The following is a 92,624-nucleotide window of genomic DNA, read 5'->3' as shown; positions in this document are numbered from 1 at the left end:
TTATARAAGGTGAAATAGTCTTCGCCCTCACCCGGGGCGTCATGGCCTTCGATCTCGATTTCGATCAGGTAGTAGGTATTGCCATCCGAGCCTTTCAGGACGTGATAGCTTTCGGCATACATCTTCCCGCCTGCCGGTTCGCCATCGACATAAGCGTTTTGGCCACACCTGTCATTTTCGCTTTAGCTTAGACTCAGAACCCATTGATTTTCTGATTAAATCAGATTGGATCCGGCGCATCCGGCGGATTCTGTTCCACCAGCCGCCAGCACGGAACCGGTTTACACGTGCAAATACGGGGCCAGAACCAGTGCCGCGCTGGTCCAGGCCTGCTGGAATGGCGCAACCGGAGGCGCCCCCCCGTCTTCCGCCGTCTCGATCGCCAGCATCGCCGCGCGCAGATCGGACAGGCCCAGAACAGCCGCCGACCCCGCCAGCCGGTGCGCCTCTTTGCGCTGGCCATCGTCGAGAGCCGCGCAACCATGCAGCCCGTCCTGCAACTGATTTACCTCCTCGCAAAAGGAAGCCAGAAAGCTGCGTGCCCTGTCCTGCCCAAGGGCTTCAAAAAACTGGTGGATGTCCGACTGCGTTCCGGGCAGCACCTTGACCCCGCCGCCTGCCCGGCGGGCTATCACATCAGCCAGCTCAGCCTTGTTGGCCGGTTTGGTCAGAACTTCGGCAAACCCGGCGTCCAGAATGCGGGCGTGATCCTCCGCCGCAGCATGCGCTGTGAGCGCCACAATATCGGTGCCCTCGGCCAGCTGTTGGGCGCGGATCCGGCGCAGCGCCTCGATCCCGTCCACCTGCGGCATGCTGATATCCATCAGGATCAGATCGAACCGTCCCTCTTCTGCCGCTTGCACAGCCTCGGCACCGCCCGGCACAGCCGTCACCTGATGCCCCTCCTGGCGCAGCATCGTGGCCAGAAGCTCGCGGTTGATGTCGTTGTCCTCGGCGATCAGCAGACGGCAGGCACCGTTCTGGCGGGGTCTGTCCCGTGCTGCCTGGCGCGGCGGCGCCTTGGCCGCCGGCAATGCCAGAGAAATAGTGAACAGGCTGCCTTCGCCCAGCTCGCTTTCGCATGCAATCGTGCCGCCCATGGCCTGCACCAGACGCTTGCTGATTGCCAGTCCAAGCCCCGTGCCTTCGCTGCCGCGGCCATAGCTGGAATCCAGAGTGATGAAATCTTCGAAAATCCGGTCAAGGTCGCCGGGCGCAATGCCCTGGCCGGTGTCTGCGACATGGAATTCCACTGTCTCCCCGTCCGGCAGCCGCATCACATCCACGCTCACCGCGCCATCGCTGGTGAACTTCAACGCATTGCCGATCAGGTTCAAAAGCACCTGCTGCACGGCGCGCGGCCGCCCGGCCACCACCGGCTCGCCGCCCAGGCTGCAGTGCAGTGACAGGTCGATCCCCCTGCCCTTGGCGCTGGCCTGCTGGCTTTCAATCAGACCGCTGACCAGTTCCTCCAGGTCAAAGATCCGCCGTTTCTCTGTATCCGCGCCGGCCTCCAGCCGCGACAGCTCCAGCACGTCATTCACATGCTGCAAGAGCAAACCGCCCGAAACCCGCATCGCCTGCAAGTAACGGCGCTGCTCCGGTGTCGGTCCGGTTCCCTCGATCAGGTCGATGGCCCCCAGAACCCCGGTCAGCGGCGTGCGCATCTCGTGGCTCATCACCGTCAGCAGGTTTTGCTTGGCGCGCTCGCCGGCCAGCGCGTCATCACGCGCCCGCCGCAATTCTTCTTCCGCAGCGATCCGCTCGGAGATGTCGCGCAGGAAGCCGACAAAGACCAGTTCGTTTCCCGACTGGCTGACCGACACAGACAGCTCCACTGGGAACAGCTCACCGGACTTGCGCCGCGCTTCCAACTGCAGCCGGCCTTTGCCGGCCACCTGCGCTTCACCGGTTTGCAGAAACCGTTTCATGCCGGCCTGATGCGCCTCTTGCAAGTGATCCGGCACAATCAGGTTCACCATTTGCTGGCCCATGGCCTCGGTGCTGCTGTAGCCGAACACCGTTTCCGCTGCACCATTGAAGGCAAGAATCCTGCCGTCCGCACCGACCACCAGAATCGCATCCAGCGAGGAGGCAATCATCGCCTCCATCCGCGCGGCAGAGCGGCTGCGCTCCACTGCCAGCCTGCGGCCTTTGCGGTAGAGCCGTCCAAGCAGCAGCGCCGCCAGCGCCAGCGCCAGCACCAGCGCCAGCACCACCCAGCCCAGACGTGTCAGGATGGTGAACAGTTTCAGCCGCTTATCCTTGGAGTCCTCCACCTGCAGCACGACACCGAACAACGCAAGTTCACGCACATCGCCGCTGTTTTGCGCCAGTTCGGCGGCAAGCTCCGGCAGGCTGTCCAGCAGCGGCCCGCTGCCACTGTCGACAACCGCCGCCATGCGGTCCAGCCGATCCTGCATCTGCTGCAGCAAGGCAGCACCTGCCGGGCTTTGCCGCAAATCCTCAAACAGCGGGCTTTCGCGGAACGTGGCGATCCGGCTGTAGTAAATATCGAACTGACGCCGCAGCCGGGGCAGATCCCCGGGCGCGCCGGCCGTCAGAACCGCGGCCTCCAGTTTGAGATGCTCAACCTCGGCCTGGGAAAGGTTCCATTGCATGTTGTCGGTTGCCGCGGTCGACAGCCCGCCCAGTTGCTGCAGCACCTGATGCCCCAGCCGCACCGACTGCGCCGCCAGCGCCGCCGCAATCGCCAGCACCAGCGCCAAAACCCAGCGCGGCACAGTTGGAAACCCGCGAAGCATTACCTGACTGCTCCTTGCCTGCCGCTCACGGCTGAATGACGATCCGGTCCAGTTGCCAAATACTGCGCGAATAGACTTCCTCGGTGCGGTAGGCCGGGTTGCTGTCATAAGGGTACACCACCCACAGCGGCCCCTTGTTGCGCAGGGACATTTCCGCACCGTTGCGTTCAAAGGCAACAATCGGACCGCCTGCAACCGCATCCGAAACAGGGATTTCCACCGCATAGTCATTCACCGCATGCGCCACAAGCTGTCCGCTGGTGACATCCATCCGCCCGACCAGAACGGCAAGCGGCACGCCGGTGAATTGCTGCGGCCCCGTGGTCCAGATGGTTTCCGTCTCAAAGGTGACCGGTGCCAGCGCACGCAGATCCTCGATCGTGTACTGCGCCGCAGGTTCCGCCGCGCCTTCCACGCCGACAGACAGCAGTACCGGTTGCACTTCATCCGCAAAAACTGCGGCTGCGCATGCCATGACTGCAAGTGAAGCCAAGACCGCGGCCTGCGAAATCAACCCTCTCATTCCAGCACTCCTCTTTTGATGCCGTCTCCACAACAACCGGGCAAAGCATGGCATATCCGCTCCGCCCGAAAACCGGCACCTGAGGATAGGTTCATGACCTTTCGTATAGGGTGCACAACCGCCAGAGTAGCGCCATCAACCCTAATGTTGGCTTACCGGACGCCGTCAGAGCGTCGTAATATCAATAAAATTTCCAGCACACGCACAGGAGCAGTTGCAAATGTTCACCTCCCAGACCAGCCCGCAATCCAAGGTTGACAGTTTCGAAACCCTTGTCGCCGTAGACTGGGACCGGGAATTTAAGAACAGGTCTAGTGGCTACATGCGCATTTTGCTGGCAGACGACCATGATATGGTCCGCGAAACAATCTCCGCCTACCTCAAATCCGAGGGCGGTGCCGAGGTCGCTCTGGCGACTGATCTGCCAGGTGCGATCGCGCAGATTTCAGAACTCGGCCCCTACGACCTGGTGCTGCTCGACTACAACATGCCCGGCATGATGGGGCTCGACGGCCTGGCCAAGGCGCTGGAGGCCAATGGCGGCAAGGGCGTGGCCATCCTGTCCGGCAGCGCGCCCGCCCGCACCGCGCAGGAGGCTCTGGATGCCGGCGCCATCGGCTTCATCCCCAAGACCATGGGCGCGCAGTCGCTGCTCAATGCCGTGCGCTTCATGAGCGCGGGAGAGATCTACGTGCCTGTCGATCTGATGCGCGAAGACGCCTCGGCCAACACCCATCCGCTCGCTGAAAAACTCAGCCCGCGCGAACTGGAGGTGCTGAACGGGTTGTGCCGCGGCTTGTCGAATAAGGAAATCGCCCGCGAGCTGGAGTTGCAGGAAGTGACAATTAAACTGCACGTGCGCACGCTTTGCCGCAAGCTGGAGGCCAAGAACCGGACCCAGGCCGCCCTGACCGCCAAAGAGGCCGGGCTGTTCTGAGCCCGCCAGCCTGACGGCGCCCGTATTGACCCGTTTTCACTCCATTTCTGCCGGCAGCTCCGCATAGCCGCGAAAGCGGATTCGCCCGCCCGGCACCCGGCCAGGCAGCAGGCCATAGCCCGGGAAACGGTGCAGCAGGCGTTCAATGGCGATCCTCCCCTCAAGCCGTGCCAGCGTCAGCCCCACGCAGACATGCGGACCGCCGGCAAAGGCTAAATGCCGGTTCGGCATACGGGCGACATCAAAAACGCCGGGCTTTTCAAACACCTCCGGATCACGGTTCGCCGCCCCGATCAGCAGATGCAGGTTGGTTCCTGCCGGGACTTGAACACCGCCGATGTCCACCCCCGCCGTGGTTTCCCGGTTGCCCAGCTGATTGGGCGACCGGAACCGCAGAACCTCCTCGATGGCAGGTTTGATCAGCTCCGGCTGCTCCAGCAGCCGCTGCTTTTGGTCCGGGTGGTCATTCAGCAGCGCCAGCCCGTTGCCGATCAGGTTGGTAGTCGTCTCGTGACCTGCGTTCAGGATGAAGATGCAATTCTGGATCAGCTCAGTTTCGCTCAGAGTGCCATCTGCCCCCTCGCCGTTGATCAGCCGCGTCAGCACGTCGGTATCGATATCCCCCGGACTGGCCCGCCGCCGGGCGATCAAATCCTGCAAGTAAGCCCTGAACTCCTCCACCGCCTGGTGCCCTGCCGCCAGCTGGTCGGCATTCAGCGCAGGCTCCAGCGCACCCAGGATGGCCAGCGACCAATCACGCAGCGGCGCCCGCTCCGCCATCGGCACGTCCAGCAGATTGCCGATGATCTGGATCGGAATGGAGGCGGCAAAATCCTCGATCAGATCCACTTTGGCTGCACCCGCCAGCCCGTCCAGCAAACGGTCAACCGTTTCAACCAGCCCCGGCTCCATCCGGGCAATTGCCCGCGGCGTCAGCGCCGACGTCATGATCCTGCGCACCCGCGTGTGCAGCGGCGGATCGGAAAACACCAGAGAAGTGGTGTGATGCTCAAACAACGGCGAACCCGCGCCGAATTTTGGTGCAAAGACTTTCTTTTTGTCCGAGGAAAACAGCGTGGTGTCCCGGTAAATCCTGTCCAGGTCTGCATGGCGGCAAACCAGCAGCGATCCATCCGGCTGCGGCAGCACCGGTGCGGCGCGCAGCAAAGCATCGTAAAAGGGAAAGGGATCCTCCAGGAAACCCTCCGGCGGGTTCGCCAGGTTAAACTCCGTAATATTCACAGATACTTGCTGTCCGCTGCCCACCTGACACCCTCCTGCTGGCCTTTCCGGTCAGGGTTTCCGCAGGAAATGCGACTGTCAATCCGCCTTCGCGGCAAGAAACCCAGCGTCAGGACGCCGCCGCGAAGTTTACGAAGATGCTGGATTGCAGCGTGACAACGGCGCAGGAACCGGATAGAAACAAAACATGAACACACCTATTTCTTCCATCCGGAACCTTGGCCCCGCATATGAGGACGCCTGCCACCGGGCGGGCATTTCTTCAGCCGAAGACCTGCGCGCCATCGGCGCTGATGCGGCCTATGGCAAACTGCTGAAGACCGGCACCCGGCCGCATTTCATCGGCTACTACGTGCTGGTGATGGCGCTGCAGGGGCGGCCTTGGAACGATTGCAAGGGCAAGGAAAAAGAAGAGCTTCGCCAGCGCTTTGACGAGATAAAGGCCAGCAGCTTTAACACCCAACAGGCCGCGTTCGAAGCGGCCCTGGACATGATCGGCGTTGTAGCGCGCAAATAGCAGGGTGGAACCAAATGGGATATCCAGGGGTTGGTTCATCAACGGCACACTAACCAAAGGAGATCCTCGATGGACCTGATCCGGATTATTTTTGCAGTCATTCTGCCGCCGCTTGGCGTATTTCTGCAGGTCGGCCTGGGCAAGCATTTCTGGCTGAACATCCTGCTGACGATCCTCGGCTATATCCCGGGCATCGTACACGCTGTCTGGATTATCGCAAAGACGCCTGAACATGCCTGACACCGCATATCACGAAGACCGCCTGCAATCTCTGGAACGCTTAGCGCACCGTATGGACCGCGCGTTCCGCATTCCTTTGATCGGAACGCGGATCGGCTGGGACAGCATTCTGGGCTTGGTTCCCGGCGCCGGCGACGCGATGGCGCTGCTGCCTGCCGGCTATATCCTGTTCTCGGGACACCGCATGGGCGCATCAAGCGGAACTCTGGCGCGCATGGCCGCCAACATCGGCGTCGATGCGCTTGTTGGCACGATCCCGCTGGCCGGAGATCTTTTCGACATCGGCTGGAAGGCTAACACCCGCAACGTTGCCCTGCTGCGCCGCCACCTGGAACAATCAGCCGCGCAGGATGAGCCCATGGCAAAACGTCTTGCGCGGCGCGGCTTTTCCAACCTGATTGCGCCGAAGGACTTGGCTGCCTGCAGCCGCTTCACCACGCAGCACCGCCCCTGCAGAACGCGCAGCCGGCAGAACGCCGGGCTTAGGACCGCTTTCTCCAACTCGTAAAAAAACCGCGCCAGTCGCCCGGCGCGGCCTTCAGTCTTCGCTAAGCCTGCGGCTTAGCCGACCAGCTCGAGGCCGGAGAAGAAGTAAGCAATCTCAACGGCCGCGGTTTCCGGTGCGTCGGAGCCGTGCACGGAGTTTTCGCCAACCGATTCAGCAAATTCGGCGCGGATGGTGCCGGCCGCGGCGTCTGCCGGGTTGGTGGCGCCCATCACTTCGCGGTTCTTGGCAATGGCGTTTTCGCCTTCCAGAACCTGCGCAACGATCGGAGCGGAGGCCATGAATTCGCACAGTTCGCCGTAGAACGGACGCTCGGCATGCACTTTGTAGAACTCGCCTGCTTGCGCCTGGGTCAGGTGAATGCGCTTTTGCGCCACAACGCGCAGGCCGGCTTCTTCGAATTTGGCGTTGATTGCGCCGGTCAGGTTGCGGCGGGTTGCATCGGGCTTGATGATCGAGAAAGTGCGTTCCAGTGCCATGGGGCAGACTCCTGTGCTGAAAAGCCGGACATCATGCCCGGCGTGTTACGAATTGCCGCCCCGATAGCATGGCTCTGTGACAGGATAAAGAGGGGATTGCGCAGGTTTCACGGCTCGGCAGAACTGCTGCCGGCGGCGGTCATGGCCAGCCGCACTTAGCCTGCCCCATTGACAAGGGCCAGACAGTACCGCAGTGCTCGGCCCATGTTACGTATCAGCGATATATCCTATGCGGTCGAAGGCCGTCTTTTGTTCGATGGCGCCAGCGCCACGATCCCCACTGGCCACAAGGTTGGACTGGTTGGCCGCAACGGCACCGGCAAAACCACGCTGTTCCGGCTGATCCGCAACGAGCTGTCGCTGGAATCCGGCGCCATTTCTCTGCCCAGCCGATCCCGGATCGGCGGCATTGCGCAGGAAGCGCCGTCTTCAAACGTATCGCTGATCGATACGGTGCTGGCGGCAGACACCGAACGCGCGGAACTGATGGCCGAGGCCGAGACTGCGCAGGATCCTGGCCGGATTGCCGAAATTCAAACCCGCCTGACAGATATCGATGCCTGGTCTGCCGAGGCCCGCGCCGCCGCCATCCTCAAGGGTCTTGGGTTTGACTATGCCGCCCAGCAACGCCCCTGCTCCGACTATTCGGGCGGCTGGCGGATGCGGGTGGCCCTTGCCGCGGTGCTGTTTTCCCAGCCTGACCTCTTGCTGCTTGATGAGCCGACCAACTATCTGGATCTCGAAGGTGCGCTGTGGCTCGAGGCCTATCTGGTGAAATACCCGCACACCGTGATCATCATCAGCCATGACCGCGAGTTGCTGAACCGCTCGGTGAACGGCATTCTGCACCTCGAAGAGCTGGGGCTGACCTATTACTCCGGCAACTATGACCAGTTCGCCCGTCAGCGCGCCGCCAACCGGGCCAATCAGGCTGCGCAAGCCAAGAAACAAGACGCCCGCCGCGCCCATCTGCAGGCCTTCGTCGACCGGTTCAAAGCCAAGGCCAGCAAGGCCAAACAGGCGCAAAGCCGAGTGAAGATGCTGGAGAAGATGGAGACCATCCGCGCGCCCGAAGATGCGGCGCGCACAGTATTCACCTTCCCCGAGCCGGAGGAGCTCTCGCCGCCGATCATCGCGACTGAGGGCGCCTCGGTCGGATACGACGGCACCCCGATCCTCAGCCGGCTGGATCTGCGCATCGATCAGGACGACCGTATCGCCCTGTTGGGCAAGAACGGCGAGGGCAAATCCACCCTGTCCAAAATGCTGTCAGGCCGTCTGGATGTGATGGCTGGCAAGATGACCCAGTCCAGCAAGCTGCGGATCGGCTTTTTTGCACAGCATCAGGTGGATGAACTGCACATCGACGAAACCCCGCTGCAGCATCTGCAGCGCGAGCGCCCGGACGAAGGCCAGGCCCGTCTGCGCGCCAGGCTGGCCGGGTTTGGTCTGGGGTCGGATCAGGCTGATACCGAGGTCGGCCGTCTCTCCGGCGGGCAAAAAGCACGGCTGTCGCTGTTGCTGGCCACCCTGCCCGCCCCGCATCTGCTGATCCTCGATGAGCCGACCAACCACCTGGACATCGAAAGCCGCGAAGCCTTGGTTGAGGCGCTGACCGCCTATTCCGGCGCGGTCATTCTGGTCAGCCACGATATGCACCTGCTGAGCCTGGTCGCGGACCGCCTGTGGCTGGTGTCCGGCGGCACGGTGAAACCGTTTGAGGGCGACCTGCCGGCCTACCGTGATCTGCTGCTGACGCGCGACAAACCCGCAGGCAAATCCAAGGCCAAGGCCGAAAAACCCAAGCGCCCCAGCCGCGACGCGATTCTGGCGCTGCGCGCCGAGGTGCGCAAAGGTGAGGCCCGTCTCGAAAAAGTCAGCGAGATGCGCGACAAGCTCGCCAAGAAACTGGCGGACCCCGCCCTTTATGATGACACACGCAAAGACGAAGCCGTTGTCTGGCAGCGCAAATATGCCGAAGTGATGGACGCGCAGGACCGTGCCGAGGAGCTTTGGCTGAAAGCGGTAGAGAAACTGGAAAAAGCAGAGGCGCAATGATCGACACGGCCTTTCTGATCACCTCCTTTGTCACGCTGTTTGTCATCGTTGACCCGATCGGCCTGACACCGATCTTTCTGGCACTGACACAGGGCATGACGCCCGCACAGCGGCGGGCGATTGCCCTGCGTTCGACCATCACCGCTGCAATCCTGCTTGCGCTGTTTGCAGCACTGGGCGAGGCGGTGCTTGGTTTTGCAGGCATTTCCATGGCCGCCTTCCGCATTGCCGGGGGCGTTCTGCTGTTCCTCACCGCGCTTGATATGCTGTTTGAACGCCGCAACAAGCGGCGCGAAGACCGCAGCGAAGAGGATGACTTTGACGATCCTTCCATCTTCCCGCTGGCAATCCCGCTGATTGCAGGTCCCGGTTCCATTGCCACTGTCATCCTGCTTGCCGGCCAGCAGCCCGGTTTTGCCGGCTTTGCCATGGTGATGGGCGTGGTCGCTGCGGTACTGGCGATCCTCTTGGTGATGTGCCTGTTTTCCGGCCTGTTCGAGCGCTTGCTGGGCAAGACCGGCATCACCGTTGTGACCCGCCTTCTGGGCATGCTGCTGGCGGCGCTTTCCGTCCAGTTCGTGCTCGACGGGCTGCGCGCATTTGGATTTGCAGGCTAGCATAACGCCCCGGCCCGCCTACATTATATTCAGGAGGTGCGCAGATGGGCGAGTTTGAGATCGGGCGGGTTATCTATTTGGTTGCCCTGCTGGTTGCAGTCGGATCCTGGGTGTTTGTGCAAAACCGCCAATCCATCGGCAAGACACTGCAGATGTTTGCGGTCTGGGGATTTATCTTCCTTGGTGTGATCGCCTCTTACGGGCTGTGGGAGGACATCCGCCAAACCGTGCGCCCGCAGCAAAGCGTCGCGGTGGAGGCCGGACGGGTCGAAGTGCCGCGCGCGCCTGACGGGCATTACTACCTGACGCTGGAAGTGAATGGCGCAGCTGTCCCGTTCCTGGTCGACACCGGGGCCAGCGAAGTTGTGCTGAACGCGCGCGATGCAGAGCGTGCCGGCATTGATACCGACACCCTCGCCTATCTCGGCCGCGCCCGCACCGCCAACGGCGAGGTGCGCACGGCCTCCGTCTGGATCGAAGAAATGTCGCTGGGCGGCATCACCGATACAGACGTGCGCGTGTGGGTCAACCAGGGCGAACTGGAGCAATCCCTGCTGGGCATGGGCTACCTGCAGCGCTGGTCCAGCATCGAAATCCGCAATGGCGCATTGGTGCTGACCCGCTGATCATACGCCTTGCGGCGCAGGCCTCCGGCAGGGGTATTTCGAACCAGAAAGAAGCGACAGGCCGCTTCCCTGCGTTTCACCCTTCGTCCAAGTCCGGCAGAATGAAGCCGTTGACCGGATAGACGCGCCCAAAGGCCCCTGGATTGCTTTCCAAACGAACAGCAGACCAGTTATTTTCAGCAGACACGTCGATCACCGCCATTCCCAGCGAGATCTTGTTACGGCGCCAGTTGGCATGATTTATCCGGATCCTGCGCGCGTCCTCAACCTTGGACACCACCGCAACATGGCCCAGCGGATTGGACCGGGTCGCCCGGAAAGCCATCACCGCGCCCGGTTCCGGCTCCTGCCCGCGGCTGAACTGGTCTTTGGCCTGCGCCCACCAGGTTTTTGCATTGCCGAAGATCTCGATCCCGCTGGCATTACGGGCGAAGGGCACGCACCAGACACGGCGCCCCCTGGATTGCAAAGACTGGACCTCTTGAACCGCGTATTCCAGACGTGCGGCTTCAGCCTCGGCGCGGGCCACCGATCCGCCTTGAATATCACCGCAATTGGCAAGGAGCAGCAGCCCCGTCCCAACAAACGGCAGCAGCCGCGCCCGACGGAACGCATGTGATACTTTCATCTGTCCCCCAGTGTCCTGGTCTTTTGTTCTGATCTTTTGACCGGGAGAATTACTGCGGCGGCGCCTTTGGCGCGAGCCTTTCCTGCGAAGCTGAAACAAATCTGAAAGAAATTGGCGAAATCCCGCCGATACCGCGTGCTGACAGGCCGGCCTCCCGGTCTATTTCTCGGCCTTCTTCTCCCAGCGCCCGCTTTCCTCGGACCAGTACTGGGCGGAGCAGCCCGCATCGGTCAGGCTTTTCCACTGGCTGCGGGCGTGTTGAACGGCTTCCGGATCGGTTCCGTCAAACAGAATGCAGACACGGCTTAGCGTCTGAACCTCTTCCGCGCTGACCGCAGCGCCATCCACCGCCATCACGCATTCCGGGGTATTGGCTGCCTCCGGCCCTGCCGTCAGCAGAACCGGCTGCAGCGCGTCATGGGGGCCGCCCGTCAGGCCGTGGGCCAGGAAGCTTTCCTCCGGCCCCAGCCACAGACGGTCATCCAGCCAGGCCAGCCGTTCGGGATCGCGCCCGCGCACTGCAATGCGCCAGCCCGCCCCGCGCGCCTTGTCCAGAAGGACCGGCAAGGTCTCCTCCAGCGGCCTGCGCGTCAGATGATAGAAATAGGCAGCCCCCATGAACGCTTATTCCGCCTCGAACTTATCCGCGACCAGCCGGTTCAGCGCCATCACGCCCCACCCGGTTGCCCCCTTGGGCGCATAGTCCGTATCCGCCTTGACCGAGGCCACCCCGGCGATGTCCAGATGGATCCAGGGCACATCTTCCTTGATGAAGCGTTGCAGGAACTGTGCTGCGGTGATCGACCCCGCCGGGCGCCCGCCCACGTTTTTCATATCCGCAATGCGCGATTTCAGCTGATCATCATAGGCCTTGCCCAAGGGCATCCGCCAGGCTCCCTCACCCTCGGAGCGTGCGGCTTTCAGGAAGGCATTGCACAGATCGTCATCGTTTGAGAACACACCGGCATTCTCATGCCCCAGGCCGATGATGATGGCACCGGTCAGAGTTGCCAGATCAATGATGCCCGCCGGTTTGAACCGCTCTTGCGCGTACCAAAGCACATCACACAGAACCAGACGGCCCTCAGCATCGGTATTGATGATTTCGACCGTATCGCCCTTCATTGATTTCACCACATCGCCTGGACGGGTTGCATTGCCCGAGGGCATGTTTTCCACAAGGCCGACCAGCCCGACCACATTGGCCTTGGCTTTGCGCAGTGCCAGTGCCTTCATGGTGCCGGTCACAACGCCTGCGCCGCCCATGTCCATGGTCATGTCTTCCATGCCGCCCGCAGGTTTCAGGGAGATACCGCCGGTGTCAAACACCACGCCCTTGCCGACCAGCGCCAGCGGGGCTGCGTCCTTGGCGCCGCCCTTCCATTGCATCACCGCCACTTTGGAAGGGCTGTCAGAGCCCTGACCGACGCACAGCAGCGTGCGCATGCCAAGCTTTTCCAGGTCCGCCTCTTCCAGGACTTCGATCTCAAGGCCGATGTCCTTCATTTCTTCGATGCGGCGGGCGAATTCCGTTGTGGTCAGCACATTGGCAGGCTCATTGACCAGATCCCGGGTCATGTGAACGCCTTCAGCCACTGCCAGCAACGGTCCGCAAGCGGCTTCGAGGTCAGACGGTATTTTGGAAGCGATCACCACCTCGCCTTCAGGCTTGTCTTCGGCGGGGGTCTTATGGTCATCAAAGCCATAGTCGCGCAGCGCCAGCCCCATGGTGAGGTCAGCGGCCTTGTTCATGCTGCCGGCCATCACTGTCAGCCGCTTGCCCGTGGCCGCCTTGGCCAGTTTTGCGCCCGCCTGGCGTGCCTCTACCGGAGTCAGTTTGCGCGGCAGCACCAGCACATGCAGCGCCTCGGCCTGCATGCCCGCAGGCCAGCCCAGGGAAATCACGTCACCCGCCTTGGCCTTTTTGAAGCCTTCCGATTCGATCAGCCGGGCAATTGCGCCCTTGCTCAGCCGGTTGGCCGTGCGCGCCGCCTGATCCATGCTGCCCTCAGGCGTGACCATCACCGCCACGCAGCCGGTCATTTCCGGCAGCGCCTTAGGGTCGTATTCGGCAAAACGGATCGGGGTAAGGCTGCTCATTCTCGCGCGCTCCTGCTGGTTTCATATGGTTCTTGGCATAAGAGGTATCCTGCGCAGGGGCGCTTGGCCAGACCCGCCTTTGCACCCGCGGCAGTCGCGATCTGCCGCCGAATGAGGCCCCTTGCGAGAATGCAGTTTTCCCCGCTCGGCAAATCCACTAATGTCACGCAAAATCACAATGGTCTGGGGGGATCGGGTGTCACGCTACGACAGATACGTGCTGTCACAATATCTGCTCTTCTTCGGCTTTTTTGCGCTGATTCTGGTGGCCGTGTTCTGGGTCAACCGGGCTGTGGTGCTGTTTGACCGGCTGATAGGCAACGGGCAGTCCGCTTTGGTGTTCCTTGAGTTCACCGCGCTCACCCTGCCGAACCTCATTCGCATGGTACTGCCGATTGCCGCCTTTGGCGCCTCGGTCTGGGTGACCAACCGTCTCAACAGCGAAAGCGAGCTGACGGTGCTGCGCGCCACCGGCACCAGCCCCTGGCAGATGGCGCGGCCTGCCCTGGCCTTCGGCGTCATCACGGCGCTGATGATGTCGGCCCTGACCCACTACCTGCTGCCGGCCTCGATCAGCCAGTTGGAGGTGCGTGAAAGCGAAGTATCCCGCAACATAACCGCCAAGCTGCTGAGCGAGGGCGATTTTCTGCACCCGGCGGATGGTGTCACCTTCTATATCCGCCAGATCGATCCGGATGGCACCCTGAACGACGTCTTCCTGTCCGACCGCCGCGACCCGGCGACCACGGTGACCTATACCGGCGCCCGCGCCTTTCTGGTGCGCGACGAGGGCAGCGCGCATCTGATCATGGTGGAAGGCATGGCGCAGCGTCTGGACAATCAGACGCAACGGCTTTCCACCACCTTCTTCTCTGATTTTTCGTATGATATCAGCGCATTGGCGCGCAAATCTGAAAACCCGGCGCGCAACATCCGTGCAATCCCAAGCCTGGAACTGATGACCAGCACCCAGGCCATCACCCGCAGCGATGGCTACTCCGCCGGCGCCCAGGCCGAAGAACTTCACCTGCGCTTTGCCCGCGCGCTGGTCTGCGTGGCCGTCGCCCTGATCGGGTTTTCCGCGCTGATGCTGGGAACGTTCTCGCGGTTCGGCGTGTGGCGGCAGGCTTTCCTGGCCTTTGTTGTGCTGATCTTTGTCGAGGGCTTGCGCGGGGTTGTCTCGGAACCGGTTCTGCAAAACCCCAGCTTGTGGCCGCTGATTTACGTGCCGACCCTGCTGGGGCTGACAGTGGCGCTGGTCTTCCTGGTTCTGTCAGTCCGGCCCAAACGGACCCGGGCGGAGGCGCCCGCATGAAGCTTGATCTCTATTATGCCCGCCGCTTTCTGCAGTGGTTCCTGGTGATTGTTGCGGTGCTGATGACACTGGTGGTGCTGATCGACCTGAACGAGCAGGTCCGCCGGTTCGAGGCGATCGACCTCAGCCTGCCGCAATTGCTTGGCCTGACCCTGCTGAACGTGCCGGCCGCGCTCAGCGAGTTCCTGCCGCTGATCATGATCCTGTCGACCATCGTGCTGTTTGTCGGCCTCGCCCGCAGCAGCGAGCTGGTGGTGACTCGCGCCATCGGCCGCTCCGGCATCCGCGCGCTGGCGGCACCGGTGCTGGTGGCCGCGGCAATCGGCGCCCTGGCGGTCACCATGCTGAACCCGATCGCTTCGGCCACCGCCAACCGCTATCAGGACCTGGCCGAGACCTATCACAACGGCGGGCCGTCGGCGCTGTCGCTGTCCGGCGAGGGCCTGTGGCTGCGCCAGGGCGGTGCCAGGGGCCAATCGGTGATCCACGCCAAGGGCTACAGCGGCGATGCTGCGGATATCACTTTGCTTGACGTCTCGATCCACGCCTACACCAGTGCCGGCGGCCTGGTGCGCCGCATCATTGCCGACAGCGCCCGGCTGGAGGGCAGCAACTGGATCCTGTCCAATGCCAAATCCTGGCCGCTGGCAGCCGGCATCAACCCCGATTCCAACGCCGCCCGGCATGACGAGCTGCAGCTGCCCACAACCCTGACCACCGACCGGATCCGCGATACCCTGGGCACCGCCAGCGGCATCTCGATCTACGATCTGCCCTCTACAATCCGCGAACTGTCTGCCGCAGGTTTTACAACCAAACGCTACGAGGTCCGCTATCAGGCAGAGCTGGCCCGCCCCCTGTTCCTGATCGCTATGGTTCTGGTCGGCGCCTCCTTCACCATGCGGCATGCGCGCTTTGGCGGCACCGGCCTGGCGGTGCTGATGGCAGTGCTGTTGGGATTCGGGCTTTATTTCATCCGCAATTTCGCGCAAATCCTTGGCGAGAACGGGCAAATCCCGGTGGCTCTGGCCGCCTGGGCGCCGCCCGCTGCCGCGATACTTTTGACCTTGGGACTGCTTCTCCATGCCGAAGACGGGTAAATTGCGCCGCGCACTGCTTCTTTCGGCTGTGCTGCCCTGGCTCGCCCTGACAGCCCCGGCGCCGCAGGCGCAGACCGCGGCGCTGCCTGATCCGGCGCAGCCCGCAATGCTGGTTGCGGATCAGGTCTTTATCACCCCTGACCGCACCCTGGTGGCCGAAGGCAACGTCGAGGCGTTTCAGGGCGATATCCGGCTGCGCGCGCAAAAGATCACCTTTGATCAGACCACCGGCACCCTGCAGATCCAAGGCCCGATCCGCATCGACCAGCAAGGCGATATCACCATACTGGCCACTGCTGCCGAGCTGGACAGCGACCTGCGCAACGGGTTGCTGACAGGCGCCCGTATGGTCTTCCAGCAGCAGCTGCAGCTGGCCTCGCTTCAAATGACCCGGGTCAGCGGCCGCTACACACAGCTGTACAAGACCGCAGTCACTTCCTGCCATGTGTGCGAGGATGGACGCCCGCCGCTCTGGCAGATCCGGGCTGAGCGGGTGACCCACGACCAGCAGGCACGCCAGCTCTATTTCGAAAGCGCCCAGCTGCGGGTGCTGGACGTGCCGGTCTTCTATTTTCCGGCGATCCGCCTGCCTGATCCCTCGCTGGAGCGGGCCAGCGGATTTCTGGTGCCCTCGATACGCTCCACGTCGAACCTCGGCACCGGGGTCAAGGCGCCCTATTTCTTCACGCTCGGCCCGCACCGCGACCTGACGCTGGCGCCCTATATCTCGTCCAGCACACAGACGCTGGACGTCCGCTACCGCCAGGCCTTCCGCCGCGGCAGGATCGAATTCAACGGCGCCTATACCCGCGACGACCTGTTTTCCGGCGAAGACCGCGGTTACATCTTTGGCGAAGGCCAGTTCGATCTTCCGCGGGACTTCCGCTTCACCTTTGACGTCAAAGCGGTCTCGGACGACGCCTATCTGGAGGACTACGGCCTGCCGGAACTGGACCGTCTGCGCTCCGATGCGGTGCTGTCCCGGGCCAAACGCGACAGCCTGTTCCGCGCCTCTCTGACCCACTACAAAACCCTGCGCACCAGCGAAGAGCAGGCGAACATTCCATCTGGAATCGCCGAAGCCTTCTATCAGACCCGCCACCACCCCGCCCTGACCGGCGGCGAGCTGCGGCTGACGCTGCAGGGCCATGGCCATCGCCGCAGTTCCAGCATCGACGGCACCGCCACTGACAGCAACGGCCGCGACCTTGCGCGGCTCTCTGCCGATATCGACTGGCGCCGCAGCTGGCGGCTGGGCTACGGTATCCTGGCGGAATGGGAGCTCGGCGCCGCAGCAGACGCCTTCCGCGCTTATGACGACAGTTTCTTCAACGAAGAAGTCACCCGCCTGACCCCGCGCACCGCATTGACCCTGCGGCTGCCGATGAGCCGCCGCGAGGCGAACGGCGCCACCCAGTACCTGGAGCCGATCCTGCAGCTGGGCTGGCGCGACGAAGGCGGCGGTAATGTGGTCACCGAGGAAAGCCGCTTTGTCGAGTTTGACCAGGGCAATCTGCTGTCGCTGTCCCGGTTTCCCTCTACCGATGCCCGCGAGGACGGTCTGACCCTTGTTTACGGCGCCAACTGGGCGCGTTATGCGCCCACCGGCTGGCAGGCCTATGCGACAGCGGGCCAGGTGCTGCGCAGCGACGGCGACGACCGGTTCACCAAAAGCTCCGGCCTCAGCGGCACCTCTTCCGACTTCCTGCTGGCGGGCCAGATCAAATTCGGCGACGGGCTGGCGCTCTCCACCCGCGGTTTGCTGAACGGCTCGCTGAACTTCTCCAAGGCTGAACTGCGCGGCGACTGGCGCACCGAACGCTCCAGCCTCTCCGGCACCTATCTGTGGCTCGGCACCGACCCCGATGAAGACAGGGCTGAGGAAAGCTCGGAACTGTGGGTGGACGGCAGCTATGACATCAACCCCAGCTGGTCCGCCAGCGCCCGGCTGCGCTATGATATTTCCGGCGCCCGCGCCACCCGCGCAGGCCTCGGCGTGGCCTACAGCAACGAATGCGTGACGGTCGACCTTTCGGTCAACCGCCGCTATACCTCAACAACAAGTGTTGAGCCGACAACGGATTTCGGCTTTACCATCTCGCTCAGCGGATTTTCCGTAAAGAGCGGCAACAAACAGTACAGGCGGTCATGCAGCAAGACGTGAATACCCGGTTCCCGGCTCCTTTCCTTTCCCGTGCTCTCAAAACCGCAGCCGCGCTGGCGCTGGCCGCGGGGCTGTCCTGGACCGGCCTGCCGGCAGGAGCACAAAACCTCTTTGCCCCGGCAATCACCGTGAATGACGAGGTCATCACCCGGTATGAGCTGGAACAGCGCGCCCGCTTCCAGTCGGCGCTGCGGGTGCCCGGTGACCCGTTGAAGACCGCCCGGGAAGAGCTGATCAACGACCGGCTCAAACTTGCGGAGCTGGAACAGGCCGGGATCGAACTGGCCGACGAAGATGTCACCGCCGGCATGGAAGAACTGGCCGCACGCGCCAACCTGTCGTTGAACGACTTCCTCACCGCCTTGCAGCAGAACGGCGTGGAGCCGCAAACCCTGCGCGATTTCACCAAGGTCGGGCTGGGCTGGCGGGAATACACCCGCGCCCGCTTCCTGTCCCGCGCCCGCCCCACTCCGGAAGAAATTGACCGCGCTATGGGCTCGGCCGGCACCGGCAGTGTCCAGGTTCTGCTCAGCGAATTCATCGTGCCGATCAACGAACAGAATGCAGCGCAGGTTGAGGAGCTGATTGAACAGGTCGCCCGGCTCAAAGGCTACGACAGTTTCTCTGCTGCCGCCGCCCAATATTCCGCCGCCGCCAGCCGCAACGAGGGCGGACGCCTGCCCTGGATGCCGCTGACCAAGCTGCCGCCGCAGCTGCAAGAGGTTGCGCTGGCGCTGAAACCCGGCGAAATCTCCGAACCGCTGCCGCTGCAAAGCGCTGTGGCCCTGTTCCAGATGCGCGGCGTGCGCGAGGTTGAGGGTGCAGCTCCGCGCTTCACCGCAATCGAATATGCCGCCTATCACGTGCCCGGCGGACGCAGCCCCGAAGGGCTTGCCGCGGCACAAAAGGTGGTGGACAGCGTCGATACCTGCGAAGATTTTTACGGGCTTGCCCAGGGTCAGGACCCCTCGGTGCTGGACGTGCAAAGCCTGCCGCCGTCAGACATCCCGCGCGATGTGGCATTGGAGCTGGCCAAGCTGGATCCGAATGAAACCTCCACCGCGCTGACCCGCAACAACGGCCAGACACTGATGGTTCTGATGCTCTGCGGCCGCACTGCCGACCTGGGCGAGGACAGCTCGCGCGAGACCGTGGCCAATGCGCTGACCTCACAGCGGTTGTCGTCGCTGGCCAGCAGCTATCTCGAACAGCTGCGCGCAGACGCCCGGATCGACATCAAATGAGCCAGCCCGGACCGATTGCTCTTAGCTGCGGCGAACCCGCAGGCATCGGACCGGAAATTGCCGTCAAGGCTTGGCAGGCCCTGCGCAGCGCATGCCCGTTCTTCTGGATCGGCGACCCGCGCCACCTGCCTGCGGGCACCCCGGTTAAGGAAATCACCGCCCCGACAGAGGCCGCAGCAGCCTGTGCCGGCAGCTTCCCGGTGCTGCCCCTCACCTTCGGCGGCAGCGCCGCCAAGGGCACCGCCGATCCCAAGAACGCCGCTGGCGTCATCCGGTCCATCGAAACCGCTGTCCGCTTGGTCCAGACCGGCGAAGCCGCCGCTGTCTGCACAGCCCCGATCCACAAAAAGGCACTGATCGACGGCGCCGGCTTTGCCTATCCCGGCCATACCGAGTTCCTGGCGTCTCTCGCAGGCCGGACCCGGGTGGTGATGATGCTGGCCAGCTCCCGGCTCCGCGTGGTGCCCGCCACGATCCACATCGCTTTGTCCGAGGTCCCCAGGGTTTTGACCCCGGAGCTGCTGCGCGAAACCGTTGAGATCACCGCAGCGGGCCTCAAGGATCAGTTCGGCATCGCCGCACCCCGCATCGCCATTGCCGGCCTCAACCCGCATGCGGGCGAAGGCGGCGCTATGGGCCATGAGGAACTGGACTGGATCATCCCCCTGATCCAGAAAATGCAAGGCGACGGGCTGAACCTCACCGGGCCGCACCCGGCGGACACATTGTTCCATGCCGCCGCCCGCGCCCGCTACGACGCGGCGGTCTGCATGTATCACGACCAGGCGCTGATCCCGATCAAGACGCTGGATTTCGACCGCGGCGTCAACGTCACTCTGGGCCTGCCCTTCATCCGCACCTCGCCCGATCACGGCACCGCCTTTGACATCGCAGGCACCGGCCAGGCCAATCCCACCAGCTTGATCGAAGCCCTGAAGCTGGCACAGCGGATGGCTGCCAGCCCTTGATTCTTCCTCGGACGGCAAATATCCCCGCCGGAGGCATGAAATCTTTGGCGCGCCGCCCGCGCCATGTCCCAAGGTACAGATGATATGAGCGCTATCGATAGCCTTCCTCCCCTGCGTGAAGTGATCGCAACGCATCAATTGTCGGCGCGTAAATCGCTGGGCCAGAACTTCCTGCTGGATCTGAACCTCACCGCCAAGATTGCCCGCCAGGCCGGCGACCTCACAGGGTGCGACGTGCTGGAAATCGGCCCCGGCCCCGGCGGCCTCACCCGGGGTCTCCTGGCCGAAGGTGCCCGCCGGGTGCTGGCCGTGGAAAAAGACAGCCGCTGCCTGCCCGCATTGCAGGAAATCGCAGAGGCCTATCCGGGCCGCTTCGAGGTGATCAACGGCGACGCGCTGGAAGTCGACCCGCTGGAACATCTGACGCCGCCGATCCGCATCGCCGCCAATCTGCCCTATAACGTCGGCACCGAACTGCTGGTGCGCTGGCTCACCCCCAAGGACTGGCCGCCGGTCTGGAAGAGCCTCACCCTGATGTTCCAGCGCGAGGTGGCCGAGCGTATCGTGGCCCTGCCCGGCTCCAAGGCCTATGGCCGCCTGGCGATCCTGGCCCAGTGGCGTGCAGACGCACGCATCGTGCTGTCATTGCCGCCCGGCGCCTTCACCCCGCCGCCCAAGGTCTCCAGCGCCGTGGTGCATCTGGACGCCCTGCCCGAACCGCGCTTTCCGGCAGATGCCGCTATCCTGTCCCGCGTTGTTGCCGCCGCCTTCAACCAGCGCCGCAAGATGCTGCGGTCTTCGCTCAAAGGCGTCTCACCGGCGATTGAGGATCACCTGAACGCCGCGGGCATCCCGCCCACCGAACGCGCCGAGCAGGTGAGCCTGGAAGCATTCTGTGCGCTTGCCCGCGAACTGGCCAAGGCCTGAGCTACTCCCCTTCTTTTCCGGAGCCTGACTGCCTAGTGACCCAAACTGTTACGCCCCGCCCGCCCCTCCTGTCCGTGAACATCAACGCCGTTGCCTACCTGCGCAACCGGCGCGAGGTGCCCTGGCCCGACCTGATCGACATTGCCCGCGCCATCCTTGAGGCCGGGGCCCATGGCATCACCGTGCATCCCCGCCCGGATGAGCGGCACATCCGGTTTTCCGACCTGCCGGACCTGTGCCGGCTGATTGCCGAGGAATTCCCGCAGGCCGAGTTCAACATCGAAGGTTACCCGACCCGCCATTTCATCGATCTGGTGCTGGAAAACAAACCGCATCAGGTGACGCTGGTGCCCGACACGCCGGAACAATCGACCTCCGACCACGGTTGGGACTTCGCTGCCGATGGAGACATGCTGCGGCCCATCGCCCGGGAATTCCAGGCCGCCGGTATCCGGGTTTCCTGCTTCGCAGACGCCAACCCGGCAGACCCGGCACTGGCCCGGCAAGCCGGCGCTGACCGGATTGAATTCTACACCGGCCCCTATGCCAATGAGACCGCACCAGAGGCGGTTTCCCGCGAATTGGAGAAACTCAAAGCAACTGCAGATGCGGCCCGCCGGCTTGGCGCCCTGCAGCTGAACGCAGGCCACGACCTGACCGTGGACAATCTGCCTGCCCTGCGCCGGGCCATCCCGGATCTGGCGGAAGTTTCTATCGGCCATGCCCTGACCGCCGATGCGCTGATGCTGGGCTTCCCCGAGGCTGTCCGGCGCTATCTGCGGGTGCTGGGACACAGCGCCTGACCCGCAGCTTCGCGGCCTGAGACAGCCGCCTGAGCGGAATCGGAAAAGACCCCCGGGCAGTCAGCGCCGGGGGTCTTTTCGTTTGCCGGATCCGGCGCTGATTACTCAGCCGCCTCTGCCGGGCCTTCTTCGGCCTTCGGCTTGGGCTTGGCACGCGAGCGGGCCGGTTTTTTCGGCGCGGGTGCCTCGCCGCCTTCACCTGCCGCAGGCGCATCGTCAGCCTTGGCTGCGGGTTTGCGTGCGCGGGGCTTGCGGGCCGGAGCCTTTTTGGCCGGTGCTTCAGCCTGGACCTCAGCAGGTGCTGCCGACTGGCTTTCAGGCGTTTCCACCAAGCCGCTGTCGCCGCCAGTGCCATTGTCGCCGCGCGGGTCGATCACCTCGGGCTGCGGGGCCGCTGCCGGATCGGCCGCGGGCGGTGCCGCCGCGGCAGCCGCGGCTTCCCTCTCCTGGCGTTCCAGCCGCTCGGTGCGTTCGCGGTCGCGCTCAGCCTGGCGTTCGCGGTTCTGCCGCTCCTGCTCTTCGCGGCGCGCATCGATTTCGCGCTGTGCTTCGTTCAGCAGCCGCAGATAATGCTCTGCATGCTGCTGAAAATTCTCTGCCGCAACTCGGTCATTGCTCAGCTGCGCGTCCCGCGCCAGCTGATTGTACTTGTCAATGATCTGCTGCGGGGTTCCGCGCACCTTGCCTTCGGGACCGGAGCTGTCGAACACCCGGTTGACAACATTGACGCCATTCGGGCGATTCCGGTTCGACTTGGAACGTGAACGTGATTTTGACGATCTCATATGCCTAGCGTAAGCCTTGAGTTAATGCGCCGTAGACCCTGTTCTACGCGTCTTAGCGCCGGATCATTAGCTTTTTTGGGCTTGATGCCGCGGGAAGGCTTGGAAAGCGTTCTCCTGAAGCGGCTCCTCTTGAGTAACCATGTTACGAAGCCACAGACAAGAGGCACAATAGAGTTTTCTTTGTTTTTCTTACGAAATCGCGAATTTCCGCGTTAAAAACCGCGATTTGAACCGGAATGCGCCCGCACCACCCGGTCCCGCCCATCCAGATCCGGCAGCACCGCAATGCCGTTCAGCCCAGCCATTTCCAGCAGCGCACAGACCGCCTGGCCCTGCGTCGGGCCGATTTCCAGCAGAACCCGCCCGCCGGGCGACAGATGCGCTGCAGCCTGCGCAGCAATCTTCCGGTAGGCCCCCAGCCCGTCGCCGCCATCCGTCAATGCGATGCCTGGTTCATGCCCCCGCACCTCGGCAGACAGCCCTTCCATTTCCTCCAGCGCGATATAGGGCGGGTTCGACACGATCAGGTCAAACTGCCCAGTGACATTGTCAAACCAGTCCGATTGCTGAATATCTGCCCGCGCTTCTACCCGGTGCAAAACGGCATTGGCGCTGGCCTGCAGGCAGGCCGCCTCGCTGATGTCCACGCCCAGCCCGGTCGCCTCTTGCCGTTCCGCCAGCAGCGTCACCAGGATGCAGCCGGAGCCAAGGCCCAGGTCCAGCACCCGCACGTAAGGGTCCGCAAGCGCCGCTTCGATCAGGATCTCCGTTTCGGGGCGCGGGTCAAGCACATCGCGCGACACTTTGAAACGGCGGCCATAAAACTCCCGCTCGCCGATCAGATGCGACACCGGCACCCGCACCGCACGCAGCGAAATCAGCTGCTCATACCGTTCTGCCACTTCGGTTGCCAGTTCCTCAGGCGCGATCAGCGTTACACGGCTGGCTTCAATACGCGCTGCATGGGCCAGCAGCACCCGTGCATCCCGCGCCGGATCCTGAACCCCTGCCGCGCGCAGCCGGGACGTCGCTGCAGCCATTGCCTGTGCCGCGGTCTCCGCCATGCTCACTGCCCCATCTCGGCCAGAAGCCGCGCCTGATTGTCCGCCGTCAGCGCATCGACAATCTCGTCCAGATCCCCGCCCATCACCTGATCCAGCTTGTAAAGCGTCAGGTTGATACGGTGGTCTGTCATCCGCCCTTGCGGAAAATTATAGGTGCGGATGCGCTCTGAGCGGTCGCCCGAACCCACCTGGCTCGCCCGGTCCGCAGACCGCTCGCTGTCGATCCGCTGCCGTTCCAGATCGTAGAGACGGGTTTTCAGCACCTGCATGGCAATTTCGCGGTTGCGGTGCTGGGATTTTTCCGACGACGTCACAATCAGCCCGGTCGGCAGGTGGGTGATACGGACAGCCGAATCGGTGGTGTTCACATGCTGCCCCCCCGCACCCGAGGCGCGCATGGTGTCAATGCGGATGTCGTTGGCATCAATTTGAATGTCCACATCCTCGGCTTCCGGCAGCACCGCCACGGTGGCAGCCGAGGTATGAATACGGCCGCCGCTTTCGGTCGTTGGAACCCGCTGCACCCGGTGCACGCCGGATTCATACTTCAGCCGGGCAAAGACGTTCTCGCCTTTGATATGCGCCACCACTTCCTTGATACCGCCCAGCTCGGTCGCCTGTTCCTCGATGATCTCGACCTTCCAGCCCTGCCCCTCGGCATAGCGCTGATACATCCGCAGAAGGTCACCCGCAAACAGCGCCGCCTCGTCACCGCCGGTGCCGGGCCGGATTTCCAGCATCGCGGGGCGGCCATCCGCGGCATCCTTGGGCAGCAGGGCCAGCTGCAGTGCCTGTTCAGCCTCCGGGATCGCCGCCTTCAGCGCAGGAATCTCTTCCTCGGCCAGATCTTTCATGTCCGGATCGCTCAGCATCAGCTCGGCCTCATCCAGATCGCTCAGCAACTTACGGTAGGCGCTGATCTGCTCCGCCACCGGGCGCAGGCCGGAATATTCCTTGGCCAGCGCCGCAATATCCCCGCCCCCGGCACCATCCGCCATTGCGGCTTCAAGATACTGAAACCGCTGCAGGATCTGTTCCAGCCGCTCTTCGGGGACCATGGGCGCGCCTATTCTTGTTCATGTTTTGGCCAATCGGCCCTCATGTGATATGCTAGAGCAATGCGACATGCCAGAGTTCTTATTGCCACAATCCTCCTCACCCTGCCCGGCCTGGCGCTGGCAGATGTGACAGGACCAGGCGGCAAGACCATTGACTGCTACTGCACCGACAAGTCCGGCTCCCGCGTGGAACTAGGCGAGCTGCGCTGCCTGCAAGTCGACGGCCGCATGTTCATGGCGCAATGCCAGATGTCCCTGAACGTGCCGATGTGGCGCGAAGTGCAAAACAGCTGCCTGTCGGCGTCGCTGGGGGATGTGACCGGCATGTCGAGCGCGCCACCGCAGGTACCGCTGCTCTGATGTTTCTAATCTGGCAGACCAGTACCCCCGGCTCGCCGGGCTGGTTTCAGACCTCAGAAATTCCTACTTCGTAAAACCTCATTCCCACGCAGCCGACAGCCTCGGCCAGTGCCTTGAACTCACTGGTGCACAGGACTTCTCTAGATTTCTGGTCGCGCCACAGCATTGCGCCCTTCAGTGAGGACCTGTGAACCCGGCTTTTGGGCATAAGACCCGGAATGGTCGATCCATCTTGAAAGGAAATGGTCCTGGTTTCGCTGTTTTCAACATCCAGCGAATCCTTTGTCTGGCGAACCGCGGCAAAGAAATACTCCGGCTTGTCGATCACCCTGCCATGCCGCAAATCGTACAAATGTGATACGGGCACATAACTGCAAAGCTCGGGATCGGCAGCCATAATGGCTTCCATCAACTCTTGACGGAATGCAGGAAAAGAACGATCTATCCTTTTAAATTCACCTAGAACCTCAGGCAAATCCCGTACATCCGGGTTTATAAGCGTCCAGTGGCTGGCAAAGTTACGCTTTGTCTCCTCATCAAAACATCCTGCCTCGATATGACGAATGCGTGACGTCCACATTCCTTCAGGCCATGGGCTGGGCGGATCTCCGGCCGTTGGTGAAAACTCGAAGGTTACTGACCGTTTGTCTCCATGAGCCATTATCGGCCGGTAGCAAAGCATATCTTTGTAATCACTTGTCATATGTCTCGTCCTTAATCAGTAGCCCCTATTGCATAGGAGCTTCTTATTAGAGCTTTCAAGCACCGTCATTCTTTGAAAACCAACGCCGCCGCACCGCCGGGTCAAGGGTGGCGCAGCCACCGCGCGCCAGCGCGGCTTGCCCTTGACGCGGCAGAAACACACACAACCAGACTGGCGTCTTCAAGGCAGTCCTGCCCCTGAAGCGCTTCTCAGCCAAACCAGTGGCTCTGCCGCCTCAGGCGGCGGAGCCCGCGCCGCGCTTTTGCGCGGCGCCCGGCCCAACTGCGAGGGGCTTTTCATAAAAGCCCGCGAACAGGCGGAAGCCCCGCTTTACTCTCCAGCAGCGGCGGCCTGCGGCGCATTTTCCATCTCCGCCAGCCAGCCATTGATCCGCTCCCGGTTCGCGCCCAGATCCGACCGGCCGAACCGCAGCCTTGCATAGACCTTCAGCAAATCGCCGTCCTGCGCGGCGGTGGTGTAATCCGGAAACCCCAGCACCTGGGTGCGGGTGATATAGGTCACCATCCCGTCGTCCGGGCCGCCCGCCAGCACGCTGGTGCGCGGGGCGTGGCTGGCAATCCGGTGAAACCGCTCCAGCCCGTCCGGGCCGCTGCGCACCACCCGGAACACGCCGCCGCGGAATTCCTTGTCCTCGGTGAACTCCGGCTGGGTGTTCCAGTCCAGCGGATCGCTTGGCGCCAGCCGGACAAAGCCCAGCACAGCAATGCCTGCCGCCAGTACCAGCCAGCCAAGCAGCATCAGCCGCCTCATTGCGGTTTCAAGGTCAACCCTTGCCTCCTCCCTCTGCGGCCCTCCCCCGGCCTGACGTTCAGGCCGGACCGCTTATTTTGTCGCCACCCCCGGCAGCACGCACAGCAGCTCATAGAGCAGATTGGCCCCCACCAAAGCGGTATTGCCCGAGGGATCATAAGGCGGCGACACCTCCACCAGGTCACAGCCCACGATATTCACCCCCTTCAGCGACCGGATCAGCTCCAGCGCCTGCGGCGTGGTCAGCCCGCCGATTTCCGGCGTGCCGGTGCCCGGCGCATAGGCCGGATCAAGACTATCAATATCATAAGACACATAGACCGGCCTATTGCCGATATCGCGGCGAATTTCCGCACCCATCTGATGCAGCTGCCGCCCCCACAATTCCTGCGCCGGGAAATGCTGGAAACCCCAGCTTTGCGCCTCGGAAAAATCGCTGGCGGCATAGCCGGTGCCGCGGATGCCGATCTGATAGGTCTTGTCCGGAACGATCAACCCTTCTTCAAAGGCGCGGCGGAACACAGTGCCGTGGGTCTCGCGCTCGCCGAACATCTCGTCGTTCACATCCGCATGGGCATCCACATGAACCAGCGCCACGGGGCCGTACTTCTTGGCAATGGCGCGCAGGATCGGCAGGGTGATCGAATGATCGCCGCCCATCGCCACCGGGATCACCCCGCCGGACAGGATCGCCTCATAACTTTCCTGAATGATGCGCAGCGATTCCGGCAGCGAAAACGTATTGATCGCCAGATCGCCGATATCGCCGATATTCAGACTGTCAAACGGCGCCGCCCCCGTGGCCATGTTATAGGGCCGCAGCATCGCGCTTTCAGCGCGGATCTGCTTGGGGCCGAACCGGGTGCCCGACCTCCACGAGGTGCCGATATCCATCGGAACCCCCAGCACAGCCACATCCAAGCCGTCCAGCGAGGTTGCCTGCGGCAGCCGCATAAAGGTGTTCGGCCCTGAAAACCGGGCCAGGTCATTTCCGCTGATCGGTTGATTGAAGTCAGTCATTGTCTCTCATGTTCCAGCCCAGAAGGCAGATGATCTCCGTCGCCACATGTGCCCCGGCAATAGCAGTTGCGCCGGTCGTGTCAAAGGGGGGAGAGACCTCCACCACGTCACCACCCTTGATATTGATGCCGGCAATCTCCCGCAGGATGCGCGCGGCCTGCGCCGAGGTCAGCCCGCCCCAGACCGGCGTGCCGGTGCCGGGCGCATAAGCCGGGTCCAGGCAGTCGATGTCAAAGGTAAGGTAGGTCGGGCGATCTCCCAGGATCGCCTTGATCCGCTTGGCGGTCTCAACAGGGCCGATCTCATGCACTGTCGGGGCATCGATGATATTGACGCCCAGCGTATCGTCATTGGTGGTGCGGATCCCAACCTGTACCGAAGTCGCCGGATCCACGATCCCCATCTTCACCGCCTTATAGAACATGGTTCCGTGATCCACCCGGTCCATGTTGTCATCCGGCCAGGTGTCGGTATGGGCATCAAACTGAAGCAGCGAAATCGGCCCGTATTTCTCCGCATAGGCTTTCAGGATCGGAAAACTGATGTAATGATCCCCGCCCAGCACAACCGAGGCCGTGTTCTGCGCCAGAATACCCCGGATATGCTCCGTCAGCGCCGCCGGAAACCCCGGCACATTGGCATGATCAAAAGCCATGTCGCCGTAATCGGCAATCGCCAGCGTGCTCAGCGGTTTATGAGGCCAGCCATAGGGTTCGTCCGGGCTTTGCAAGCAGGACGCCTCGCGGATCGCCCGCGGCCCCAGCCGTGTGCCGGGCCGGTTGGTCACCGCCTGGTCAAAGGGCACACCGGTGACGGCAATATCAACACCGGTCAGATCCTTGGTGTACTTGCGGCGCAAAAAGGACATCGCCCCGCCAAAGGTGATCTCAAAACTCAGCCCCTTAAGATCCTCGCGGGTAAAGGCGTGGTCGATCATATGTTTTGCGTCTTCCAGTGCCATGGCGGTGCGTCCCTGTTCTGCGGCTTCAGCTTTTGATCAAATAGCCGCTTTGCAAGCCCCTGTCATCAGTGCAGGCCCCTAACCGCCCACCGGTTGCGCCCGCTCCACCAGACGGGCAAAGAACGATGCACCGACCGGCGCAATCGCATCATTGAAATCATACTTGGGGTGATGCAGCCCGGCGGTGCTGCCCTGCCCCAAAAACAAGTACGATCCGGGCCGCGCCTGCAGCATATAGGCAAAATCCTCTGCCCCCATCTCGCGCCCGCCATCAGGCTCGACATTTCCCGCGCCTGCGATTTCCCTGGCAACCTCCACCGCAAAACCGGTCTTCTCCGCGTCATTGAACGTCGCCGGATAGCCAATTTCATAGTCCAGCTCCGCCTCAACGCCATAGCTCGCCGCCTGGCCCGCCACGATCTCCTTCATCCGCCGCATCACCATCTTCTGCACCTCCGGGTTAAAGGTCCGCACGGTGCCGTTGATATAGGCAGTGTCCGGGATCACGTTGTCGGTGCTGCCGGTGTGGATCTGGGTGACCGAGATCACCAGATCCTCCAGCGTGTGATGGTTGCGTGACACAATCGTCTGGATCGCCTGTGCCATACCGCAGGCCGCCATCACCGGATCGCGGGTTTCATGCGGCATCGCCCCATGGCCGCCCTGCCCCTGAATGTGAATGTGAAAGGTATCCACCGCGGCCATCAGCGCCCCCGGCGTGGTCAGGAAATGCCCCTCCGGCAGGCCAGGCGCATTGTGCAGCGCATAAACCTCACCGATACCGAACCGCTCCATGATGCCTTCTTCGACCATGATGCGCGCACCGCCGATGGCCTCCTCTGCGGGCTGAAAGATCAGCGCCACCCGGCCCCTGAAATTGCGTGTCTCCGCCAGGTATTTCGCCGCTCCCAGCAGCATCGTGGTGTGCCCGTCATGGCCGCAGGCATGCATGTTGCCCTCGTGGCCCGAAACATACTCCACCCCGGTTTCTTCCGGGATCGGCAGCGCATCCATGTCAGCCCGCAAGCCGATGGTCGGCCCCTCCCCCTGCCCGTTGATAATCGCCACCATGCCGGTCTGAGCGATGCCCTCATGCAACTCATCAACGCCGAATTCCCGCAGCCGCTCCACCACAAACGCCGCCGTCTTGGGCAGGTCCAGCGCCAGCTCCGGGATCTGGTGCAGATGCCGCCGCCAGGCCTTCATCTCCTCGGCGTAATCGGCAATTCGGTTCACAACGGGCATTGGGGTGGACTCCTGCTTCAGACTCGGGATTGATGCATCTGACACTGGAACAAGAGCCGCCGCAATGCCCGATACAGATCTGATCCACAATGAAACAGCAGGCATCGAGCGTCTGCTGGAAATCATGGCGCGCCTGCGCGACCCCTATACCGGCTGCCCCTGGGACGTCGAACAGGATTTCGCCAGCATCGCCCCCTATACCATTGAAGAGGCTTACGAAGTTGCCGATGCAATCGAACGCGAAGCCTGGGACGAGTTGAAGGGAGAGCTGGGCGATCTGCTGTTTCAATCCGTCTTCCACGCCCAAATGGCGCAGGAGGCAGGGCATTTCACCTTCCAGGACGTGGTCACCACCATGTCCAACAAGATGGTCTCGCGCCATCCGCATGTCTTCGGCGACGAAAGCCGCGAAAAATCCGCCGAGCAGCAGACCCAGGACTGGGAGGCGATCAAGGCGGCCGAGCGCGCAGGCAAAGCCGAAACCGGCACCCTGGACGGCGTCGCAGTTGGCCTTCCCGCCCTGTTGCGCGCCTATAAACTCCAGAAACGCGCCGCGCGCGTCGGCTTTGACTGGCCCTCAGCGGATAACGTCATCGCCAAGATCACCGAAGAATGCGCCGAACTGGTCGAAGCCCGCGACACCCTCACCCACACGGAAGTCGAAGAAGAATTCGGCGACTTGATGTTTGTGATGGCCAACCTGGGCCGCCATCTGGGGGTTGAACCCGAGGCCGCCCTGCGCGCCGCCAACGCCAAATTCACCCGCCGGTTTGAAGGCGTCGAAGCCAAGCTCGCCGCCCGCGGCAAACGCCCGGAGGACAGTGATCTGGCCGAAATGGACGCGCTCTGGGACGCGGTGAAGGCAGACGAGCGCACCTAGCCCAGACTGCCAGTTTCACCTTTTCAAAAATACTCAAACGAACCCGGCGGCGCAGCCGCCGGGTGACAGCCGCAGGCTTCAGGCCAGGCCGGCCTTTTTCAAATTTCCCATGATGGTCTTGAAATCCTGCAGGATCTTTTCCTTCTTCATCAGATCTTTCCACAGCTTCTCCGCCGATTTCTTGTCATTCACGGCAATATTGACCATCACGTCCTTCAGCTTCTTCACGTCGCTGATGCCCAGCAGCTTGGCCGCCTTTTTGGGATCCCCCATGCCGTTCTCGGCGACGTATTTCTTGTACTCATCACTGCCGGTAAAGCCCATGACGTCCTTGTTCAGCATCTTCACCACCTCATCCTTGCCGGTCGCGATGATCTTCTTCCAGTCACCGCTTTTGAAGTCGCCCTTCTCCGCTAGAACCTTGGCCGCGTTATAGGTCTTGGAGGTGATATTCACCGGCTCCTTGCCCTTTTTCTGGTCCATGTAGCGGGTCCACAGGGAGTCCGGGTTACCTTTATTCTGGGTGAACATGAATTCGTTCAGGCAATAGCGCCGCTTGCAGTACTCCATGTACGCCGCGGTCATCTTCTTGTCCTTCAGGATATCGCCAACAACTTTGGGCTCTTTGGCCATCGGATCAACTCCCCATTGAAATCAATTATCTGCGTTTGCCGCTAAACCGCGGCGCACCAATACTGCCCGAACCCGGGCCTGACAAAATTCCACCACGGATGCCGGGCCATCCCGCCCGCATTGCCGTTGCGTCAAGCAAACATAGGAACCAAACGCGGCACCCGCAAACATCCGTCGCAGAAAATGCCCGGAAATTTGCGCAGACCTGTGCGGCAGCGGTTCAATCCCGGCAAAACTGCGCGTAGTCTCACAGCTCACCACCAGCGGAGTGCGCCATGAGCCCCAGAAAAATCATCATCGACACCGATCCGGGACAGGATGATGCAGTGGCCATCCTGCTGGCACTGGCCAGTCCCGAAGACCTGGATCTGCTCGGTATCACTTGCGTCGCAGGCAATGTGCCGCTTCCGCTCACCAGCAAGAACGCCCGGATTGTCTGCGAAGCTGCCGGCCAGCCGCATGTGCCGGTCTACGCGGGCAGCAAGGCACCGCTTTGCCGGCCTTTGATCACCGCCGAACATGTGCATGGCCAAACCGGCCTTGACGGGCCTGATTTGTGGGAGCCGGACATGCCGCTGGCCGAAGGGCACGGCGTCGATTTCATCATAGACACCCTGCGCCGCGAACCGGCGGGCACTGTCACCCTTTGCACATTGGGACCGCTTACAAACATTGCCGCCGCCTTCAACACCGCCCCCGATATCATCGAACGGGTGCAGGAAGTCGTGATGATGGGCGGCGCCTATTTCGAGGTCGGCAACATCACCCCGGCGGCTGAATTCAACATCTACGTCGACCCGGAAGCCGCTGAAATCCTGTTCAGATCCGGCGCACCGATCACTGTGATGCCGCTGGACGTGACGCATAAGGTTCTGGCCACCAAACCCCGCACCGCGGCGATCCGCGCCCTGAATTCCCGCGTGGGCACCTTCACCGCAGATATGCTGGATTTCTTCGAACGCTTCGATGTGGAAAAATACGGCTCCGAAGGCGGCCCGCTGCATGACCCCTGCGTCATCGCCTGGCTGCTGCAGCCCGGCCTGTTCTGCGGCCGCCATGTGAACGTCGAGATCGAAACCGGTTCGGACCTCACCCTCGGAATGACCGTCGCCGATTGGTGGGGCGTCACAGACCGCAAACCCAACGCCCTGTTTATCGGCGATGCCGACGCGGACGGTTTCTTTAAACTCCTGACCGAAAGGCTCGCCCGACTATGAGCGCCGCCCTGCACCTCGCCAAGCCCGAACACCTGGACAGGGTGCTGTCTCTGGTTGCCGCATTCCATGCCGAATCCGGTCTGGAAACAACCGAGGACCACCGCCGCGCCGGGGTTGAGCCTCTGTTGAACGGCCACCCCTACGGCGCCGTCTACCTGATCGGCCCGACCCGCGCGCCGATCGGCTATATCGTCATTACCTTTGGCTGGTCTGTGGAATTCGGCGGCATGGACGGCTTTGTGGATGAACTGTACATCCGCCCCGCCGTGCGCGGCCGCGGCGTCGCCACCGAGGTGCTGACTGAACTGCCGAAAACCCTGGCCACAGTTGGATTGCGTGCCCTGCATCTGGAGGTGGACCGTGAAAACGAAACCGCCCAGCGGCTCTATCTGCGCACCCGGTTCAAGCCGCGCGACACCTACATGCTGATGACGAAGGACTTGTAAGCCAAAGGGCACAGCCGTCATGCCGCACCCTTTGGCCCGCTCTCCCCCCAAAGAGCCTGTTCTATCGCTGCCGAAATGGCAGTAGGAGCTGCGGCAGGCACGGTGGCAATTCAAAACAGCCAGACAAAACAATGTGCCAGTTCGCGCGGTGATGGAACCTCATGCACCGCGGCGGACTAAGATGTGCCGCCGCTCACCCCTTGGTTCTGACGCTCTGCCCCCGGCCAGGGCGCCAGCCATCCGGTCCTAAATTCCCGGATGGTTCATGAAACCGGCCGTTGCACTCATACTTCTGACCGGATCCGACGGTGCAGCGGTTCCCCCGCCAAGCGGGTAGTATCCCGGCCCGCTGCACCCTAGCAGTACGGAAAGACCCGCCAGAACTGCCAATCTCCGTAAACCTCGATATGACATGGCGGTCTCTCCTCTCCCGCGGTAACAACCGGACCGCGTAAGACAGAGATAACATGTCCGTGATGGACCGTCTGTGAACCGGGCCACACAAGCAGCACCCGCCCGTACACGCAGCGTCAGAGAAACCTGAATTCGCGGAACCCGGCAAACTTACGCAAAGAAAGGCACGTTTCCCGCCGTCTTCAGGCAGGCAAGGTAAGCTGCAGTCAGGAAAGCAAAGACGCCAGGATCTGCTGATCAGGAGACAATCGGTGTCAGGCAATCGCTGGCATCAAGATCCTGAACCGGGTCCGACGGCCCGCATTCTTCGCCACTGATAGGATAGGTATCGGGTGCGGTACAGGCTGCAAGCAGCAGCTGCAGGGAGATAAGTGAAAGGACGATAAAACGCGCGGGGGTCATGACAAGCTCCTGCTTTGAAAGTTCAGCTGCAGAATGCCTGCTCCGACAGGGCCGGGAATTGATGCAGGTCAACGCCCGGCCATGACCTTGCGGAAGGCGTTCCCTGTCAAAAATTTCCCATGACAGGAAAAAATTGGTAAACCGGCCTTATCCCAAAGGATGTCAAAACGGCGAACATTTCTTTCTGACTGCCCGCTCCAGCTTTTTGACCTGTTTGCTGGCCCGTCCGCGGGGTTTCAGGGCATCAGCTTCTGCCCGGCGGTCGATGCCGTCTGTCCAGGACAGGAACAGCAGCGTCTTGATGTCTCCATCCAAGATGTTATCGGCCAGCTTGTAAGTGCAGGTGCACAGGTTCATTCCAGGCCCGTCTCCCTGCATGCGGGCGGCAAGTGCCTTGCAGGTTTCTTCGGCGCCAGGAGCCGCAGAGGCTGAAGCTGCGGCAGCGACGGCCAGCGCAGCAAAGGAAAGTGTTTTCATAAGGCAACCCGAACGTCTTTACAGAAAACCCCAGCTCTTTCCGGAGCCGGGGTTTTCTGTGCCCCAGCCTTGCCGGGGCACAGTGCAATGATCAAGCGGCTGCGATCAGCGCTTCAGGATCGAGCGGCCTGCGTATTCGGCCACTTCACCCAGCATTTCCTCGATCCGGATCAGCTGGTTGTACTTCGCCAGCCGGTCGGAGCGCGCCAGTGAGCCGGTTTTGATCTGGCCGCAGTTGGTGGCAACCGCGAGGTCGGCAATGGTGGCATCCTCGGTCTCGCCAGAGCGGTGCGACATCACGTTGGTGTAGCGCGCACGATGCGCCATATCGACCGCCTTCAAGGTCTCGGTCAGGGTGCCGATCTGGTTCACCTTCACCAGCATCGAGTTGGCGCAGCCGCGCTCGATACCCTCGGCAAGACGCGCCGGGTTGGTCACAAACAGGTCGTCGCCCACCAGCTGCACCTTGCCGCCGATCTCCTGGGTCAGGGCCTTCCAGCCGTCCCAGTCGTCTTCGCCCATGCCGTCTTCGATCGAGATGATCGGGTAGTCGTTCACCAGCGCCGCCAGATAGGCCACGTTTTCCTCCGACGACAGGGTCTTACCCTCGCCGGACAGCACGTATTTGCCGTCCTTGTAGTATTCGGTCGCTGCGCAATCCAGCGCCAGATAGATTTCTTCACCCGGCTTGTAGCCCGCCTTTTCGATGGATTTCAGAACAAAATCCAGCGCTTCGCGGGTGGAGGCGATGTTCGGGGCAAAGCCGCCCTCGTCGCCGATCCCGGTCGACAGGCCTGCCGCTGACAGTTCCTTCTTCAGGGTGTGGAACACTTCGGAGCCCATGCGCACCGCGTCGCGGATGTTCTCCGCGGCCACCGGCATGATCATGAATTCCTGAATGTCGATCGGGTTGTCGGCATGCTCGCCGCCGTTGATGATGTTCATCATCGGCACCGGCAGCACCCGCGCCGACGTGCCGCCGATATAACGGTACAGCGGCTGGGTGGTGAAATCGGCAGCTGCTTTGGCCACCGCCATCGACACGCCCAGAATCGCATTGGCGCCCAGACGGGCCTTGTTCTCGGTGCCGTCGAGCTCGATCATCGCCATATCGACGGCGACCTGCTCACAGGCGTCAAAGCCGACCAGCTCTTCAGCAATCTCGCCGTTCACCGCGGCAACCGCTTCCAGCACGCCTTTGCCCATGTAACGGGATTTGTCACCGTCGCGTTTTTCCACCGCCTCATAGGCGCCGGTCGAGGCACCCGAGGGCACAGCAGCGCGGCCCATGGTGCCGTCTTCCAGGATCACGTCGACCTCAACCGTCGGGTTGCCCCGGCTGTCGAGGATCTCACGGGCGTGAATGTCGATAATGGTGCTCATCTGTCCATCCTTGGTTTGGCCTGAAAGCGGCGCGTTCTGTTGCCAGCGTCATACCAGCCGCGGGGGAAATGTAAACCAGGCTCGTTATCGCTAACATGCATGAAAGCGGCGATTTAGGGCTAACATTGCCTTGTTTGCGCCAACAGGATTGAACAATTGCGCGCAGCGCCTGCGGCCTAAGACCTCAGGCCGCAGCAGCCGCCGCGCGCCGCGCCCGCCGGGCCAGCCGCTGCTCGCGCACAAAGGTATAAAGCCCGGACGCAATGATCAGCCCAGAGCCCGCAAGGGTCAGAGTATCGGGGCGTTCGCCGAAGACGATAACGCCTGCAAAGATCGAAAACAGCAGCCGGGTATAGCGAAACGGCGTCACCGCCGAGGCATCGCCAACCCGCATTGCCGTCACGATCCCGTAGTAGCCCAGCACCCCGAACAGCACGCCGCCAGCCATCATCACCCATTCGCCGCCCGCCAGCACCTGCGCATCGCCCGGCGTGAAGATCAGCAGCAAAACGCCCGCCGGGATCACCGCCATGAACGCTTGAAAACTCAGCACGGTAGAGGGCACTCCGGCATCCATTGTGCGGGTCATCAGATCGCGCGCCGCAACCCCCAGCACTGCCACCACAACCAGCAGTGCCGCCGGTTCAAACCCGTCCAGCCCGGGCCGGATGATCAGCAGCACCCCGGCAAAGCCCAGGCAGATCGCCAGCCAGCGGCGCCAGCCAACATCCTCTTTCAGAAACAGCGCCGCGCCCATGGTGATCACCAAGGGCGTTGCCTGAAACACCGCGGCCACAGTCGAGATATCCACCAGCGCCAAAGCCGAGGCAAACCCCATCGCCGACACCGCTTCCATAGCAGCCCGCATCACCGGCTTCTTCCGCCAGGCACGCGCCGCCAGCAACCTGTGCCCTTGCATCTTGGCCATGACCGCAAAGACAAACCCGCTGCCCAGGCCCAGGAAAATCAGGATCTGCCCCACCGGCAAGGTGCCCGACAGGCGCTTGATGAACATGTCTTCAAGGGTGAAAAAAGCCATCGAGGCAATGACCAGCAGAATGCCGTGCAGGTTGTTCATAAGCGCGCGTCCCATAACTCAGCCCGGCGCGGCGCCAGGCTCTCCGGGTAAAACAGCAGCAAACCGGCCCCGGCAACTCCGTTTCCGACCCTGTTTCATGACAAGGCGTGCGTTCAAATATCAATTTTCGTGATGCGACCTGCAGCTCCAACCGCCGCTGCAGCCGGAATTTTGCAAAAATTCCGTCCCGGAAAACACGTGTTTTCCGGACCGTTTCTTACCAAGAAAACGGCCTGCCGCAAGCCAGCGGCTCACTCCGCCTTGCGCGGCACCCCGTACAGCTCCAGCTTATGCCCGCGCAGCTCATAACCCAGCTTGCGTGCAATCCGCTCCTGCAGTTCCTCGATCTCCGGGTCGCAAAACTCGATCACCTCACCGGTGTTCATGTCGATCAGATGGTCGTGGTGATCCCGTTCAGCATCCTCGTACCGTGCGCGCCCGTCGCCGAACTCCAGCCGTTCCAGTATGCCTGCCTCCTCGAACAGTTTCACCGTGCGGTAGACGGTGGCGATGGAGATCGCCGCATCCCTCGCGCTGGCGCGGGCATACAGCTCTTCGACATCCGGGTGATCACCGCTGTCCTGCAGCACCTGGGCAATCACCCGGCGCTGGCCGGTCATACGCAGCCCCTTGGCTTCGCAACGGGCGATAATCGGCTTTGGCATCGATGGTCCTCGCGGTTTTCTGGTCTTCCTCTTTAGCGGATGCAATCTGCGTCGAAAACAGGCTTTTCGCCGGCATCAATGGTTGACAACCGCCATATCCACAGCCATTTGACGCCCAGGCATCCCTCCCTGCCGCGTGAGCAGAGACCAAGACCGGCCGCACCGCATGTGCGTACCAGACTATCCGGGGTCAAGTGATATGCCGCCATTCCCAAAATCACGCGTGGGGATTGCAGAGGCCAGCGGCCTGGCATCCGGCCAGCGCGCGCCCGAGGTCCCTGCCCCGCAAGAAACCGCTGTTCGCAGCGGATCCGGCCCGTGCTGACGCAGGGCTGTGAAAGGACGATACGTGACTGAATTTTCGACCATGGGGCTTCCCGAAAAGCTCCTCGCCCGTCTCCAGGACCTGGGCCTCAACGACCCCACCCCGATCCAGGCCCGTGCCATTCCGCATGCGCTGAATGGCCAGGATGTGCTAGGCTTGGCGCAGACCGGCACCGGCAAAACCGCAGCCTTCGGCGTTCCGCTGATCGCGCAGATGATGCAATACGGCCGCAAGCCCGCCGCCAATACCGTGCGCGGTCTGGTGCTGGCGCCGACCCGCGAACTGGCCAACCAGATCGCCGCAACCCTCAAGGGCCTGACCGAAAACACCCCGATGAAGGTCGGCCTGGTGGTCGGCGGCGTTTCCATCAACCCGCAAATCTCCCGCATCGCCAAAGGCACCGACATTCTGGTCGCCACTCCGGGCCGGCTGATCGACATTCTGGACCGCGGCGCGCTGGATCTCGGTTCCTGCGACTTCCTGGTGCTGGACGAAGCCGACCAGATGCTGGACCTGGGCTTCATCCACACCTTGCGCAAGATCGCAGCCCTGCTGCCGGCCGAGCGCCAGACCATGCTGTTCTCGGCCACCATGCCCAAGCAGATGAACGAGATCGCCAACTCCTATCTGCAAAGCCCGGTCCGGATCGAAGTCTCGCCTCCGGGCAAGGCCGCCGACAAGGTCACCCAATCGGTGCATTTCATCGCCAAGGCGGAAAAGCTGAGCCTGCTGAAAGAGCTGCTGGCAGACCACAAGGACGAGCGCGCGCTGGTCTTCGGCCGCACCAAACACGGTATGGAAAAGCTGATGAAGGTGCTGGACAAAGCAGGCTTTGCCGCTGCTGCCATTCACGGCAACAAATCCCAGGGCCAGCGCGAACGCGCCCTTGCCGCTTTCAAGTCGGGCGACATCAAGGTTCTGGTCGCCACCGATGTGGCGGCCCGCGGGTTGGATATCCCGGATGTGAAACACGTCTACAACTACGAACTGCCTAATGTGCCGGACGCCTATGTGCACCGCATCGGCCGCACCGCGCGCGCGGGCAAGGACGGCGCCGCCATCGCGTTCTGCTCACCCGATGAAATGGAAGAGCTGAAGGCGATCCAAAAGGTGATGAAAACCACCATCCCCGTCGCTTCGGGCCGCGCCTGGGAGGCGCTGCCGGATCCCGCAGCTGCTGGCAAACCCGGCGGCCGTCCCGGCGGACGCCGCGGCGGCGGCGGCGGTTTCGGCGGCGGCAAACCCGGCGGCCAGCGCCGCCGCGGCGGCGGTGGCGGCAAGGGCAAACCCCAGGGTGCAAGCGCCGGCGGCGGGACCCCCGGCGGCGGCCAGCACGGCGGGCAGAAACAGCGCGCGCGCTAATCCTGCCCGTGCTGGCCTGGGCCAAGGACGGCGTCATCGCTGTTCACCCTTGGTGCGGAACAGCCCAGTAAACACGCAAACCGGCGCTTAAGGGCAGCCCGCCCTTAAGCGCCTCTCAGCTGTGAGTAACGTCCTGGAAACTGGCCGGGAGACAGTTTCCGTTTCGAACGGGCGGAGCCCCCCCGCGCTGCGCAGCAGCGCCCGGCCCAAGCCTGACGGGGAATTGCCCAAAGCAATTCATCCGGTAAGGCGCGGGAGCCACGCCCACGCGGCAGCATCACACGGCCCGCAAATCCGCCCAGACCGGCAAATGGTCCGACGCGATATGCGCCGGCCGCGCCCCATGCACCCCATGCGCCACCGCCTTCAATCGCCGGCAATGCGCAATCCGGTCCAGCGCTCCCAAAGGCCGCAGCGCAGGAAAACTCGCCTTGGGCGGCAGAAATGTCAGCCCCGGAGCGATATGCTGCAGCACAGCCCCCCGCGACCACTCATTGAAATCCCCCGCCAGCACCACCGCACTGTCCTCGCGTTTTGCTGCACGGGCCAGGGCATGCATCTGTTCACGCCGCGCCCGCCCGGTCAGCCCAAGATGAGCCCCGATCACCCGCACCGGACCCAGCGCCGTTTCAAGCAGCACCCAAACCGCGCCGCGCGGCTCCAGCCCGGGCAGCGGGATATGTCCCTTGTCCAGAAGCTCCACCCCGTCTTTGAAAAGTACCGCATTGCCATGCCAGCCAAGCGACCCTGCCCCGCCCAGATCCGCCGCCAGCCATCCGGTTTCCTCAACAAGGAAATGCGGCAGCGCTGCGGGCCGTGGCGGCAGGCGCTTGTCGGCCTCCTGCAGCACCACGATATCCGCGCCCAGCCCTGCCAATACCTGCAATGTGCGTTCAGGCCGGCGGCGCAGGTCCAGACCGATGCATTTCTGGATATTATAGGTGGCAACCCGCAGCGTGTCCTGCGGCGGTCGATTGAGCATCCGGTCTCTCCAGGCCTGTCCTGAGTTTGGCGCAGGACACATCTGAAACACAACTGTCATCCCGCCGCAGGCGTGGCCGGGGGGGGCTGCCCGCCCCCTCTTGAGCCTTCGGCTCAATTCACCCCCGGAGGTATTTGAAACCAGAAAGAAGCGGATCAGGTCCCGCAGAAGGTCGCCTGCACCACCTCTTCCGGTGCGGGCGGGCGTTGCAGATCCGTGTGTTCCGGCTGGTCCGCATATGGGCTGGCCAGCACCGTCTTCAACCGGTGGAACAGCCCAAAGTCACCTGCCACAGCGCCTGCGATCATCTCCTCGATCCGGTGATTGCGCGGGATGAAGGCCGGGTTGGCAGCCCTCATCACGGCCTGCGGATCCGGCTCATCCGCCAGCCGCGCCTGCCAGCCTTCGGCCCAAGTATCAAAAGCCGCCGGATCGGTGAACTGATCCCGTGCCGTGCCCTCAGACAGCGCCCTGAAACTGTTGGTGAAATCGCTCTGGTTTTCCGCCATCCGCTCCAACAGGCCAGTGACCAGTTCCAGGTCATTTTCCTGCGTCGTAGTGATCCCCAGCTTGGCACGGAAGCGGGTCAGCCAGGCGTCTTCGGTCAACTGCGGCATCGCATGGACAATCTCCGTGGCTTCCTCAACCGCCACCTGCGGGTCGTCCAGCTGCTGGATCAGCGCGGTGGCCAGCTGTGCCAGATTCCACACTGCAATCGAAGGCTGGTTGGCATAGGCATAGCGCCGCCCGCGGTCGATCGAGGAAAACACCGTATGCGGATGGTAGACATCCATGAAGGCGCAAGGCCCATAGTCGATTGTCTCGCCCGAGATTGCGGAATTGTCAGTGTTCATAACCCCATGGATAAATCCCACGCCCATCCAGGCCGCAATCAATTCCGCCTGGGCATCACGCACCGCACGCAGCAGCCCCATGGCACCATCCGCTTCCGGGTAATGGCGGGCAATCGCGTAGCCCGTCAGCTGCCGCAGGCTGTGTTTGTCGCCGCGTGCCGCGAAGATCTGAAACGTCCCCACCCGCAGATGGCTGGAGGCCACCCGCGTCAGCACCGCACCGGGCAGGGCCCCTTCGCGCCAGACGGTCTCGCCGGTTTCCACCGCCGCCAATGCGCGGGTGGTGGGGACGCCAAGCGCATGCATCGCCTCGCTGACCACATATTCGCGCAGCACCGGCCCCAGCCATGCACGGCCATCGCCGCCGCGGGAGTACGGCGTGCGGCCCGAGCCCTTCAGCTGGATGTCGCGCCGTTTGCCGTCCGTCCCGACAGTCTCCCCCAGCAGGATCGCCCTCCCGTCGCCAAGCTGCGGATTATAGGTTCCGAACTGGTGCCCGGCGTAGATCTGCGCCAGCGGATCAGCCCCCTCCGGCACCAGGTTGCCGCCAAAGACCTCTGCCATCTCCGCCGCCTCGCCCGGGCTTATGCCCATCACCCGGGCCAGATCCTCGTTGAAGGCAATCAGCCTGGGCGCCTTCACCGGTTGCGGCACCAGTTTGGAGTAGAACTGCCCCGGCAGGGCAGCATATGTATTGTCAAAGGGGATCGTGAGTGTCATGGCCCAAACATATGCGCCGGATACAGATTTACCAGCGCCAAAGAGGCCAAGCACCACAGGGAGTTTGCCGCAATGACCGCCGATCGGATCATCCAGCACTTGCGCCTGCAGCAGCACCCGGAGGGCGGCTGGTACCGGGAAACCTGGCGGGCGGAGAATGAAGGGCGGCCCGCAGGCACCTGTATTTACTTCCTTTTAAAGAGCGGAGAAGACAGCCATTGGCACCAGGTCGATGCAACTGAAATCTGGCTTTTCCACGCCGGTGCGCCGCTGGTGCTGTCGATGGCGGAGACAGGGGAAGGCCCGGCACAAGACCACATGCTGACCCCTGATCTGACCAAAGGCGCGCCGCAGCAGATCGTGCCCAAAGGTCACTGGCAGGCTGCCCGCACAACCGGGGACTACACACTGGTGAGCTGCACCGTCTCGCCCGGTTTCCAGTTCGAAGGATTCAAACTCGCTGCGCCTGGCTTTGACATCCCGCGTGGTTGACCCCGCCTCTTGCGGCGAATCACAAGACTGGACAAGACTGTCCATATGTCTGCGCATATGGATCACACCGCCCTTATCAAGTCGCTGCCGCCGGAGACCAAAGCGTCTCTGACCACCCGTTCCGATGCTGCGGGGCTGCAGCACCTTGCGCTGTACCTTGCCGCATTGGCTGTCTGCACCACGGGCATTGCACTGCAAGTGCCCTTCTGGCCGGTCTTGATGCTGCCGCAGGGGGTGCTGTTGGTTTTCCTGTTTACCCTCAGCCACGAATGCACCCACCAGACCCCGTTCCGCAGCAAGTGGCTGAACGAGGCCGCAGGCCATTTCTGCGCCCTGGCCATGGCGCTGCCTTTTGTCTGGTTCCGCTACTATCACCTGGCGCATCACAAGTTCACCAACGACCCCGAACGCGACCCCGAGCTGGAACAAGGGCCACGCCCGGAGACCGTTCCGCAATGGCTCAAATACCTCAGCGGCTGGGGCTATTGGCGCGGCATGGCGGGAACCCTATGGCGCAACGCCTTTGGCACCATTGATGCGCCGTACCTGCCGGAACGCCGCCACGCGCACATGCGGCTGGAGGCGCGGGTGCTGCTGGCGGTCTATACAGCCGCGCTGCTGAGCCTGCTGGCGTCACCGCTGGTTTTGTGGCTGTGGCTTGTGCCGCTGCTGATCGGCCAGCCGTTCCTGCGCGCCTATCTCTTGGCAGAACACGGGCTCTGTCCGCCAGTTGCCAACATGCTGGAAAACTCCCGCACCACCTTCACCAACCGTCTGCTGCGTTTTCTGGCCTGGAACATGCCCTATCACGCGGAACATCATTCCTTTCCGAATGTGCCTTTCTACCAGCTGCCCGCGTTCCATGAGATCACGCAGGCGCATCTGAAGTCGACTTCGGATGGGTATCGGGAGTTCTCTGCAGATTATCTCCGGCAGATCTCCCGCTGACCGCCCGCCAAAGGCGGCACAAATTTCTTCGAAGAAATTTGACAAGAAACTTCCAAGTTTCTTGTCCCCCAAGTCCCCATCTCACGCCCCCGGCACGCTCACCACCCCGCCACCGACGCAAGCCCGCACGCCGGTGGTGCCGGGCGCCGATGTCGCCATCCCGCGCGCAACCCGCACCGCCAGATGGGCAAAGGCCTGCGCCTCCAGCATGTCACCATCCAGGCCTGCGTCCTCAACCGGCTTCACCGCACAATCGAGCGACACCCGCAGCATCTCCATCAGCACCGGGTTATGCCGCCCGCCGCCGGTGACCAGCACCGCCTCAGGCGGCTCAGGGCAATGCTCCATCCCTTGCGCCACGCTGGCAGCGCACATGGCGATCAAAGTCGCTGCAGCGTCGGAATCGCTCAGCTCCTTCACCAGCCCTACCATCTCGGCAAAATCATTCCGGTCCAGTGATTTAGGCGGCATTCTTGCAAAGTATGGCTCGGCCAGAAACAGCTCCAGCGCACCGGTTTCCACAGTGCCGGAGCGCGCCACCTTGCCATCCGCATCCCAAGGGATGCCCAGCCGCTCCTGCACCAGATCATTGACCGGCGCATTGGCCGGGCCAGTGTCGAAGGCCAGCAGCGCGCCGGGCTCCTCAGGCCGCTCAAACCGCGGGTCCACATAGGTGAGGTTGCCGACCCCGCCGAGGTTCAGAAAGCACTGCGGCCTTTCGGCGCCGATGTATTTTGCACAGGCAAAGTGAAAGAACGGCGCCAGCGGCGCGCCCTCGCCGCCCATCGACACGTCGTCAGAACGGAAGTCCCAGACCACTGGCGTGCCCAAGCGTTCGGCCAGGGCCGCCCCGTCGCCCACCTGCAAGGTTCCCTGCAGGCGCGGCGCATGGGCCAGGGTCTGACCGTGAAAACCGATGATCTCCACATCCCCGAACTCCGCCAGCGCCGCCGCATGGGCCGCGTCGCAGACCTCTGCCGCGGCGTCCGCCTCCACCCCGGTCCATTTGCCCAGGCCGGCGCGCAGTATGCTGCGTTCCTCCGCCGAATACTCGCGGTAGCTGCTCTCGCCAAATTCGTGAATGCGCGCGCCGTCGCTCACCACCACCGCCGCATCCACCCCGTCCAGCGAGGTGCCGCTCATCGCGCCCAGTGCTCTGACCGCACCCGTTTTTGCTATGGCTTTGCTCATGGCCCTGCCCCTTCCAAGGATCCGGACCGTCCCGCCCGTTGCCAACAATACTACAGCGCATATTTTGCCGGGAAAACAGGTTCCAACCGGCGCCAATGCGATTTATAGGGCATGGTGCAAAATCATAGACCGAGGCATGTTATGACCTACACACCGAAATCGGATTTCGTCGCAGTCATGATGGAACGCGGGTTCCTCGCGGACTGCACCGATTATCAGGGCCTGGACGAGGCTCTGCTGCAAGGTGTGCGCCCGGCCTATATCGGCTTTGACGCAACAGCGAAATCGCTGCACGTCGGCTCGCTCATCCAGATCATGATGCTGCGCTGGTTCCAGAAAACCGGCCATCAGCCCATTACCCTGATGGGCGGCGGCACCACCAAGGTAGGCGACCCCTCTTTTCGCGCCGACGAGCGCCCGCTGCTGACCGAGGCGCAGATTGACGACAATATCGCCGGTATCAAGAAGGTGTTCTCCGCCTACATCGACTACGACAGCGACGCGCCGAACAAGGCGCTGATGCTGAACAACGCCGAATGGCTGGACGGGCTCAACTACCTGGAGTTCCTGCGCGACATCGGGCGGCATTTCTCGGTGAACCGGATGCTGGCGTTCGAGAGCGTGAAATCGCGCCTCGACCGCGAGCAGTCGCTGTCGTTCCTGGAATTCAACTACATGATCCTGCAGGCCTATGACTTCATGGAACTGAACAACCGCTACGGCTGCATCCTGCAGATGGGCGGTTCGGACCAGTGGGGCAATATCGTCAACGGCATCGACCTCACCCGCCGGGTGATCGACCACGAGGTCTATGGCCTCACCTCACCGCTGCTGACCACCTCGGACGGCAAAAAGATGGGCAAATCAGCCGATGGAGCCGTCTGGCTCAACCCCGAAATGCGCTCCCCTTACGAGTTCTGGCAGTTCTGGCGCAACACAACGGATGCTGACGTGGGCCGGTTCCTGAAGCTCTACACTGAGCTGCCGGTTGACGAATGCGAGCGCCTCGGCGCGCTGGCAGGGTCCGAGGTCAACGCCGCCAAGGTAATCCTGGCCAATGAGGTCACCACACTTTGCCACGGCGTCGAAGCGGCAGCAGCCGCGGAAGCGACCGCCCGCGAAGTGTTTGAGAAAGGCGGCGTCGGCGATGACCTCCCCACCCTTTCGCTGTCCTCAGAGGACCTGGGCGACGGCATTTCCATTGTGCAGCTGATCGTGAAATCCGGTCTCGCCAAATCCGGCAAGGACGCCAAGCGCCTGATTTCCGAGAACGGCGCCAAGATCGACGACCAGCCGCTGACGGATGCGGGCCTGATGATCGACGCAGGCGCGCTCTCTTCACCAATCAAGCTGAGCGCAGGCAAGAAGCGCCACGCCCTGGTCCGGCTGGACGGCTGAACAGGCCGGAAATGGCATGATAAAGGGGAGCCGGCGCGCTCCCTTTTTTTATTGCAGCAAGCCCTCCCGCCCATTCCCGCCCCATCACAGATGGGCCTTCATCGTCGGGCATAGCGCCGCGCAGCCGCGCGGCGCGGTCGCGCATCCTTCAAGGCACACGCCAAAACAGGCCAGCGCCGGGTCAAGGACGGCGCAGCCGCCGTGCGCAGCACGGTTTATCCTTGAGGCGGGGATGGCCAGGGTAAACTCAAACAGGCGCCTTGAGGGCAAACCTGCCCTTAAGCGCCTCTCAGCAATCTTCCCGCTGCGCAGCAGCGCGCCGCAAAGCGGCGCCCGGCCCAAGACCGCCAAGGTTCAATTGGCGCAGCCAATGCACCCGCGGGCGCGGGAGCGCTCCCGGCTGCGTCAGAGCAGAAACACCTCGACCAGCGTCAGCACCAGAAACACCGGCACCGACAGCCCGATGGCAATCAGCAGCGCCGCGGCCTTGGTCATCCGCGGGGCAGCGGCCGCCTGCCCCATGATCTGTTTTGTTTGCTTCATGCGGAAAGTTAACCATGATTTAGGTTTCCAGCGCGTTAATGGCCTCATGTTCGACAGCACCCCCGATCCCGATTTGCCCGCAGCGGCAACCGCCCGCCCCGAGCCCCGCGCCCTCCAGCAATCGCCGGAGTTTGCCCGCGCGCTGATGGCCTGCGGGCAGGATCCGCTGATGCTGGAGGACGCACAGAATCTGCTTGTTCTTCACCGCCGCCTGCCCGGCGGGCTGCGCCTGGCGATGGTGAACCGGGCGGATCTGAGCATCCCCGCCCCGCTGATGGCAGCCTTGCGCAGGCGCGGTCTGGGCCGCACCCCGCTGATCCTGTCGCCGGAAGCCCCCGCGCCGCAGCTTTCCCGCCTCGGCGCGGTGCCTCTGGCCACCCCTGCTCATGCCGTCCTCTGGGACCTCAGCGGCGATCCCGGCCAACGCCGCGCAGCCCTGCATCAAAAATGGCGCAACCGCCTGAACCATGGCGTATCCCAAGGCCTGCGCCTCACCCGCCAGAACCTGCCGCACGACCCGCGTAACTGGCTGTTTGCAGCCGACGCCAAACAGCAAACCGCCCGCGGCTACCGCAGCTGGCCCCTCTCCCTCACGCTTGCCTATGCGCGCGAGAACAAGGGCCAGGCCAAACTGTTCCAAGCGTTTGAGGGCAAAGACCCCGTTGCCGCCATCCTGATCCTGACCCACGGCACCAGCGCTACCTACCACATCGCCCATACCACTGCGCGCGGCAAACAGCTCAGCGCCCATCCCCTTCTGCTGTGGGAGGCCGCATGCTGGCTTGCCGCCAAGGGCATCTGCCGCCTCGACCTTGGCTTAATCGATACCGGGGGCGCCCCTGGGCTTGCCCGATTCAAACTCGGCACCGGCGCCAAGGCGCACCGCCTGGGTGGAACCTGGGGCCTTTGGCCGCCTTTGGGCCGTCTTTTACGCCCCCTGGCGCTGCTGGACCGGCAGCAGATGGGCGCCTGACCGCCCCGCGACGTCCCGTCCCGCTGGACAGATGCAGGCCGCCTCCATTATATGAACAAATGTTCAGATAATCGGGAGGAGCCCCGCTCATGAAACTTGCAGACACCGCTGCCGTTGTTACCGGCGCCGCCTCGGGCCTGGGTGAGGCCACCGCCCGCTACTTTGCCGAACAAGGCGCCCAAGTCACCATCCTGGACCGCGACGCCGACCGCGGCGCCTCGATCGCGCAGGAAATCGGCGGGCATTTCGCCCAGACCGACGTGACCAGCGAAGAGTCGGTTTCTGCCGCCATCGCCCATGCGGCAGAAAAGATGGGCAAGATCACGGCTTGCGTAAACTGCGCCGGCATCGCCATTGGCGCCAAAACAGTGGGCAAGGAGGGCGCACACCCGCTCGATGCCTACAAGCGCACCATCGACATCAACCTGGTCGGCACTTTCAACGTCGCCCGCCTGGCCGCCGTCGAAATCGCCAAGAACGCTCCGGACACGGACAACGCCCGCGGGGTGATCATCAACACCGCCTCCATTGCCGCTTTCGACGGCCAGAAAGGCCAGGCCGCCTATGCTGCCTCCAAGGGCGGCGTGGCCGGCATGTGCCTGCCAATGGCACGGGATCTCGCGTCCTTGGGCATCCGGGTGATGACCATTGCGCCCGGCATCTTCATGACGCCGATGCTGGCCGGCCTGCCGGAAGAGGTGCAGCAGCAGTTGGCGGCAGACGTGCCCAACCCCGCCCGCCTGGGCGATCCGCGCGAATACGGCCGCCTGGCCGGCTTCATCGTCGAGATGGGCTACCTCAACGGCGAAGTCATCCGCATCGACGGCGCCTTGCGCATGCGCTGACGCGCCTTCCGCTGAGGCCGGGTCAAGGGCTGCGCAGCAGCGGTGCTTGCGCCGTTTACCCTTGAGGCGGCCTCAGCAGATCACACACTCGAATACGCGCCTCAAGGGGCAAACCTGCCCCTTGAGCGCTTCTCAGCCAAGGCACCTGCGGGCGCGGGAGCAACCCGGCAATTGACAAGCCGGAGCAACCGCAGTCCACTCCCCGCCAGGAGGCCCCGATGAGCAAAACCGAACGGCAGAAAATGCGGGCTGGCGAATGGTACTGTTGCCGGGACAGCGAACTGGGGATGTTGCAGCACCAGGCCCGCGTCGCGGTGCATCAGCACAACACCGCCCTGCCTGATCCCAGCGCCCAGCTCAGCCCGGCCCTGGCAAAACTTTTTGCCGGTCACGGCGCAAACTGCCTGATCGAAGCGCCGTTTCATTGCGCCTATGGCATCAACATCACCCTCGGCCACAACGTCTATTTGAACGCCGGCTGCACCATTCTGGACACAGCGCCCGTTACCATCGGCGACGGCACCATGCTGGGGCCGAATGTGCAGATCTACTGCGCCCAGCACCACATGGACAAGGCGTTGCGCGCCCAGGGGCTGGAGATCGCCCGCCCCGTCACTCTGGGCACCGATGTCTGGATCGGCGGCGGCGCGATCATTCTGCCGGGTGTCACTATCGGCGATGGCGCCATCGCAGGAGCGGGCGCGGTTGTGACCAAAGATGTCGCCGCGGGTGAAACCGTAACCGGCAATCCTGCGCGTCCTCAGCGCAAGTAATCAGAGGGTCGAGGCAGCGCCCGCCGCCTTTACCCGCACTTTACATTTCCTGATCAATTCCACAGTTTTACGGCAGAACCTTTGACCAAATGTTTCGCGCGCGAAACATTTGGTCAGCCTTACTGTCCTAACCGGCAAAGCCGCCTCAGCCCCCGGCCTTTTCCTCCAGCAGCAGCCATTCCTCCTCGGCCGCCGCCAGCTTCTCCTGCCGTTCCACCAGCGCCTCGGTCGCCTTCTTGAACTTGACCGGCTCGCGGGTGAACAGCTGCGGATCCGCCATCAGCCCCTGCAGCTTGGCAATCTCCGCTTCCAGCCGCTCAATTTCGCCCGGCAGCGCCTCCAGCCGGTGCTTTTCCTTGAAGCTGAGGCCGTCCTTGGACTGGCTTTCCTGCTTGGGCTTTGGCTTTGAAGACTTCACCTTCTCAGGCCGGTCAGCCGCCTCCAGCGGCCCGCGCTGCGCCAAGTAGTCGCTCCAGCCGCCGGCATAGGCGGTGGCCTTGCCGTCGCCCTCCATCGCAATCGTCGTCGTCGCCACCCGGTCCAGAAAGTCCCGGTCGTGGCTGACCAGCAGCACAGTGCCGTCGTAATTGTCCAACAGCTCCTGCAGCAGGTCCAGCGTCTCCACGTCCAGATCGTTGGTCGGCTCGTCCAAAACCAGCAGGTTCGAAGACCGCGCCATCAGCCGCGCCAGCAGGAGCCGCGCCTTCTCGCCGCCTGACAGCGACCGTACAGGAGCGCGCGCCTGGCGTTCGTCGAACAGGAATTCCTTCAGATAGCCCACCACATGTTTCGGCTGGCCGCGCACCATCACCTGGTCCGCCTTGCCGGAAATTCCCAGCAGCGGGTCCGCGGTCAGATTCTCCCACAGGGTCGCATTGCCATCCAGCTGATCCCGGGTCTGATCAAACAGCGCCAGTTCCAGGTTGGTGCCCAACTGCACAGACCCCGCATCCGGGTCTTCCATGCCCAGCAGCATCTTCAGCAGCGTGGTCTTGCCTGCCCCATTGGGGCCGACAAAAGCCACCCGGTCGCCGCGCTGCACCTTCAGCGAGAAATCCCTGACGATCTCTTTGCCGCCAAACGCCTTGCCAAGGCCCTCGGCCTCGATCACCTTGCGGCCCGATTTCGGCCCCGCATCCAGCGCCATTTCAGCCGCCCCCTGGCGCTTGATCTGGCTCGAACGTTCGGATTTCAGATCCTGCAGCGCCCGCACCCGGCCCATGTTGCGCTTGCGGCGCGCGGAAATACCCTCCACCGCCCAGCGGCTTTCGGATTTGATCAACCGGTTCAGCTTGTGGCGCTGCTGGTCTTCCTCGTCCCACAGCTTGTCGCGCCAGGCCTCGAAATGTTCAAACCCCTTTTCCTGGCGCCGCACCGCGCCGCGGTCCACCCACAGCGTCGCCTTTGTCAGCGCCCGCAAGAACGCCCGGTCGTGCGAGATCAGCACAAAACCCGCGCGGGTGGCCTTCAGCTCGTTCTCGAGCCAGGTGATCGCCTCGATATCCAAGTGGTTGGTCGGCTCGTCCAGCAGCATCAGATCCGGCGCCTCGGCCATCAGTTTGGCCAGCGCGGCACGGCGCCGTTCACCGCCGGATGCGGTTTCAACGGGCCGCGCCGGGTCGAATTTCAACCCTTCACCCGCGCGTTCCACTTTGTACATCTCGCCGGGGTCCAGCGCGCTGGCGGCAAAATCGCCCAAAGTCGCAAAACCCGTCATCTGCGGATCCTGCTCCATATAGCCAACCGATTTGCCCGGCGGCACCACGATGGAGCCCTTATCCGCTTCAACAATCCCTGCCATCACCTTCATCAGGGTGGATTTTCCCGACCCGTTGCGGCCCACCAGGGCAACGCGGTCGCCGGGCTGGACCACCAGATCGAGATCGGAAAAAACCGGATCGCCCCCAAACGTGAGGGAAATGCCGGACATCTGCAAAAGAGGAATACGTGCCATGCCAGCCAGCTACCCCGGCGGCAGAATCGCGTCAACGCTGCTTCTTCATCTTTTCAAAAATACTCAAATTCACCCGGCAACCGCCCTGAGCAACCGCTTGCGGGCAGCAGGAATGGCCCCGATCTCCAGCCCGGTGAACACATGCAGCGTGTTCATACGGGCATCGGCCACCGCATGATCGCTGACCCAGCCGCCCATCAGCAGATAACTGCGCAGCAAAGGCGGCATCGCCAGCAGCGCCTTTTTCGCATCCGGCTTTCTCCGCAGCCGCGCAGCAAAGCGGAACACCTCCGGCGCCTTCACCTGCGGGCGCCAGCAAGGCGGCGCCAGATGCCGGTGTTTGAGCAATGCAAAAGCGTCAAGGTATTCTGCCGTGGCGGTGCCGGCAAAAGACGTGCAGCCAAACAGCATCTGAACAGCGTTTGCATCGACAACAACAGTTACCGCCCCCCAGGCAACGCGCAGGATATCCGGGTCGTGCCAATCGGGGTGGATGCAGAACCGGCCCAGCTCCGCCATCCGGCCCTGGAACCCCTGCAACCCCGGCAGATCATAAAACTGCGCCGAATAGCTGCGGCCCAGCTCCGCGCCGTCCCTCAGCATCAGCAGCCGGAAACAGCAGACCAGAAAACCGGTCTGCGCCTCCTCCACAAGCACATGCACGCAGGCCGCATCATAAGCGTCGCAATCGGTGCCGCCGGTGCGAAAGCACGTTGTGCGAAGCGCCTGCGCCGCTGCTACATCCGCCGGCCCCGCCGCCAGTCGGGCGCGGTAACATCCCTTGTGCAAAAGCACGCCCGCCTCCGCTGCCATCGCGGCCTCCCCCTTCTCCGGCTCAGCCCTTAACATAAGCGCTGTGACAGCCCGGTGAAGCCCGCTGGACCGGCAGCCCTCAGCCTTATTGGTCCTGCAGGAACTGATCGGGGCCGAAGTTGCCCAGGCTGCCCAAGAGCTGGCGCAGGAACGTGTTGTCCTGCACGCTGGAGCTGGTCACCCGGCGTTCCAGCGGCACCACCTTGCCGTCTTCCAGGCTGAACCGTTCAATCCCCTGCACCACCCCGGCGGTGTCAAAGCTGATCGCGACCAGATCGCGTGCCACCGGTTTCGGGGCTGCGGCGCCGTAGTGGCGGAACCGGGTCGCCACGTAGTAATAGCCGCTGTCGTTCAGCACGCCGGTTGAAGACGGGATGCCGACGCTTTCGGCCACCGAATCCCGTGTGTCGATCCCCGGAACCACTTCGGCCAACTGGTCCGGTGACGGCACATACCCGTGCTTGCGGTAAACCGACGAACAGGCCGCCAGTGCCAGCCCTGCCGCGGCAAAAACCGCCCCGCGCAGAACCGACTTGAAATGAAATGCCTTAGCAACCATGACTGCCCCCCGGCCTTATGCCGCAATGCGCGGCTTGAATACGTCTTTGAACCCGATTACCTAATGACCGCTTCCGGTTCAAGAAACGAAAGTCCCCGATTATGTCTGAGAGCACCGCACTGCGCGTGGCAGATCTGCCGCAAAACGCCCCGACCGCCTTTGAAATCGTTCCGGACAAGGCAGATCTCGCCGCATTGGCAGCCGAGCTGGGCGTGAACGCCCTGCGCAAAACCCGCTTTGCCGGCGAGATCAGGGCGCGCGGCAAGCGCGATTGGCAGCTGACCGGGTCTTTGGGCGCCACTGTGGTGCAGGACTGCGTGGTGACGCTGGAGCCGGTGACCACACGGATTGAGGAAAAAGTCAGCATTACGTACCTCTCCCGCATGGAGATCCCGCAAGAAGACGAGGCGGAAATGCCCGAGGATGACAGCACCGAGGCGCTTGGCAGCCACATTGATCCGGGTGCCGTGATGGCCGAGGCGCTGGCGCTGCATATCCCCGTCTACCCGCGCAAGGATGGTGCCGAACTGGGCGAGGCGGTTTATACCAAACCCGGCACCGCACCGATGCGTGACGAGGACGCCCGCCCCTTTGCCGGTCTTGGCGCGCTGCGCGGGCTGCTGAAAGACGAAGAGTAGCCGGAATTTCCGCGCTTGCGGAAATTGCATCTGGAACCAGCGGCGGTGCTGCCCTAAAAAACACCTTGCGCCGCCGGAGATTCGCAGTATTTTCGCGCGCTCATCGGAATTTTTGGTTGGACAATGCTTAGGCAGGCGCCTAAACGCACGTCAGACTGATCGAACAGAACGCAATCGCGCCGCGGGGACTGCCCCAAGGCCCAAACAGACAAAGGTTGAGACATGGCCGTCCAACAGAATAAAGTATCCAAATCGCGCCGCAACAACCGCCGCGCGCACGATGCACTGGTTGCTGCAAACCCGAACGAATGCGGCAACTGCGGCGAGCTGAAGCGCCCGCACCACGTATGCCCCTCCTGCGGCCATTACGACGACAAAGAAATCGTCGCAGCGGCTGACGAGATCGAGATCGACGAAGACGCGGCATAAGCCACGGACAGGATCTGATGCCAGGCAGGCTTTCGCATGACGGGTAAACCCGATCAAAATCAGGCAAAAGCCGGCCGCATCACCATTTCCGTTGACGCCATGGGCGGAGACGCCGGCCCCGCTGTTGTGGTGGCCGGCATTGCCATGTCGGCAGCAAAGAACCCGGATATCGGGTTCATCCTGCACGGACCCGCCGAACAGCTGAAACCGCTGGTTGCCAAAAAGCGCACCCTTAAGGGCCGCGTTGAGATCCGCGACACCCGCGACGTTGTCACCATGGAGGACAAGCCCTCCCAGGTGATGCGCAACGGCAAGGGCACCTCGATGTGGTCGGCCCTGGATGCGGTCAAGAACGGCGAGGCGGCGGGGGCTGTCTCCTGCGGCAACACCGGCGCGCTGATGGCGCTGTCGATGCTGCGCCTGCGCAAGCTGCCGGGCGTCAACCGCCCCGCCATTGCCATCCTGTGGCCCTCGCTGAACCCGCAAGGCTTCAACGTGATGCTGGATGTCGGCGCCGACGTGAAGGCCGACGCCGAGGATCTGCTGCAATACGCGCTGATGGGCACCTCCTACGTGCGCAATTCCATGGACATTGCCTGCCCGCGGGTGGGCTTGCTGAACGTGGGCACCGAAGAGCACAAAGGCAGCGCCGTGCTGAAGGAGGCCCATGCGCTGATTGCGGACAATGCAGCGCAATCGAGCTATGAGTTTGTGGGCTTTGTCGAAGGCAGCGATATCCCCGGCAACACCGCTGATGTGATTGTCACCGACGGCTTTACCGGCAATGTGGCGATCAAGACCGGCGAAGGCACCGCACGGGTGATGCGTACCGCGCTGCGGGAAGCGTTTGAATACTCGTTTTTGTCCAAGATTGCCGCTGTTTTGGCGATTACCTCGTTGAAACGGCTGTCAAAACGGATGGACCCGCGGCGGGTCAACGGCGGCGTGTTCCTGGGGCTCAACGGCACCGTGGTCAAATCCCACGGCGGCGCCGATGCCATGGGGGTTTCTGCCGCAGTCAAACTGGCATACCGCCTGGCACAGCATGGATTCGCCGAAAAACTGGCTGCGCGGGTTGCATCTGCCGGTGCGCATACCCAAGATGATACTGCCCCCCGCGAGACGCGGGCGGCCACCGAAAAAGATTAAAATAGGCAGGCAATCGAATGACGCGACGCGCGGTAGTTGTTGGCACAGGACACTATCTCCCCGAACGGGTGGTTGAAAACGCGGAATTCGAAGCCACGCTGGAAACCACGGACGAGTGGATCCGCAGCCGGTCTGGCATCGAACGCCGCCATTTCGCCGCCGAAGGGGAAACCACATCGGATATGGCCGCCAAAGCAGCAACACGCGCTTTGGCGGATGCAGGGCTGACGGCGGATGATGTGGACGCCATCATCGTGGCAACCTCGACCGCCGACCTGACCTTTCCCTCTGCTGCCACAATGGTGCAGTCCAAACTGGGCATGACAAAAGGCTTTGCCTTTGACGTGCAGGCGGTCTGCGCCGGCTTTGTCTATGCGCTGAGCAACGCCAATGCGCTGATTGCCTCAGGCCAGGCAGAGCGGGTGCTGGTGATCGGGGCGGAGACCTTCAGCCGGATCATGGACTGGACCGACCGCGGCACCTGTGTGCTGTTCGGCGATGGCGCAGGTGCATTGCTGCTGGAAGGCCAGGATCTGGCCGGCACCAACAAGGACCGCGGGATTCTGTCGACCGACCTTAATTCGGACGGTCGGTACAAGGATCTCTTGTATGTGGACGGCGGGGTCTCCACCCAGTCGACCGGCCATCTGCGCATGCAGGGCAACCAGGTTTTCCGCCACGCGGTGGAAAAACTCGCCTCTACCGCGAACACAGCGCTGGACAAGGCCGGGCTTGCGGCCTCGGATGTGGACTGGATTGTGCCCCATCAGGCCAATATCCGCATCATCCAGGGCACCGCCAAGAAAATGGGCCTCAGCATGGACAACGTGGTGGTAACCGTGCAGGATCACGGCAACACCTCAGCCGCCTCCATTCCGCTCGCCCTGTCTGTCGGCAAAGAGCGCGGCCAGATCAAGGAAGGCGATCTGATCGTGACCGAAGCCATCGGCGGCGGCCTCGCCTGGGGTGCTGTTGTGGTGCGCTGGTAACCCCGCAATCTTAATTTCCGCCCGAAACACCCCGCGCAATTCATTGATATTGACAGGGAAATTCCCCGCGCCCTATGCTTTGGCAAACAACGGGGATTGGTATGGGCGAAAAAACACTTACACGAATGGATTTGAGTGAAGCAGTTTTCCGGGAAGTTGGCCTGTCGCGCAATGAAAGCGCGCAGCTGGTGGAAAGCATGCTGCAATACATGTCGGATGCCCTGGTGCGCGGTGAACAGGTGAAGATTTCCTCGTTCGGCACATTCAGCGTGCGGGACAAATCAGCCAGGGTCGGGCGCAACCCGAAAACCGGCGAAGAAGTGCCGATTCAGCCGCGCCGCGTGCTGACCTTCCGGCCCTCCCACCTGATGAAAGACCGCGTGGCAGACGGCAACCGTAAATAACGGGACCAATAGGCCATGTCGAAATCACCGGACGCGTTCCGCACCATTAGCGAAGTTGCGGAGTGGCTGGGCGTGCAGGCCCATGTCCTGCGCTTCTGGGAGAGCAAGTTCACCCAGGTCAAACCCGTCAAGCGCGCCGGCGGGCGGCGCTATTACCGGCCTGCGGATATGCTGCTTTTGGGCGGCATCAAGAAACTGCTGCATGACGACGGGCTGCCGATCAAAGAGGTGCAGGCGCTGCTGCGCGAGCATGGCGCGGCGCATGTGTCCGGCTTTTCCCATTCGCTTGACGGCTCCGCCGAAGAGCGCCCGGAAACCGTGCCGCCGGCCGATAAAGTTGGTGATGATTGGCAAAGCTCGCTGGAGCTGAGCCACGATGCAGCCGCGCAGGATCCTGCTGAAGGCAGCAATGTGGTCGGCTTCCCGCCCGTGTCGACAGCTGATGCAGCCGACGCGCAGCCGGACAGCGGCCCGGATTCCGTCCCCGTTTCCACCGCTAAACCGCAATTCCAGATGGACCTGGCGCCGCCCGACGCTGACACTGGCGCAAAGGCCGGCGCAGAGCAGCCCGTCTCCGGTCTTGGGGATGCCGCCGCGGCAGAGCCCGCTGCAGACCTGGCCCCGGCCAGTGCCCCTGCGCCCGATGCCCCGGAGCCCCCCGCGCCCGAGGCCCCTGCACCTCTGTCCGGGTCCGATGCGCCTGAAGCGGCCGAGTCCCTGGATCTGCCCGCCGCTGAGGATGCCTTGGCTGAGGAGTCCCGGGAGGAAATCCCCCAGGCTCAGCCGACCGCAGAATCTTCGGCCCCGGTGCCCCCCGCGCAAGACCTCTCCGCCGATGTGCCCGCAGCCGAAGATTCTGCGCCTTCAGCCGCAACTGAGATTTCCGCCACCGCCTCAGACGCGGAACCAGCCGCGCCAGCGATGGACGGCCTTGCCGAAATTCCTGCGGCCCCGGAACCGCCGCAAACCGGTGCGGAGACCGCCCCCCTGACAACGCCCGCTCCGGCCGAGGATCAGACTGCTGCCGAGGCCCCGGACTTGCCCCAGGCTCCGGACCTGCCACTGGACCAGCCGCCTGCAGCACAAGAGGCGGTACCGCCAGCAAGCGAAGCCGCGGCGTTTGATCCGGCCAGCCATGAACCTGGCACGCCGGCGCCAGATACCGATGAGGCGCAGCCTGCCACTGCAGACATCCCTGCCGCTGTGCCGGATCTGCCGCCCGCGGCGGCGATCGAAGAACCGCAGGAATTTGTTTGGGAAACCGATTCTGCGACTGCAGACCCGGAACCCGCTTCGGAACCGTCAGCAGCCCCGGAAGACCCGGAAACTGCGTCGGCGCCAGCTGCCGGCCCCGCCTCTGATTCATCCGCTGCGCCACTGGATGAACCCGCCGCAGCGGAAGAACAGGCCTTTCTTGATGCCGCTGCGCCCATTCTCGCTGCAGAGCCAGAAGACGCCGCAGAATCGGCTGCAGAGCAAGCTTTCGAAGCCGGGCCCGAGCCGATTGCCGATACCGCGCCTGCAGCAGAGACGGCCCCTGCGGCAGACACCGGGCACAGCCAGACTGTGGAACCTGCAAAAGAACCGGAAGCTTTCGCAGAAGACGGCCCGGCGGCGGACCGGGCCGCTCCTGCCGCAATTGATCCTGCTTTGGATACTGTGCCGGATCCGGACCCGGCCGAAGACACCCTGGTGGCTGCCGCAGGTCTGCAGCCGGAAGAGCCGCTGGACTTCAGCATGGCCCCGTCCGAGGCCGCCGCCGCACCCGAAGCCGGCCCGGACCCTGTTTCAAAAGCAGACCCAGCGGCTTCTTTCCCGCCGCATGATCTGGACGAGGCTGCCCGGCAAGTGGATGCCCTGGAGTTTTCCTCCGGCTTCGACCCTGCGGCCGAAGTGGCCCAGGACAGCCCGGCAGCAACCGAAACGCCGGCACCGCAAGACGTTGCAACGGAAACCACTGCGCCCGGTGCGCCAATCCAGCCGCCCGCCCAGCCTCCGGTGCCGCAGCCGGGTGTTCTGGCGCATCTCGCCGCCATCCGCAGCCTGCCGCCGCACGCATTGGGTGAAATTGCCGCCTGCGCGGAAGAACTGCGGGCCTTTATAGCAAGCAGGCACTGAACCGGGACCCGGGCTCCGGCGCGAAGTCCGGCCCTTTTTCCTGCGCAGGGAAACGGCTGCCGCAGCTGGCCTGTGCTGCAACTGCTTTGCCCTGCTGACTTTCTTTGCCGCGGCACAAAAAATATTGCCGCCCCCTCTTGCCCCTGCCGCCAAAACGGTTAGAAGGCTCCTCAACGGGCTATGGCGCAGCCTGGTAGCGCGTCCGTCTGGGGGACGGAAGGTCGCAGGTTCGAGTCCTGCTAGCCCGACCATATGAAAAACGCCCGGGTGTTCGCGCACCCGGGCGTTTTCGTATCCTGTGCAGGGCTTTGGCGATTGCGCAGCCGGGCCAATTCGGCCAGCATCGCCGCAAAGCCGACACGCGGAGGGACAGAGAATGACAGGCGTTTTGCCCAGCCAAACCATTGAAAAGATGCTGAATCGCGGCGAGATCGCCGTCAGCACCCCGCTGGTCGAAGGCCAGGTGCAGCCAGCCAGCCTCGATCTGCGTTTGGGCAACGTGGCCTATAGGGTGCGCGCCTCCTTTCTGGCCGGTCAGGGCCGCAGCGTCTCCGACCGGCTGAGTGAATTCGAGATGCACCGGATCTCCCTGGACGGCGGTGCGGTGCTGGAAAAAGGCTGTGTCTATGTGGTGCCGCTGATGGAAAGCCTGGCGCTGCCCGGCGATATCTCGGCAGTTGCCAACGCCAAAAGCTCCACCGGGCGGCTGGATCTTCTGACGCGCACCATCACCGACGGCGGCGAGGAATTCGACCGCATCAAACCCGGCTATACTGGCCCGCTTTATGCCGAGATCTGCCCGCGGTCGTTTTCGGTGCTGGTGCGTCCGGGCATGCGGCTCAACCAGATCCGTTTCCGCACCGGCCAGGCGGTGCTCAGCGATGCCGAGCTGAAGATGCTGCACGCAGGCTCCCCGCTGGTCGACGGCGACGCGGTGATCGAGGATGGCCTGGGTTTCTCGGTTGACCTGAAACTGCCCGGCACCGATCTGGTCGGCTACCGTGCCAAGCCGCATACCGGCGTGATCGACCTGGACCGGATCGGCGAATACGACCCGCAGGAATACTGGGAGGAAGTGCGCACCAAGGACGGCCGCATCATTCTGGACCCTGGCGCCTTCTACATTCTGGTCAGCCGCGAGGCGGTGCATATCCCGCCCGCCTTTGCCGCTGAAATGGCGCCATATCTGGCTATGGTCGGTGAATTCCGGGTGCATTACGCGGGCTTCTTCGATCCCGGTTTCGGCCATGACGCCGCTGGCGGCACCGGCTCGCGCGGGGTGCTGGAGGTACGCTGCCACGAGGCGCCATTCGTGCTGGAGCACGGCCAGGTGGTGGGACGCCTGGTCTATGAGAAGATGGCGGAGGTGCCCGAGCAGCTTTACGGCGCCGGCATTGCCTCCAACTACCAGGGACAGGGCCTGAAGCTGTCCAAGCACTTCAAGACACCTGCATAGAAACGCAAAGGGCTAATCACGCGCGCGGGAGCGGACAGGCATTGCCCGGCGTGCCGCCAGGCGGCAGGTCAATTACTTTACCGGCCCGCCTTTTGCCAGTTCTTCGGTCGCACCGGCCTGCACCGGCCGGTCCAGATGCGTTGACAGGACTGTGTAGGTCCGGGTGGCACGCACGCAGCCGACCTCATAGATCCGCGCCAGCAGGCCTTCCAGCGCCTTGGGCGATGCCACCCGCACCTTGAGAATCAGATGGTGTCCCCGGCGGAACTGTGCACCTCCTCCAGCTCCGGCATTTCTTGCAGCGCCAGCAGGTCGGTGGTCACGCCCCAGCCTTCGGTGTCCACATGGATAAAGGCCAGCAGCGGCTTGCCCACAGCGGCACCATCCAGCCGCGCTATTGTGGCCTCGATGGCGCCAGAGGCCCGCAGCCGCTTGACCCGCTCATGCACCGCAGGCGCCGACAAGCCGACCTCCTGGCCGATGGCGGCATATGACAGCGTTGCATCGACGCTCAGCGCGCCTAATATTCTTCGGTCCAAAGCATCCAGAACCCGGCCCGGCCCGGTGCTTTTCCGAACCCCATCTGTTTTTTCTGCCGCCATATCCGCCCGCCCTTCACAGAACCAAATTCAGCACTTAGCAAATCTACCTGAACATACTTCAAGGTAAACCCATGCGAACCCCGATTCTGATCCTGATGAGCGCGATTGGCGTGATTGGTGCAAACTCCTTGCTGCTGTCGCCGGTGGTCACTGCCGTCAGTGACACCCTGAATGCCAGCACGGCTGAGGTGATGCGCGCCGCCAGCGCCTATGGGCTGGGGGTGGCCGCCGCAGCCCTGCTGCTGGCGCCTTTGGCAGACCGCATCGGCGCCGGGCGACTGCTGCGCGCGGCGCTCTTGCTGCTGGCTGCGGGACTGGCCGCCAGTGCCGCAGCACCGGATGTTTGGATGCTGATGGCAGCACAGGCGGTCTGCGGGCTGGCCGCAGGCGCTGCCCTGCCCTCGATCTACACGCTGGCAATGGTGATTGCCCCCAAGGGGCGCGAGGCGCGGGTACTGGGCTATGTGCTGGCGGGCTGGACGGTGTCGATGGTGCTGGGCGTCAGCGTCAGCGCCTGGGCCACCGATCTGGCGGGCTGGCGCGCGGTCTATGGTGCTCTGTCAGGCGTGGCACTGCTGCTGTGGATCGCGTCGGCCTCCTTGCGTGCGGCAGGCAGCCCCAGCGGTCAGGCATCCTCGCCGCTGACGGCCCTGCGGGTACCCGGGATCAAACGGGGTCTCCTGGCGACGGCGCTGCTGATGCTCGGGTTTTACAGCAGCTATTTCTTCACTGGCGCCCATATCACCCAGGTTCTGGGCCACAGCACCACCCAGGCCGGCCTGCTGCCGCTGTTTTATGGCATCGGATTTGGCCTGGCGGTGCTGCTGGATCCGCTGCTGGACCGGTTGGGGCTGGTGCGGGCAACGCCGCCGGTGTTTCTGGGCGTCACTGCCAGCTATCTGCTGATGATGGTCTGGGCGGACAGCTACCTGCTGCTGCTGGGCCTCGCGGTACTATGGGGGATCTGCCAGCATCTGGCGCTGAACCTGGTGGTGGCACGGGTAACCCTTCTGGACCCGCAGCAGCGCGGCGCCATTATGGGGCTGTTCAGCACCGTGACCTACCTGTGCGTCTTTGCGGCCCCCTTTGCAGGTGCCGCGGCCTATGCAGGCTGGGGGTTGGCGGGCTGCTTAGCTGTCTCCGCACTGCTATCGGCCTGCGCGGTGCTGGAGGCCTTGGGCCTCAAGCGCAAGGGGGTCAGCCCTGACGGCGCCCCGGCTTGACCGAGGGAATACGCGAGCGCCCGGCCTGCTGCAGCGGAGGCGGGGTGCCCTGATCCAGGCCTTGTCCGTGACTGTGACCTTGCCGTTTGCTGCGTTTGGCAACCGCGTTGATGCCGGCATTCACACCGGCGTTGACAGCGCGGCCCACCAGCCGGCGCAGCACCATGTTGATGATCCAGTTGATATTCATGGTCTCAGCCCTTTTCTGCCCTGCCCGCTATCTTAATGTCAAATTAAGACAATTCCGGGGCGCACAACACCCCGGAGAATGACCTTGGCAGACACGATTAGGTAAACCACCGCGTCCCAAAGCATTATTCTTCGAACAGTTCCGCCTGTTCTTCCGGATCCTCGTCGCCGTCGTCCCCCTGGCCCATCACCAAGGCGCCCGGCGGCGGGCGGTTTTCCAACAGGCCCGCGGCGCGCAGTTCCTTCAGGCCCGGCAGGTCGCGGGCACTTTCCAGCCCGAAATGATCCAGGAAGACCGGCGTCACCACAAAGGTCACCGGCCGGCCCGGCGTCATCCGGCGGCGGCCCAGGCGGATCCAGTCCATCTCCATTAGCTGGTCAATGGTGCCGCGCGACACCGAAACGCCGCGGATCTCCTCGATCTCGGTGCGGGTGACCGGCTGGTGATAGGCGACAATCGCCAATGTCTCGATGGCGGCGCGGCTCAGCTTGCGCAGCTCGGTTGTTTCCTTCTGCATCAGGAAGCCAAGGTCCGGTGCTGTGCGGATCGCCCAGGCATCGCCCAGACGCACCACCCGCACGCCGCGGCCCTCGTAACGCTTGCGCAGATGCTCCACCGCCTCGCGCGGGTTGCAGCCGTGCGGCATCCGCCCTTCCAGGTCGCGCAGCGTAACAGGCTCGGTGCTGGCAAACAGCACAGCCTCCACCATCCGTTCCTGCTCCGCCATCGGCGGCGCATCGAACAGCGTGTCGCTCTCTTCGCGGATGGGAGCGCCGTGGCTGTCCATAAGCTGGTCTTCCATCAGGTATCCTCGTTCAGGCTGCGCAGTTGGATCGGCGCAAATGATTCACTCTGGCGCAGTTCCAGCTTGCCTTCCTTCACCAGCTGCAAAGATGCGGCAAAGGTGGCGGCCGTGGCCGAGCGGCGCCTGACCGGATCGCTGTGCCATCCATCCGGCAGATAGCTGATCAGATCAGTCCAATCGCCGGTAAACCCCAGCAGATGGCGCATCCGGTCCAGCGCTTCTTCCATCGTGAAGACCGAATCCCGGTCCATTACAAAGGGGCGGAAATCCTCTTTGGTTCGGATCCGGGCATAGGCCTGCATCAGGTCCAAGAGGTTGGCGGTATAGGTGACGGTCTTGATCCGGGCAACGCTCTCTTCCTCGCCACGGGCAAAGAAGTCGCGCCCCAGCCGGTCGCGGGCCAGCAGCCGGGCGGAGGCATCGCGCATCGCCTGCAGCCGTTCCAGCTGGAACGCCAGGTGGGCAGCCAGCTCCTCGCCCGAGGGGCCGTCTTCCTCCGGGTCCGGCGGCAGGAGCAGGCGGGATTTCAGGAAGGCCAGCCAGGCCGCCATCACCAGATAGTCCGCGGCCAGCTCAATCCGCAGTTCCTTGGCCTTGTTGACAAAAGTCAGATACTGCTTTGCCAGATCCAGCACCGAGATCTTGCGCAGGTCCACTTTCTGGGTGCGCGACAGCGTCAACAGCAGGTCGAGCGGGCCTTCGAACCCGTCCACATCCACGATCAAGGCCTCGGCTGCCAGCCGGTCCTCTACTGTCGTGTCCGCTTCTGAAAAAAGTGTCTGCTCAGCCATACACCTGCCCGCCCATGAGGGCGGCAAGTTCTCTTTCAGCGCTCAGAATGTCAAGGGCAGCAGGGGCGCGGCGGGCCGCCAAAGCAGCGTCTGCGCGGGTCTGCGCCGCCTCTGTCATGGGGCCCGCGGCCTCAGCCACCGCGATCCGTTCCCCCAGCGAGGCATTGCACAAAAGCACCACATCGCAGCCCGCCTCGATCGAGGCGCGGGCGTTGCCGGCCAGCGAGCCCTGCAGCGCCTTCATCGAGATATCGTCGGTCATGATCAGCCCGTTAAAACCGATGCGTTCTCGGATCAGCCGCATCATCACCGGTGACGTTGTGGCCGGGCGGTCGTCATAGGCGTCATAGACCAGATGCGCGGTCATCCCCAGCGGCAGATCGTTCAGCGCGGCGAAGGCCGCGAAATCGATCTGTTCCAGCATCTCCGGGTGGCTTGCCACATGCGGCAGGTCCAAATGGCTGTCGGCGGCGGCACGGCCGTGGCCGGGAATATGTTTCAACACAGGCAGAACACCGCCGTCCAGATGGGATGTGGCCACGGCGCGGGCAATCCTGGTGACAGTATCGGCGCTGGTGCCATAGCAGCGGTTTTTCAGGAACTCATGGGTTTCGGCGCAGGCGACATCGGCAATCGGTGCGCAGTTGCTGTCGATGCCCAGCGTATACAGCTCATGGGCAATCAGACGGTAGCGCAGGTACATCGCCCGGACTGCATCCTCGCCTGCCAGCTGCACATGCTCCAGCGGCGGATGCCAATTGCGCGCCAAGGGCTTGCGTAACCGCTGCACCCGGCCGCCCTCCTGATCGATAGTGATCAGGCAATTGCGGCCCACCGCTTCGCGGAAGTCATCGCACAGCGCCTGTATCTGTTCCACAGTGTCCAGATTGCGGGCAAACAGGATGAAACCAAAGGGGTCGGCATCGCGGAAGAACGCCTTTTCATCGGCAGTCAGCCGCAGGCCTTCGGCGTCAAGGATCGTGGCTCCGTAGGTCATGCTTACCCCCTGGTGTTCGCGCTCCCCAATCTGGACGAAAAGGGCTGCACCCGGGCCGTTGGGGGGCGGGACGGGCGCTGCCCGGCCTCGCAGCCGGGCGGGATTAAGTCTGCAGCCGGTGCTGTTACCGTGTGGTTACCGGAATGCAATCGGCATTGCCAGCCACCAGCGCCGAGCAGAACCGGCGGGCATCCGACAAGCCGGCAAAGCCCATCGCCCGCAGGCGGTAGAAGGTCCGGCCGCCGCTTTCGGCGCGCTGGATCACCCGCTGCTTGCCTTCAAGATAGTCGGCGAACCGGGCGTGGATACGATCCCATTCGGCGCGCGCCACCTCCGGGCTTTCATAAGCGCCAAGCTGCGCCAGCCGGGTGCCTGCCGCAAGGGTTGCCGGATCCACATCAACGGGTGCCGCACCAGCTGCCGGTGCGGCGGCGGCGGGAGCCGGGCTGAACCGTGCGGGACGGGCCGATGGCCGCAGCGAGACCTTGACGCCCGGCGCATTCAGAATTGCGGGCGACGGCGCGGTGGCGGAAAGCGCGGGCTGCAGCGGTTCCGGCTGCACGATAGCAGGGGCCTGCGCCGACGCGGGCACAGCGGCAGAAAGCGGCTCGGCCTCACGCGCCAGTTCGGCAACCAGCGCGTCGATATCGCCGTTCTGGAAAGAGGCCACGGCCTCTTCGCTGACGCCGGGCGCTGCAGGAACGCCGGGTTCTGCCGGGGCCGCAGGCACGACAGCCGCCGGCGCGGCCTCGGCGGCCAGCTCAGGCAGGGGCTTGTCATCTTCGGTCAGCTCAATAGCTGCAGGCGCCAATGTCAGCCGGTCGGCAGGGGCTTCGGCGCTGCCGCTGGCGGCAACCGCATTGACAGCCAGCCCCTGGTGATCCGCCTGCGAGCCGCCCGGCAGCGCAGGCTGTTCGCGCATCGGGCCTTCGGCGGCGCGCACCACCGGTACGCCGCTGACATCCCGCATAACCAGCTTGTAGCCCCAAAAGCCAACCCCGGCGACCAGCGCAATCGACGCAACCGCCCCCAGAATGCTCAGCGATTTCGAGAATCGCGCCCGCAGCCCGGCGGGAGCAGCAAAAACGGCATAGTCCTGAGGGCCATGGCCCTGCCCTTCGGGCTGATAGCCATAGGCAGGGTCTTCATATCCGTAATTCGGCTCGGCCCCTGGCCCGGAATAGTGCTGGCCGGCATATTGCTGGCCGGAATACTGCTGTGAGTATGTGCTGTCCGGGGCAGCGTCCTGTTCGTGACCACTGCCCTGTGTATAGGCGCGGCCTTGGCCCGCCTGCGCAAAATACGCCATTTTCCGCCTCACTGCCCGGTTTGACAGCGCATGTGCTGCGCTGCCGCTGGGTCTCTTGAACTGCCTCAGTCCGGCGGACTGCGCGATTTATGCCCGCAAGGGCTGGCGCCCCTTTGGTTATCGCATCTCTTCTGCCGGTTTCACGCCAAGAATACCAAGACCTGCGGAAATGACAACGGAAACGGCCCGGGCCAGCGCCAAATTCGCATGTGTTGCCGATTGGCTGCTCTCCTTAACAAATCGTAAACCTTCGTTCGATTTTCCCAGGTGGTACAGCCCGTGCAGCTCGGAGGCGAGGTCATAGAGGTAGAAGGCCACCCGGTGCGGCTCATGGGTGCGGGCAGCGACTTCCACCTGGCGCGGCCATTCAGCCAGCTTCTTGACCACTGCCAGCTGCGCCGGGTCGGCAATCAGGCTCAGGTCAGCGGCGTTCAGGGTTACATCATCGGCAGCGATATTCTGCTCCGCGGCCTTGCGCAGGGTCGAGCAGATCCGCGCATTGGCATATTGCACATAGAACACCGGGTTGTCCTTGGACTGCTCCAGCGCCTTGTCGAGGTCGAAATCGAAGCCCTGGTCGTTCTTGCGCGTCAGCAGCATGAAACGGGTCACGTCGGCGCCCACCGCATCGACCACATCGCGCAGGGTGACAAAGGTCCCTGCCCGCTTGGACATCTTGAATTCCTGGCCGTCCTTGAACAGCTTGACCAGCTGGCACAGCTTGATATCCAGCGGCACCCGGCCATCCGACAGCGCCGACACCGCCGCCTTCATCCGCTTAACATAACCGCCATGGTCGGCGCCGAAAATGTCGATCAGCTCGTCAAAGCCGCGCTCCACCTTGTCGTAGTGGTACGCAATGTCCGGTGCGAAATAGGTCCAGGCGCCATCGGATTTCTTCACCGCCCGGTCAACGTCGTCGCCGTGGCCGGTGGATTTGAACAGGGTCTGCTCGCGCGGCTCCCAATCGTCGGGCTTCTTACCCTTCGGCGGCTCCAGCACGCCCTGATAGATCAGCCCCTTGGATTCCAGCGCTTCCAGCGCCGCCTCGATCTTGCCGGTGCCATAGAGGGATTTTTCCGAATAGAAGACATCCATTTCGATGCCAAGCTGGGCCAGATCCTCGCGGATCAGCGCCATCATCGCATCGGTGGAAAATTCACGGATCTCGGCCAGCCAGACGTCTTCGCCCTTGCCGACATAGGCATCGCCCACTTTTTCCTTCAGCGCCTGCCCGACGGGGACCAGATAGTCGCCAGGATAGGTGCCGTCGGCAAAGGCCACTTCCTGCCCGTGCGCTTCCAGGTAGCGCAGGTAGACAGACCGCGCCAGCACGTCGACCTGGCCGCCGCCGTCGTTGATGTAGTATTCGCGGGTGACGTCATAACCGGCAAAGGCCAAAAGCGACGCCAGCGCATCGCCGAACACCGCGCCGCGGGTATGGCCCACGTGCAAGGGGCCGGTCGGGTTGGCAGAGACATATTCCACGTTCACGCGCTTGCCCGCGCCCAGACCAGAGCGGCCGAAATCCGTGCCTGCGTCCAGGACCGATTTCAGAACCCGCTGCCAGATGCCGGGCGCAAGGCGCAGGTTCAAAAAGCCGGGGCCTGCGACCTCGGCCGAAGTGATCCGCTCATCCGCAGCCAGCTTGGCGGCCAACACCTCGGCAATATCGCGCGGCTTCATCTTGGCGGGCTTGGCCAGCACCATCGCCGCATTCGTCGCCATGTCGCCATGGGCGGCATCGCGCGGCGGCTCCACCGCCACATTGGCAAAATCGAGCCCCTCGGGCAGCGCGCCTTCGCCGGTCATGGCGGTGAGGCTGTCAATCACTAGCGAGCGGATATCGGTAAAGAGGTTCATATCTGGCGTCCCATATGTTCAACAGAGCGGATACCTAGGGCCGCAGGCAGGGTCAACAGCATTGCAGGGGCAGCCCAGTGCCTCAGACAGGCCGCGCCGGAAAATTCAAATTTTCCGGTCAATTTTCTTCCTCAAGAAAATTGCGCCGCCAGCCGCGGCGCGTGCGTAACAAAATGCCGGTCACAGAACCGCAGTCCGGTCTTCCAGGATCTTGCCCCAGGTGAAGATCTCATAAGAACGGAAGGCGGGCACGTAAAACGGATCACCATGGATCAGATGCTCCACCTCGATCCGGTCCTCGGCCTCGACAATCCACAAGGCGCCGCAGAAGTCGCCGTCCGTGTCCGGTTTCAGCCCGCCGCCGATGCGCAGCTCAGGGTGATCCTCGACATAGGCCACATGGGCATCGCGCCGCACCTTGTCAGCGCGGATTTCCATCATCGCCGGTGCGTCGCGGAACAGCACCGCCCAGCGGGTCAGCGCGGGCGCGGATTGGCGGAGCTCCCGAGGTGCAGTCATGACAGCATTCCCTGAATGGCAGAGGCGGTGCCCCATTCGGTAATCTTGTAAGTGCGCAAGCTGGCCACGTAATAAGGGTCCTGCAGGATCAGCCGCTCCACATCCTGGCGGGTTTCGGCCTCCACATTCCAGATCGCGCCGGGGAAATCCTGCATTGGCCGCATTGCCAGCGCGCCACCGATCTGCAGTTCAGATCGCGACCGCACAAAGGCGATATGCGCCTCGCGCCGCTTCTTATCGCCGCGCACCCGGTCCATTTCGGGCTTGTCCGTGAATGTGACGGTCCAGCGTGCCATGGCTTTCCCCTTGCTGTTCCTCCCGCGGATAACGCTGATGCCCTGCGGCATCATAGGGCCAGATCATAGCACGGCTTACGGCCAATTCGGGAATCTGGCTGAGGCTTTCCGCGCTCTAAAAGACAGCTGCAGGTCCGCGCCCGGCCTCAGGCCGGTGCAAACGCGCCCTCCTGTTAGGGTAGTCCGGCGCAGACCGGGCCGCAAGCAGCCCGGTCAAAAGACTCGCCGCACCTATGCCGGATGCCCCTCCGACTGCTTTGCTCCGTCGCAAATCTCATACCAGCCCGGTTTCTCGCCCACGAACTCGTGGAAACTATTCGTCACCTCCAGCGCCCCGTCCAGTGCATTTGCGGCGATCGGAAAACTGGCGTCCTCCGACAAGATCTCCCCCAGCGAGCTGCCGCAGATCCGGCAGAAACAGCGGCCGTATTTATAGGGCGGCGCGGGCTGGTACAGCGCCACCTCCTCCTTGCCCGCAACCCAGCGCAGGTCTTCCTTCTTTACAAAGACAATGGTGCTGGCCCCCGCCTTGCGGCAGCGGGAGCAATGGCAGGTGCCCATCAGCGCGGGCTGCGCCAACAACTCAAACTTCACCGCGCCGCAGCAGCAGCTTCCCTCAATCATTCCGGCAATCCTCCTTTTTCAATCCACCAAAGAGAACATTACAGGAACTCTCACCAGCAAACAAGACGCCCGCACCCGTTGCACAGCGGCCATCCGCACCGTACGCCTCGCTTGCGCCACCTTAATCCGGATATGCGAGAGTCACCCCGCTGCAGCACATGGCGCGGGTCTGGCACCCCGCGCGCACAGGAGACCAGGACCCCGAAGACCACCTCGGCAAAAGGTGCAGGGGCGTCTGAATAATGAAGCTTTTGACTGGACCCGGAGCGCGCGGGCGTCCCGGCCCTACCCTCCGCCCCTGGTGGCGGCGCCGCCCTCTCTACCCTGCCTGTTATACGGCACATAAAAACGGAACACAGCAAAGGACCACAGCAGACACCGCAGCCCCCAATGAACACAAACCTGAAGCCCTTAGACCTCGACCTTCACCCCGATCAGCCGCTCATGCTGCTGCAGGGCAAAACGGTCGGTCATGCCGGCGATATAATCCGATACAATCCGCGCCAGCGCGGTGCGCCCCTGTGCAGCCGCAATGTCGGCGTGCCAGCGCTCCGGCATGTCCTGCGGGTTGTCCAGAAAGTAGGGAAACAGCGCCTCCACCACCTTGGCGACCTTGGCGCGCTTCTCCATCACCGAAGGTGCGCGGTACATGCGGGTGAACAGGAAGGCGCGAATGTCCTTCAGCCCCGCCCAGAGTTCCGGCGAGAACTGCACCACTGGGTGGTCCAGCGCCCGCACCTCCTCGACGCTTTGCACAGCCGACTCCGCCAGCAGCATCCGGGCAGTGCCGATCACATCGCCAACCATCACCCCGAAAAAGCGCCGCAGCGCCTCGTGCCGGCGACGGTTGGGATCAAGTCCCGGATACAGCCGGTCCACCTCGCCATACGCCTTATCCAGCAGCGGCAGCCGGGCCAGGTCATCGTCGCCGAACAGCCCGGCCCGCAGCGCGTCATGCAGGTCGTGGTTGTTATAGGCGATGTCATCCGCCAACGCCGCCACCTGCGCCTCGGCGCTTGCGTGGGTGTGCAGCTCCAGATCCACCGCCGCGTTGCATTCCGCCAGTGCCCAGGGCAATTCCCCCACCACTGGACCATTATGTTTTGCAATCGCCTCAAGGGTTTCCCAGGTGAGGTTCAACCCGTCGAACCCGGCATAGTGGCGCTCCAGACAGGTCACGATGCGGATCGCCTGGGCATTATGGTCAAAGCCGCCATAGGGCGCCATCAGCGCATGCAACGCATCCTCGCCAGTGTGGCCAAAGGGCGTGTGGCCCAGATCATGCGCCAGCGCCACCGCCTCGGTCAGCTCCTGGTTCAACCCCAGCGCGCCGGCAATCGTCCGGCCCACCTGCCCGACCTCGATCGAATGGGTCAGCCGGGTGCGGTAATTGTCGCCCTCGTGTTCGACGAAAACCTGGGTTTTATGCTTCAGCCTGCGGAACGCGCTGGCGTGGATGATCCGGTCGCGGTCGCGCTGATAAGGAGAGCGGAAGGAGCTTTCCTCCTCGGTCACCTGCCGGCCGCGGCTGCGGTCCGGTGATGTGGCATAAGGCGCATGCATCTTAAATCTTTTCTCCAGCAAATCTTGCCGCCTGAATTGCACCTTCATATATAATGCCTTGAGCTGCAACACGGCATTGGAGAGACCGCATGAACCTGCCCCCGAAAGTCACCGACCGCGCCTTTGCCCGGCTGGCCGAAATCGGCGCCGCGGATCAGGGCCAGGCGCTGCGCGTCGCGGTCGAAGGCGGCGGGTGCTCGGGCTTTCAGTACGAGATCGCGCTGGATGAGGCGAAACCCGAAGATCTGGTGCTTGAGGGCCAGGGCGAGAAGGTTGTGGTTGACGAGGTCTCGCTGCCGTTCCTGGAAAACGCCGTGATCGATTTCACCGAGGAACTGATCGGCGCGCGGTTCACCATCGAGAACCCGAACGCCACCTCCAGCTGCGGCTGCGGCACGTCGTTTTCTATGTGATCCCCCTCAGAAGATGAACCGGGCCTTGCCCCGGCAAGGCCGCGCCCGCCCCCAGCTTAAAGGGCGGGCGCTTCGCCCTTTAAGGGCTCAACAGTCAGGGTTCAGGCGCTATGGATCGGTCTGCAGCCGCCCGGCACTGCGCAGGCGCGGCATCGCAGGTGCAAACTGGTCCCAGACCAAATACAGACCGGACGCAATCACGATGGTGCCGCCGATATAGGTGGAGGCCGGCGGAAACTCCCCGAAGAAGACCGAACCGATAACCGCCATCCAGATGAATTGCAGATTCATCAGCGGCGTCACCGCATAAGAGGCCATGAGCCGCAACGCCACCACCAGCAGCCAGCGTGCGCCGAACAGCAAAAAGGCATAAGCCGCAGCCCACCCCACATCAGCAAGCGGCATCGGCACCCATACAAACGGCAGCGCCAACAGCATTGCGCCGCAGAGCGTCAGGTTGGGATAGAAAACCTGCGCCAGCGCATTGCTTTCATAACGACCGATAAACCGTGCCATCGTCATGGAAAATGTACCAGCGATCACTGCGCCGAAGGCCACGAAGTGGCCCCAGGATGCATGGGCGTCCTCGTTGCCATGCGGCAGCAGGAACAGCACGCCGCAAAATCCCGCAGCCAGCGCAATCCAGGCCGCAGGGCGCACAGGCTCTTTCAATACTGCTCCGGACATGGCTCCGGCCAGCAGCGGCATCAGGCCGATAAACACAAAAACCTCGGCAAAGGGCAGCAGCCGGAAGGCATAGAAGAAACAAACCGCAGCGATCAGCGTCGCCACAGACCTGAGCGCCATTGCCCGCGGGCAGCGGGTGCGGAAGCCGCCGCGCTGCGCCGGCAGCCGGTCTGCCAGCAGGCAGAACCCAACCACCATGGCGCCGGACAGCGCATAAAGCTGCGCCGCGGCATACTGGCCCGCCAGCAATTTGGTGATCCCGTCCGCCGAGGCAATCAGCCCGGTATAGGCCACCACCAGCAGTGCACCGCCCAAGGCCTGATTGCGCGTGCAGCCCATCACGCGGCCCCCGCGCTGCCCGCCCGGGCAAACCCTTCGAAAAATCCTGCAAACCTTGCACAGCTGCTTTCTGCCGCGCTGAGCAGCCCATGCTCCTCCTCGCTCAGGACAGCCTCGGCGCGCGCTTTCACTGCGCTCCAGCTGGTCCGCGCCACCCCGGCGTCGAAAACGGCTTCAGACAGGCTTCTCAAAATGCTCCCTCCCTGCTGTGCCGACACATGCAGCCCGCCTTGCGGAACCGCCTGCCGGAACGCCGAACGCCCGGACATCAGCATCAGCCAGTTGACCACAAAATACTCGTGATACGCATCTTGATGTCCATAAAATTCTCCTTTAGCGAGTATATAGGCAGAAACCCGCCGGTCAAGCCACGCCTCCCAGGCAGCAGGCGGCTGCTGGCCCGCAAATCGCAGCGCGATGCAGATCTCTGCCAGCAGGTCGGCATTCTGATCCAAAAAGGCCACCAGACCGGCAAATTCCAGACTGGTGAGCGCCGCCTCCGGCAGGTCCGGGTCGCGGCGGCCGTATTCAGAGAGATAGAAAACGATATGTGTCAGCTCGTAAGCTGCCTTTTTGTTGGGAATGGCAAAGGTCTGCGGATTGGAAATGAAACCGCGCAACCGGTCGTCCAGCCCGTCATCAATCAGATCTATCCCGCGCCGCGCCAGCAGCCGCCGCGCCTCGGCGCGCTGCAAATCGGACAGCTCGGCCTGCGCCAGCCCCTGCTTTGACACCCAGCCTGCCAGTTGCGCCCCGGTCTGCCCCGGCAGACCCAGATCCTCCAGGTCCAGGCAAATCGACAGGATAAAACGGTAATACTGCCGGAAAAAACTGATATGACGCGCCGCACCATCGTAAAATTGCTGCATGGGCTGCAGGGCGTCAGCGGCAACATCCGCCCCGGTGCATTCCAGAATATTCAGCAGCTCTGCGTTCTCCTTGAGCCAGAACACGTCCTCCTGGCTGCGCCGGTGCGTTGCGAAACCGGCAATCAGCGCCTCTTGCGCACAGGCCCGGGACTGGCGGGCGGCAGGAGAGAAAAACGGGATGATCTGGGCCATGGGAACCTCGTTCGGATAGATGCGGCGCGATATCGGCGGCCCCGGTTGCGGGGCCGCCCAAGGTCAGAGACCGGGAAGGAGGCCGGCCCCGTCCGGATCAGCTGCCCGAGGAGAACAGCCGGGTGGCATCGCCCGCGCTGGTCCGCGCCGCGGTCGCAGGGGCAGAACCGGAAGAGAACAAGTGCGTCCCCTCGCCCGCGCCCGTCTTGGCCGTAGCGGCCGGGGCTGAGCCGGAAGAGAACAACTCTGTCAGATCGCCGGCACCGGTTTCGGCCTGCGCAGCGGGGGCCGAACCGGAGGAGAACATTTCTGTCAAATCCCCGGACGCAACCTCTGATTGCCCTGCAGGCGCTGAACCTGAGGAAAACATTTGCACCAGATCCCCTGCGGCGGCATCGCTTTGAGCAACTGGAGCAGAGCCGGAAGAAAACATCTCTACCAGGTCCCCGGCTGCGGTTTCGCTGGAGGCCACCGGCGCTGAGCCGCTGGAGAACAATCCGGTTGCCCCGCCAGCCCAGCTTTGCGCGGCCTGCGGCAAGGACCCGGAAGAAAACAACGAAACGCCTTCACCCGCGGTCAGATCCGCGGTCAGGTCCGCGGAACATTCAGGTGCCGAACCAGAGGAGAACATCTCTGCCCCGTCGCCCTCGAACAAGCTGGCGCCTGCGGTTTTACGGATTGCGTGGATGGTCTGGAATTTGTGCTGAGCAGTCATTTGGAACCCCATTCGTTAAGGACAAAAGGCTCCTCAACGCTGGCACGGACACCGCGCAGCGCAAATAAAAAATGCAATTTCACATTGTATTTTCTAGCGCGGATTACATTAACTTCAACTCGCTATTTTTTGCGCAATTTCAATTATTTCAATTCATCCACAGCTTATTCACCGCGTTATTCACACGTATATTATTGCAAAATAAAGAAACTCAACCTGAGGGGTACTTTTCACCTGTGCAAAACAATCATGATTCGCTGCCCTGCTAGTGATTCGCGAATCCTGCTTCGGGCTTGCCCCGCGACGCTGATTCAGCGATAGATCGGCCTCGAATAAAGCAATCTGCTCCGGAGACAAGCCATGAAAATCGCCACATTCAATATCAATGGCATCAAGGCCCGGGCCCAGGCGCTGCCGGACTGGCTGGATGAGGCGCAGCCCGACGTGGCGGTGCTGCAGGAGATCAAATCGGTGGATGAGGCGTTTCCGCGCGAAATCTTCGAGGAGCGCGGCTATAATGTCGAAACCCACGGCCAGAAAAGCTTTAACGGCGTGGCGATCCTGTCGAAGCTGCCGCTGGAGGATGTGCGCCGCGGCCTGCCCGGCGATGACAGCGACGAACAGGCGCGCTGGATCGAGGCGACGGTGGTCGGCAAGCAGGCGATCCGCATCTGCGGCCTTTATCTTCCCAATGGCAACCCGGTGGAGCTGGAGGCGGACGGCAGCCCGGTGGCGGGCGGCAAATACGCCTATAAACTTGCCTGGATGGAGCGCCTGAAGGCGCGCGCCGAAGCATTGCTGGCGGAGGAGATGCCCGCCCTGATGGCGGGCGATTACAACATCATCCCGCAGGCCGAAGACGCCAAACGGCCCGAGGCCTGGCTGGAAGACGCGCTGCACCGGCCGGAAAGCCGCGCGGCGTTTCAGCGGATCGTCAACCTCGGGTTTACCGAGGCGTTCAGGGCACGGCACCAGGGCCCGGGGCATTATTCCTTCTGGGACTATCAGGCTGGTGCGTGGAACCGCGACGACGGCATCCGTATCGACCATTTCCTGCTGACCCCGCAGGCTGCCGATCTGCTGCGCGACTGCCAGATCGACAAGGATGTGCGCGGGCGCGAAAAACCCTCGGACCACGTGCCGGTCTGGGTGGATCTGGACATCTGAGCGCCACCCGCGCCGCGCATCAGCGCGGCGCCCGGCCCAACGCTTTCGGGTTCATTTCAGATGAACCCGAAAGGGGCGGGAGCCGCCCGCTTGCCCGGCCTCAGGCGGTGACGTCGTGACGGTAGATCCAGTCGAACTGGCTGACCATCCTGTCCGGGGCAAAACGGCCGCCCAGCTTCAGCACCTGATGCGCCGGCCAGCTGAGCGGTGCGCGCAGATGGTATTTCCAGGCGTTCTTGCTGGCGGCCTGCACCACCTTCTCTGCGCGCGCGCGGCGGCGGGACTGGTACAGGGCCAGACCGCGCGCCATATCCGGCGCCTCCTGCAGGGAGCGGGCCAGCACCCAGGCATCCTCCAGCGCCAGATTGGCGCCCTGGGCCATGAACGGCAGCGTCGGATGCGCCGCATCGCCCAGGATCGCGGTGTTTTCGCCGTGCCAGCTGGCCGCAACCGGATGACGGAACAGCCCCCACAGCAATACATCCTCCACCGCCTCCAGCAGTGCCCCCGCATTGCCGCCAAAGCCCGCGAAGGCAGCGCGCAGATTGGCCGGGTCGTCCTGGAAATGCCAGCCTTCGTCGGCCCAGGCGCGGCGTTCCTGCACCGCAACCAGATTCATCAGGCTGCCGTCGCGCAACGGATAAGCCACCAGATGCCGTCCCGGCCCCATGAACACCTGCGCCTCGGCGGGCAGGTTCAGATGGTTGGGCACGGTGGCGCGCCAGGCCACTTGGCCGGTGAAGAACGGTGTGCGTGCGCCGTTCAGCGCCACCCGGGTTTTCGAGTGCAGCCCATCAGCGCCCACCACCAGATCGCCGCCGCATTGCGCGCCATTGCTGAGGTGGACGACAGGCTGCGGCCCGGGCTCGACCCGGTCCGCCCGTTGCAACAGCCGCACCTGCACCCCCTCGCGGCGGGCGGCCCCGGCCAGAATGCCGACCAGGTCGGAGCGGTGCACAAAGTAATAGCGCAGGCCCGCAGCGTGTTCATCCAGGTCCAGCCGCAGCACCTGATCTCCGCGCCGGTGGCTGCGCAGCACCACGGCGCGGGCGCGTTGCGAGCACCAGGCCAGATCATCAGCCAGCCCCAGCGCCTTCAGAACAGCCACGCCGTTGGGGGTGATCTGCAGGCCTGCCCCCACCTCGGAGATTGCCTCGGCCTGCTCCAGCACGGTCACGGATGCGCCAAAACGGCGCAGCGCCAGTGCTGCGGTCAAGCCGCCGATCCCGGCGCCGATGACGGTTATTTTCAGGCCTTTGAGTTCCATGGGCTCCCGCAGATTCTCCGCCTGCACCCAATGAAACAAAAAACGCCGGAGCAAAAGGCCCCGGCGCCATGAATTCGCGCGTTTTCACTGCCAAAGCTGGCGGTTAATCGTCGCGGTGGACTTTTTCGCGGCGCTCGTGGCGTTCCTGGGCCTCAAGGCTCATGGTTGCGATCGGACGTGCATCCAGCCGCTTCAGCGAGATCTGATCGCCGGTCACTTCGCAATAGCCGAATTCACCCTCGTCAATACGGCGCAACGCCGAGTCAATCTTGGCGACCAGCTTGCGCTGACGGTCACGGGTGCGCAATTCCAGCGCGCGGTCGGTCTCTTCGCTGGCACGGTCGGCGACATCCGGGATATTGCGGGTGTTGTCCTGCAGCCCTTCGATGGTGTCACGGCTGCCTGCCAGCAGCTCCTGCTTCCATTCCAATAGTTTACGTCGGAAATACTCAAGCTGCCGGTCGTTCATGAACGGCTCATCTTCAGCCGGTCGATAGTCGTCCGGCAGAAACACTTCTTGCTTCATTTCGGCTCCTTCGGTCTGGCCCATAATGCTGGTCATAATTTGCACCTGAACATTTTGGCTCCCCCTCTGCCGCAGCGTTTATCCCCATCGGAAGGGAATGTCACTACACAATAGTGGCGCCGTTTGGTTAAAACCGTGATAACAACTTGGCGCCGCGGCACCGATCATGACTGGAACAGGAAAGATATGCAATTTCAGGGCACTAAAGAATATGTCGCAACAGATGACTTGAAAGTTGCGGTCAATGCGGCAGTGACGCTGGAGCGTCCGCTGCTGGTCAAGGGCGAGCCGGGCACCGGCAAAACCGAACTGGCCAAGCAGGTGGCCGGGGCTCTGGGGCTGCGGATGATCGAGTGGAACGTGAAGTCCACCACCCGCGCCCAGCAGGGCCTGTATGAATATGATGCCGTCAGCCGCCTGCGCGACAGCCAACTGGGCGACGCGCGTGTGAATGATGTGAAGAACTACATCAAAAAGGGCAAGCTGTGGGAAGCCTTTGAAGCCGGCGAAAAAGTTGTGCTGCTGATCGATGAGATCGACAAGGCCGATATCGAGTTCCCCAATGACCTGCTGCAGGAACTCGATAAGATGGAATTCCACGTCTACGAGACCGGCGAGATGGTCAAGGCGCTGCACCGCCCGATCATGATCATCACCTCCAACAATGAAAAAGAACTGCCCGACGCCTTTTTGCGGCGCTGTTTTTTCCACTACATCCGCTTTCCCGATGCGGAGACGATGAAAAAGATCGTCGAGGTGCATCATCCCGGCATCAAGGACAGCCTGCTGACCGCCGCGCTGACCCAGTTCTATGAGATCCGCGAGACGCAAGGCTTGAAGAAAAAGCCGTCGACCTCCGAAGTGATCGACTGGCTGAAGCTGCTGCTGGCCGAGGATCTGACGCCCGAGGACATTGCCCGTGACGGCGCCGATGCGCTGCCCAAACTGCATGGGGCGCTGTTGAAGAACGAGCAGGACGTGCATCTGTTCGAACGGCTGGCCTTCATGGCACGCGGGCGGCGCTGACAGCACACTGGCAGGCGCTTTGCCCGGCGCCTGCCTGTTTCGCTTCAAATTGCTGCCGCATTCCCCTATCAGAGGAAACAGAGCCGGGCACCATAGCCCGGGCCGATAGGAGACGCCCCGAGTGCCCGCTGACGCTGCCCCGGTTTCACACATCTCTGTCCAACACCCGCCCCGCAGGCCTGCCGGCTTGCGCGTGCTTCGGGGGGCGGCAGCCGGGCTTGCAGTGGCTGCGCTGGCCGCCTGTTCCGCTCCCGACAGGCAGGTCACAGCGCCGACCCGCGCCGCAGCCGCACCGGTTGCGCTGCCGCCTGTCAAGGTATTCACCGCCAGCCGCCCGCAGCCGCCGCAGCGCTCCAACGCCGATATTGCGCGGGATTTTCTGGATCTGCATTTCCGGCTGGAAGGCGGCAGCACCCTGCCCCAGTTCACCCGGTTCGAGACCCCAATCACCCTGCGGGTGACCGGCTCTCCCGCACCGGGCTTCAACCGCGATCTGAGCGCGCTGCTAGCCCGGCTGCGGACCGAGGCCGGGGTCCCGGTCCGCCGGATGTCCGGCGGCGAAGCCAATATAACCATCCAGTCGGTTTCCCGCGCCGAGATCCGGCGGGCCTTGCCCAAGGCCGCCTGTTTCGTGGTGCCCAATGTCTCGTCGCTGCGGGAATACCGCCGCAACCGGCGCAGCCCGCGCACCAATTGGTCGCTGCTGCGCAGCCGCGAGAAGCTGGCGGTGTTCATCCCCAATGACGTCAGTCCGCAGGAAGTCCGCGATTGCCTGCACGAGGAGCTGGCGCAGGCAGTCGGGCCGCTGAATGATCTCTACCGGCTGCCGGATTCGATCTTCAATGACGACAATATCCACGCCGTGCTGACCGGGTTCGACATGCTGATCCTGCGCGCCACTTACGCGCCTGAGCTGCGCACCGGCATGAGCCGGGCCGAGGTGGCGGCGCGGCTGCCTGCGGTGCTGGCGCGGCTGAACCCGCGCGGCGCGCGCACTGCGGCACAGTGGCTGCCGGAAACCCCGCGGGCCTGGGTCGCAGCTTATGAGCAGGCCTTGGGGCCGCAATCCTCGCTGCGGGACCGGCTGCGCGCCGCCAACAAGGCCGCGGCAATCGCCCGCGATCTGGGCTGGCAGGACCACCGGCGGGGCCTCAGCCACTATACATTGGGCCGGATGCTGCATGTCCGCGAACCCGAGCTGGCATTGCAGCATTTCCTGACCGCGCAGACCTACCTGCAGAGCCAACCCGGCACCCGCATGCACCAGGCTAAGCTGGCGGTGCAGCTGGCAGCCTATGAGATTGCCGCCGGCAACGGGGGCGCCGCACTGGCGCGTCTGACACCCGCAGTGGCCGCCGCAGCACAGCATGAGAACGCAGCCCTTCTGTCAACCCTGCTGATGCTGCAGGCCGAAGCACTGGAGCTGCAGGGCCGCCCAGTGGAAGCGCGCCGGGTCAGGCTGGACAGCCTGGGATGGGCGCGCTACGGGTTTGGCCCGGATTGGGTGGTCGAGGCCCGGCTGGAAGAAATTGCCGCGCTGCGTCCTTCGGCACCCTGATCCTGCAACACGAGACAACAGACGGATAAGACCATGATCGTAATTGCCGGCTTGCTGCTGGGCGCCCTGATTGGCGCAATGAAGGCCCGCAAACGTGGCGGCAATACCCTGGACATGCTGCAATACGGGGCTGTCTATGCCATCGTATTTGGTATGCTTGGCCTGCTGGCAACCATCCTGACCCACCGGGTGCTGGCGTAACTGCTCAGCAAAGGCCCTGCCATGTTCCAGCCCTTCTTTGAAAACCTGCGCAAGGCGGCGATTCCGGTGTCTTTGCGTGAATACCTGACCTTTCTTGAAGGCATGAAGGCGGGGCTGGCGACCTACGATATCGAGGCATTCTATTTCCTCGCCCGCGCGGCGATGGTGAAGGACGAGCGCAACATCGACAAATTCGACCGCGCCTTTGCCGCCACATTCAAAGGCCTGGAGGCGATCCCGGCCGAGGCCGTGATGGAGGCCGTGGACATTCCCGAAGACTGGCTGCGCAAGATGGCTGAAAAGCATCTGAGCGCAGAGGAGAAGGCCGAAATCGAGGCGCTTGGCGGCTTTGAGAAGCTGATGGAGACGCTGAAAGAACGGCTGAAGGAGCAGCAAGGCCGCCATCAGGGCGGCAACAAGTGGATCGGCACCGCCGGCACTTCGCCCTTTGGCGCTTATGGCTATAACCCCGAGGGCGTGCGTATCGGCCAATCGGGCAGCCGCCACCAGCGCGCGGTCAAGGTCTGGGACAAGCGCGAGTTCAAGAACCTGGATGGCGATGTCGAGCTTGGCACCCGCAACATCAAGGTGGCGCTGAAACGGCTGCGCCGCTGGGTGCGCCAAGGCGCCCATGAGGAACTGGACCTGGACAATACCATCCGCTCCACCGCCGAGCACGGCTATCTGGACGTGAAGACCCGCCCCGAACGGCACAATGCGGTGAAGGTCTTGCTGTTCCTGGATGTCGGCGGCTCGATGGATCCGCATATCAAGGTGGTGGAAGAGCTGTTCTCAGCCGCGCGGACCGAATTCAAGCATCTGGAATATTACTATTTCCACAATTGCCTGTATGAAGGCGTGTGGCGCGACAACCGGCGGCGCTGGGGCGAGAAGATTCCGACCCATGAAGTGCTCCGTACTTACGGGCCGGACTACAAATGCATCTTCGTGGGCGATGCCTCAATGTCGCCTTACGAGATCGCCTATGCCGGCGGCGCCAACGAGCATTGGAACGAGGAAGCGGGCCAGGTCTGGCTGCAACGCGCGCGGGAGCAGTGGGCCTCGACCCTCTGGATTAACCCGGTGCCGGAGAAGTACTGGGATTACACCCATTCAATCGGCATGATCCGCGAGATTTTCGAGGACCGGATGGTGCCGATGACCCTGGACGGCCTGGAGCGCGGCATGCGCGAGCTGTCGCGCTAGACCTTTCAACTGAAAACCGGGGCGGCGTTGGACAACGGCAGCTCTCCCGCGCCTGCAGGTGTGCCGGCTGGCGCCAGCCCCCTTGTCAGACTTGGGCATGGCATCCTGCCATGGCAGGATGCGCGCCGGACCCTTGGTCCGGCGCTGGACCCAACCGGCAGGCAGGCATTTTCAATGCAGGCCAGGCGGGCGGGAGCCGCGCCTCTAGACGCCCCAAAGCCCCCAGCTGCCCAATGCCGCAACCGGCACAAAAAGCCAGCCCTGCGGCAAAAGGCCATAGCCCGCGCGGCGCAGCGGCGGCATCACAATGCCAATCCCTGCAGTGACCGCAGCCATGACGGTTCCCGCCAGTGCCATCTCAACCGAGCCGCGGGCGCCGAGAAACAGGAACAGAGCCATCAGGCCCAGATACCCGGTTACCAGATGCCAGCAGAACAGGGTAGTTTCGCGCACCACATCCGGCAGCTGCCGGTCCTGTGCCAGCGGCACCGCGCATTCCCGGCCGCCGATGAAGGCATGAACGCCCATCCACAGGGCCGCCAGCGCTGACGCCGCAAGAAAAGTCCACTGCATCGCAATTCTCCAATTTCTTAATAAAATCAACAGCACCGATCAAAAAGTGCAACCTGCCAGCCCATTCAAACCACGCCAAGCCGGAGGGCACCATGGCAAATACGCCGCAGAGGCTGCGGCCGGTGCGTGGTCACTCCGGCACTGTGGATTGCGCGCATTGCCGCGCATGGGGCTGTGGCTGAAAACGCAGCAACACCTCCGTAACCGGCCCGGTCCTGATCCAGGACGATCTGCGCAAGGGTCTGATGCATCTGACAGTACTGTTCATCGCGCCCCGCAGCGCTGCGCCGCCGCCGCTGGTTCCGGCGGGCGGCCAGGCAAGGCGTCGGCCGGGCTTCTTGTGTCCTCGGGAAGGCCGGAACCGCAGCAGCTTGCCCCGCTGGCGCGGACAGCAATTCTTTTTTGCGCAACCCTAGGCAGTCTTCCCGCGGAATTCCGCCGCCGGGATCGGCATCCGGCGCATGTCCGCCGAGGCGGGCTTACGCCGGTTGAACGGGCCGCCCCGCAGCCGCTATCCGTAAGGAAAAGAAGAAGCGGCAAAACAAAAGGCCGCAATCCCCGAGCAGGAGCCTCGCGTGAGCGTGCCGCATCAAGACATCCCCCCTCGTGGCGGCGCCCCCGCCGCTGCCATAAAGCCATTCCAGATCCGCGGGCGGTATTTCACCGCCGTTGCGCTGCGCCCTGAAGACGGGCCGCTGGATCAGGCGTTTTACACCGCGCTGGACACGCAGCTGCGCTGGAGTCCGCATTTCTTTGACGGCGCGCCGCTGATCCTGGATCTGGCCCAGGCGCCTGGACTGACCCGCCCGGCTGAGCTGCGGGCGCTGACCGACAGCCTGCGCAGCCGCGGCCTGGCGGTGTTCGGGGTGCAAAACGCCTCGCCCTCGCAGGTGGCCGCCGCCGAAGACGCCGGACTGATCACCATCGCCAGCGGCAAGGATGCGCCGCTGAATACCGACGGCCCGGCCCGGCCCGGTACCCGCCGGGAATTGCCCAAGAAATTGCGCCCCCCGCAGAACCGGCTGATCACCCGGCCGGTGCGCTCCGGCCAGACGGTGGTGGCCGAAGGCGGCGATCTGGTGGTGGTCGGGCCGGTCAGTTCCGGCGCCGAGCTGATTGCGCGCGGCAGCATCCATGTCTATGGCCGTCTGCGGGGCCGCGCCATGGCAGGTGCCGAGGGTGACGAGGATGCGCGGATCTTTTGCCACAGCCTGGACGCCGAGCTGCTGGCTGTCGCCGGGCTGTACCGGACAAGCGAAAATTTGGAGCCGGAGCTGTTGAACCATCCGGTGCAGGTGTTCCTGCAGGACGGGCGGCTCTGTGTGGAGACCCTGGGATGAGCACAGGGATAAGGAAGGCGGAACGATGAGCAAGGACCTGAAACTGGAAGAGCCGCTGGGCAAGGTGATTGTGGTCACCTCGGGCAAGGGCGGCGTTGGCAAGACCACCACATCCGCTGCCGTCGGCGCCGAGCTGGCGCGGCGCGGCCACAAGACGGTGGTGATCGATTTCGACGTCGGATTGCGCAACCTGGACATGATCATGGGCTGCGAGCGCCGGGTGGTGTTCGACTTTATCAACGTCATTCAGGGCGATGCCAAGCTGAAGCAGGCGCTGATCCGCGACCGGCGGCTGGAGACGCTGTCGGTGCTGCCGACCTCGCAGACCCGCGACAAGGACGCGCTCACCAAGGATGGCGTCCAGAAGGTGCTGGAAGAGCTGCGTCAGGAGTTCGACTATATCATCTGCGACAGCCCTGCGGGCATTGAGCGCGGCGCCCAGATGGCGATGCATTTTGCCGATGAGGCGATTGTGGTGACCAACCCCGAAGTTTCCTCGGTGCGCGACAGCGACCGGGTGCTTGGCCTGTTGAACAGCATCACCGACCGGGCAGGCAAGGCCGGGGCGGAGCCGGTCAAGGCGCATGTGCTGATTACCCGTCACGACAAGTCACGCATCAACAGCGGTGAAATGATGACGGTGGAGGATGTGCTGGAGGTTCTGGCAGAGCCGCTCTTGGGGATCATTCCTGAAAGCAAGGCTGTGCTGCGGGCCTCCAATCTCGGCGTGCCGGTGGTGCTGGATGACCCTTCCGCGGCGGCCACCGCCTATGAGGACGCGGTCGGCCGGCTGATCGGTGAGCAGATCGAAATGCGGATTGCCGCCGACCGGCGCCCCGGCCTGCTGCAGCGTTTGTTCGGACGGGCGGTGTAAGGCATGTTCGGTTTTTCCCTCCGCCCCCGCAAAGCCTCTGCCAGCACCGCCAAGGAACGGCTGCAGATCCTGCTGGCGCATGAGCGCAGCAGCAGCGGCGGTGTCCGCCCCGACTGCCTGCCGCAATTGCAGCGCGACATCCTGGAAGTGATCCGCCGCCATATGCAGATCGGCGACGAGGCGATCGACATCCGCATGGAGCGCGGCGACGAGCTGTCGAGCCTGGAGATCAACATTGAGTTTCCCGGCAAGCTGGGCATGAACTGATCCACGCTCCGGCGCGGCACATGTTCCGGCAGTTTTACTAAATTCCGGCGCAGTTTCCCCAACCCGCCCGCGCCGGGGTAAGGGCAGGTTAAGCCTGCCCGTGGTGTCATGGGCCTTCCGCATCTTTCGCGCAGAAGGCCCATGACCAATTTAGATCCGAATTCGCACCTTACCTCTGGTGCACCCCAGGAAACCTTGCAACTGGGGGAACTCCTTGGCGCGCTCAGCCATGCGCTGGACATGACCGAAGGCCAGCCCAAGGGGCATTGTTTGCGCTGCTGCTGGATCGGCATGCAGGTGGCAGCAGAGCTGGGGATGGCGCCTCAGGCGCGCTCCGATCTTTATTTCACTTTGCTGATGAAGGATCTGGGCTGCAGTTCCAATGCTGCCCGCATCTGCCAGCTGTACAAGACCGACGACCTCTCCTTTAAGCGCAATTTCAAAACGGTGAACGGCCTGCGCCAGGGACTCGGCTTCCTCTGGCGCAACACCGCCAGCGCCGCCGCGCCCTTGACCCGGCTGAAGACCCTGAAACAGGTGCTGGCCAAGAACAGCAGCATTGCCGGGGAACTGATCGACACCCGCTGCAACCGCGGTGCGGCAATTGCCCGGCAGATGCGATTTTCCGAAGCTGTGGCTGAAGGCATCGCCTGCCTGGATGAGCATTGGGACGGCGGCGGCCTGCCGCTGGGCCTGACAGGCGATGCAATCCCGCTGTTTTCGCGCATTGCGCTGATGGCGCAGGTGGTGGATGTCTTTGCCGCCGGCCAGGGGGCCGAGGCCGCCGCGGCAGAGCTGGAGCGGCGCGCGGGCACATGGTTCGATCCGGAGCTGGTGCCGGTCTTCACTTCGGTGATCCGCCGTCCGCGCTTTTTGCCGGACCTGCGGGATCCCGGACTGGAAGCAGAAGTGCTTGCCACCCCGCAGGCCCGGCATATTCATCCGGTGGATGAGGATTACCTGGATGAAATCAGCGAGGCGTTCTCATTGGTGATCGACGCCAAGAGCCCCTTTACCCACGGCCATTCCCGGCGGGTTGCGCGCTATACCGCCATGATCTGCGATCAGCTCGGCTATACCCCGGCGCGGCGGCGCTGGATGGTGCGGGGGGCACTGCTGCACGACATTGGCAAGCTGGGGATCCCGAACACCCTTCTCGACAAGCCGGGCAAGATGACCGAGGCAGAAATTGCCAGGATGAAACAGCATCCGGTGCTGGGCCATCAGGTGCTGAGCCGGATTTTCGCCTTCCGCGAGCTGGCGGATGTGAGCGCTGCCCATCACGAGCGGCTGGATGGCAAAGGATACCCTTACGGTCTGGACGCCGGGCAGCTGAGCCAGGAGATGCGGATTTTGGCGGTGGCCGATATCTTTGACGCGCTGACCGCAGACCGCCCCTATCGCGCAGCGCTGCCGCTGGACGAGACCTATGCAATCATGGACAAGCTGTCGGGATCCGGAATTGATCCGGACTGCTATGCCGCGCTGCAGGACGCGGTCACGGCCAGCGGCTGGCCCTCGGGCCAGGACGGGCTGCCGCAGGAGAGCGGATGGGCGGCGCCGGATCATGCAGAAACCGCTTGAGCCTGGCAGGGTCAGCCCCCATATCTGAAGCATGCTGCGCCTTTTGCCCATTCTGCTGGCCGTCGCCTATAGCCTTGTGATGTACCGGATTTCGATCTGGCGCACCCACCGTGAGCTGGACCAGCGTTCGACCGAACTGGCGGATGCGCGGCTGAAAGGGCTGACCGACCGGCTGGCGGCGGCGCTGAATGTGGCCCGCATCCCGGTGCATATCTATGAGGTCGATCCGGTCAACGGGCTGGCAGCCCCGGACGGGCGGATTTTCATCACCCGCGGATTTTACCGCAAATACCAGAATGGCGAGGTCAGCGCCGAGGAAATGGCATCGGTGATTGCCCATGAGCTGGGCCATGTGGCGCTGGGGCACGCGAAAAAACGGATGATCGATTTCTCCGGCCAGAACGCGCTGCGCACGGCACTGATGATGATCCTTGGCCGCTACATCCCCTTTATCGGTCCGTGGATTGCCGGGGTGCTGACCGGGCTGATCGCAGCACGGTTGTCGCGCGGCGATGAGTATGAGGCGGATGAATATGCCGCTGCCTTGCTGACCAAGGCGGGGATCGGGCTGGCGCCGCAGAAAAGCCTGTTCACCAAGTTGGAGGAGCTGACCCAGGCGCGCGCGGGAATGGCGCCGGCCTGGCTGATGAGCCACCCCAAGACCGAAGAACGCATCGCCGCGCTGGAGCGGCTGGAAGCGAAATGGGCCAAGGGCTGAGATGGCTGAAGGCATGAGGGGCCTGCCCCTCAAACTCCCCGGAGTATTTCTAAAAAGATGAAAAACAAGTCAACTGGCCAGCGCCTTGGCCAGCCTTGGCAGGCGGGCTTTCTTCAGCAACGGGCGGATCTCCCAGCTGCCGCCGGAGAGGCGGTTGGCCTCACCCAGCACCTGGGCGCCGAGGGCCTCCATACCGGAGTTGTCCTGCAGCCAGAACCGGTAGAGGAGTTCGTCCGCGCCAAGACGCTCCAGGCCTTCCTCGGCCAGGGTGTGGCGGGGGAAGTCCTTGTTGTTGAGGGTGACAATAGCGTCGGCGTGGCCGGTGATGGCGGCAGCCAGAACATGGATATCGGCGCTGTCGGGCAGCCACAGGCGGGCTTCAACGCCCGGTGATGCGGGCACTTCGGCCCTGGGCCAATTGGCGCGGATCAGGGTGATCTCGGCCTTGGCCTGCGCGGCGCCTTCAGGCCCGAGTTTCAGCGCTGCACGCTCCCATTCGCCTAAGATGCGGACGGACCAGAGCGGGGTGAAATGCCCCAGCCTGGCCGCGCCCAGCAGCATTTCCCGCATCACCGTCGGGTAGAGCACGCAAGTGTCCAGGAGCAGCTTCATCCCCGTCAGTCCAGCCGGAAGAACACGGCCTTAAGGTAGCCGCTTTCGGCCAGCTGCGGCAGCTGCGGGTGGTCGGGTCCGGCATAGCCGGTGTGGATCAGCGTGCCGCGGCGGCCGGATCTGCCGATGCCGCGGGCTGAGGCATTGCGGAATTTGGCAAGATCCGCCGCGTGCGAGCAGGAGCAAAGTCCAAGGTAGCCGCCCGGCTTCACCAGCGGGGCGGCCAGTTTGGCAATGCGCTCGTAGGCCCGCAGACCGGCCTCCAGCGCCTGTTTCGAGGGCGCAAAGGCGGGCGGGTCGCAGATCACCGCATCGAAGCTTTCGCCTTCCTCCTGCAGCGCCTCCAGCACGTCGAACGCATCGCCCTGGCGGGCGGTGAACCGCTCCTTGTGGCCGCTGGCTTCGGCGCCCTGGGCCGCCAGCTCGAGTGCGGCGGCAGAGCCGTCAACGCAGGTGGCGTGCCCTGCCCCGCCTGCGAGCATGGCGAGGCCAAAACCGCCGACGTGGGAGAACACATCCAGCACCTTGGCGCCCGGCCCGGTGACGCGGGCGGCGAAGGCATGATTTTCGCGCTGGTCGAAGAACAACCCGGTTTTCTGGCCGCCGGTGAGGTCGGCCATATAGGTGGCGCCGTTCATCTGCACCGGCACAGGTGCGGCGGGCGTTTCGCCCAGCAAGGTCTGGTTCTGATCGTCCAGCCCTTCCAGGGCGCGGGTGCGGCCAGCGGCGTTTTTCAGGATCACCTCTGCGCCGGTCACCTCTGCCAGGGCGGCGGTGAGCGCGTCCAGATGCATCTCGGCCCAGGCAGCGTTGGGCTGCACCACGCAGACCGCGCCGAAACGGTCGATGATCACGCCGGGCAGGCCGTCGGATTCGGCATGGACCAGCCGGTAGAAGGGCGCGTCATACAAGCGTTCGCGCATGTCCAGCGCACGGGACAGGCGGGCGGCGAACCAGGCCTGATCAATCACCGCTTCCGGGTCGCGGTCAAGCATCCGGGCAATGATCTTGCTGTCGGGGTTCACCGAGACCAGGCCCAGCGGGCGCTGCGCCTCGTCTTCCAGCACCGCCAGGGTGCCGGGCGCCAGATTGCGGGTGCGGCGGTCGGTCACCAGTTCATTGGCATAAACCCAGGGAAACCCGTGCCGGATGGCGCGGGCGTTGGATTTGGGTTTCATTTTCACGCGGGGGCGCTGAAGCGCATCTGAGGAGGCTGTCATGGGTTCCTCTTAGCCTTAAGCCCGGAACAGGAAAAGGGGCCGCATGGCCCCTTCCCGCAGAACTTCGCCGCTGCGCCTTGGCTTTACTGCAGTGCCTGCAGCAGTCCCAGACGCGGGTTCTGGTAGCTGCCGGGCTTGGTCAGCTCCTGGCGGACTACATTGGCCAGATGGCCGGTGATGCGCACTTTCTGGGTCTGGCCGCGCGACATGGCCTCCAGGGCGCGGGCGCCGCCAAAGGCCTTGAGGTCGGCCTCAACGGTTTTTTCCGGGCGCAGCAGGGCGCCGGTGGCCGGATCGGTGAGGCGCATCTTGAAGGTAATCGCATGAATGCCCCCGGTGGTGTAGCGGGCCTTTTGGGTCAGGGCGTGAAATCGCTGCAGTTCGATATGAAGATCGGCCTCGATCGCGCCACCCATGCCGGTGCTGCCGGCCTCCATGGCGCGCTGAACGATTTTTTGCACCTGGGCGTGGCGGTCGCCGTAAGGGTCCTCGCGCCAGACAATATCGCCTTTGGGCAGATAGCTGTTGGCTTCGGAAACGGAGAGGCTGCGCGGCACATCGACGGTGACGCTGCTGATCCGCAGGGCCGGTACCGGATCCACCTGCGGCAGGGTTTCATAGCCGTCGGGCACGCTCACCGCTGCGTCCGGCACCGGCTCGAACGGCAGGTTACGCGATGGCACGTCCACCGAGGCGCAGGCGGAAACCATCAGCCCGAGGGAGACGAATGCGAGGCTGCGGAAGATGTTCATGACTCTGCTCCTTACCATTTCAAGCCGCTTCCGGGTCAGGGTCCGGCAGGCGGGTTCAAGGGCAAGATGCGGGTCAATCAGGGCAGAATTGGGACAAATTAAGTCCAATTTAGCGAAAAATTAACGAATGTTTATGGCCGGGCAACGATTGTCCCGGCCCGCATAGATGCTGTCCTCACCGCTCGCGCGAGCGCCAGCCGCCGCGGCGGCGCGGTGTGGCGCTGCCTTCCAGCCCGTCGCGCAGCACTGCGGTCATCGGGTGGTCCGGATTGGCATTGCCGTACATGACCAGCAGCGCGCCGATGTCTTCCCGGCTGTCGCGGGCCGCATCCATGCCCAAGGCCCAGTCAAAGAAAATGCTGCGGCATTGCGCGTCCGTGATGCCGTCGATCCGATAGGATTCGTAGATCAGACCGCGCGGGTCCTGTTCAGTGCTGCCCTTCATCCGCCTGTCCCCTTTCCAAGGCCTCTGCAATCAGCGCCGCACAGCGTGTGTATCGGGTCTGCAGCTCCTGCTCCAGCGCATCCAGCCGGGCGTATCCGGTGGTGCGGCAGAGGAACTGCGCACCGCCCTCCCCGATCGTCTCGGCCTCGATGGCCTTGCCGGAAAGCAGCCGCGCGGCACTTTGCACCGACCAGAATAGCCGGTAACTGGCGGTCAGGTATTCTGCATCCGCGTCATTCAGCCATCCGGCAGCGACAGCGCCCTGCAGGCCGGAGGCCACATCGCGCGCCACCGAGTCGGAGGTGAGCGCCCCGGCCTGTGACAGCAGTTCGACATCCATCATCCGCCCGGCGCCGTTTTTGGCATCCCAAAGGCCCGACGGCGCTTTGGCGGCGGCCAGCCGCACGCGCATTCCGGACACCTCCTGCAGCACCTTGGCCAGGTTCCGCGGCTTTGCCAGGAAAGCCGCGCGGAAGGTTTCGATATCCGCCGTCAGGCTGGCGCCGCCCGCAACCGTGCGGGCCCGGGTCAGCGCCAGATGCTCCCACACCCAGGCTTCGTTCTGCTGGTAATTGGTAAAACCTGCCAGGCTGACCGCCACCGGCCCCTGGTTGCCCGAAGGCCGCAGGCGCATGTCGACTTCATAGAGCTTGCCCTGGGCCATCGGGGCCGACAGCGCGGTGACAAAGGCCTGGGTCAGCCGGGCGAAATAGGGCCGTGCGGCCAGCGGGCGCTTGCCCTCGGACATATCCGCATCGCCCGGATCGTAGATCACGATCATATCAAGGTCGGACTGAGAGTTGATCTGGCCTGCCCCCAGCGATCCCATTGCCAGAACCGCCGCGCCGCGCCCCGGCGGGGGGCCGTGTTTGCGGGAAAACTGCGCCACCACCTCCGGTGCGATGCCGGCAATCACAACCTCGGCCAATTCGGCGTATTGGACCCCGGCCTGATGGCCGTCGATCAGCCCGCGTAGGTGATGCACGCCAATGCGGAAGTGCCATTCCTTGCACCAGCGGCGGGTGGCATCCAGCCGGGCCTCGTAATCGCTTTCCTGTGCCAGCCGGTTTTTCAGTTCCGCCCGCAGCTGCTCGACCCCTGGCCAGGGATCAAAGAAGGAGCCGCCGATCACCGCATCAAACACGCCGGAATTACGGGACAGGAAACTGGCCAGTTCCCGCGAAGTGCCGGCAATATCCACCAGCAGATCAATCAGCTGCGGGTTGGCGCCAAACAGCGAGAACAGCTGCACCCCGGCTGGCAGCCCGGCCAGAAAACCGTCCAGCGCCACCAGGGTTTCGGCCGGTTTGGCAGTTTTTGCCACGCGCGACAGCAGTTCAGGTTTCAGCCGTTCGAAGATCCGCGCCCCGCGGGAGGAACGCAGCGCCGGATAGGTCGGCCAGCGGGCGATGATGGCGCCATCCAGCTTGGTGGTGTCCTCTGCGGTGTCAGCTGCGGCTGGCGTGCCGCCGGGAGAAAAGAATCCCTCGGTCAGCTCATGCACTTCGGTCAGCCGGTCCCTGATTTGTGCCGTCAGCTCCGCCGGATCGCGGTCCATCAGGCAGGCGATACGGGCAATGCCGTCCTCGGATTTGGGCATCTGGTGGGTCTGCGCGTCATGCACCATCTGAATGCGGTGCTCAACCTCGCGGTGGGCGCGGTAATGGGCCGACAGAGTTTCCGCGGTGCCCGGCGGCACCCAGCCCTTGTCCGCAAGTGCCGCCAGCCCTTCGACGGTGCCGCGCAGGCGCAGGCTCTCGTCGCGCCCGCCGGCGATCAGCTGGCGGGTCTGGGTGAAGAACTCGATCTCGCGGATGCCGCCGCGGCCCAGCTTCATGTCGTGGCCCGGCACATGCAGGGCGCCGCCGGTGCCCTTGTTCTCGCGGATGCGCAGGCGGATGTCATGGGCGTCCTGGATGGCAGCAAAGTCCAGGTGCCGCCGCCAGATGAAGGGCCGCAGGGTGTTCAGGAACCGCTCCCCCGCGGCGGTGTCGCCGGCACAGGCGCGCGCCTTGATATAGGCGGCGCGTTCCCAGGTGCGGCCCAGGCTTTCGTAGTAGCGCTCTGCCGCTTCCATCGCCAGGCAGACCGGAGTGACTGCCGGGTCCGGGCGCAGCCGCAGGTCGGTGCGGAACACATAACCGTCACCGGTGCGGTCGCTGAGGGCTGCGCACATGTTCTTGGTTGCGCGCACCATGCCCTGGCGCGCCTCAAAGAAGTCATCCGGGTCGAACCGGGTTTCATCGAACAGGCAGATCAGGTCGATATCGGAGCTGTAGTTCAGCTCATACGCGCCCATCTTGCCCATCGCCAGAATGGAAAGCCCGCCTGCGGTTTCCACATCATCCTCAGTCAGGCCCGGCAGTTTCTTGCGGCGGATCAGCGTGGCGATTTCCGCCTTGATGGCCACATCCGCACAAAGCGCCCCGAAGTCCGTCAGCGCCCCGGTTACCTGTTCCAGGCTCCAGCCGCCGCTGAGGTCGCAAAGCGCGGTCAGCAGCGCCAGCCGCCGTTTTGCCTGGCGCAGGCCCGGTTTCAACCCGTTGCCTTCGAGCGCCCGGCAGTCTGCAAAGACCCCCGCCAGCGCGGCGTCAGGATTCTGCAGCGCCTGCGGCAGCCAGCCGGCCTCGCGCGCTGTCAGCTCCTTAAGATACGGGCTGGAACCGCAGGCGCCTGCCACCAGTTCCGCAAACGCGCCGGACAGTTCCGGCACCAGGCTGCGCGCCTCGGCGCCGAGGCCGGGATCAAAGGGACGGGGAATGCGGGAGATATTCAGGGCTGTGGTCATGCGCCGAGACTGTTCCCGCCGCAACGGCGCGTCAATGGCCGAATTGCCGCGACCCCGCACAGGTTTACCTAAGGTCAGGAAAACCTGAATGGATGGGCCGACGAAGTTAAGGTATCGTTAACGCACGGTTATGCTCCGGTTCCAGAGCCACTTCGATGTAAAGAGTATCTTGTTAACAAGGGATGCCGGGCTGCGCTGGAAGCACCCCAGCCCGGCTTGGGACATTGCGTATTTTGCAGTGCCGTCACCCGCCCGGCTTGTGGAACGGGAGCATGACCGTGCGATCCTCCGCCCAAAATCAGGCCTTTGTGCTGCCTGCCTGAAGGGAAATGACGCCGCTGCAGCCGCAGTGAGCAGTCCGGCCGGGCGCGAATTTGAAAGCCCTCCCCCCGCGTCCGAAGGCACACGCGCGGCTGTCGGCAATGCGACCTTCCTGCCAGAACCTTTAACGGCTGAGGCTGTGCGGAAACTCCCTGCCTGGCATGGTAATTTCCAGACGGGCGCGGGAGGCAATCACGGCAGGCTTTATCGAGGGCGTGAACCGGGATCAGACAACACTGTTTCCGGAACGGCTTGAAGGCTGGATCCGCGAGGATCATCCGGTCCGTGCGGCCGGTCTCATTGTCGAGGACCTCGATCTGGCCGCGCTGGGTTTCAGCCGCCCCCTCCAGCACGAACCGGGCGGCCGGGGTCTCATCCGGCTGTGCTGCTCAAGCTCTTCATCTACGGCTGCCTGAACTGCATCTCGTCTGGGCCTTGATGGCCCGGGGCGGTGTCTACCAGTCTCCGAATGCGGCGGCATAAGTCAGCCGTAGATCGCGAGGACGTCGGTGCGGAAGAGGGCAAGGAGCAGTTTGACGCAACAGTCGTGAGACAGGATCGGGAAAACCAGTGTGCAACAGAGTGCCTACGAGCACGCGGCTTTGATCTGGACCTGACCTTCGAACACCATACGGGCCCGCGGCATGTATGACGCTGCATCAGAGGCCGGGCACATGTCAGCACCCGGTGAGGCGCCAAGATCAGCTCTGAGATTACCTCTTTCGCATGGGGCAGTTACATACGTGGCACAAATCGGATGAAGTCCGGACGTCCCCTATCACTAGGTCGTGTTGACAAAAGGGATTCACATGGGGCTGCAGGCATGATTCAATCTGGTATCTGCGATGGAGACCAGCTTGGCACGAGACTTGATGTCGGACGAGGAATGGGCGTTTTTTGAACGGTTCATCCTGACAGCCCGCGCCCCGAACGGACGCAAACCCACC

95 protein-coding genes, 1 tRNA gene and 2 pseudogenes are annotated in these 92,624 nt (G+C 63.3%); 47 read left to right on the top strand and 51 right to left on the bottom strand.

All coding sequences use genetic code 11. From position 1 onward, the window contains the following. Window positions 1–281: 281 nt before the first annotated feature. Together A2I95_RS16495 and A2I95_RS16490 are read right to left on the bottom strand one after the other, a co-directional pair. Window positions 282–2,765: a response regulator gene (locus tag A2I95_RS16495; protein ID WP_291731136.1), complete on the bottom strand. Its 2,484-nt coding sequence runs from the start codon at window positions 2,763–2,765 to the stop codon at window positions 282–284. Window positions 2,766–2,790: 25 nt separating this feature from the next. Then, on the bottom strand, window positions 2,791–3,288 hold the full coding sequence (locus A2I95_RS16490; protein ID WP_291731134.1) for a molybdopterin-dependent oxidoreductase: 498 nt from the start codon (window positions 3,286–3,288) through the stop codon (window positions 2,791–2,793). Window positions 3,289–3,610: 322 nt separating this feature from the next. On the opposite strand from A2I95_RS16490, the gene A2I95_RS16485 reads away from it, so the two are divergent. After that, window positions 3,611–4,225, top strand: coding sequence for a response regulator transcription factor (locus A2I95_RS16485; RefSeq protein WP_291731142.1), 615 nt, complete (start codon window positions 3,611–3,613; stop codon window positions 4,223–4,225). A gap of 36 nt (window positions 4,226–4,261) precedes the next feature. Here the strand turns inward: A2I95_RS16485 and A2I95_RS16480 are convergent, their stop codons facing one another. Further along, on the bottom strand, window positions 4,262–5,467 hold the full coding sequence (locus A2I95_RS16480) for a cytochrome P450 (protein ID WP_291731132.1): 1,206 nt from the start codon (window positions 5,465–5,467) through the stop codon (window positions 4,262–4,264). Between the two features lie 187 nt (window positions 5,468–5,654). On the opposite strand from A2I95_RS16480, the gene A2I95_RS16475 reads away from it, so the two are divergent. The 3 genes from A2I95_RS16475 to A2I95_RS16465 all read left to right on the top strand — a co-directional run bounded on the left by A2I95_RS16475 (window position 5,655) and on the right by A2I95_RS16465 (window position 6,732). Continuing rightward, window positions 5,655–5,984, top strand: a complete 330-nt coding sequence (locus A2I95_RS16475; protein ID WP_291731130.1) for a TfoX/Sxy family protein — start codon at window positions 5,655–5,657, stop codon at window positions 5,982–5,984. A 69-nt stretch (window positions 5,985–6,053) separates the two neighbouring features. Continuing rightward, window positions 6,054–6,224: a YqaE/Pmp3 family membrane protein gene (locus tag A2I95_RS16470; protein ID WP_129371167.1), complete on the top strand. Its 171-nt coding sequence runs from the start codon at window positions 6,054–6,056 to the stop codon at window positions 6,222–6,224. After that, on the top strand, window positions 6,217–6,732 hold the full coding sequence (locus tag A2I95_RS16465) for a DUF4112 domain-containing protein (RefSeq protein ID WP_291731126.1): 516 nt from the start codon (window positions 6,217–6,219) through the stop codon (window positions 6,730–6,732). Before A2I95_RS16470 ends, A2I95_RS16465 begins: the two co-directional genes overlap by 8 nt. Before the next feature lie 53 nt (window positions 6,733–6,785). On the opposite strand, the gene ndk is transcribed toward A2I95_RS16465, so the two are convergent. After that, complete coding sequence (gene ndk / locus A2I95_RS16460) at window positions 6,786–7,208, bottom strand: nucleoside-diphosphate kinase (protein ID WP_027258644.1); 423 nt, start codon at window positions 7,206–7,208, stop codon at window positions 6,786–6,788. 204 nt (window positions 7,209–7,412) lie between these two features. On the opposite strand from ndk, the gene A2I95_RS16455 reads away from it, so the two are divergent. Genes A2I95_RS16455 through A2I95_RS16445 form a run of 3 tightly spaced genes read left to right on the top strand, consistent with a single transcriptional unit; the run spans window position 7,413 to window position 10,509 of the window. Then, complete coding sequence (locus A2I95_RS16455) at window positions 7,413–9,266, top strand: ABC-F family ATP-binding cassette domain-containing protein (protein WP_291731124.1); 1,854 nt, start codon at window positions 7,413–7,415, stop codon at window positions 9,264–9,266. After that, complete coding sequence (locus tag A2I95_RS16450; RefSeq protein WP_291731122.1) at window positions 9,263–9,883, top strand: MarC family protein; 621 nt, start codon at window positions 9,263–9,265, stop codon at window positions 9,881–9,883. The genes A2I95_RS16455 and A2I95_RS16450 overlap by 4 nt, the downstream gene beginning before the upstream one ends. Window positions 9,884–9,927: 44 nt before the next feature. Continuing rightward, entirely contained in the window at window positions 9,928–10,509 is a 582-nt protein-coding gene (locus A2I95_RS16445; RefSeq protein WP_291731120.1) for a TIGR02281 family clan AA aspartic protease, read from the top strand. A gap of 76 nt (window positions 10,510–10,585) precedes the next feature. Here the strand turns inward: A2I95_RS16445 and A2I95_RS16440 are convergent, their stop codons facing one another. The 3 genes from A2I95_RS16440 to A2I95_RS16430 form a co-directional block, all read right to left on the bottom strand. Continuing rightward, entirely contained in the window at window positions 10,586–11,137 is a 552-nt protein-coding gene (locus tag A2I95_RS16440; RefSeq protein WP_291731118.1) for a CHAP domain-containing protein, read from the bottom strand. Window positions 11,138–11,296: 159 nt separating this feature from the next. Then, on the bottom strand, window positions 11,297–11,755 hold the full coding sequence (locus A2I95_RS16435) for a DNA polymerase III subunit chi (protein ID WP_291731116.1): 459 nt from the start codon (window positions 11,753–11,755) through the stop codon (window positions 11,297–11,299). Between the two features lie 6 nt (window positions 11,756–11,761). Further along, window positions 11,762–13,237, bottom strand: a complete 1,476-nt coding sequence (locus A2I95_RS16430; protein WP_291731114.1) for a leucyl aminopeptidase — start codon at window positions 13,235–13,237, stop codon at window positions 11,762–11,764. 196 nt (window positions 13,238–13,433) lie between these two features. On the opposite strand from A2I95_RS16430, the gene lptF reads away from it, so the two are divergent. The 7 genes from lptF to A2I95_RS16395 all read left to right on the top strand — a co-directional run bounded on the left by lptF (window position 13,434) and on the right by A2I95_RS16395 (window position 21,758). After that, complete coding sequence (lptF, locus tag A2I95_RS16425; protein WP_291731141.1) at window positions 13,434–14,552, top strand: LPS export ABC transporter permease LptF; 1,119 nt, start codon at window positions 13,434–13,436, stop codon at window positions 14,550–14,552. Beyond that, window positions 14,549–15,652: an LPS export ABC transporter permease LptG gene (gene lptG / locus A2I95_RS16420; protein ID WP_027258636.1), complete on the top strand. Its 1,104-nt coding sequence runs from the start codon at window positions 14,549–14,551 to the stop codon at window positions 15,650–15,652. The genes lptF and lptG overlap by 4 nt, the downstream gene beginning before the upstream one ends. After that, a complete protein-coding gene (locus tag A2I95_RS16415) occupies window positions 15,636–17,816 on the top strand; it encodes an LPS assembly protein LptD (RefSeq protein ID WP_291731111.1) in 2,181 nt (726 codons plus the stop codon). Before lptG ends, A2I95_RS16415 begins: the two co-directional genes overlap by 17 nt. Next, window positions 17,801–19,060 (top strand): peptidylprolyl isomerase, encoded by a 1,260-nt coding sequence (locus tag A2I95_RS16410; RefSeq protein ID WP_291731109.1) that lies wholly within the window; start codon window positions 17,801–17,803, stop codon window positions 19,058–19,060. The genes A2I95_RS16415 and A2I95_RS16410 overlap by 16 nt, the downstream gene beginning before the upstream one ends. Further along, window positions 19,057–20,028 carry a 4-hydroxythreonine-4-phosphate dehydrogenase PdxA gene (gene pdxA, locus A2I95_RS16405; RefSeq protein ID WP_291731107.1) on the top strand — a complete coding sequence of 324 codons (972 nt, stop codon included), beginning with the start codon at window positions 19,057–19,059 and terminating at the stop codon, window positions 20,026–20,028. Before A2I95_RS16410 ends, pdxA begins: the two co-directional genes overlap by 4 nt. A gap of 84 nt (window positions 20,029–20,112) precedes the next feature. Beyond that, window positions 20,113–20,955, top strand: coding sequence for a 16S rRNA (adenine(1518)-N(6)/adenine(1519)-N(6))-dimethyltransferase RsmA (rsmA, locus tag A2I95_RS16400; RefSeq protein WP_291731105.1), 843 nt, complete (start codon window positions 20,113–20,115; stop codon window positions 20,953–20,955). A 35-nt stretch (window positions 20,956–20,990) separates the two neighbouring features. Continuing rightward, window positions 20,991–21,758 (top strand): pyridoxine 5'-phosphate synthase, encoded by a 768-nt coding sequence (locus A2I95_RS16395; RefSeq protein WP_291731103.1) that lies wholly within the window; start codon window positions 20,991–20,993, stop codon window positions 21,756–21,758. Window positions 21,759–21,859: 101 nt separating this feature from the next. Here the strand turns inward: A2I95_RS16395 and A2I95_RS16390 are convergent, their stop codons facing one another. The 3 genes from A2I95_RS16390 to prfA form a co-directional block, all read right to left on the bottom strand. Continuing rightward, window positions 21,860–22,543 (bottom strand): DUF4167 domain-containing protein, encoded by a 684-nt coding sequence (locus tag A2I95_RS16390; protein ID WP_291731101.1) that lies wholly within the window; start codon window positions 22,541–22,543, stop codon window positions 21,860–21,862. 212 nt (window positions 22,544–22,755) lie between these two features. Further along, entirely contained in the window at window positions 22,756–23,607 is an 852-nt protein-coding gene (prmC, locus tag A2I95_RS16385) for a peptide chain release factor N(5)-glutamine methyltransferase (protein WP_291731099.1), read from the bottom strand. Window positions 23,608–23,609: 2 nt separating this feature from the next. Beyond that, window positions 23,610–24,665: a peptide chain release factor 1 gene (prfA, locus tag A2I95_RS16380; protein WP_291731097.1), complete on the bottom strand. Its 1,056-nt coding sequence runs from the start codon at window positions 24,663–24,665 to the stop codon at window positions 23,610–23,612. Window positions 24,666–24,725: 60 nt separating this feature from the next. Here prfA and A2I95_RS16375 point away from each other — a divergent pair, with 60 nt between their 5' ends. After that, window positions 24,726–25,025, top strand: coding sequence for a hypothetical protein (locus A2I95_RS16375; protein WP_291731095.1), 300 nt, complete (start codon window positions 24,726–24,728; stop codon window positions 25,023–25,025). Between the two features lie 46 nt (window positions 25,026–25,071). Here A2I95_RS16375 and A2I95_RS16370 read toward each other — a convergent pair whose 3' ends face one another. From A2I95_RS16370 to A2I95_RS16350, 5 genes are all read right to left on the bottom strand, one after another. Continuing rightward, window positions 25,072–25,728: a DUF1629 domain-containing protein gene (locus A2I95_RS16370; RefSeq protein ID WP_291731092.1), complete on the bottom strand. Its 657-nt coding sequence runs from the start codon at window positions 25,726–25,728 to the stop codon at window positions 25,072–25,074. Window positions 25,729–26,058: 330 nt separating this feature from the next. Next, a complete protein-coding gene (locus A2I95_RS16365; RefSeq protein ID WP_291731090.1) occupies window positions 26,059–26,499 on the bottom strand; it encodes a DUF1499 domain-containing protein in 441 nt (146 codons plus the stop codon). Between the two features lie 72 nt (window positions 26,500–26,571). After that, the gene (speB, locus tag A2I95_RS16360) at window positions 26,572–27,519 is read right to left on the bottom strand and encodes an agmatinase (protein ID WP_291731088.1); all 948 of its coding nucleotides are present in this window, start codon (window positions 27,517–27,519) and stop codon (window positions 26,572–26,574) included. Then, complete coding sequence (gene speB, locus A2I95_RS16355) at window positions 27,512–28,480, bottom strand: agmatinase (protein ID WP_291731086.1); 969 nt, start codon at window positions 28,478–28,480, stop codon at window positions 27,512–27,514. Before speB (A2I95_RS16355) ends, speB (A2I95_RS16360) begins: the two co-directional genes overlap by 8 nt. 78 nt (window positions 28,481–28,558) lie before the next feature. Then, window positions 28,559–29,725, bottom strand: a complete 1,167-nt coding sequence (locus A2I95_RS16350) for a M20 aminoacylase family protein (protein ID WP_291731085.1) — start codon at window positions 29,723–29,725, stop codon at window positions 28,559–28,561. 64 nt (window positions 29,726–29,789) lie between these two features. Between A2I95_RS16350 and mazG the strand changes: the two genes are divergently transcribed. After that, on the top strand, window positions 29,790–30,605 hold the full coding sequence (mazG, locus tag A2I95_RS16345) for a nucleoside triphosphate pyrophosphohydrolase (protein WP_291731083.1): 816 nt from the start codon (window positions 29,790–29,792) through the stop codon (window positions 30,603–30,605). A 78-nt stretch (window positions 30,606–30,683) separates the two neighbouring features. Here mazG and A2I95_RS16340 read toward each other — a convergent pair whose 3' ends face one another. Then, window positions 30,684–31,238: a hypothetical protein gene (locus A2I95_RS16340; RefSeq protein ID WP_291731081.1), complete on the bottom strand. Its 555-nt coding sequence runs from the start codon at window positions 31,236–31,238 to the stop codon at window positions 30,684–30,686. A gap of 275 nt (window positions 31,239–31,513) precedes the next feature. Between A2I95_RS16340 and A2I95_RS16335 the strand changes: the two genes are divergently transcribed. Both A2I95_RS16335 and A2I95_RS16330 read left to right on the top strand, forming a co-directional pair. Beyond that, complete coding sequence (locus A2I95_RS16335) at window positions 31,514–32,455, top strand: nucleoside hydrolase (protein ID WP_291731079.1); 942 nt, start codon at window positions 31,514–31,516, stop codon at window positions 32,453–32,455. Beyond that, the gene (locus tag A2I95_RS16330; RefSeq protein ID WP_291731077.1) at window positions 32,452–32,901 is read left to right on the top strand and encodes an N-acetyltransferase; all 450 of its coding nucleotides are present in this window, start codon (window positions 32,452–32,454) and stop codon (window positions 32,899–32,901) included. Before A2I95_RS16335 ends, A2I95_RS16330 begins: the two co-directional genes overlap by 4 nt. Window positions 32,902–33,552: 651 nt before the next feature. Here A2I95_RS16330 and A2I95_RS16325 read toward each other — a convergent pair. The 5 genes from A2I95_RS16325 to A2I95_RS16305 all read right to left on the bottom strand — a co-directional run bounded on the left by A2I95_RS16325 (window position 33,553) and on the right by A2I95_RS16305 (window position 37,320). Then, a complete protein-coding gene (locus tag A2I95_RS16325) occupies window positions 33,553–33,717 on the bottom strand; it encodes a hypothetical protein (protein ID WP_291731075.1) in 165 nt (54 codons plus the stop codon). A 162-nt stretch (window positions 33,718–33,879) separates the two neighbouring features. Further along, window positions 33,880–34,194: a hypothetical protein gene (locus A2I95_RS16320; protein ID WP_291731073.1), complete on the bottom strand. Its 315-nt coding sequence runs from the start codon at window positions 34,192–34,194 to the stop codon at window positions 33,880–33,882. A gap of 105 nt (window positions 34,195–34,299) precedes the next feature. Next, entirely contained in the window at window positions 34,300–35,577 is a 1,278-nt protein-coding gene (gene eno, locus A2I95_RS16315) for a phosphopyruvate hydratase (protein ID WP_291731071.1), read from the bottom strand. A gap of 184 nt (window positions 35,578–35,761) precedes the next feature. Next, window positions 35,762–36,655, bottom strand: coding sequence for a DMT family transporter (locus A2I95_RS16310; RefSeq protein WP_291731069.1), 894 nt, complete (start codon window positions 36,653–36,655; stop codon window positions 35,762–35,764). A 251-nt stretch (window positions 36,656–36,906) separates the two neighbouring features. Continuing rightward, window positions 36,907–37,320, bottom strand: a complete 414-nt coding sequence (locus A2I95_RS16305; RefSeq protein ID WP_291731067.1) for a Fur family transcriptional regulator — start codon at window positions 37,318–37,320, stop codon at window positions 36,907–36,909. 349 nt (window positions 37,321–37,669) lie between these two features. Between A2I95_RS16305 and A2I95_RS16300 the strand changes: the two genes are divergently transcribed. Then, a complete protein-coding gene (locus tag A2I95_RS16300; RefSeq protein WP_291731065.1) occupies window positions 37,670–39,007 on the top strand; it encodes a DEAD/DEAH box helicase in 1,338 nt (445 codons plus the stop codon). Window positions 39,008–39,284: 277 nt separating this feature from the next. Here the strand turns inward: A2I95_RS16300 and A2I95_RS16295 are convergent, their stop codons facing one another. Next, window positions 39,285–39,989: an endonuclease/exonuclease/phosphatase family protein gene (locus tag A2I95_RS16295; RefSeq protein WP_291731063.1), complete on the bottom strand. Its 705-nt coding sequence runs from the start codon at window positions 39,987–39,989 to the stop codon at window positions 39,285–39,287. A 155-nt stretch (window positions 39,990–40,144) separates the two neighbouring features. After that, entirely contained in the window at window positions 40,145–41,563 is a 1,419-nt protein-coding gene (locus A2I95_RS16290; protein ID WP_291731061.1) for a YdiU family protein, read from the bottom strand. 72 nt (window positions 41,564–41,635) lie between these two features. Between A2I95_RS16290 and A2I95_RS16285 the strand changes: the two genes are divergently transcribed. Beyond that, complete coding sequence (locus tag A2I95_RS16285) at window positions 41,636–42,055, top strand: cupin domain-containing protein (RefSeq protein ID WP_291731059.1); 420 nt, start codon at window positions 41,636–41,638, stop codon at window positions 42,053–42,055. A gap of 45 nt (window positions 42,056–42,100) precedes the next feature. Then, the gene (locus A2I95_RS16280) at window positions 42,101–43,003 is read left to right on the top strand and encodes a fatty acid desaturase (protein WP_291731057.1); all 903 of its coding nucleotides are present in this window, start codon (window positions 42,101–42,103) and stop codon (window positions 43,001–43,003) included. Between the two features lie 81 nt (window positions 43,004–43,084). Here the strand turns inward: A2I95_RS16280 and A2I95_RS16275 are convergent, their stop codons facing one another. Then, window positions 43,085–44,194 (bottom strand): anhydro-N-acetylmuramic acid kinase, encoded by a 1,110-nt coding sequence (locus A2I95_RS16275; protein ID WP_291731055.1) that lies wholly within the window; start codon window positions 44,192–44,194, stop codon window positions 43,085–43,087. A gap of 141 nt (window positions 44,195–44,335) precedes the next feature. Between A2I95_RS16275 and tyrS the strand changes: the two genes are divergently transcribed. After that, complete coding sequence (tyrS, locus tag A2I95_RS16270; protein ID WP_291731053.1) at window positions 44,336–45,592, top strand: tyrosine--tRNA ligase; 1,257 nt, start codon at window positions 44,336–44,338, stop codon at window positions 45,590–45,592. Between the two features lie 405 nt (window positions 45,593–45,997). Here the strand turns inward: tyrS and A2I95_RS16265 are convergent, their stop codons facing one another. Further along, window positions 45,998–46,135, bottom strand: a complete 138-nt coding sequence (locus A2I95_RS16265; RefSeq protein WP_291731051.1) for a hypothetical protein — start codon at window positions 46,133–46,135, stop codon at window positions 45,998–46,000. A 46-nt stretch (window positions 46,136–46,181) separates the two neighbouring features. Here A2I95_RS16265 and A2I95_RS16260 point away from each other — a divergent pair, with 46 nt between their 5' ends. The 3 genes from A2I95_RS16260 (at window position 46,182) to A2I95_RS16250 (ending at window position 48,726) form a co-directional block, all read left to right on the top strand. Further along, the gene (locus A2I95_RS16260; RefSeq protein WP_291731049.1) at window positions 46,182–47,108 is read left to right on the top strand and encodes a GNAT family N-acetyltransferase; all 927 of its coding nucleotides are present in this window, start codon (window positions 46,182–46,184) and stop codon (window positions 47,106–47,108) included. Between the two features lie 89 nt (window positions 47,109–47,197). Further along, window positions 47,198–47,953, top strand: a complete 756-nt coding sequence (locus A2I95_RS16255; protein ID WP_291731047.1) for an SDR family NAD(P)-dependent oxidoreductase — start codon at window positions 47,198–47,200, stop codon at window positions 47,951–47,953. A gap of 218 nt (window positions 47,954–48,171) precedes the next feature. Continuing rightward, a complete protein-coding gene (locus A2I95_RS16250) occupies window positions 48,172–48,726 on the top strand; it encodes a sugar O-acetyltransferase (RefSeq protein ID WP_291731045.1) in 555 nt (184 codons plus the stop codon). Window positions 48,727–48,871: 145 nt separating this feature from the next. On the opposite strand, the gene A2I95_RS16245 is transcribed toward A2I95_RS16250, so the two are convergent. From A2I95_RS16245 to A2I95_RS16235, 3 genes are all read right to left on the bottom strand, one after another. Continuing rightward, complete coding sequence (locus A2I95_RS16245) at window positions 48,872–50,656, bottom strand: ABC-F family ATP-binding cassette domain-containing protein (RefSeq protein WP_291731140.1); 1,785 nt, start codon at window positions 50,654–50,656, stop codon at window positions 48,872–48,874. 93 nt (window positions 50,657–50,749) lie between these two features. Beyond that, window positions 50,750–51,493, bottom strand: coding sequence for a GNAT family N-acetyltransferase (locus A2I95_RS16240; RefSeq protein WP_291731044.1), 744 nt, complete (start codon window positions 51,491–51,493; stop codon window positions 50,750–50,752). An 85-nt stretch (window positions 51,494–51,578) separates the two neighbouring features. After that, entirely contained in the window at window positions 51,579–52,052 is a 474-nt protein-coding gene (locus A2I95_RS16235; RefSeq protein ID WP_291731042.1) for an outer membrane protein assembly factor BamE, read from the bottom strand. A gap of 101 nt (window positions 52,053–52,153) precedes the next feature. On the opposite strand from A2I95_RS16235, the gene A2I95_RS16230 reads away from it, so the two are divergent. The 8 genes from A2I95_RS16230 (at window position 52,154) to A2I95_RS16195 (ending at window position 59,235) form a co-directional block, all read left to right on the top strand. Next, window positions 52,154–52,690, top strand: a complete 537-nt coding sequence (locus A2I95_RS16230; RefSeq protein ID WP_291731039.1) for a DUF177 domain-containing protein — start codon at window positions 52,154–52,156, stop codon at window positions 52,688–52,690. Window positions 52,691–52,912: 222 nt separating this feature from the next. Then, window positions 52,913–53,119, top strand: coding sequence for a 50S ribosomal protein L32 (gene rpmF, locus A2I95_RS16225; protein WP_008558107.1), 207 nt, complete (start codon window positions 52,913–52,915; stop codon window positions 53,117–53,119). A 36-nt stretch (window positions 53,120–53,155) separates the two neighbouring features. Beyond that, window positions 53,156–54,268 carry a phosphate acyltransferase PlsX gene (gene plsX / locus A2I95_RS16220; RefSeq protein ID WP_291731023.1) on the top strand — a complete coding sequence of 371 codons (1,113 nt, stop codon included), beginning with the start codon at window positions 53,156–53,158 and terminating at the stop codon, window positions 54,266–54,268. Window positions 54,269–54,285: 17 nt separating this feature from the next. After that, window positions 54,286–55,257, top strand: coding sequence for a beta-ketoacyl-ACP synthase III (locus A2I95_RS16215; protein WP_291731021.1), 972 nt, complete (start codon window positions 54,286–54,288; stop codon window positions 55,255–55,257). A gap of 101 nt (window positions 55,258–55,358) precedes the next feature. Then, window positions 55,359–55,661, top strand: coding sequence for an integration host factor subunit alpha (gene ihfA, locus A2I95_RS16210; protein WP_024090431.1), 303 nt, complete (start codon window positions 55,359–55,361; stop codon window positions 55,659–55,661). A 15-nt stretch (window positions 55,662–55,676) separates the two neighbouring features. Then, a complete protein-coding gene (locus A2I95_RS16205; RefSeq protein WP_291731016.1) occupies window positions 55,677–57,779 on the top strand; it encodes a MerR family transcriptional regulator in 2,103 nt (700 codons plus the stop codon). A gap of 174 nt (window positions 57,780–57,953) precedes the next feature. Next, window positions 57,954–58,030, top strand: a tRNA-Pro gene (locus A2I95_RS16200). A 125-nt stretch (window positions 58,031–58,155) separates the two neighbouring features. Beyond that, complete coding sequence (locus tag A2I95_RS16195) at window positions 58,156–59,235, top strand: 2'-deoxycytidine 5'-triphosphate deaminase (RefSeq protein WP_291731014.1); 1,080 nt, start codon at window positions 58,156–58,158, stop codon at window positions 59,233–59,235. 72 nt (window positions 59,236–59,307) lie between these two features. Here A2I95_RS16195 and A2I95_RS16190 read toward each other — a convergent pair whose 3' ends face one another. Both A2I95_RS16190 and A2I95_RS16185 read right to left on the bottom strand, forming a co-directional pair. Next, window positions 59,308–59,472, bottom strand: a complete 165-nt coding sequence (locus A2I95_RS16190) for a hypothetical protein (RefSeq protein ID WP_291731012.1) — start codon at window positions 59,470–59,472, stop codon at window positions 59,308–59,310. Window positions 59,473–59,480: 8 nt separating this feature from the next. After that, window positions 59,481–59,837 (bottom strand): Lrp/AsnC family transcriptional regulator, encoded by a 357-nt coding sequence (locus A2I95_RS16185; protein WP_291731010.1) that lies wholly within the window; start codon window positions 59,835–59,837, stop codon window positions 59,481–59,483. A gap of 71 nt (window positions 59,838–59,908) precedes the next feature. On the opposite strand from A2I95_RS16185, the gene A2I95_RS16180 reads away from it, so the two are divergent. Then, a complete protein-coding gene (locus A2I95_RS16180) occupies window positions 59,909–61,060 on the top strand; it encodes an MFS transporter (protein WP_291731008.1) in 1,152 nt (383 codons plus the stop codon). Here the strand turns inward: A2I95_RS16180 and A2I95_RS16175 are convergent. The 10 genes from A2I95_RS16175 to A2I95_RS16130 all read right to left on the bottom strand — a co-directional run bounded on the left by A2I95_RS16175 (window position 61,035) and on the right by A2I95_RS16130 (window position 70,017). Continuing rightward, on the bottom strand, window positions 61,035–61,250 hold the full coding sequence (locus tag A2I95_RS16175) for a hypothetical protein (protein ID WP_291731006.1): 216 nt from the start codon (window positions 61,248–61,250) through the stop codon (window positions 61,035–61,037). The genes A2I95_RS16180 and A2I95_RS16175 overlap by 26 nt on opposite strands. 124 nt (window positions 61,251–61,374) lie before the next feature. Then, the gene (scpB, locus tag A2I95_RS16170; protein ID WP_291731004.1) at window positions 61,375–62,052 is read right to left on the bottom strand and encodes an SMC-Scp complex subunit ScpB; all 678 of its coding nucleotides are present in this window, start codon (window positions 62,050–62,052) and stop codon (window positions 61,375–61,377) included. After that, window positions 62,052–62,846: a ScpA family protein gene (locus tag A2I95_RS16165; RefSeq protein ID WP_291731002.1), complete on the bottom strand. Its 795-nt coding sequence runs from the start codon at window positions 62,844–62,846 to the stop codon at window positions 62,052–62,054. Before A2I95_RS16165 ends, scpB begins: the two co-directional genes overlap by 1 nt. Beyond that, window positions 62,839–63,843: a beta-N-acetylhexosaminidase gene (gene nagZ / locus A2I95_RS16160; RefSeq protein WP_291731000.1), complete on the bottom strand. Its 1,005-nt coding sequence runs from the start codon at window positions 63,841–63,843 to the stop codon at window positions 62,839–62,841. Before nagZ ends, A2I95_RS16165 begins: the two co-directional genes overlap by 8 nt. Before the next feature lie 124 nt (window positions 63,844–63,967). Beyond that, window positions 63,968–65,152 (bottom strand): SPOR domain-containing protein, encoded by a 1,185-nt coding sequence (locus A2I95_RS16155; protein ID WP_291730998.1) that lies wholly within the window; start codon window positions 65,150–65,152, stop codon window positions 63,968–63,970. A 117-nt stretch (window positions 65,153–65,269) separates the two neighbouring features. Continuing rightward, window positions 65,270–67,015, bottom strand: a complete 1,746-nt coding sequence (argS, locus tag A2I95_RS16150; RefSeq protein WP_291730996.1) for an arginine--tRNA ligase — start codon at window positions 67,013–67,015, stop codon at window positions 65,270–65,272. Window positions 67,016–67,195: 180 nt separating this feature from the next. Then, window positions 67,196–67,534, bottom strand: a complete 339-nt coding sequence (locus tag A2I95_RS16145; protein ID WP_291730994.1) for a YciI family protein — start codon at window positions 67,532–67,534, stop codon at window positions 67,196–67,198. After that, on the bottom strand, window positions 67,531–67,830 hold the full coding sequence (locus A2I95_RS16140) for a hypothetical protein (RefSeq protein ID WP_291730993.1): 300 nt from the start codon (window positions 67,828–67,830) through the stop codon (window positions 67,531–67,533). The genes A2I95_RS16145 and A2I95_RS16140 overlap by 4 nt, the downstream gene beginning before the upstream one ends. 231 nt (window positions 67,831–68,061) lie before the next feature. Then, window positions 68,062–68,454 carry a GFA family protein gene (locus tag A2I95_RS16135; RefSeq protein ID WP_291730991.1) on the bottom strand — a complete coding sequence of 131 codons (393 nt, stop codon included), beginning with the start codon at window positions 68,452–68,454 and terminating at the stop codon, window positions 68,062–68,064. A gap of 411 nt (window positions 68,455–68,865) precedes the next feature. Continuing rightward, window positions 68,866–70,017: a deoxyguanosinetriphosphate triphosphohydrolase gene (locus A2I95_RS16130; RefSeq protein WP_291731139.1), complete on the bottom strand. Its 1,152-nt coding sequence runs from the start codon at window positions 70,015–70,017 to the stop codon at window positions 68,866–68,868. Between the two features lie 89 nt (window positions 70,018–70,106). Between A2I95_RS16130 and A2I95_RS16125 the strand changes: the two genes are divergently transcribed. Next, window positions 70,107–70,430: an iron-sulfur cluster assembly accessory protein gene (locus A2I95_RS16125; RefSeq protein WP_291730989.1), complete on the top strand. Its 324-nt coding sequence runs from the start codon at window positions 70,107–70,109 to the stop codon at window positions 70,428–70,430. Window positions 70,431–70,538: 108 nt separating this feature from the next. Here A2I95_RS16125 and A2I95_RS16120 read toward each other — a convergent pair whose 3' ends face one another. The 3 genes from A2I95_RS16120 to A2I95_RS16110 form a co-directional block, all read right to left on the bottom strand. Beyond that, a complete protein-coding gene (locus A2I95_RS16120) occupies window positions 70,539–71,456 on the bottom strand; it encodes a DMT family transporter (RefSeq protein ID WP_291730987.1) in 918 nt (305 codons plus the stop codon). After that, a complete protein-coding gene (locus tag A2I95_RS16115) occupies window positions 71,456–72,517 on the bottom strand; it encodes a hypothetical protein (RefSeq protein WP_291730985.1) in 1,062 nt (353 codons plus the stop codon). Before A2I95_RS16115 ends, A2I95_RS16120 begins: the two co-directional genes overlap by 1 nt. Window positions 72,518–72,614: 97 nt before the next feature. Next, window positions 72,615–73,232: a DUF6749 domain-containing protein gene (locus A2I95_RS16110; protein WP_291730983.1), complete on the bottom strand. Its 618-nt coding sequence runs from the start codon at window positions 73,230–73,232 to the stop codon at window positions 72,615–72,617. A gap of 360 nt (window positions 73,233–73,592) precedes the next feature. On the opposite strand from A2I95_RS16110, the gene xth reads away from it, so the two are divergent. Beyond that, window positions 73,593–74,399: an exodeoxyribonuclease III gene (gene xth, locus A2I95_RS16105; protein ID WP_291730981.1), complete on the top strand. Its 807-nt coding sequence runs from the start codon at window positions 73,593–73,595 to the stop codon at window positions 74,397–74,399. 100 nt (window positions 74,400–74,499) lie between these two features. Here the strand turns inward: xth and A2I95_RS16100 are convergent, their stop codons facing one another. Together A2I95_RS16100 and dksA are read right to left on the bottom strand one after the other, a co-directional pair. Further along, entirely contained in the window at window positions 74,500–75,666 is a 1,167-nt protein-coding gene (locus A2I95_RS16100; RefSeq protein ID WP_291730979.1) for an FAD-dependent monooxygenase, read from the bottom strand. A gap of 103 nt (window positions 75,667–75,769) precedes the next feature. Beyond that, complete coding sequence (gene dksA, locus A2I95_RS16095) at window positions 75,770–76,192, bottom strand: RNA polymerase-binding protein DksA (RefSeq protein ID WP_291731137.1); 423 nt, start codon at window positions 76,190–76,192, stop codon at window positions 75,770–75,772. 186 nt (window positions 76,193–76,378) lie between these two features. Between dksA and A2I95_RS16090 the strand changes: the two genes are divergently transcribed. The 4 genes from A2I95_RS16090 to A2I95_RS16075 all read left to right on the top strand — a co-directional run bounded on the left by A2I95_RS16090 (window position 76,379) and on the right by A2I95_RS16075 (window position 80,183). Further along, complete coding sequence (locus tag A2I95_RS16090; RefSeq protein ID WP_291730977.1) at window positions 76,379–77,218, top strand: MoxR family ATPase; 840 nt, start codon at window positions 76,379–76,381, stop codon at window positions 77,216–77,218. Window positions 77,219–77,405: 187 nt separating this feature from the next. Then, window positions 77,406–78,776: a DUF2927 domain-containing protein gene (locus tag A2I95_RS16085; RefSeq protein ID WP_291730975.1), complete on the top strand. Its 1,371-nt coding sequence runs from the start codon at window positions 77,406–77,408 to the stop codon at window positions 78,774–78,776. Window positions 78,777–78,809: 33 nt separating this feature from the next. Further along, a complete protein-coding gene (locus tag A2I95_RS16080; RefSeq protein ID WP_027258574.1) occupies window positions 78,810–78,977 on the top strand; it encodes a hypothetical protein in 168 nt (55 codons plus the stop codon). A 21-nt stretch (window positions 78,978–78,998) separates the two neighbouring features. After that, a complete protein-coding gene (locus A2I95_RS16075; RefSeq protein ID WP_291730972.1) occupies window positions 78,999–80,183 on the top strand; it encodes a VWA domain-containing protein in 1,185 nt (394 codons plus the stop codon). Window positions 80,184–80,387: 204 nt separating this feature from the next. Here the strand turns inward: A2I95_RS16075 and A2I95_RS16070 are convergent, their stop codons facing one another. Further along, a complete protein-coding gene (locus A2I95_RS16070; protein WP_291730969.1) occupies window positions 80,388–80,756 on the bottom strand; it encodes a hypothetical protein in 369 nt (122 codons plus the stop codon). Between the two features lie 575 nt (window positions 80,757–81,331). On the opposite strand from A2I95_RS16070, the gene minC reads away from it, so the two are divergent. From minC to A2I95_RS16045, 5 genes are all read left to right on the top strand, one after another. Next, window positions 81,332–82,096 (top strand): septum site-determining protein MinC, encoded by a 765-nt coding sequence (gene minC, locus A2I95_RS16065; protein WP_291730967.1) that lies wholly within the window; start codon window positions 81,332–81,334, stop codon window positions 82,094–82,096. A gap of 55 nt (window positions 82,097–82,151) precedes the next feature. Next, on the top strand, window positions 82,152–82,970 hold the full coding sequence (gene minD / locus A2I95_RS16060) for a septum site-determining protein MinD (RefSeq protein ID WP_367151760.1): 819 nt from the start codon (window positions 82,152–82,154) through the stop codon (window positions 82,968–82,970). 3 nt (window positions 82,971–82,973) lie between these two features. Next, the gene (gene minE, locus A2I95_RS16055) at window positions 82,974–83,237 is read left to right on the top strand and encodes a cell division topological specificity factor MinE (protein ID WP_259991506.1); all 264 of its coding nucleotides are present in this window, start codon (window positions 82,974–82,976) and stop codon (window positions 83,235–83,237) included. Between the two features lie 141 nt (window positions 83,238–83,378). Continuing rightward, entirely contained in the window at window positions 83,379–84,821 is a 1,443-nt protein-coding gene (locus tag A2I95_RS16050; RefSeq protein WP_291730960.1) for an HD-GYP domain-containing protein, read from the top strand. A 31-nt stretch (window positions 84,822–84,852) separates the two neighbouring features. Continuing rightward, the gene (locus A2I95_RS16045) at window positions 84,853–85,539 is read left to right on the top strand and encodes a M48 family metallopeptidase (RefSeq protein WP_291730957.1); all 687 of its coding nucleotides are present in this window, start codon (window positions 84,853–84,855) and stop codon (window positions 85,537–85,539) included. Between the two features lie 69 nt (window positions 85,540–85,608). Here the strand turns inward: A2I95_RS16045 and A2I95_RS16040 are convergent, their stop codons facing one another. The 5 genes from A2I95_RS16040 to A2I95_RS16020 all read right to left on the bottom strand — a co-directional run bounded on the left by A2I95_RS16040 (window position 85,609) and on the right by A2I95_RS16020 (window position 91,356). Next, window positions 85,609–86,151, bottom strand: coding sequence for an RSP_2648 family PIN domain-containing protein (locus A2I95_RS16040; protein ID WP_291730955.1), 543 nt, complete (start codon window positions 86,149–86,151; stop codon window positions 85,609–85,611). 5 nt (window positions 86,152–86,156) lie between these two features. Beyond that, the gene (locus tag A2I95_RS16035; RefSeq protein WP_291730953.1) at window positions 86,157–87,371 is read right to left on the bottom strand and encodes an RSP_2647 family RNA methyltransferase; all 1,215 of its coding nucleotides are present in this window, start codon (window positions 87,369–87,371) and stop codon (window positions 86,157–86,159) included. An 83-nt stretch (window positions 87,372–87,454) separates the two neighbouring features. After that, window positions 87,455–88,123 (bottom strand): DUF6778 family protein, encoded by a 669-nt coding sequence (locus A2I95_RS16030; RefSeq protein ID WP_291730951.1) that lies wholly within the window; start codon window positions 88,121–88,123, stop codon window positions 87,455–87,457. Between the two features lie 175 nt (window positions 88,124–88,298). Then, window positions 88,299–88,568, bottom strand: a complete 270-nt coding sequence (locus A2I95_RS16025) for a hypothetical protein (RefSeq protein ID WP_027258564.1) — start codon at window positions 88,566–88,568, stop codon at window positions 88,299–88,301. Further along, window positions 88,552–91,356 carry a bifunctional [glutamine synthetase] adenylyltransferase/[glutamine synthetase]-adenylyl-L-tyrosine phosphorylase gene (locus A2I95_RS16020; protein ID WP_291730948.1) on the bottom strand — a complete coding sequence of 935 codons (2,805 nt, stop codon included), beginning with the start codon at window positions 91,354–91,356 and terminating at the stop codon, window positions 88,552–88,554. Before A2I95_RS16020 ends, A2I95_RS16025 begins: the two co-directional genes overlap by 17 nt. A 482-nt stretch (window positions 91,357–91,838) precedes the next feature. Between A2I95_RS16020 and A2I95_RS16015 the strand changes: the two are divergent. Both A2I95_RS16015 and A2I95_RS16010 read left to right on the top strand, forming a co-directional pair. After that, a pseudogene (locus tag A2I95_RS16015) lies at window positions 91,839–92,107 on the top strand (hypothetical protein); the annotation flags it as partial. 415 nt (window positions 92,108–92,522) lie between these two features. Then, window positions 92,523–92,624: pseudogene (locus A2I95_RS16010) on the top strand (IS5/IS1182 family transposase); the annotation flags it as partial.

It is taken from the genome of Leisingera sp. F5 (genome assembly GCF_001593695.1).
The sequence above is the reverse complement of the archived record's forward strand: the minus strand, read 5'-3'. Positions and strand labels throughout refer to the sequence as shown.

Excerpts from the sequence above, each read along its gene's own strand:
- A2I95_RS16365 (WP_291731090.1), bottom strand. The coding sequence starts at position 26,499 with ATGAGGCGGCTGATGCTGCTTGGCTGGCTGGTACTGGCGGCAGGCATT.
- A2I95_RS16435 (WP_291731116.1), bottom strand. The coding sequence starts at position 11,755 with ATGGGGGCTGCCTATTTCTATCATCTGACGCGCAGGCCGCTGGAGGAG.
- A2I95_RS16110 (WP_291730983.1), bottom strand. The coding sequence starts at position 73,232 with ATGACTGCTCAGCACAAATTCCAGACCATCCACGCAATCCGTAAAACC.
- A2I95_RS16180 (WP_291731008.1), top strand. The coding sequence starts at position 59,909 with ATGCGAACCCCGATTCTGATCCTGATGAGCGCGATTGGCGTGATTGGT.
- A2I95_RS16305 (WP_291731067.1), bottom strand. The coding sequence starts at position 37,320 with ATGCCAAAGCCGATTATCGCCCGTTGCGAAGCCAAGGGGCTGCGTATG.
- speB (WP_291731088.1), bottom strand. The coding sequence starts at position 27,519 with ATGACTGACTTCAATCAACCGATCAGCGGAAATGACCTGGCCCGGTTT.
- A2I95_RS16185 (WP_291731010.1), bottom strand. The coding sequence starts at position 59,837 with ATGGCGGCAGAAAAAACAGATGGGGTTCGGAAAAGCACCGGGCCGGGC.
- A2I95_RS16100 (WP_291730979.1), bottom strand. The coding sequence starts at position 75,666 with ATGGAACTCAAAGGCCTGAAAATAACCGTCATCGGCGCCGGGATCGGC.
- eno (WP_291731071.1), bottom strand. The coding sequence starts at position 35,577 with ATGAGCACCATTATCGACATTCACGCCCGTGAGATCCTCGACAGCCGG.
- A2I95_RS16295 (WP_291731063.1), bottom strand. The coding sequence starts at position 39,989 with ATGCTCAATCGACCGCCGCAGGACACGCTGCGGGTTGCCACCTATAAT.
- lptG (WP_027258636.1), top strand. The coding sequence starts at position 14,549 with ATGAAGCTTGATCTCTATTATGCCCGCCGCTTTCTGCAGTGGTTCCTG.
- A2I95_RS16075 (WP_291730972.1), top strand. The coding sequence starts at position 78,999 with ATGTTCCAGCCCTTCTTTGAAAACCTGCGCAAGGCGGCGATTCCGGTG.
- A2I95_RS16070 (WP_291730969.1), bottom strand. The coding sequence starts at position 80,756 with ATGCAGTGGACTTTTCTTGCGGCGTCAGCGCTGGCGGCCCTGTGGATG.
- argS (WP_291730996.1), bottom strand. The coding sequence starts at position 67,015 with ATGAACCTCTTTACCGATATCCGCTCGCTAGTGATTGACAGCCTCACC.
- A2I95_RS16465 (WP_291731126.1), top strand. The coding sequence starts at position 6,217 with ATGCCTGACACCGCATATCACGAAGACCGCCTGCAATCTCTGGAACGC.
- xth (WP_291730981.1), top strand. The coding sequence starts at position 73,593 with ATGAAAATCGCCACATTCAATATCAATGGCATCAAGGCCCGGGCCCAG.
- A2I95_RS16025 (WP_027258564.1), bottom strand. The coding sequence starts at position 88,568 with ATGAAGGGCAGCACTGAACAGGACCCGCGCGGTCTGATCTACGAATCC.
- ndk (WP_027258644.1), bottom strand. The coding sequence starts at position 7,208 with ATGGCACTGGAACGCACTTTCTCGATCATCAAGCCCGATGCAACCCGC.
- A2I95_RS16290 (WP_291731061.1), bottom strand. The coding sequence starts at position 41,563 with ATGACACTCACGATCCCCTTTGACAATACATATGCTGCCCTGCCGGGG.
- A2I95_RS16450 (WP_291731122.1), top strand. The coding sequence starts at position 9,263 with ATGATCGACACGGCCTTTCTGATCACCTCCTTTGTCACGCTGTTTGTC.
- A2I95_RS16455 (WP_291731124.1), top strand. The coding sequence starts at position 7,413 with ATGTTACGTATCAGCGATATATCCTATGCGGTCGAAGGCCGTCTTTTG.
- A2I95_RS16230 (WP_291731039.1), top strand. The coding sequence starts at position 52,154 with ATGTCTGAGAGCACCGCACTGCGCGTGGCAGATCTGCCGCAAAACGCC.
- A2I95_RS16115 (WP_291730985.1), bottom strand. The coding sequence starts at position 72,517 with ATGGCCCAGATCATCCCGTTTTTCTCTCCTGCCGCCCGCCAGTCCCGG.
- prmC (WP_291731099.1), bottom strand. The coding sequence starts at position 23,607 with ATGGCGGAGACCGCGGCACAGGCAATGGCTGCAGCGACGTCCCGGCTG.
- speB (WP_291731086.1), bottom strand. The coding sequence starts at position 28,480 with ATGGCACTGGAAGACGCAAAACATATGATCGACCACGCCTTTACCCGC.
- nagZ (WP_291731000.1), bottom strand. The coding sequence starts at position 63,843 with ATGACCTACGGAGCCACGATCCTTGACGCCGAAGGCCTGCGGCTGACT.
- A2I95_RS16410 (WP_291731109.1), top strand. The coding sequence starts at position 17,801 with ATGCAGCAAGACGTGAATACCCGGTTCCCGGCTCCTTTCCTTTCCCGT.
- A2I95_RS16130 (WP_291731139.1), bottom strand. The coding sequence starts at position 70,017 with ATGCATGCGCCTTATGCCACATCACCGGACCGCAGCCGCGGCCGGCAG.
- A2I95_RS16285 (WP_291731059.1), top strand. The coding sequence starts at position 41,636 with ATGACCGCCGATCGGATCATCCAGCACTTGCGCCTGCAGCAGCACCCG.
- A2I95_RS16080 (WP_027258574.1), top strand. The coding sequence starts at position 78,810 with ATGATCGTAATTGCCGGCTTGCTGCTGGGCGCCCTGATTGGCGCAATG.
- A2I95_RS16495 (WP_291731136.1), bottom strand. The coding sequence starts at position 2,765 with ATGCTTCGCGGGTTTCCAACTGTGCCGCGCTGGGTTTTGGCGCTGGTG.
- A2I95_RS16370 (WP_291731092.1), bottom strand. The coding sequence starts at position 25,728 with ATGACAAGTGATTACAAAGATATGCTTTGCTACCGGCCGATAATGGCT.
- A2I95_RS16415 (WP_291731111.1), top strand. The coding sequence starts at position 15,636 with ATGCCGAAGACGGGTAAATTGCGCCGCGCACTGCTTCTTTCGGCTGTG.
- A2I95_RS16430 (WP_291731114.1), bottom strand. The coding sequence starts at position 13,237 with ATGAGCAGCCTTACCCCGATCCGTTTTGCCGAATACGACCCTAAGGCG.
- A2I95_RS16445 (WP_291731120.1), top strand. The coding sequence starts at position 9,928 with ATGGGCGAGTTTGAGATCGGGCGGGTTATCTATTTGGTTGCCCTGCTG.
- A2I95_RS16020 (WP_291730948.1), bottom strand. The coding sequence starts at position 91,356 with ATGACCACAGCCCTGAATATCTCCCGCATTCCCCGTCCCTTTGATCCC.
- A2I95_RS16255 (WP_291731047.1), top strand. The coding sequence starts at position 47,198 with ATGAAACTTGCAGACACCGCTGCCGTTGTTACCGGCGCCGCCTCGGGC.
- A2I95_RS16335 (WP_291731079.1), top strand. The coding sequence starts at position 31,514 with ATGAGCCCCAGAAAAATCATCATCGACACCGATCCGGGACAGGATGAT.
- A2I95_RS16125 (WP_291730989.1), top strand. The coding sequence starts at position 70,107 with ATGAACCTGCCCCCGAAAGTCACCGACCGCGCCTTTGCCCGGCTGGCC.
- A2I95_RS16440 (WP_291731118.1), bottom strand. The coding sequence starts at position 11,137 with ATGAAAGTATCACATGCGTTCCGTCGGGCGCGGCTGCTGCCGTTTGTT.
- A2I95_RS16175 (WP_291731006.1), bottom strand. The coding sequence starts at position 61,250 with ATGAATATCAACTGGATCATCAACATGGTGCTGCGCCGGCTGGTGGGC.
- A2I95_RS16330 (WP_291731077.1), top strand. The coding sequence starts at position 32,452 with ATGAGCGCCGCCCTGCACCTCGCCAAGCCCGAACACCTGGACAGGGTG.
- A2I95_RS16195 (WP_291731014.1), top strand. The coding sequence starts at position 58,156 with ATGACAGGCGTTTTGCCCAGCCAAACCATTGAAAAGATGCTGAATCGC.
- A2I95_RS16045 (WP_291730957.1), top strand. The coding sequence starts at position 84,853 with ATGCTGCGCCTTTTGCCCATTCTGCTGGCCGTCGCCTATAGCCTTGTG.
- A2I95_RS16145 (WP_291730994.1), bottom strand. The coding sequence starts at position 67,534 with ATGACTGCACCTCGGGAGCTCCGCCAATCCGCGCCCGCGCTGACCCGC.
- prfA (WP_291731097.1), bottom strand. The coding sequence starts at position 24,665 with ATGGTCCCCGAAGAGCGGCTGGAACAGATCCTGCAGCGGTTTCAGTAT.
- tyrS (WP_291731053.1), top strand. The coding sequence starts at position 44,336 with ATGACCTACACACCGAAATCGGATTTCGTCGCAGTCATGATGGAACGC.
- dksA (WP_291731137.1), bottom strand. The coding sequence starts at position 76,192 with ATGAAGCAAGAAGTGTTTCTGCCGGACGACTATCGACCGGCTGAAGAT.
- A2I95_RS16390 (WP_291731101.1), bottom strand. The coding sequence starts at position 22,543 with ATGAGATCGTCAAAATCACGTTCACGTTCCAAGTCGAACCGGAATCGC.
- A2I95_RS16280 (WP_291731057.1), top strand. The coding sequence starts at position 42,101 with ATGTCTGCGCATATGGATCACACCGCCCTTATCAAGTCGCTGCCGCCG.
- A2I95_RS16235 (WP_291731042.1), bottom strand. The coding sequence starts at position 52,052 with ATGGTTGCTAAGGCATTTCATTTCAAGTCGGTTCTGCGCGGGGCGGTT.
- A2I95_RS16470 (WP_129371167.1), top strand. The coding sequence starts at position 6,054 with ATGGACCTGATCCGGATTATTTTTGCAGTCATTCTGCCGCCGCTTGGC.
- A2I95_RS16090 (WP_291730977.1), top strand. The coding sequence starts at position 76,379 with ATGCAATTTCAGGGCACTAAAGAATATGTCGCAACAGATGACTTGAAA.
- A2I95_RS16490 (WP_291731134.1), bottom strand. The coding sequence starts at position 3,288 with ATGAGAGGGTTGATTTCGCAGGCCGCGGTCTTGGCTTCACTTGCAGTC.
- A2I95_RS16250 (WP_291731045.1), top strand. The coding sequence starts at position 48,172 with ATGAGCAAAACCGAACGGCAGAAAATGCGGGCTGGCGAATGGTACTGT.
- A2I95_RS16050 (WP_291730960.1), top strand. The coding sequence starts at position 83,379 with ATGACCAATTTAGATCCGAATTCGCACCTTACCTCTGGTGCACCCCAG.
- minE (WP_259991506.1), top strand. The coding sequence starts at position 82,974 with ATGTTCGGTTTTTCCCTCCGCCCCCGCAAAGCCTCTGCCAGCACCGCC.
- A2I95_RS16205 (WP_291731016.1), top strand. The coding sequence starts at position 55,677 with ATGTCGAAATCACCGGACGCGTTCCGCACCATTAGCGAAGTTGCGGAG.
- A2I95_RS16215 (WP_291731021.1), top strand. The coding sequence starts at position 54,286 with ATGACGCGACGCGCGGTAGTTGTTGGCACAGGACACTATCTCCCCGAA.
- rpmF (WP_008558107.1), top strand. The coding sequence starts at position 52,913 with ATGGCCGTCCAACAGAATAAAGTATCCAAATCGCGCCGCAACAACCGC.
- A2I95_RS16155 (WP_291730998.1), bottom strand. The coding sequence starts at position 65,152 with ATGGCGTATTTTGCGCAGGCGGGCCAAGGCCGCGCCTATACACAGGGC.
- A2I95_RS16245 (WP_291731140.1), bottom strand. The coding sequence starts at position 50,656 with ATGTCCGGCATTTCCCTCACGTTTGGGGGCGATCCGGTTTTTTCCGAT.
- A2I95_RS16265 (WP_291731051.1), bottom strand. The coding sequence starts at position 46,135 with ATGAAGCAAACAAAACAGATCATGGGGCAGGCGGCCGCTGCCCCGCGG.
- A2I95_RS16040 (WP_291730955.1), bottom strand. The coding sequence starts at position 86,151 with ATGAAGCTGCTCCTGGACACTTGCGTGCTCTACCCGACGGTGATGCGG.
- scpB (WP_291731004.1), bottom strand. The coding sequence starts at position 62,052 with ATGGAAGACCAGCTTATGGACAGCCACGGCGCTCCCATCCGCGAAGAG.
- rsmA (WP_291731105.1), top strand. The coding sequence starts at position 20,113 with ATGAGCGCTATCGATAGCCTTCCTCCCCTGCGTGAAGTGATCGCAACG.
- A2I95_RS16240 (WP_291731044.1), bottom strand. The coding sequence starts at position 51,493 with ATGGCAGCGGAGGCGGGCGTGCTTTTGCACAAGGGATGTTACCGCGCC.
- A2I95_RS16135 (WP_291730991.1), bottom strand. The coding sequence starts at position 68,454 with ATGATTGAGGGAAGCTGCTGCTGCGGCGCGGTGAAGTTTGAGTTGTTG.
- A2I95_RS16030 (WP_291730951.1), bottom strand. The coding sequence starts at position 88,123 with ATGAACATCTTCCGCAGCCTCGCATTCGTCTCCCTCGGGCTGATGGTT.
- A2I95_RS16350 (WP_291731085.1), bottom strand. The coding sequence starts at position 29,725 with ATGCCCGTTGTGAACCGAATTGCCGATTACGCCGAGGAGATGAAGGCC.
- A2I95_RS16275 (WP_291731055.1), bottom strand. The coding sequence starts at position 44,194 with ATGAGCAAAGCCATAGCAAAAACGGGTGCGGTCAGAGCACTGGGCGCG.
- A2I95_RS16320 (WP_291731073.1), bottom strand. The coding sequence starts at position 34,194 with ATGAAAACACTTTCCTTTGCTGCGCTGGCCGTCGCTGCCGCAGCTTCA.
- A2I95_RS16260 (WP_291731049.1), top strand. The coding sequence starts at position 46,182 with ATGTTCGACAGCACCCCCGATCCCGATTTGCCCGCAGCGGCAACCGCC.
- A2I95_RS16165 (WP_291731002.1), bottom strand. The coding sequence starts at position 62,846 with ATGGCTGAGCAGACACTTTTTTCAGAAGCGGACACGACAGTAGAGGAC.
- plsX (WP_291731023.1), top strand. The coding sequence starts at position 53,156 with ATGACGGGTAAACCCGATCAAAATCAGGCAAAAGCCGGCCGCATCACC.
- A2I95_RS16325 (WP_291731075.1), bottom strand. The coding sequence starts at position 33,717 with ATGACCCCCGCGCGTTTTATCGTCCTTTCACTTATCTCCCTGCAGCTG.
- A2I95_RS16120 (WP_291730987.1), bottom strand. The coding sequence starts at position 71,456 with ATGGGCTGCACGCGCAATCAGGCCTTGGGCGGTGCACTGCTGGTGGTG.
- A2I95_RS16485 (WP_291731142.1), top strand. The coding sequence starts at position 3,611 with ATGCGCATTTTGCTGGCAGACGACCATGATATGGTCCGCGAAACAATC.
- mazG (WP_291731083.1), top strand. The coding sequence starts at position 29,790 with ATGCCCGATACAGATCTGATCCACAATGAAACAGCAGGCATCGAGCGT.
- A2I95_RS16035 (WP_291730953.1), bottom strand. The coding sequence starts at position 87,371 with ATGACAGCCTCCTCAGATGCGCTTCAGCGCCCCCGCGTGAAAATGAAA.
- A2I95_RS16340 (WP_291731081.1), bottom strand. The coding sequence starts at position 31,238 with ATGGCCAAAGAGCCCAAAGTTGTTGGCGATATCCTGAAGGACAAGAAG.
- A2I95_RS16375 (WP_291731095.1), top strand. The coding sequence starts at position 24,726 with ATGCGACATGCCAGAGTTCTTATTGCCACAATCCTCCTCACCCTGCCC.
- A2I95_RS16475 (WP_291731130.1), top strand. The coding sequence starts at position 5,655 with ATGAACACACCTATTTCTTCCATCCGGAACCTTGGCCCCGCATATGAG.
- ihfA (WP_024090431.1), top strand. The coding sequence starts at position 55,359 with ATGGGCGAAAAAACACTTACACGAATGGATTTGAGTGAAGCAGTTTTC.
- pdxA (WP_291731107.1), top strand. The coding sequence starts at position 19,057 with ATGAGCCAGCCCGGACCGATTGCTCTTAGCTGCGGCGAACCCGCAGGC.
- A2I95_RS16310 (WP_291731069.1), bottom strand. The coding sequence starts at position 36,655 with ATGAACAACCTGCACGGCATTCTGCTGGTCATTGCCTCGATGGCTTTT.
- A2I95_RS16140 (WP_291730993.1), bottom strand. The coding sequence starts at position 67,830 with ATGGCACGCTGGACCGTCACATTCACGGACAAGCCCGAAATGGACCGG.